This is a genomic window from Pseudomonas sp. S09G 359 (assembly GCF_002843605.1).
GTDB lineage: Bacteria > Pseudomonadota > Gammaproteobacteria > Pseudomonadales > Pseudomonadaceae > Aquipseudomonas.
This window is the reverse complement of the sequence record NZ_CP025263.1, coordinates 3,967,161-4,080,147: the sequence shown is the minus strand read 5'-3', so window position 1 is coordinate 4,080,147 and position 112,987 is coordinate 3,967,161. Positions and strand designations below refer to the sequence as shown.

Below are 112,987 nucleotides of genomic sequence, written 5' to 3'. Positions count from 1 at the left end.
AGCGGCGCCAGCATGGTGTGCACATCGGCCTCGTAGAAACGTGGGCGGATACGCAGTTCCGGTTGTGGTGCGAGCAGGCTGATCTGCACGTCGTTGCGGGCGTGTTTGTCCAGCAGCCGGGCGGCGCTCAGGGCGCTCCATACGCCACCAAACCCGGCGCCGATGATAAGAATGTGCTGTTTCATGGGGTTGCTCCAATGACCAAGTAAGCCGCAAGGCGTTGCTTGCTCACTGTAGAAGCCTGGGTGCTTGGCCCCAATGACACATAACCCTGAATTACTGCCACGCGTTTGGCTTAGCGCGAAAAGCGCTCACGGTAGTCACGCGGGGAAATGGCCAGGTGGCGGTGGAAGGTGTAGCGCATGCGTTCTTCGTCGCCAAAACCGCAGAGTTCGGCGATCTGGTCGATATTGCGTTGCGAGTCTTCGAGCAGGCGCCGCGCTGCTTCGATCCGGAACAGCTCCAGGGCCTTGGCCGGGGTGCGCCCGGTTTTCTGTTTGTACACGCGGGCAAAGTTGCGCGGGCTCATGCAGCTCTGTTCCGCCAGGCGTTCGACGGTGAGGCTGCTGTCGCGCAGGTTGTTGCTGATCCACACATGCAAGGTGTCGAACCCCGCGCTGTCGTCGGTCTGGGCTTGCAGCAGCTGGCTGAATTGCGCCTGGCCGCCGGGACGCTTGAGGAACACCACCAGTTCGCGCGCCACTTGCAAGGCCACTTCGCGGCCGCAGTCGGCCTCGACCAACGCCAGGGCCAGGTCGATCCCGGCGCTTACGCCTGCGGAGGTCCACACCTGGTCCTGCTGCACGAAGATCGCGTTCACATCCACGTCGATGGTCGGGAAGCCCGATTTGAGCATGTCGCACATGGCCCAATGGGTCGCGGCGCGGCGACCGTCGAGCAAACCGGCCAGGGCCAGCAGGAAAGTGCCGCTGCACACCGAGGCGGTGCGCCGGGCAGTGCCCGAGGCGGCGCGCAGCCAATCGACCAGGGCGGTGTTGTCCGCCATGGCCTGTTGGATCGCCGGGGCGCCGGGCACGATCAGGGTGTCGATGGCGGCGCGGTCAAACTGCGACAGGGTCACGGTGTCGACGCTCAACCCCTCGGCGGTCGGCATCAGGCCGCCCGCCAGGCTGGCGGTGTGCAAGGTGTAACCGGGCAAGCCACGCTCGGCCATGGCCTTGGTGGCCGCCCAGAACACCGTTTGGGCGCCGGTCAGGTCGAGCAACCCCATCTGCGGGTAGGCCAGGAACACCAGGGTGCGTGGTTGGCCGAGTGGGGTGACGATGCTCATGGATTGCTCAGCAGTTTCTCAAGCTTTTCCTGGTCCCGCGCGAACTGGCGAATGCCTTCGGCAAGTTTCTCGGTGGCCATCGCGTCTTCGTTGGAGGCCCAGCGGAACTGCGCTTCGTTGAGGGGCTGACGCGGCTCGCCGTCGGCGCCCGGCACCAATTTGCGTTCCAGGGTGCCCTGGTCTTCGGCGAGCTTTTGCAGCAGGTCCGGGCTGATGGTCAGGCGATCGCAACCGGCCAGTTGCTCGATCTGGCTGAGGGTGCGGAAACTCGCGCCCATCACCACGGTGTTGATCTGGTTGGCCTTGTAGTAGTTGTAGATGCGCGTCACCGACTGCACGCCCGGGTCTTCAGCGCCGGTGTAGTCCTGGCCGGTGCTCTTGCGGTACCAGTCGTAGATACGGCCCACGAACGGCGAGATCAGAAACACTCCGGCATCCGCACAAGCCTGGGCCTGGGCGAAGGAGAACAGCAGGGTCAGGTTGGTCTGGATACCGGCCTTTTCCAGGCGCTCGGCGGTGCGGATGCCTTCCCAGGTGGAGGCCAGTTTGATCAGCACGCGGTCGCGGCCGATGCCGGCCTGGTCGTACAGGGCGATCAACTGGTTGGCCTTGGCCCACAGCGCGTCTTCATCGAAGGACAAACGTGCGTCGACTTCGGTGGAAATACGCCCCGGGATCACCTTGAGAATACCCGCACCCACCGACACCGCGAAGTGATCGCAGGCCAGGTCCACATCGCCTTTGGACAACGTCACGGCACTGCGCAGCAGCTCGGCGTATTCCGGGATGGCGGCGGCCTTGAGCAGCAGCGAAGGGTTGGTGGTGGCGTCTACCGGGCGCAGGCGGCTGATGGCTTCCAGGTCGCCGGTGTCGCAGACCACGGTGGTGAATTGCTTGAGTTGTTCGAGCTTGGATGTCATAGCGGCTGTCTCCAAAAAAGGTTATCGGTTTAAGGCCTGTGCGGTATCCAGGTCGGTGATCAGGATGTCCAGGTAGCCGCCCTTGAGCGCGCCACGAATCGCCTGGACCTTGTTCAGCCCGCCGGCCAGGCCGAGCACACGGTGGATGGAGCGCAACTTGGGCAGCGCCACCGACACCACGAATTCTTCATCTTCTTCCAGCACCGGCTCGCCCTGGGCATCGAAATAGCGCAGGCAGATATCACCTACCGCGCCACGCTCGGCGAGCAGGCGCAACATGTCTTCGGTGTAGTAGTTGCCGCTGTTGCGCAGCAGTTGTGAGGGTTCCAAGTCGCCGATGCCGACAATCGCCAGGGTGATGCTGTCAAAGCGTTGCAGCACTTCCTTGACCTCTTCCATCTGCACGATGCGCTGCTTGCTCTGCACTGATTGCTCGATGCTTTGCGACGGCAGCAGATACGCCGGGCAGTTGAGCAGGGTGGCCAGGCGCTGGGTGAGCAGGGTGGCTTCAAACGCGCCTTTGTTGCCGACGCCACCCAACAGTTGTACCACTTCCTGGGCGGCTTGTTTGCCCGGTTGTGCATGCAGGTGGCCGACCATGGCGCGAATGGTGCTGCTCCACGACGAAATGCCGATATGGTCCTGGGGCGACAGGCTGGTTTCCAGGTAATGCGCGGCGGCCGAGCCGATGGCCTGCTTGATGCTTTCATCATTGCCGGGCTCGGTGGCTTCCACCACGATCACCCGGCGTACGCCAAAGCGGCGCTGCAACTGGGTTTCCAGCTCCAGGTGCAGGCCTTGCAGGCGCATCACACTGATCTTCACCACGCCTTCCTGCAACGCCCGGCGCAGGGCGCGGCTGATAAAGGACTGGGACAGGTCCAGTTGCGTGGAGATTTCGGACTGCTTGAGCCCTTCTTCGTAATAGAGGCTCGCGATCTTGGTGATCAGTCGCTGTTCTTCGATTTGGCTCATGAAAGCCTCAGTTATTGACTCAATGGCCGTGAGGATACCAAACCCTTACGACATGATCAGGCCGCCGTCGATATTGATCGCCTGGCCGGTGAGGTAGGCCGCGTCGTCCGAGGCCAGGAATGCCACCAGGCCCGCCACGTCGGAGGGTTTGCCGGCGCGGCGCAGGGGGATGTTCTTGACCCATTCGGCCATCAACTCGCCCTTGCCGTAGCGTTTTTCGTCGGTGCTGAGGATCTCGCCCCACACGCGGTCGTTGTAGTCCCACATCTCGCTTTCGATGATGCCGGGGCAAAACGCGTTGACGGTGATGTTGTGCGGCGCCAGCTCCAGGGACAGGCTCTGGGTGATGCCGATCACGCCCATCTTGCTCGCGGCGTAGTGCGGCGTATAGATGAAACCCTGGCGGCCCTGGCCGGAGGACGTGTTGATCAAGCGCCCGCTGCCTTGCTTGACCATGTACTTGGCCGCTTCCCGGCACCCCAGCCACACGCCGGTGGTGTTGACCTGCAGCACCTTGTCGAAGTCGGCGCGGGGCATTTTGTCATAGTGGTCGATGGTGATGATGCCGGCGTTCTGCACCGACACGTCGATGCTGCCGAAGCGCGCGTGGCCTTCACGGTAGAGCTTTTCGATGTCTGCTTCATCGGTGACATCGATGCCCAGGGCCAGGGCGTTTACCGCGTATTCCTGGGCCAGCTGGTCGGCGGTGAAGGTCACGCGTTCGAGGTCATTGGACGCCAGCACCAGGTTGGCACCTTCCTGGGCAAAGCGCTCGGCAATGCCGGCGCCGATGCCACGGCAGGCGCCGGTGATGACTACGGTTTTACCGCTGAAACGTTGCGACATGACGAGGGGCTCCACGGGTTACCAGCAAACGAAGCCGCCATCGACCAACAGGTCGACGCCGGTGCAGAAAGACGAGGCCTGGCTGACCAGGAAAATCGCCGGGCCGACCATTTCTTCCACGCTGGCCATACGGCCCATGGGCGTGGTCTGTTCAAAAATCTTCACCTGGTCGGCCACTTCCGGGCGCGAGTTCATCGGTGTGGCGGTGTAACCGGGGCTGATGCAATTGACGCGCAGGCCTTTGTCGGCCCATTCCATCGCCAGGCTTTTGCTCAGGTGGATCACCCCGGCCTTGGAGGTGTTGTAGTGCGCCTGCAACAGGCCACGGTTGACGATGCTGCCGGACATGGAAGCGATGTTGACGATGGCGCCTTTGCCCCGGGGCAACATCACGGCGGCCTGGGCCTGGCAACTGAGGAAGATGCCGGTGAGGTTGATGTCCAGGGTGGTTTGCCAGCGTTGCAGCTCCAGGTCTTCGGCGGCCTGGGCATTGGCAATGCCGGCGCAGTTGACGGCGACGCTGAGTTCGCCGAGTTCGGATTCGGTGCGCGCCACGGCGGCATCCAGTGCAGCGCGTTCGGTAACGGTGCCGCTCAAGGCCAGGGCGCGACGGCCCAGGGCCTGGATGCGCTCGACGGTGCTGGCGATGCCGGGGCTGCCGGGCAGGTCAAAGCAGGCCACATCGGCGCCGGCTTCGGCCAAACCCACCGCAATGGCTTGGCCGATGCCGCTGCCAGCGCCGGTGACGAAGGCTACTTGGCCTTGAAGACTGAAAAGTTGCATGAATTACTCCATTCTTGAAATCACAGTAGGGCTAATGTGGGAGGGGGCTTGCCCCCGATGGCAGTCTGTCAGTTGATAAATGGGGTGACTGATACACAGCTATCGGGGGCAAGCCCCCTCCCACATTTGAATCTCTATAGGTCTTGGGTTATGCAGTAGCCATTTCCATCACCGACACCGGGGTAGCCTCGCCACGCTCCAGAATGCCCATCTGCCGCCCGCGGCTCATGACCATCACCCGATGGGACAGCCCGAGCACTTCATCCAGGTCCGAACTCACCACAATCACCGCCATGCCTTTAGCCGCAAGATCGGCAATCACTTCATAAATCGCCGCCCGCGCGCCCACATCGATGCCGCGTGTCGGCTCGTCGAGGATGAACACCTTGGGATTGCGCGCCAGCCATTTGGCAATGATCACCTTTTGCTGATTACCGCCGGACAGGCTCGAAATCCGCGACTGCGGCGCGCCTTTCACGCCCAGGCGTGCCACCGCCGTACGGGCAAATTCGCGCAGGGCCGCCGGGAACACCCAGCCGCGGTTATCCAGCAGGTCGGTGTTGCCGTAGATCAGGTTGTCTTCGATCCGATGTTCCACCACCACGCCTTGCTGCTTGCGGTCTTCGGGCACCAGCACCACACCGGCCTGGATCGCCTCGAAGGGGCTGCGCAGCTGGCGCACTTCACCGTCCAGCAGCATATGGCCCTGGATGTCCTGGGCCGCACCGGCGATGGTGCGCACCAGCTCCGTGCGCCCGGCGCCGACCACCCCGGCGATGCCGAACACTTCGCCGGCGCGCACGCTGAAGTCGATGCCGTGCAAGGCGAACTCACGGCAGCTCAAATCCTTGACCTGCAACATCACCTGGTCCTGCGGCGCTTGCAGGGCGGGGAAAATGCGCTCCAGGCTGCGCCCGACCATCTGTTCCACCAGCTCGCGCACCGGCACTTGCGCGGTGGCGTGCAGGGCGATCTGGCGACCGTCGCGCAGTACCAGCACGCGGTCGGCGATGCGCGCGATTTCTTCCAGGCGATGGCTGATATAGATAAACGACACGCCCTCGGCTTTCAGCCGCTCGACCTGCTTGAACAGCAACTCGGTTTCTTCGCCACCCAGGGCGGCGGTGGGCTCGTCAAGAATCAACAGGCTGGCTTTCAGGGTCAGCGCCTTGGCGATTTCCACCAGTTGCTGGGCCGCCACGCTCAGGCCTTCGACCTTGCGCGAGGCCGGCACCTTGAGCCCCAGGCGTTCCAGTTGGATCTGCGCCTGGGCCTCGATGTACTCGCGGTCCACCCGCCCATGACGCATGGGCAGGCGGCCGACGAAGATATTCTCGGCGATCGACAATTGCGGCAGCAGGCGGATTTCCTGGTGGATCAGGCCGATCCCGGCACTCAGCGCCGCGCCCGGTGAAGCGGGGGCGTAGGGCGCGCCGAGCCAGGTCATGCTGCCCCCGGCTTCCGGTTGCACCAGGCCTGCAATGATCGACGACAAGGTGGATTTGCCCGCACCATTTTCACCGAGCAAGGCCAGGACCTCGCCGGGGCGAATATCCACATTGACCTGGGACAACACCTGCACCGGCCCATAGGCCTTGCTGATGTTGCGCAGGCACAGCACCGCGTCGGTGCTGTTATCCAGAGCTGCTGCTGGCATGACGACCTCCAAGGCTTACGGGTGCTGTTGCAGGAACGGCGCGACGTTTTCTTTGGTGGTCAGCACGGTAGGCAGCAGTTGCTCCTTGGGCACGGCCTTGCCGGCCTTGAGGTCGATGGCCGAGGCTACCGCCAGGCGGCCCATCTTCTGGGTCTGCTGGGTCATGGTGGCATTGAGCACGCCGCTTTCCACGGCCTTGAGCCCGGCGACGTCGCCGTCGAAACCGACCACCACGACTTTGTGGTCGAGGTTACCGACCTTCACCGCCTGGGCAGCGCCCAAGGCCATGGCATCGGCGCGGCCGAAGAACACCGTGATATTCGGGTCACGCTGGAGCAGGTCCTGGGCCACGGCGAAGCCTTTGTCCTGGGCCCATTCAGCCGGTTGCTGGGCAACCACCTTGAGGTCCGGGAAGGCTTTCAGGCCTTCTTCAAAGCCTTTGGCGCGGTCATTCTCGGGCGTGGTGCCGAGCTGGCCTTGCAGGATCGCGATGCGGCCTTTGCCGTCGGTGATCTTGCCCACATATTCGGCCAGGGTCTTGGCGCCGGCCACGCTGTCGCTGGCGATAAAGGTGTCGCCGGGCGCGTCGGGGGCGTTGCGGTCCACGGCGATCACCGGGATGCCGGCGGCCTTGGCGGCTTTTACCGGTACACCAGCGGCGGTGGCGCCGGCGGGGATGTAGATCAACACGTCGATCTGGCGGGTGATCAGGTCTTCAATCTGGCTGACCTGGGTGGAGGAGTTGCCCTGGGCGTCCACGGTGATCACCTTGATCCCCTTGGCCTTGCCCTCGGCTTCCACCGATTGCTTGATCTGGTTGAAGAAGTCGGCCTGCAGGTTGGCCACGGCCAGGCCGATGGTCAGGTCCTTGGCCCAGGTGGTGCCGGTGGCGGTGAGGGTGGCGGCAGCCAGAGCAGTGGCGATAAGCAGTTTCTTGGGGCTGAACATGTCGGTGACTCCTGGTTTTATTGTTGGAGGGTGTCAACTGTCGAACAGGTTTAACGGGCAGTACTGGAACGGCGGCGCAGGGTGTCGATGGTCACGGCGAGGGCAATGACCACGCCGATCACCACTTGTTGAATAAACGGCGAAACGCCGAGCAGGTTGAGGCCATTGCGCAACACACCAATGATCAGTACACCCACCAGCGTGCCGCCGATACTGCCGACGCCACCGCTGAGGCTGGCGCCGCCAATCACCACGGCGGCGATGGCGTCCAGTTCCAGGCTGAGGCCGGCGCTGGGTTGGGACGAGTCCAGGCGTGCAGCCAAGGTCACGGCGGCGATGCCGGCGAGTGCGCCGCTGATGGCGTACACCCACAGGGTAATCGCGCGCACCTTGATGCCCGACAGGCGCGCCACTTCCGGGCTGCCGCCCATGGCATAGAGGTTACGGCCACCGGCGCGAAAGCGCAGGAACACCCAGGCCAGCACCAGCATCACCAGGAACAGCCCGACGGTTGCCGACAAGAAACCGAAATGCCGCACCGTGGCCAGGCTGGTGAACCAGTCCGGGTAGCCGACGATCTGCCGGCCCTCGGTGAGAATATTCGCCAGGCCACGGGCCACCGACATCATGGTCAGCGTGGCAATGAACGGCGGCAACTTGGCATAGGTGATCAACCCGCCGGACACCAGCCCGGCAAGCATGCCGCTGGCAATCGAGATGGGAATCGCGAAGCCCAGCGGCACTGCCTGATCCTGATAGAGCCAGCCCAGCATCATCATCGAAAAGGCCAGCACCGAACCAACCGACAGGTCGATGCCGCCGATCACAATCACTGCCGTCATGCCGATGGCGAGGATGCCCAGCACCGTGACCTGATCGAGAATGTTCAGGCCATTGCGCAAGGAGAAGAAGAATTCGGAACTGAAGGAGAAGACCAGCACCAGCAGCACAAGGCCGATCAGCGGGCCGCCGATGTTGCTGGGGAGCAGTTTCACCAGGCGTGGGCGCGGTGGCGGCTTGAGTTCGGCCGGGTGCTGGACAATAGCTTTGGTGTCCACAGTGTTCTCCTGATTTATTTTTTTTGGAGTGCTTTCAGGCGCGTTGAATATTTATGCGTGCCTGACTGTTAATTCAGATTCCAGTGACACCGTGTCAAAGTCAAGCGCTTAATTTTTCCGGTATGCCTCTAGACCGGTGCTTTTGTACACCGCAAAGCCACGGGATAGATAAGCCGGCGTGGGATTTTGCCCGTTTGTCCGACGGATATTTCGTCGATTTATTTGATTTTCCGCCAGTCGCTCACTTGACCGCGGGAAAGATCGGCGTCTAAATAGAAATATATTGTCACTGCTGAATAAATATTCAAAACAGCTTTGGACACATTTACCCCCGCGTGGTCAGCCTCATAGGAGCCGCTGCATGAATGCCTTCCAGTACGACGCCCACCAGATCAAGGAACAGGCCCGCCTGATCCGCCGCCACGTGATCCGCCTGAATGCCGACTCACCGGCCGGCGGCCACACCGGGGCGGATCTGTCGGAAACCGACATCCTCGCCACCCTGTATTTCCGCATCCTCAATACCGGCCCGGAACGCACCCAGGATCCCGAGCGCGATATCTACATCCAGAGCAAGGGCCACGGCGTGGGCGGCTTGTACTGCTGCCTGGCGCAAGCGGGCTACATTCCCGAGGCGTGGCTGGCGACGTATCAGCATTTCAACTCGCATTTGCCCGGCCACCCGGTGCGCCAGAAAACCCCTGGCATCGAACTCAACACCGGTGCCCTCGGCCACGGTTTGCCGGTGGCCGTGGGGCTGGCGTTGGCGGCGAAAATGTCCGGCAGCAAAAAGCGCATCTATGTGCTGACCGGCGACGGCGAGCTGGCCGAAGGCTCCAACTGGGAAGCAGCGATGGCCGCTGCCAAGTACGGGCTGGATAACCTGTTTGTGATCGTCGACAAGAACAAGCTGCAGCTGGCCGGGCTGACCGCCGAAATCATGCCCCTCGACCCGCTGGACGTGAAATGGGCGGCCTTCGGCTTCACCGTCAGCGAGTGCGACGGTAATGACGTGGGCCAGTTGATCACCGCCCTGGAACAAATGCACACCCAAATCGGCGCCCCGCAGGTGCTGATCGCCCACACCATCAAAGGCAAAGGCGTGTCGTTTATCGAAGCCCGCCCCGAATGGCACCACCGTGTGCCCAAGGGTGATGAAATCAATGCTGCACTGGAGGAGTTGAACCATGGCGAGTGAACATTTGGCGAGCGTCATGGTGGAGGCCTTTATTGCCGCAGTCGATGCCGGGTTGGACGTGGTGCCGGTGGTCAGCGACTCCACTTCCACGGCCAAGATCGGCCCGTTCATGCAACGTTTTCCGGAGCGGCTGATCAACGTCGGGATCGCCGAGCAGTCCCTGGTCAGTGTTGCGGCGGGCTTGGCGTTGGGCGGCAAGATCGCCGCGACCTGCAACGCGGCACCGTTTCTGATTTCGCGAGCCAACGAGCAGATCAAGGTCGACGTTTGCTACAACCAGGCCAACGTAAAAATGTTCGGCCTCAACGCCGGCGCCAGCTACGGCCCGCTGGCCAGCACCCACCACAGCATCGACGATATCTCGGTGATGCGCGGCTTCGGCAATGTGCAGATTTTTGCCCCGGCCGATGCGCGTGAGTGCCGCCAGATTGTCGATTACGCATTGCGCCACGAGGGACCGGTGTATATCCGCCTCGACGGTAAAGCCTTGCCCGACGTGCATGGCGCCGACTACCAATTCGCCCCCGGCCAGGTAGATGTGCTGCGCCAGGGCGCCGACGTAAGCATCGTCGCCCTCGGCTCGGTGGTGCATGAAGCGGTGGACGCTGCCGCCGCACTGGCGGAGCAGGGCATCCAGGCGCAGGTGATCAACTTGTCGTCGATCCGCCCGTTGCAGCGCGAGGTATTGCTCAGCGCCTTGAGGGGCACGCGCGCGGTCATCAGCGTTGAAGAACACAACATCAACGGTGGCGTCGGCAGCCTGGTTGCCGAGGTGCTGGCCGAAGCCGGCCTGGGCATTCCATTGATCCGCCTGGGCATCGGCGACGGTGAGTACGCCGCCGCGGGAGCCCGTGAACCGACCCGCGCCTTGCATAACATCGACGCGGCTGGGATTGTGGCGGCTGCCACTCGGTTGCGGTGAATGCAATGACAGACAACACTCCGCTGATCCTGGCGATAGACGAAGGCACCAGCAACGCCAAGGCCGTGCTGGTCAACGAACGCGGGCAGGTGATTGCCCGCGGTTCACGGCCGCTGAGCATCAGCCACCCTCAGGCCGGGTTCTCCGAGCAGGACCCGCTGCTGATCTGGCAGAGCACCCTGGCCGCGATTGAAGAATGCCTGGCCCAGGTCGACCGGCCAATCACCGCGCTGGCGATCAGCAACCAGCGCGAATCGGTGGTGGCCTGGGACCGGCTTAGCGGTGAGCCGCTGTCGCCGTGTATCAGTTGGCAATGCCGACGCTCCACGGCGCTGTGCACGCAGTTGCACGAGCAGGGCCATGAAGCGATGATCCTGGAAAAGACCGGGCTGGCGCTGGACCCGATGTTCTCCGCTGGCAAATTCCGCTGGGTCCTCGATCACCTGGAGAACGGGCACGCCCGTGCGGCTGCCGGTGATATCTGCCTGGGCACGGTCGACAGCTGGCTGCTGTGGAAACTCAGTGGCGGCCAAGTCTTCGCCACCGACTATTCCAACGCCGCGCGCACCCAACTGTTCAACCTGCACACCTGTGCCTGGGACCCTGAACTACTGGAGCTGTTTGCGATTCCCTTGGCGGCCTTGGCGCCGATCCAGCCCAGCGCCGGCTTCTTCGCCGAGACCGTTGCCCTCGGTGGCTTGCCCGCTGGCATCCCGGTGATGTCGATGATTGGCGATTCCCACGCCGCGTTGTACGGGCAGGGCGGTTTCGCCCCGGGACTGGTCAAGGCCACCCTCGGCACCGGCTCATCCTTGATGACCCCGATGACCGGCCCGATTGCCTCCACCCACGGCCTCTCCACCACATTGGCCTGGCACGACGGCGGCAAGCCGACCTTTGGCATGGAAGGCAATATCGTCCACACCGGCGCCGCCGTGCAGTGGGCCTCGCGACTGGTGGCCGGGGAATCCCTGGATGCATTGACCGAACAGGCCGCGCAACTGCCGGACAATGGCGGCGTGTACTTTGTGCCGGCGTTGTCCGGGCTCGGCGCGCCGCACTGGAAAGCCGACGCGCGCGGCCTGATCTGCGGGCTCAGCGAAGCCACCTCTGGCGCGCATATATTGCGTGCGTCGCTGGAGTCCATCGGGTATCAGATCCGCGATGTGTTCGAGGCCATGCAGCAGGATATCGGCAGCCCGTTGAAGGAGCTGTGGGTGGACGGCGGCGCCACGCGCAACCGCTGGTTGATGCAATTTCTCGCCAACCTGCTGCAACGCCCGGTGGTGCGCAGCCTGTCGCCGGAAGTGTCGGCGTTGGGTGCGGCGCATTTGGCCGGGCGTGCATTGGGGATATGGGCGAGTGATGCGGCGTTGGGCGAGTTGGAACGTCAGCGCGAGCGGTTTGAGCCGCAGGAGGATGGGGAGATGGCTACCCGCTATTCAGAATGGAAAAAGGCCTTGGCCCGAACCCTTCTCTAACAGCATGTGGAGATCAAATGTGGGAGGGGGCTTGCCCCCGATAGCGGTGTATCAGTCATACATGTATTGACTGACCCACTGCAATCGGGGGCAAGTCGAATCGTCGCACCGCCCCTCCCACATTTAAACCTCACCAGATCTCAAGGCTTCCAGGTCTGCACATCCTTCGCATCCACCGCCTTGGGCAACAACCCCGCCTTAAAGAACGCATCCGCGATCTTCTGCTGCTCCCCCAACTGGTCAATGCTTACCGGCTGCACCTGATAGCTGCGGTGCGCATTCGCCGCTTCCACCGTGGCCACATCCAAATTACCCCACAGCGGGCCCAGCACTTTAGCCGCGTCCTGCGGGTTGGTTTTCACCCAGTGCCCGGCTTTTTCCAGCTGCGCATACACCACTTTCAACGCCTCCGGATGGGCCTTGGCGTACGGCGTGCCGGTCAGGTAATAACGCTTGTAACTGGCCAGCCCGGCGCCATCGGCCAGGGTGCGCGTCGGCAGTTGGCGCTGCACGCTGGTGAGGAAGGGTTCCCAGGTAACCCAGGCATCGACTTTATTGTTCTCGAACGCCGCGCGACCATCCGCCGGCGACAGATACGCCGGCTCGATATCCGAGAAGGCCAGGCCAGCCTTGGCCAGCGCGGCGATCAGCAAATAGTGGGTGCCGGCGGCCTTGGTCACCGCGATTTTCTTGCCCTTCAAATCCGCCAGTTGCTGGATCGGCGAGTCCTTGCGCACCACGATGGCCTGGGCCGAAGGCGAGGGCGCTTCCTGGGCGAAGTAGGTGAGTTTGGCCTGGGCCGCCTGGGCGAAGATCGGCACGGTGTCGGCGACGTCGGCGCTGATGTCCACGTTGCCCACGTTCAGTGCTTCCAGCAGCGGCAGGCCGCTGGGGAACTCGTGCCAGGACACGTCGATGTTGTCGGCCTTGAGGGCTTTTTCGAGGGTGCCCTGGGTTTTCAGCAGGGTGATCAGGGTCGAGGATTTCTGGTAGCCGATACGTACGGTTTCCTGGGCGTCCGCGCTCACGGCGACAGAAAAGGCCAGCAACCCGAGTACAGCGGCGAGGGGACGACGTATGGACATGGCACGCTCGATCTTCAACGAAATAGCGCTGAGCATAAAGTTCTAAAAACCATTCGATAAATACTTTTTCGATCTGAGCTTAGGATGCTTTTGGCGTGTTCCGACGAATCGGGCATAACCATAGAATCATAAGGTCCTTTCATAATCAGTCTTCATTAATATAATCAAAAGCGCATTTATGCCAGGCGCTTATGCCTTGCTCGTGTTTCTTTCACCTCCGACGCCAAGGCCCTTCATGACGCTCAAAAAACTCATCGTCGCTGCCAGCCTGCTGTTTGCCGCAGCGGCGGCCCATGCCGAGCAGACCCTGGATATCAGCTACCAGCGCTCATCCACCCTATGGATTCTGCTCAAGCAAAATGGCCAGTTGGAACAGCGCCTCAAGCCGCTGGGGTTCACGGTCAATTGGCATGAATTCAGCACCGGCCTGCTCAGTTCGCTCAACGCCGGCAGCGTCGACTTGCACGCCGATGTGGCTGACGCCTTTGCGCTGTTCACCCAGGCTGCCGACGCGCCGCTGACCTACTACGCCCAGGAAAACTCATCACCGGGCGCCCAGGCGATCATCGTGCAGGACCAGTCGCCGATCCACAGCATCGCCGACCTCAAGGGCAAGACCGTCGCCGTATCGAAGGGCTCGGGCAGCAATTTCCTGCTGATTTCCGCACTGAAAAAAGCCGGGCTGAGCCTGGCCGATATCACCCCGCGCTACCTCGAAGCACCGGACGGCGGCGCGGCGTTCGCCAATGGCAGCGTGGACGCGTGGGTGATCTGGGACCCGTTCCTCGCCACCCAGCAACTCGACCACTATGTGCGGGTGATCGCCGACGGCAGCGACGGCCTGGCCAACTACAACCGTTTCTACCTGGCCACGACTAAATTCGCCAATGCCCACCCGGACGTGCTGCAGGTCACCTTCGACACCCTGCGCGAGACCGGCCAGTGGGTCAAAGCCCACCCCAAGGAGGCGGCTGAAATCCTTGGCCCGTTGTGGGGCAACATCGCCCCGGCCACGGTGGAGCGTGCCAACAGCCGACGCAGCTACGACATCATTCCGGTCAAGCTGGACAACCTCGCCGAACAGCAACGCATCGCCGACACCTACTACGCCGCCAAGCTGATCCCCAAGCCGCTGAAGGTCAGTAACATCACTGTGTGGACGCCCAAGTCATGAGCCGTCAAATCCATCTCTCTGCGTTTTTGCTCAGCGGCCCGGTGGTGCACAGCCACGCGGTGTGGCGTCACCCGGAAACCGTCGGCAATTACCTTGACCCCGAGTACTACTCACGCATTGCCAAGGTGGTGGAAGAGGGGTTGTTCGACTTCCTGTTCTTCGCCGACCGCCTGGCCGTCGGCGACCAGATGGGCGGCTCCCGCGAGTTTGCCCTGCGCTACGGCGCCCAGGACGCCACGCGCCTCGACCCCTTGCCGATCCTCTCCTACCTGGTCGGCCAGACCCGCAAGTTGGGCCTGGGCGCGACGCGTTCCACCACCTATTACGAACCGGCGCATATTGCCCGTGAATTCGCCACCCTCGACCACCTGTCCAAGGGCCGTGCGGCGTGGAATATCGTCACCTCGATGAACGACAGCGAAGGGCGCCTGTTCGGCAAGGACAAGCACCTGGAACATGACCTGCGCTATGACCGCGCCGATGAGTTTGTAGAGGTCGCGCTGAAACTCTGGAACAGCTGGGGCAAGGGCGCGCTCAAGCTGGATCGCGACAGCGGCGTGCTGGCCGACCCGGCGTTGATCCACTCGGTGCAACACCAGGGCGAGTGGTTCAAGGTCGAAGGCCCGCTGAATATCCCGCGTACGCCACAGGGCCGCCCGGTACTGATCCAGGCTGGTTCGTCCGGGCGCGGTCGGCGTTTTGGCGCGCGTTGGGCCGAGGCGATTTTTACCATCCACCCGCATTTGGCGGCCATGCGCGCGTTTCGTGACGACGTGCGCGCCCAGGTGGTGCAGCAAGGTCGCGAGGCCGACAGCTGCAAAGTGCTCACGGCGGTGATGCCGTTTATTGGCGGCAGCGAAGCCGAGGCTCGCGCCAAACGCGATAAACACAATGCCCTGGCGCGCCCCGAATTGGGCCTGGTAACGCTGGCCTCACAGCTGAACGTGGACCTGTCGCCATTCCCGCTGAGCGCCACCCTGGCCGAGATCGCGCAGTCGCCGCTGATTCACCCGGCGGCCGCTGAAAAGCTGCTGATGCAAGGCCCGGAAACCACCCTGGAACAACTTGGGCGCATCTTCGCCAGCAGCGTGCGTGTGCCGCAACTGGTGGGTACCGGGGCGCAGATCGCCGACCAATTGGCCGAACTGTTCGAGCAGGGCGGGTGCGACGGGTTTGTGATTTCCCCGGGCTACCTGCCGGGTTCGTTCACGGAGTTTGTCGAAAGCGTGATTCCGCATCTGCAGCGCAAGGGCTTGTTCCGCACGGCGTATCAAGGCTCGACGCTACGCGAGCATTTAGGGCTGGCTGATCTGGACGCTTGAAACCACCTCAGTTTTTTTCTGGCAAACGGCTTTTTTGTGGCGAGCGGGCTTGCCCGCGTTGGGGCGCGAAGCGGCCCAAAAACCAGACACCACGGTTTACCTGACAGAACGCGGCGGTTTTATTGGGGCCGCTTCGCAGCCCAACGCGGGCAAGCCCGCTCGCCACAAAAGACGGGCTCGACGCACGACCCAATACTTCAATTTTAAAGGGATATTTTGCATGGCCACATTTGATCACCTAACCCGCCGCCGCCTGCTCGGCCTGGCCGGGGTCACCCTGGCCAGCCTGTCGCTGCCGCGCCTGGGGTTTGCTGCCGACGCGCACGCCGGCCACAACACGCCCCAGGAGCCCGCGGGCACCGGTGAATTCATCCGCCTCGACGCGCCGCGCAAGCTGAAGCTGGCGGTCAACCTCAATGCGGTGTGCCTGGCCCCGGTGGTGATCGCCCACGGTCAGGGCTTTTTCACCCAGCACAACCTGGACGTGGAACTGGTCAACTTCGGCAATTCCACCGAGGTGCTGCTGGAAGCTATCGCCACCGGTAAGGCCGATGCCGGCGTGGGCATGGCGCTGCGCTGGCTCAAGGCGCTGGAGCAAGGCTTTGATGTGAAGCTCACCGCCGGCACCCATGGCGGCTGCCTGCGTTTGCTCAGTGCAGTGAATGGCGGCGTGAGCAAGCTCGAAGACCTCAAGGGCAAGGCCATCGGCGTGACCGACATGGCCAGCCCGGACCGCAATTTCTTCTCGATCCTGCTGAAAAAGCACGGCGTCGACCCGGTGCGCGATGTGGAATGGCGCCTGTACCCGGCCGACCTGCTCGGCACCGCGCTGGAGCGTGGCGAAGTGCAGGCGGTGAGCGGCAGCGACCCGTTTATGTACCGCCTGATCAAGTCCGGCGTGGCGCGCGAGCTGTCCACCAACCTGGTGGAGGAATACGCCAACCTCAGCTGCTGCGTGGTCGGTGTCACCGGCAAATTGGTGCGCGAGGACAAACGCGTGGTCGCCGCGCTGACCCAGGCGATCCTGGAGGCCCACGATTACTCCGTGCAGCACCCCGAAGCCGTAGCCAAAGGCTTCCAGGCCTATGCGCTGAACACCTCAACCGAAGAAGTGCAGGCGATCCTCCACGACCACACCCACGGCCACCACGCGGTGGGTGCGGCGCTGACTCAGGAGATCACCACCTACGTCACCGACCTGAAAACCGTGGAAGTGATCAGCAAAGGCACTGACCCGGTGGAATTTGCCAAGGAGATCACCGCCGATGTCTTCAGCTGACGCGACAACCCTCAACCCACCCGTGGCCCTCAAGGTTGGCTGGCAGGGCGCAGCGGTGGTGGCGGCCTGGGTGGCTGTCGCGCTGTTGATCAGCTACTGGCCCAACGCAGTGCGAAATTGGCCGATGACCCAAGGCCTGGCCAACCTCTGCGTGGCGGTGGCGGCGTTGTTCATCGTGCTGAGCCTGGTCGGTCGTAAGGTGTCGACGCTTGGCCAGCGCCTGCGCACGGCCGCGCCCTGGTTGATTGCGTTGCCGCTGTTGCTGGGGGTGTGGGAACTGCTCACCGCCAAACTGGCGTTGTTGCCGGTGCCGTTTTTCGCGCCGCCGCAGGCGCTGCTCGCGGTGTATATCGAAGACTATGCGCGGCTGGCCGACAGCCTGTTGCATTCGGCGTTGCTGCTGGGCTCGGGCGTGGCCTTGGGCGCGGCCACCGGTTTTGTTGCGGGCGTGGCCATCGGCTGGTCGACCCGCATCGGCTACTGGCTGCACCCAGTGCTGAGGATTCTCGGGCCGGTGCCGTCCACGGCGTTGTTGCCACTGTGTTTTTTCCTGTTTCCCAGCAGCTGGAGCGCGAGTGTTTTCCTGATCGCCCTGGCCACCTGGTTTCCGGTCACGGTGCTGACCTGGTCGGGCGTGGCCAGTGTCGACAAAGCCTATTACGACGTGGCGCGCACCCTGGGCGCCAAGCAGGGCTTCCTGATTTTTAAAGTGGCGATTCCGGCCGCGTTGCCCCACGTGTTTGTCGGCCTGTTCATGGGCTTGGGCGCGTCGTTCTCGACCCTGGTGGTGGCGGAAATGATGGGGGTGAAATCCGGCATCGGCTGGTACCTGCAATGGGCCCAGGGTTGGGCCGCCTACGCCAATATGTACGCGGCGTTGTTGATCATGGCATTGGCCTGTTCGGGGTTGATCACCGGGTTGTTCCTGGTGCGCGACCGCTTGCTGGCTTGGCAGAAAGGAACGATGAAATGGTAGCCCTGGCACACGCGGTAGAGGCGAGCGCGGGATTGGCGCTACGTATTGAAAACTTGAGCCATGGCTTTGCCCTGGACGGCCAGCATTTGCCGGTGCTGGAACAGGTATCGCTGGACGTGGCGCCAGGCGAGTTCGTGGCGCTGCTCGGCCCGTCGGGCTGTGGCAAATCCACCTTGCTGCGGTTGGTGGCCGGCCTGGAGCCAGCCGATTCAGGCAAGTTGCTGGCCGACGGTGACGCCATCCTTGGCCCGGACCCGAGCCGCGTGGTGGTGTTCCAGGACCCGACGCTATACCCCTGGCGGCGGGTGTGGGACAACGTCGCCATCGGCCTGGAAGCCCAGGGCCTGCTCAAGACCCACTCGCACAAGGTGGATGAAGCCTTGGCAAAAGTCGGCCTCAGCCACTTTGCCCGCGCGTATCCGCGACAACTCTCCGGCGGTATGGCGCAGCGGGTGGCGTTGGCCCGGGCGCTGGTCAACCAGCCACGCCTGCTGATCCTCGATGAGCCGTTGGGCAAACTCGATTCGCTGACGCGCATCACCATGCAAAAAGAGCTGATCGATTTGTGGCAGCGCCAGGGCTATACGGCCCTGCTGGTGACCCACGATGTGGAGGAAGCCTTGTTGCTGGCCAACCGCGTGATTGTGTTCAGCGACCGCCCGGCAAAAATACAGGCGCAATTGAGCATCGATCGGCCTTATCCTCGGCACCGGGATGATCCTTACTTGGTGGACCTGCGGCGGCAGATACTCGGGCTGCTCGGGCTGGGAGAAAGCTGGTAGCCATGACGTTCACATCATTGCATTGGGGCGCGTACCGCCCGCAGGTGGTCGACGGCAAGCTGGTGTCGATGGCCCCGGCCGAGTGGGATAAAGACCCGTCGCCCATCGGCGCGTCGATCCCTGCAGCGATAACCTCGCCGACGCGCATCCTGCGGCCCGCTGTACGCCGCAGCTATCTGGCCGAGCCGGGTTCGCACCCGGAGCTGCGTGGCCAGGAGCCGTTCGTCGAAGTGTCGTGGGAGGTCGCGCTGGACCTGGTGGCCGCCGAACTCAAGCGCGTCAAGGCCGAGCATGGCAACCAGGCCATTTATGGCGGCAGCTATGGCTGGGGCAGCGCGGGGCGCTTTCACCATGCCCAAAGCCAGTTGCACCGGTTCCTCAACCTCTACGGCGGCTACGTCGCCAGCACCGACAGCTACAGCCTCGGCGCCGGGCGGGTGTTGATGCCGCATATCGTCGGCAATATGGATTGGCTGCTGGCGGCGCACACCTCGTGGAAAAACCTCGCCGAGCATTGCGAGCTGTTTGTGGCCTTCGGCGGCCTGCCGGCGAAAAATGCCCAGACCAGCCCCGGCGGCGCCAGCGACCACCTGTTGAGCGAGGCGCTGGCGGCGATGTCGGCGGCCGGTGTGCAGTTCGTCAATATCAGCCCGCTGCGCGACGACCTCAGCGGCCCGGCGCTTAACCAATGGCTGCCGATCCGCCCCGGCAGCGACACTGCCTTGATGCTGGCGCTGGCCCATGTGCTGGTGACCGAAGGGCTGCACAACGAAACCTTTATTCAACGCTACACCGTGGGCTTTGAACGCTTTCGCGAGTACCTGTTGGGCGCCGTCGATGGCCAGCCGAAAGACCCGGCCTGGGCCGCAGCCTTGACCGATATTCCCGCGCAGCAGATCACCGAGTTGGCCCGACGCATGGGCCGCCAGCGCACCATGATCAATATCGCCTATTCCCTGCAGCGCGCGGTACACGGCGAACAGCCGTTCTGGATGACCGTAACCCTGGCCGCGCTGCTCGGCCAGATCGGCTTGCCCGGCGGCGGTTTTGGCCTGGGCTACGGCTGCATGAATAACACCGGCAGCGGGCGCAAGGGGTTTTCCGGGCCGCGTTTTTCCCAGGGCCTCAACCCGGTGAAAGACTTTATCCCGGTGGCGCGCATCACCGACATGCTGCTTAACCCTGGCGCTTCGTTCGATTACAACGGCAAGCGTCAGGCCTATCCGGATATCCAGCTGGTGTACTGGGCCGGTGGCAATATTTTCCATCATCACCAGGATTTGAATCGTCTGCTGGATGCCTGGCAAAAGCCGCGCAGCCTGATCGTTCATGAACAGTACTGGACCGCCCAGGCCAAGTACTCGGACATCGTGCTGCCGGCCACTACAGCCCTGGAACGCAACGATATCGGCAGCTCGGCCTCTGACCGTTTCATGCTGGCGATGCAGCAGGCCATCGAGCCGGTGGGGCAGGCGCGGGACGACTACTCGATCTTTGCCGATATCGCTGCGCGCCTGGGGTTCGCCGACACTTTCACCGAGGGTCGCGATGCCGAGCATTGGCTGCGCTTCATCTACGACGAGTCGCGCGGGCGCGCCGAGGAGCACGGCATTGAGCTGCCGGGCTACGACAACTTCTGGCGCGACGGCGTATTTGAAGTGGCCTATCCGGACACCGATACGGTGCTGCTCAAGGCCTTTCGCGATGACCCCGTTGCTCATCCCTTGCCGACGCCATCGGGGCGTATCGAGATTTTCTCCGAGCGCATCGCCAGCTTCGGTTATGCCGACTGCCCCGGCCATCCGGTGTGGCTGAACAAGGCGGCACCGGACTACCCGTTGCACCTGCTGTCGAACCAGCCCAAGACGCGCCTGCACAGCCAGTACGACCACGGCAGCTACAGCCGCGCGTCGAAGATTCAGCAGCGTGAACCGATGACGATCAACGTCGAGGACGCCCGCGCGCGCGGGATTGTCGACGGCGATGTGGTCAAAGTCTTCAATGACCGTGGCGCGTTTTTGGCCGGGGTGATCGTGTCGGCCGACATCCGCCCGGGCGTGGTGCAAATCGCCACCGGCGCCTGGTTCGACCCGCAGACGCCGGGGCAGCGCCACAGCCTGGACAAGCACGGCAACCCGAACATGATCACCGCCGATGTCGGCGCCTCCAGCCTGTCCCAAGGCTGCTCGGCGCAGACGGCGACGGTGGAGGTGGTGAAGTGGGATCAGCCGTTGCCGCAGGTGACGGCGTTTGTGCCGCCGGTGTTCAAGGCTGGCTGGCCTCTTTGAGCTCAATGGTGCCCGACAGGCGTGGCGCACTTCTGACTGTGGGAGGGGGCTTGCCCCCGATGGCTAAGTGTCAGTGAATGCATCTTTAACTGACCCACCGCCATCGGGGGCAAGCCCCCTCCCACATGGATTAAGGCAGTCTTCAGTCCACGCAGATCGCCCGGCCCAACTGGCCTTTCTCCACCGTCGCCGAGCAGCCGAAGTGGCCGTTATCCGCCTGGCACGCGCCGGTCACCGGGCCTTTGCCGGGCTGGGTGGTGACGCTGGTCTGGCACTGGCCTTCACATTGGCTCGAATCGGTACAGGCCTTGCCCGCGTCCTTGTAGGGCGTGATGCATTTCCAGCTCTGCAACTTGCCCACTTGCTTCATCGTGCCGCCGCCCGCCAGGCAGGTCGACGCGGCGGAGTCCTGGGCCGGCGGGTTGGAGGTGCACGCCGATACCAACAGCAAAGCGGCCAGGCCGATCATCAATTTCATGCAAAAGTCCTTATGGAGTGAGTGCAGCGGTGCAGTGTACGGGCATTTGGACTACTTTGACTGACGAGCGATCCTTACCCGGTACTGACCCATGCACACGTTATGGAAACGCTATATGGCCTTGCTGGAAAACGACCTGAGCACGCAGATCTTCGACAACGTGAAGAACCTGCTGGTGTGCGCGCTATTATTTGCGGCGGGGACTAACACGCTGCTGGGGCAACGTGAGCTGTTCGTCGGCGTATTCGCCTCGAATGTCGCGGGCTGGGGGCTGATCATCCTGTCGGCGGTGTTGATGTTTCTGAACGTCAGCGACGGCATTCGTCGCCTGGCCAAGCTGCGCTATCACCTGGCATTGCAGCTGTTGTTGATCCTGGTTTATCTGGTCATCGCCGAGCGCGTGGTGGAGATAGTGTGGGGCTTTCGGGCGCATTGAAGTATCCTCCGCGGCCCGCTTCCCACCGATTCAAAGACAGATGACAGGACAAGACATGCAGGCGCTTCTCGAGTCGATCCTCGACGAAGTTCGCCCACTGATCGGCCAAGGCAAAGTCGCCGACTACATTCCCGCGCTGGCCGATGTACCCGCCAACCAACTCGGCATCGCCGTGTACGGCAACGACGGCGCGGCCTACTGCGCCGGGGATGCCGAAACGCTGTTCTCGGTGCAGAGCATTTCCAAGGTGTTCAGCCTGGTGCAGGCCATCGATCACGGCGGTGAAACCATCTGGGAGCGCCTGGGCCATGAGCCTTCGGGGCAGCCGTTCAACTCCATGGTGCAACTCGAATTCGAACGCGGCCGCCCCCGCAATCCCTTTATCAACGCCGGCGCGCTGGTGATCTGCGACATCAACCAATCGCGCTTCGCCGTGCCGATCCTGTCGATGCGCGATTTTGTGCGCAGGCTGTCGGGCAACCCGCAGATCCTGGTCAACAGCGTGGTCGCCGAATCCGAAGCCCAGCACGGTGCACGCAACGCGGCCATGGCCTACCTGATGAAGTCCTTCGGCAACTTCCACAACGACGTCGACGCGGTGCTGCATAGCTACTTCAACTACTGTGCGCTGCAAATGAGCTGCCTGGACCTGGCCCGCGCCTTCAGCTTCCTGGCCAACGAGGGCGTGAGTGCCCACAGCGGCGAACAGGTGTTGAGCGCGCGCCAAACCAAGCAAGTCAACTCGATCATGGCCACCAGCGGGCTGTATGACGAAGCGGGCAATTTTGCCTATCGCGTGGGCCTGCCGGGCAAGAGCGGGGTAGGGGGCGGGATTGTTGCAGTGGTGCCGGGGCAATTTACGGTGTGTGTTTGGTCACCGGAGCTGAACGCGGCGGGGAACTCGCTGGCGGGGATGAAGGCGTTGGAGTTGTTGAGTGAGCGGATTGGGTGGTCGGTGTTTTGACGGCCAGGGGATTGGCGCGCGACGGCTGAAGCTAACCTCCTGTTAGATAGAGCGGACTCGCAGCACCACAGATCAAATGTGGGAGGGGGCTTGCCCCCGATAGCAGTGGGTCAGCCAAAGATGCATCAACTGACACTGCCTCATCGGGGGCAAGCCACCTCCCACATTTGAAGCTTCAGTGGTTTTGGAATCTCCATTTTCCCAAACAAAAAATGCGCCCCTGAGGGCGCATTTTTTTCTTCGGTCAGCTAGCGCCTATCAGGCAATCGCATCCCACGCACGATCACCGTGCTCATCCTTGATCCGCGTCGGCAAGCCCATCACGTCCAGCGCTTTGAGGAACGGCTCAGCTGGCAGTTCCTCGACGTTGGCCATGTGTTTCACATCCCATTCACCACGGGCTACCAGCAGCGCTGCGGCTACCGGTGGAACGCCAGCGGTGTAGGAGATGCCCTGGCTGTCGGTTTCGGCAAAGGCTTCTTCATGGCAGGCCACGTTGTAGATGAACATCTCACGTGGTTGGCCGCCTTTGGTGCCTTTGACCAGGTCACCGATGCAGGTCTTGCCGGTGTAGCCGGGGGCGAGCGAAGACGGGTCGGGCAGCACGGCCTTGACCAGTTTCAGCGGCACGACTTCCAGGCCTTCGGCGGTGGTGACCGGCTTTTCGGAGAGCAGGCCAAGGTTTTTCAGCACGGTGAACACGTTGATGTAGTGTTCGCCGAAGCTCATCCAGAAACGCACGTTGGGCACGTCGAGGTTTTTCGACAGCGAGTGCACTTCATCGTGGCCGGTGAGGTAGAGGTTCTGCGAACCGACTACCGGCAGGTCGTCGGTGCGTTTGACTTCGAACATGGTGTTGCTGGTCCACTGGCTGTTCTGCCAGCTCCACACCTGCCCGGTGAACTCACGGAAGTTGATTTCCGGGTCGAAGTTGGTGGCGAAGTATTTGCCATGGCTGCCGGCATTGACGTCGAGAATGTCGATCGAATCAATGCGGTCGAAATGCTGTTGCTGCGCCAGCGCGGCATACGCGTTGACGACACCCGGGTCGAAGCCCACGCCAAGGATGGCGGTGATGTTCTTCTGTTTGCACTCTTCCAGGTGGTTCCATTCGTAGTTGCCGTACCACGGCGGGGTCTCGCAGACCTTGCCCGGCTCTTCGTGGATGGCGGTGTCGAGGTAGGCCACGCCCGTGTCGATGCAGGCACGCAGTACCGACATGTTGAGGAACGCAGAACCCACGTTGATGACGATCTGCGAGTCGGTCTCGCGGATCAGGGCCTTGGTCGCTTCCACGTCCAGGGCGTTCAGCGCGAAGGCTTGGATGTCGGCGGGTACCTTGAGGCTACCCTTGGCCTTGACGCTGTCGATGATGGCCTGGCATTTGGAGATGTTGCGCGACGCGATAGCAATACGACCAAGTTCGTCGTTGTGCTGCGCGCACTTGTGGGCCACCACCTTGGCGACACCTCCTGCACCAATGATAAGAACGTTCTTTTTCAATTGCTTTATCTCTCCTTTATCCGCCAGCTTACGAAAGGCTGGACAGGTAGTCGTCGTAACCAAATTCACGAACCACCTCGACTGTACCGTCGAGTTGTTTCACTACGATGGACGGCATTTTCAGGCCGTTGAACCAGTTTTTCTTGACCATGGTGTAGCCTGCGGTGTCGATGAACGACAGCCGATCGCCGATGGCCAGCGGACGATCAAATTGGTATTCGCCGAAGATGTCCCCGGCCAGGCAGGATTTGCCGCACACCATGTAGGTGTGTTCACCGTCGCTCGGCGCCAGCTTGGCGTTGAGGCGGTAAATCAGCAGGTCCAGCAGGTGGGCTTCGATGGAGCTGTCGACCACGGCGAGGTTCTTGCCGTTGTACAGCGTGTCGAGCACGGTGACTTCCAGGGAGGCGCTGTTGGTGATCGCCGCTTCGCCGGGTTCCAGGTACACCTGCACGTCGTACTTCTGCGAGAACGCCTTGAGGCGCTGGCAGAAGGCATCGATGGCATAGCCTTCACCGGTGAAATGGATGCCGCCACCGAGGCTGACCCAGTTGACCTTGTGCAGCAGCGCGCCGAAGCGTTCTTCAATGGTGTTGAGCATCTGGTCGAACAGGTTGAAGTCGCCGTTCTCGCAGTTGTTGTGGAACATGAAGCCGGAGATCTGCTCGATCACGCCTTCGATCTTCACCGGGTCCCATTCGCCCAAGCGGCTGAACGGGCGCGCCGGGTCGGCCAGCAGGTAGTCGGAGCTGCTCACCTGTGGGTTCACACGCAGGCCGCGAGTCTTGCCTTCGCTACGCTCGGCAAAACGCTGCAGCTGGCTGATGGAGTTGAAGATGATCTTGTCGCAGTTATCCAGCATCTCTTCGATTTCATCGTCGGCCCAGGCCACGCTGTAGGCGTGCGCTTCACCTTCGAACTTCTGGCGGCCGAGCTTGAGCTCATACAGCGACGACGAGGTGGTGCCGTCCATGTATTCCTGCATCAGGTCGAACACCGACCAGGTGGCGAAGCACTTGAGCGCCAGCAGGGCCTTGGCGCCGGACTGTTCGCGCACGTAAGCAATCTTCTGCATGTTGACCAGAAGCTTCTGTTTATCGATGAGGTAGTACGGCGTTTTGATCATTTTTGAGAGCCTGCGGCGGTGCCTGCCAAAAAAGGACACGCATTGTGCCCGCACTTGGATCGAATCGAAAGGTTAGCCGGCGGATTTTGCGCGCCGGTTTACCAAGCGTAGCTCCAGAGTATGACTATCTCGGGACGCACACCGGAGCAAATGTGGGAGGGGGCTTGCCCCCGATAGCGGTGTGTCAGTTGCAGATGCGTTCACTGACACTCCCTCATCGGGGGCAAGCCCCCTCCCACATTTAGAGATCTGTGCATCTGCGGGCGTTGCCATCAAACCGTCATCTGCTCACCACGGTACTGCCACATTCCCCCGTTACTGTCCTCGCCAATGAGATCGATCTCAAGCGAGTGACAATGACCGACCTGAAAGACGTTGCACGCCTGGCCGGGGTTTCCCGTGCTACTGCCGCCCGTGCCTTTGCTTCCCCCGACCAGGTGCGCCCGAACACCCGCGAGCAGGTGTTCGCCGCCGCTCGCGAATTGGGTTTTCGGCCGAACCTGCTGGGCCGCCAATTGCGCCTGCAAACCACCCAGTTGATTGGCGTGGTGGTGCCCAACCTGCTCAACCCGGTGTTTGCCGAACAGTTCCAGGCCATGGAGCGCGCGGCGCGATCGCGTGGCTACAGCCTGGTGCTGGCGACCACCGACTACAGCAGCGAGCGCGAATGCATCGTGGTCGAAGAACTGCTGCGCCAGCGCGTTGACGGGCTGGTGCTGACGGTCACCGATGCCGAAAGCAACAGCGTGCTTAGCAGCCTGAACACCGAACAAACCCCCTTTGTGCTGGCGTATCACCAACCGAGCAATCCCAATTACAGCGCGGTGTCGGTCGACAACCGTGCGGGCATGGCGTTGGCCACGCGGTATCTGCTGGAAGCGGGGCACCGGCGCATCAGTATGGTCGCTGGCCCCGCGTTGCAGTCCGACCGTGCACGCCTGCGCTACGCCGGTTATTGCGATGCAATGAAGGAATACGGCCTCAAAAGCCGCACGGTGATCGAAATGCCGGCGCACACCCAGGCCGAATTCAACGCCATCGAACCCTTCCTCCAGGGCCCCGAGGCGCCCACTGCGCTGGTGTGCTCCAACGACTTCCTGGCCATCAGCCTGATTGCCGAACTGCGCCGCAACGCCTGGCACGTCCCCGAGCGGCTTTCGGTGATGGGCTTTGACGGCATTGCCCTCGGCACCCAGATGCACCCGACCCTGTGCAGCGTGGTGCAGCCCATCGCGCTGCTCGCCAGCACGGTGATTGACCAACTGCTGGCGCAGATCGCCGGTAACGATCCGATATCCCATTGCCTGCCTTGCCATATCCGGCCGGGCGAAAGTACTCAACCCTATGAGGAGTTCCTCGATGCGCGCACTCAGTAAAACCCTGGCAGCCCTGGCGCTGTGCGGTATGGCCAGCCTGGCCCAGGCCGCCGATACCGCAATTTGCTACAACTGCCCGCCGGACTGGGCTGACTGGGGCACCCAGCTCAAGGCCATCGCTGCCAGCACCGGTGTGCAGGTGCCGCTGGACAACAAGAACTCCGGCCAGTCCCTGGCACAACTGGTGGCCGAAAAGGCCGCACCGGTTGCCGACGTGGTGTACTACGGCGTGACTTTCGGCCTGCAGGCGCAAAAAGCCGCGGTGGTCGACGCCTACAAGCCCAAGGCCTGGGACCAGATCCCCACGGGTTTGAAAGACCCGGCCGGGCATTGGTTCGCCATCCACTCCGGCACCTTGGGCATCATGGTCAATGTCGACGCCCTCGGCGGTTTGCCCGTGCCGCAAAGCTGGGCCGACCTGCTCAAACCTGAATACAAAGGCATGGTCGGCTACCTGGACCCGTCCAGCGCGTTCGTCGGCTATGTGTCGGCGGTGGCGATAAACCGCGCCCTGGGCGGCGACCTGGACAACTTCGCGCCGGCCATCGACTACTTCCAGAAGCTGGCGAAGAACGCGCCGATCGTGCCCAAGCAAACCGCCTATGCGCGGGTGCTGTCCGGTGAGTTGCCGATCCTGGTGGATTACGACTTCAACGCCTACCGCGCACGCTACAAAGACAAGGCCAACGTCGCCTTCGTGATCCCACAGGAAGGCAGCATCAGCGTGCCCTACGTGATGAGCCTGGTGGCCAACGCGCCGCACCGCGCGAATGGCGAAAAAGTCCTCGATTTCGTGCTCTCGGATGCAGGCCAGGCGCTGTGGGCCAAGGCCTATTTGCGCCCGGTGCGCCCGATGAAAATGCCCGCCGAGGTCGCCGCGCAATTCCTGCCCGACAGCGACTACGCCCGTGCCGGTGTGGTGGACTACGAAAAAATGGCCGCCGTGCAGGAAGCCTTCGCCGCCCGTTACCTGAACGAGGTGAAGTAAGTGGCAGCGTCGGCCAAACACGCAAGCTGGGCCCTGGCCCCCGCGTTTGCCGTGCTGCTCGCCTTCTGGCTGTTGCCGCTGGCGCACTTGATCGTGCTCGGCAGCGAGAGCCGCGACAGCCACGGCAGCGGCTACTGGCAGGTGCTCAGCAGCGCGCAGTACCTGGGCAGCCTGGGGCAAACCCTGGTGCTGGCGGTGGTAGTGACCGTTGTTGCACTCGTGATCGGCGGCATCAGCGCGGTGTTTCTGGCGCGCCAGCAGTTTTTTGGGCGCTCGGCACTGGTGGCCCTGCTGACGTTTCCCCTGGCGTTCCCGGGGGTGGTGGTGGGGTTCCTGGTGATTCTGTTGGCGGGGCGCCAGGGCCTGCTCGCGTCCCTCGGGCTGCAACTGGCGGGGGAACGCTGGATCTTTGCCTACTCCCTGGCCGGGCTGTTCGTGGGCTACCTGTACTTCTCGATCCCACGGGTGATCCTCACGGTGATGGCCGCGTGCGAAAGCCTCGACCGTAGCCTGGAAGAAGCCGCGCATTCACTCGGGGCAGGACACTGGCGCGTGGTGTGCGATGTGATCGTGCCGGGCCTGGCGCCGGCGTTGGCGTCCTGCGGGGCGATCTGTTTTGCCACCTCCATGGGCGCCTTCGGCACCGCGTTTACCTTGGGTACGCGCCTGAATGTGACCCCGGTGGCGATCTACAACGTGTTCACCAACTACGCCAACTTTGCCGTCGCCGCCGCGCTGTCGGTGGTGCTCGGTGCGGTGACCTGGGCCGTGTTGCTGCTGACGCGGCGCCTGGTGAAAAATTCGGGGACGGTCCTGTGAAACGCTCATCACTGTTTGTCCTGCAACTGCTGTTCACCTTGCTGGTGTGCGCCTTTATGTTGGTGCCGGTGTTGATGTCGCTACTGGCCGGGCTGACGCGCAATTTCTTCGTCGGCCTGTCCAGCGGCTTGACCTTGGACTGGTTGGTGCAGGTGTGGCAGGCCTATTCGCCCACCGTGTGGCTGTCGCTGCAACTGGCGGTGGCGTGCGCCGTGTGCGTCTGCGTGATCGGCGTGCCGGCGGCCTACGCCTTGGTGCGCATGAACAACCGCTTCAGTCGCGCCTTCGAGGAGTTGATGGTGCTGCCGGTGGCCATGCCGGGCTTGGCCAGCGCCTTGGCCTTGCTGCTGACCTACGGCCAGTTCGGCACGTTCCGCAGCAGTTGGCTGTTCATCCTCGTCGGCCATGTGCTGTTCACCTTGCCGTTTCTGGTGCGCCCGGTGATGGCGGTGATGCAGCGCCAGCACCTGCCGGTGCTGGAAGAGGCCGCAGCCAGCCTGGGCGCGGGGCCGATCAAGCGCTTTTTCAGCGTGGTGGTGCCCAACTGCCGTGCGGGGATTCTGGCCGGTGTGTTGATGGTCGTCACCCTGAGCCTGGGTGAGTTCAACCTGACCTGGATGCTGCACACGCCGATGACCAAGACCTTGCCGGTCGGCCTGGCCGACAGCTACGCCTCGGCGCGCCTGGAAATCGCCAGTGCCTACACCCTTATCTTTTTGCTGATGATCGTGCCGCTGTTGATTGCGTTGCAGGCCATCAGTGCTCGTTTGTCCCGTGGAGAGCGTCGATGACCGCTATCACTATCCGCCTGCAAGGCTGTCGCAAGGCGTTCGCCGATGGCACCGTGGCTGTGCATGACTTGAACCTCACCGTCGAAGGTGGGGAAACCCTGGCCATTCTCGGCCCGTCCGGGTGCGGCAAAACCACGACCTTGCGCTTGATCGCAGGGTTGGAGCGCCCGGACGTGGGCCAAGTGTTTTTCGGCGATCAGGATGTGACCCGCCTGCCCATCGAGCGCCGCGATGTGGGCATGGTGTTCCAGAACTACGCGCTGTTTCCCAACCTGGATGTGGCCGGCAATATCGTCTACGGCTTGAAGATTCGCGGCGTGCCCGCGTCAGAGCGCAACAAACGCTGCGACGAGCTGCTGGAACTGGTGGGCTTGCAGCAGCACGGCAAGCGCAGCATCCACGAACTGTCCGGTGGACAGCGTCAGCGCGTGGCCCTGGCGCGTGCCTTGGCGCCGCGCCCCAAAGTGCTGTTGCTGGATGAACCGCTGGCAGCCCTGGATGCGCAGTTGCGTGAGCGCCTGCGCAGTGAGCTCGACCAACTGCTACGCGGTCTCGGCATCACCTCGGTATTTGTCACCCATGACCAGGGCGAAGCCATGGCCCTGGGCGATCGCATCCTGGTGATGGAGCAGGGCCGCGTGGCCCAGTTGGCCAGCCCACGGGAAATCTACCAGAAGCCGGCGAATGCCTTCGTCGCCGGGTTTGTCGGCAACCTCAACGCCTTCAGCGTGCTTGGGCATTCGGCCCGGGGCTTGAAAGTCTGCGGCGGCGAACTGCCGTGGCATGCAAGCGGCCAGCCGAGCACCGTTTACTGCCGCCCCGAACACCTGCGGGTGATGGAGCGCGAAGGGCACTTGCACGGCCATCTGCTGGCGCAGTTTTTCCAGGGCGCGCAAAGCCGCCTGCTGGTGGAGGTCGGCGGCCCGCAGCCGTTGCTGGTGGACAGCAGCGACAACCAGCTTTACGCCGTCGGCGCACCGATTGCCCTGGCGATTGCGCCGCACATGTTGTTCACCCTGAATGCGTGAGAGTTTACTTTTGAACCGTCCGTTTCTAGTCGCGCACATCAGCGACCTGCACCTTAAAGCCGGCAACCGCCTGACTTATGGCGTCGTCGACACGTTGGGCGCATTGCGCCGCGCCGTCGACCACTTGAACGCCAGCCAGCCACGGCCCGATATCGTGGTGGTCAGCGGTGACCTGGTGGACTTCGGCCGCGCCGACGAATACGCCGTGCTGCACCCCGAACTCGCACGCCTGCACATGCCGTGCTACCTGGTGCCCGGCAACCACGACGCGCGCGGGCCGATGCTCGATGCGTTCCGCGATCACGCGTATTTGCCGCTGTCGGCAGACGGGCCGCTGGACTGGGTGGTGGACGAACACCCGCTGCGCCTGATCGGCCTGGACTCGACCATCCCCGGCGGCCATGGCGGCCAGCTGCTGGACAGCCAGTTGCAGTGGCTGGATGAGCAACTGGCGCTGCGCCCGAAGGCGCCGACCTTGCTGATCCTGCATCACCCGCCGTTTATCAGCGGCATCGGCCATATGGACCGTGAGCCGTTTATCAATGCCGCCGCGCTGGAGCAAGTGGTCGCTCGCCACCCGCAAGTGGAACGTCTGCTGTGCGGCCATCTGCACCGGCCGATGCAGCGGCGTTTCGGCGGCAGCCTGAGTTGTGTGTGCCCCGGCACCTCTCACCAGATCGTGCTGGATTTGCAAGAAGCGGCGCCCGCGCATTTCAACCTGGAGCCGGCGGGCTATCTGTTGCATCGCTGGGAGGCGCAACAGGGTTTGATCAGCCACAACGGCGTGTTCGGGGAATACCCGGGGCCGTATCCGTTTTATGACGCCCATGGATTAATTGACTGAGGTTGTGATGAAAGCCACATTGAATGTATTAAGCGTATTGACCGGCGGCCTGGGCATTGCCTTGAGCCCCTTGGCCTCGGCTGATTTCCTGAGTGACAGCAAAGCCAACTTGAGCATGCGCAACTTCTACTTCAACAACGATAACCGTGACGGCGCCGCCGCCCCGTCGAAGACCGAAGAGTGGGGCCAGGCGTTTATCCTCAACTATCAATCGGGCTTTACCGACGGCACCGTGGGCTTTGGCCTGGATGCCATCGGCATGCTCGGCGTGACCCTCGACAGCGGCGCCGGCCGCCACGTGGGCAGCTCGATGATCCCCAATGACGACGGTAAGGCCGCCGACAATTGGGCCCGTGGTGGCGCGACGGCCAAGGCGCGTTTTGCCAAGAGCGAGCTGCGTTATGGCTACCTGCGCCCGAACCTGCCGATCCTGGTGAGCAACGACGGGCGCCTGTTGCCGCAGTCCTTCGAGGGTGGGCAAATCACCAGCAAGGATATCGACAACCTGACCCTGATCGGCGGCCAGCTCCAGCACACTACCGGCCGTGGCTCCAGCGATCGCAGTGGTTTGGCGGCGGCAGGCGGCACCCAGGAAAGCAATAAATTCAACTATGCCGGTGCCGACTATCAGGTCACTAAAGACCTGATGCTCCAGTACTACTACGCCAACCTCGAAGACTATTACCAGCAGCACTTTGCCGGGTTGATCCATGTATTACCGTTGGGCGAATACGGCTCACTGAAAACCGACCTGCGTTACTTCAAGACCACTTCCGACGGCAAAAACAGCAGCGTCGCCGGGCGTGCCGAAGGCTACAAGCTGGGCGGTTATACCAAGAACGGCAACGGCGAAATCGACAACAATACCTGGAGCGCCGCGTTCATCTACTCCTTGGGCCCGCACGCGATTACTGCCGGCTACCAGCAAGTCTCCGATGACAGCAACTTTGCCCAACTCAACCAGGGCGGCCTGGTGAACAAAGGCGAGGGCGGTGCCAGCCTGTACCTCTACACCGACCGTACCGTGCAGACCTTTATCCAGGCGGGCGAGCGCACAGCGTTTGCGCAGTACGCCTACGACTTTGCGTCCCTCGGCGTGCCGGGGCTCAAGGCATCGCTGATGTACTTGAAGGGCGACCACATCCTCACCACCAGCGGCAACGACGCCAGCGAGTGGGAGCGGGATATTTCCCTGGACTACGTGGTGCAAAGCGGCACGTTCAAGAACGTCGGCTTTGGCTGGCGCAACGGCGTGTCGCGCAGTGAAGTGGCACGCGACCAGGATCAGAACCGGGTGTTTGTGAGTTACTCGATTCCGTTGATGTAAGCCAAATATCCCAATCCACGCTTGTGGCAAGCCCGCTGTCGCGGCAAGCGGGCTGTTGTGGCAAGCCGCCTGTTGTGGCGAGCGGGCTTGCCCGCGTTGAGCTGCGTAGCAGCCCCAAAACCAGGCGCTGAGTTGTTTCAGGAGGACCCTCAGTGCCTTCACTGGGGCCGCTGCGCAGCCCAACGCGGGCAAGCCCGCTCGCCACAGGGGGCGGGTTGCTTTCAGGTCAGGCGACCCGATTTCTGCCCGCGCCCTTGGCTTCATACAAACGCATATCTGCGCGCTTGAGCAGCGCCAGGGAGTCGCGGTCGGAGGGTTCGGCCACGCCTACGCCAATGCTTACCGTCACATGACCCACCGTCGGGAACACCGCCGCGGCCACGGCTGCGCGGATTTTCTCGGCGACCACTTCGGGGCTGTCGGGCTCTTCGACTTCGGGCAGCAGCACCGCAAATTCTTCACCGCCGTAGCGCGCCACAAAGTCGGTGGCGCGGGTGGTGTTTTCGATCAGCGCGGCGAGTTGGCACAGCACATCATCGCCAATGGCATGGCCGTAGGTATCGTTGACCCGCTTGAAATAGTCGGCGTCGATCAGCAGCAGGGCAAAGGTGCGGCCGGTGCGCTGAAACAACAGGCTGTTCTCGGCGAGTTTTTCATCGAAGCGGCGACGGTTGTAGACGCCGGTCAGCGCGTCGTGGGTGGCTAGCTTGAGCAGGTCTGCGTTGGCCTGGGTGAGGTCGGCGGTGCGCTGGGCGACGGTGGCTTCCAGCGAGGCATTGGCCTCTTGCAGTTGGCGTTCCTTGGCCAGCAGCGATTGGGTCATACCGGTGAGGGAGCGGCCCAATTGGGCGATTTCCAGCACGGCATGCTCCTGTGGGAACACCGCGCCGGGCTGCTGGTTCTGCACCAGTTTGGCCGAGTGGGCCAGGCGTTCGATCGGGCGGCTAAGGGAGGAGGCCAGGTAGTACGCGGCCAGCACAAACACGACAGCGGCGAGTACGCCGAGGATCAGCAATTGATAGAGCAGGCTGCGCGCCGGTTGCAGGGCCACGTCCAGAGGTTGGCGCACCATGATGTACCAGGTCATTTTGGCATTCGACGGGCTCGGCACGGCGACCGAGGCGGTCACGTAACCGTTGCCGGTCGACCAGCCGGAGGGCGTGAGCAGCTTGTCCTGGGGCATCTGCTCGCCGGCGAGTATTTCGGGGTAGAGCACCTTGCCGTCGAAGTCGACGATCAGCGCCTCGATATCGGGGATGGCATCTTTTTGCATCACCGCTGAGTCAACGATCTGCGTGACCCAACGCCAGTGCGCGTGGGCCCCCAGCACGCCGATGGTCTGGCCCTGGGCATTGCGGATCGGCGCGGCGAAGTCGATAAAGCGCAACGGTTCGCCAGTGGCCGAGCCCGGCAGTAATTTGGCCAGCAGCACGGCCTCATGGGGATCGCCGGTGTACTCGCCGCGCAGGCCCGCCTGGAACCACGGGCGTTGGCTGACCGACTGGTTCACCAGCAGCCCGTTCACCGCCTGGCGCACACGGCCATCGGCATCGGCCACGCCCATCCAGGCGTATTCGGCGCGCGATTGGGTGCGCAGTTCCATCAAGGCGAGGATGTCCGGCTCATCCAGGTCGCCTTTGCGAAACAACGGCGCCTTGCTCAGCAGCGACACTTCCAACTGACGTTCGCGCAGTTGCACGGCCAACAGCGCCGCGGTGGAGCGCGCCGTGCTCAACAGCGCATTGCCGCTGGCCTGCTTCCTCTGTTCGGTGGCGATATGGCCAACGTAGACCCCCACGCTCAGCAACGTGAGCAAGGACAAACCGGCAAACCACAGGGTCAGGTGACTACGCAGACTGGCTTTGATCATGGGGGCTCATTTGAGTGTTTGTTTTTCAGCATAGTACGCGTATTGGGCAGAGCGCGACCAACCACAAACGTACAAGAATGCGCCTCAAGCGCGTGCGTAGACTCGCTGCACGTTCTCTTATTGCAGGTTTTCCCATGGACATTTTCCTCTACGCCTTCAGCGTCATGTACAGCCCGGGGCCGGTCAACCTGATGGGGCTCAATGCCGGGCTCACCGGTAAGCTGCGCCGTTCCAGCGGGTTTTACCTCGGCGTGGGCTGCGCGATGCTGCTGATGTTCGTGCTGTTCGGGTATACCGGTGAGGCCATCATCTCCCAGGCGGCGCTGCCGTATATCTCGCTGGTGGGCGGTGTGTACACGCTGTACCTGGCGTACCAGGTATTCACCGCGCGTACGGAGGTTGAAGAGTCTGCAGGTGGGCCGAGCAAGACCCTCACGTTCTGGAATGGCCTGGTGATCCAGTTGCTTAACCCCAAAGGCATCGTGGCAGTGTTGCCGATCACCAGTGTGATGTTGCCGGCGGCGCATATCACCGGGGCATCCATTTTTGTGGTTTCAGCCTTGCTCGGGCTGGGTGCGGTGGGGGCGCCGTGGGTCTACGCCGTGCTCGGTGCGATGCTGGGGCGGCGGATCAATGGGGCGGCGGCGTTTACGTGGTTCAATCGTGGCATGGGGTTGGCGTTGGCGGGATGTGCGTACTTCATGTTTCATGCGTTTTATTTGCATCTGGTGTTGCCGTAAATGTGGGAGGGGGCAAGCCCCCTCCCACATTTGACCTGCGTTGGGTCAGAGGTATTTGAGCCAGGTGATATCTCGGCGCCGTGCTTTCAGCCCCGCGAACCAACGCACCGGCGGGTAAAGTGCCAATGGCAACAGCAACGCCACCAGCCAAATCGCGCCCATGCTATCGAAGCCAAAGTAGTTGCCGTGGTTCAAGCCAAACAGCGCAACACACGCCACATACAGCACTTTCAGCACATACAGGTGCAGCAGATAAAAGAACATCGGCGCCGCGCCAAACACCGCCAGCACGCCGATCCAGCGTTTATGCCCCACGCGTTCAAACGCCAACAGCACCAGCAAGCCAATGCCCAGGGTCAGCGCCAGGAACAGCAGTGAAGGCGGGTACTTGGTGACGTTGAAGAAGCTCATCAACGTTTGCACACCACTCTCATACGCCTGCCAGGGTTTTTCGCCATAGCCGTTGGCCGCACGCAGCATCACGAACCCCAGCAACGCGCCGACGCCCGACAGCAACAGATAACGCTGGCGCACGGCAGGCAGCGTGGCCGTGGCGAACCAGGGGCCCAGGCCGTAACCCAGGGCAATCACGCCGATCCATGGCAGTACCGGGTAAGTAATGCGCAGCCGCAGGCTGTCATTCACTTCGATCCAACTGCGCTCATGCAGGATCGCCCAGCCATTTTGCAGCGCGGAACCTGGCGCGAAGTGCACGCCATCCAACAGGTTGTGCCCGCCGATCAGCACAATCGCCACGGCGATCAGTACTGGGCGCGGCAACCATACCAATGCGGCGAGGGCCAGCATGCTCACGCCAATCGCCCAGATCACCTGCATATAGATCACGCTGGGCGGCAGTTGGAAGGTCCAGGCGAAGTTGACCAGGGTGAACTCCAGCACCACCAGAAACAGCCCGCGCTTGAACAGGAACGCCGACACGTCGCGGCGGCCCTGGTATTTCTGGCCGTACAAAAACGCCGATAAACCGGTGAGCAACACAAACACCGGCGCGCACAGGTGGGCGAGGGTGCGGCTGATAAACAGCGCGGGCTCGGTGCTGTCGATATTCATCGGGTCGCTGACCTGGCGGTGCAACAGGAAGGTTTCGCGCACATGGTCCAGCAGCATGAACAGGATCACCAGGCCGCGCAGGGCGTCGATGGAAAGCAGGCGTTGGCGCAGGGGGACAGCGTCGGTCATGGGCAAGGGTCACAGGGCAGGGCGGATTGGGGGCGTTATCCTATAACATTAATTAACGCGTTGCCGTGCTTCGTTGTGCAGATTAGAATGCGATCAATTCTTAATTACTCCGTGGCCCTGGTGCCGGTGACTCGCATGTCGTCCTCCCTCAATCTGCCAATCCAGGCGCTGTACTGCGAACACCACGGATGGTTGTACCGCTGGCTCGACCGCAAGCTGGGCAATGCCAGCGACGCGGCCGACTTGGCCCACGACACCTTCATGCGCCTGTTGACCCGGCCCCACGGCGCCGGCTTTGGCAGTGAGCCACGGGCCTTGCTCACCCATATTGCCAAAGGCCTGGTGATCGACAGCTGGCGCCGCCAGGAAGTGGAACGCGCCTACCTGGAAACCATTGCCCACCTGCCCGAGCAGGAAGTGCCCTCGCCGGAAACCCGCTGGCTGATCCTCGAGGCGCTGTACCGCATCGAAGCCATGCTGCGCGACTTGCCGGAGAAGACCCGCCAGGCGTTCCTGATGTCGCAGATCGATGGCCTGACCTATCAGCAGATCGCCGATGAGTTGAAGGTGTCGCTGGTGTCGGTCAAACGTTATATGCGCGATGCATTCCTCGCCTGCCTGAGCGTGGCATGAACCCGTCGATCGACCCGCTGATCCTCGGTGAAGCGGCCGACTGGATGGTGCAGCTGCAATCCGGCAGCGCCACCGACGAAGACCGCCGCGCCATCGCACAGTGGCAGGGCCGCAGTGCCCAGCACGCCCAGGCCTGGCAGCGTGCCCAAGCAGTGCTCGGTGATTTCAACAGCGTGCCCGCCGCGATTGCCGGCGACACGCTCAAGCGCATCGGCCGCAAAAAATCCCTCGGCCGCCGCCAGGCCCTCGGGCTGTTGCTGCTGGCAGGGCCGGCGACCTGGCTGGCCTGGCAGCAAAAGCCTTGGCAAGCGTGGACGGCCGATCAGCACACCGCCATCGGCGAGCAGCGCAAACTCACCCTGCCGGACGGCACGCAGTTGCTGATCAACACGGCCAGTTCGTTGAATATCGTCTTCACCGACCAGGTGCGGCGCATCGACCTGCTGCAAGGCGAGGTGATGATCACCACCGCCAAAGACCCCGCGCCCAGCCATCGCGCGTTTATCGTGCAGACCCGCCACGGCACGGCTCGTGCGCTGGGCACGCATTTCAGTGTGCGCGTAGGCGAGCAGAACAGCCGCGTGGCGGTGCTTGAAGGTGCGGTGGAGATGCTGCCTGCGCATGCCAGCCGTGGGCTGATCCTCAAGGCCGGCGAACAGAGCGCGTTTGGCCGCGACAACGTGGCCGCGGTGGCGCCGTTGGACAGCGGCGCGCTGACCTGGGAAAACGGCATGCTGTTGGCCCAGCACATGCGCCTGGCGGACTTGCTCGCGGAACTGAACCGCTACCGGCGCGGCGTGTTGCGCTGCCACGACAGCGTGGCCGGCTTGACCGTTTCCGGGGCATTTCCCTTGCGTGACACCGATGCCAGCCTGCGCCTGTTACAGCAAACCCTGCCGGTGAAAGTCAGCAGCCTGACCGGCTACTGGGTGACCCTTGAGCCGCGCTGAGATTATTTTCGAGATTCGCTGATACCTTTTTCGTTGTCGCCCGGTGTAGGGGAGAACCCTCAACTTTGCACCGCGCCGACAGGAATCCCCATGACCTTCACACCGCACCCCATCCGTCCCTTGAAGGCGTTGAGCCTGGCTGTCGCCCTTGCGGCCGTTGCACCCCTGCACAGTGCTGTGGCAGCGGGCGCGGCATCCACCAGCGCGGTACGCAGCTACACCCTCGCGCCGGGGCCATTGGGCAATGTGCTGGCGCAGTTCGCGGCGCTGTCGGGGGTGCCGTTGTCGTTTGATTCCACGCTGCTTAATGATCAGCAGAGTACCGGCCTGCAGGGCAGCTACACCGTGCAGTCCGGCTTCATGCAGTTGCTGCAAGGCAGCGGCTACACCGTGCAAAGCACTGGTGCGAACGGCTACACCGTGGTGCCCGAGGCCAGCGGCGACGCCGTGCAACTCGGCGCCACCACCATCAGCGCCGAGGCGAGCGGGGCGCAGGCCGACACTTACGGCGGCGGGCAGGTGGCGCGTTCGGCGCGGCTCGGTGTGTTGGGCAATCGCTCAATCAGTGATGTGCCGTTCAGTGTGGTCAGCTACACCGCCAAGACCATCGCCGACCAGCAGGCGCGTACCGTGGGTGACGTGTTGCTCAACGACGCATCGGTGCGCCAGTCCTCGGGGTTCGGTAACTTCTCCCAAGTGTTCACCATCCGTGGCTTGCCGTTGAACACCGACGACATCGCCTTCAACGGCCTGTACGGCGTACTGCCTCGGCAGATCATCACCACCGAGGCGCTGGAGCGCGTCGAACTGTTCAAAGGTCCCAATGCCTTCGTCAACGGCGTGTCGCCGGCTGGCACGGGCATTGGTGGCAGCGTCAACCTGGTGCCCAAGCGCGCCGAAGACATCGCCACCCGCAGCGTCACCCTCGACACCACCACCGATGGCCAGGCCGGTGGCCACCTCGACCTGGGCCAGCGCTTTGGTGAAGACAACCGCTTCGGCGCGCGGGTCAACCTGGCCAAGCATGGCGGCGATACGGCCATTGATGATGAATTCAAAAGCTCGCAACTGGTGGCCATTGCCCTGGACTACCGGGGCGAGCGCCTGCGCGTGTCCACCGACTTCGGCTACCAGAAGGAGCGCATCAACAACGGCCGCTCCGTGGTGTACCCCAACGGCACCAAGGTGCCCAAAGCCCCGTCGGCCAAGCACAACTACGCCCAGGACTGGAGCTGGTCGGAGCTGGAAGACACCTACGGCATGTTCAATGCCGAATATGACCTGAATGAAAACTGGACCGCCTATATGGGCGGCGGCGCCAAGCACACCCGGGAAAACGGCCAGTATTCCTCGTTGTATGTGGGCAATAATGGCGCCGGGCAGGTCGGCTTTTTGTACTCGCCCCATGATGAAGACAACAAGAGCGCCATGGGCGGCTTGAATGGGCATTTCAACACCGGTTCGGTGACCCATCAGATGAACTTCGGCTTGTCGGGGATCTGGGGGGAGCAGCGGTCGGCATTCGAGGCGATCCTGCGGGCCAACCGCAAGCCGGGCAACCTGTACAACCCGACCCAGATACCGCGCCCGAGCGTGACTTATTTCGGCAGCGATATTCATGACCCGCGTATCGTCGGCAAGAACCGCATGAAGAGTGCGGCGGTATCCGATACCCTCGGTTTTATTGACGATCGCATCTTGCTGACCGTGGGCGTACGCCGCCAGACCATCGAAGTCGACGCGTGGAACACCACCACCGGCGTGCGCAATGCCAACTATGACGAATCGATCACCACGCCGGTGTACGGCCTGGTGGTCAAACCGTGGGAACACGTGTCGTTGTATGCCAACCGCATCGAAGGGCTGGCGCAGGGGCCGACGTCGCCGTCGACCGGGGTCACCAACCCCAATGTCACCTTCGCGCCCAATCGCAGCAAACAGACCGAAGCCGGGGTGAAGCTCGATTGGGATAGTTTTGGCGCGACCCTTGGGGTGTATCGCATCGAACAGCCGAACAGCGCCACCAACACCAACCCGAATGGCAGCAGCACGTTCAGCGTCGACGGCGAGCAAATCAACAAGGGCGTGGAACTCAACATCTTCGGCGAACCGGTCGACGGCCTGCGCCTGCTGGCCGGCGCGACCTGGATGCGCACCGAGTTGCAGAACACCTCCAACGGCCTCACCGACGGCAACCGCGCCGCCGGCGTGCCGCGCTTCCAGTACAACCTGGGGGCTGACTGGGATATCCCAGGCCTCCAGGGCGCTGCCGTCAATGCAAGGTTGTTGCGTACCGGCGGTGAATACCTCGACGCGGCCAATAACCTGAGCATCCCGGCCTGGACCCGCGTAGACCTCGGCGCCCGCTACGGCTTCAAGGCTGACGACAAGTACATCACCCTGCGCGCCAACGTCGAGAACGTAGCCAACAAGGCCTACTGGGCCTCGGCCTCGACTGCCAACAACTACCTGACCCAGGGCGAACCGCGTACGGTGAAGCTGTCGGCCACTGTGGATTTCTAAAGTACGCCACATTCCAAAGGTGGGAGGGGCGGTGCGACGATTCGACTTGCCCCCGATGGCGATGTGTCAGTCATGCAGATGGCGGCTGACAGACAGCTATCGGGGGCAAGCCCCCTCCCACATTGATCTATGCTGGGCCATGGGGTTTGGTGGTGTCAGTGACAATGCGTGTCGCGGTGAAGCCGTCGGCCCCTGTGGATTTCTAAAGTGCGCCACAGTCCAAAGGTGGGAGGGGCGGTGCGACGATTCGACTTGCCCCCGATGGCGATGTGTCAGTCATACAGATGGTGGCTGACAGATTGCAATCGGGAGCAAGTCGAATCGTCGCACCGCCCCTCCCACCTTTGAACTGTGCCAGGCTGCACTATTCCCACCAGGAATGCCCCCATAAAAACCCTGCATTGTCCTTCCCTGCGCACATCTCGTAGCTTAAGGGCTCACCCAAGGAGATCGTTCATGAGCCACGGCCCGCTGCGCCTTTACGTTGATTCGCTGTTCACCAGCCCTTATGCCATGTCGGTGTTCGTCACCCTGCGGGAAAAAGGCCTGTCCTTCGACCTGCTCACCCTGGACCTGGAGGCGGCGCAGAACCAGACGGCTGATTTCGCCCGGCTGTCGGTGACCCAGCGGGTGCCGACCCTGGTGGAGGGCGACTTTGCGTTGTCGGAGTCTTCGGCGATCACCGAGTATCTGGAAGAGGTCTACCCCGGCACAGCGGTGTACCCGGCCGACTCCAAACAGCGGGCGAGGGCGCGGCAGGTGCAGGCGTGGTTGCGCAGCGACTTGCTGCCAATTCGCCAGGAGCGCTCCACCCTGGTGGTGTTCTGCGGGCAGCAGATGCCGCCGCTGTCGCCTGCGGCTGAGGCGGCCGCCAGCCGCTTGATCACGGGGGCACAGGCATTGCTGGTGGGGAACCCGGCGAACCTGTTCGGCGAGTGGTCGATTGCTGACGTAGACCTGGCAATCATGCTCAATCGCCTGATCCTCAACGGTGACCACGTGCCCGCCGCGCTGGTGGACTACGCGCACCGCCAGTGGCAGCGGCCATCGGTGCAGGCGTGGGTCAACCAGCCACGCCCGGCGCTGTAACCCGACCATTCATCCTCCGCAAAGGGTGGTGCCCTTGACAGGCGCCACCCAGCGGACGAATACTCTGGCTATATTCATATATATGACTAAATAACAAAGTGAATGTGGCCCATGAATACGCTCTCCAGTGATGCCCGTCTGCCGCTCTATCAACGCCTGCGCGACCACCTGGTTGAACAGATCGCCAATAATCGCTGGCGCCCCGGCGAAGCTATTCCTACCGAAGCGGTGCTGTCCGCCGAATACGAGCTGTCGACCGGCACCGTGCGCAAGGCCGTGGATGCGCTGGTGAGCGAGGGCATTCTTGAGCGTCAGCAAGGCCGTGGCACGTTCGTGCGCCGCCCGCAGTTTCAGTCGTCATTGTTTCGCTTCTTCCGTTTTCAAGGCCCGTCGGGCGAGCGCCAGGTGCCGGAGAGCCGCATCCTCACGGTCGAGTCCGTGGCCGCGCCGTCGGCCGTCAGCGAAGCCCTCGGCCTGGCGCCCGACGCCCAGGTGATTCGCCTGCTGCGTACTCGTTTGCTCGATGTGCAGCCGCTGCTGGCCGAAGAAATCTGGCTGCCGCGCGCGCGCTTCCAGGCGCTGCTGGATATTGACCTGTCCCAGCAGGGCCCGCTGCTTTACCCCATCTATGAAAGTGTCTGCGGGCAAGTGGTGGCCTCGGCCGAGGAAACCCTCACCGCCGAATCGGTCAACGAGGTGTACGCGCGCCTATTGCAGGTGCCGGTCAACAGCCCGGTGGTGGTGATCGAGCGCCTGGCGCGCGATTACGCCGGGCACCCGCTGGAGTGGCGACGCTCGCGAGGGCATGCCGAACACTTCCGCTACCGCGTGGATATTCGCTGACGCTATACCCGCACCTTTAACTGTTCGCCCAACACTGGCCTGGCTCTGGCGCGGTTCGCGCGCGGCTGCCTCGCGTTTGACCTATAAGGATAAAAATCATGTTCAGTTGGTATCGCCAAGTCACTCCTCGGGAGCGCAAAACGTTCTGGGCCTGCTTCGGTGGATGGTCCCTCGATGCGCTGGAAGTACAGATGTTCGGCCTGGCGATTCCGGCGCTGATTGCCGCGTTTGCCTTGAGCAAGGGCGATGCCGGGTTGATCAGTGGCGTCACGCTGATCACCTCGGCCATCGGCGGCTGGGTCGGCGGCACCCTGTCCGACCGTTACGGCCGGGTGCGCACGCTGCAGTGGATGATCCTGTGGTTTTCGTTTTTCACCTTCTTGTCGGCGTTTGTCACCGGCTTCCACCAGTTGTTGATCGTCAAGGCGTTGCAGGGTTTCGGCATCGGTGGCGAATGGGCGGCGGGCGCGGTGTTGATGGCTGAAACCATCAACCCCAAGTACCGCGGCAAGGTGATGGGCACCGTGCAAAGCGCCTGGGCCGTGGGCTGGGGCGCAGCGGTCGGGATATTTGCGCTGATCTATTCGTTCGTACCGCAGGACATGGCCTGGCGCGTGATGTTTGTGGTGGGGCTGTTGCCGTCGTTCCTGATCATCTGGGTGCGCCGTAACGTCGAGGAGCCCGACAGCTTCCAGCGCCTGCAAAAAGAACAGGCCATCCCGCAGAGTTTCTTCAAGTCCCTGGCCGGTATCTTTCGCCCCGAGTTGATCCGCGTCACGCTGTTCGGTGGCCTGCTGGGCCTGGGCGCCCATGGCGGTTACCACGCGGTAATGACCTGGCTGCCAACCTTTCTCAAGACCGAGCGCAACCTGTCGGTGCTTAACTCCGGCGGCTACCTGGCGGTGATCATCTTCGCGTTCTGGTGTGGCTGCATCGCCAGTGGCTGGCTGATCGACCGTATCGGGCGGCGCAAGAATATCGTGCTGTTTGCGCTGTGTTGCGTCATCACGGTACAGGCCTATGTGTTCCTGCCGCTGAGCAACACGCAGATGCTGTTCCTCGGCTTCCCGCTGGGCTTTTTTGCCGCCGGTATTCCGGCCAGCCTCGGGGCACTGTTCAACGAGCTGTACCCGGCGGATGTGCGCGGTGCCGGCGTGGGTTTTTGCTACAACTTCGGGCGTGTACTGTCGGCGGTGTTTCCGTTCCTGGTGGGGCATATGAGCGACTCGATGTCCCTGGGCTCGGCCATTGGCATTGATGCCGGGATCGCCTACGGCGTTGCCGTGGTCGCCGCATTGTGCCTGCCGGAAACCCGTGGCCGGGTGCTGGAAGCCACGCCGGTCGACAGTGCAGCCACCGGCCAGCGCGCCCAGGCCTGATTACCCTTTACGGATGAAAGACGAACCCCATGCTTGATAACCGCTCTACGCCCATCACCGGCATCGACAGCCACGCCCATGTGTTCAGCCAGGCACTCACATTGGCCGGTGAGCGCCGCTATACCCCTGGGTACGACGCCACGTTGGCGGACTACCTCGGCCACTTGCACGCCAATGGCCTGAGCCATGGCGTGCTGGTGCAGCCGAGTTTCCTCGGCACCGACAACCGCTACCTGTTGGCCGCGTTGCAACAAGCGCCCGAACAGTTGCGCGGCGTGGTGGTGGTAGAGCGCGATACGCCTCGCGACACCTTGCAGGCCATGGCCCGCCAAGGTGTGGTGGGTGTACGGCTGAACCTGGTGGGCCGGGCGTTGCCGGATTTTGCCGAGCCGGACTGGAAGGCTTTTTTTGCGCAGATCGCCGAGCTGGGCTGGCACGTGGAACTGCATCGCGAAGTGGACGACCTGCCACAGTTGGTGCGCCAACTGCTGCCGTTCGGGCTCACGCTGGTGATCGATCACTTCGGCCGCCCGGATGCGCGGCGGGGCACCGCACAACGTGGCTTTGCCGAGTTACTCGAACTGGGGCTCAGCGGCCAGTTGTGGCTGAAGGTCTCGGGCATCTACCGCTTGGCCGGCACCCCGGCGCAGAACCTCGAGTTTGCCCGCCAGGCCATGCCGCTGTTGCAGCAAAGTTTCGGCTTGCGTCGCCTGGTGTGGGGCAGCGACTGGCCGCATACCCAGCATGAGGCGTCCATCGGTTATGCCGACGTGGTGCAGCAGCGCCAGGCCCTGGAGTGTTCGGCACAGGTCGAGCAGGCGTTGCTGATCGACAGCCCACGCCGCTTATTCGGCTTCCACCACCCGTAGCCAATCCTCTTGCACCCGCCGGTCGAGGTCTTCCCAATCGGCCATGCCCAACACCCGCGTGGTGTTCAAGCCACGCAGGTAGCCGCGCAGTTGCTGGGCGCTGGCGTACACCTGCGCGGTGTCGGCTGCGTTGTCCTGCAGCACGCTTTCATAGTCGACCAGGTAATCGGCGACCCGCTCGCGAAACTCCGGTAGTACGGCTTCGCGGATGCGGTCGAAGGTTTTCTGGTGAGGCTTCATGGCGGGTCCTTATAGATTTTATGGGTGCACTATCGGTTCAGATAATAGTCACCATCACGCATTGCAAGTTCTGTTTTTGCCGGGAAAGCGCAAAATCACCGCATCGAGACGCTGTTCAAGGAAATGCGCGATGAGGACGATTATTCAACTAGCTTTGATGGCCCTGATGCTGGGCACCGTGGTGGTGAACAACGCGGCCATCGCCGCTGAACTGCCTACAGGCCATTTGCTACCTATCGTCGGTAGCGTAGACTCCCTCCAGCGCACGCAGTCAGTCGGTGTATTGCTGAGCGACAACACCCGCGACAATCTCAGCTACCTTGAACGCTACCATGACATGGCCTTGAATGGCGCCAAGGATGCCCTCGACGGGCGTATCCGCCAGGCGTTCGTCAACAGTTCCGACCCGGAGCTGGCGATTGATTGGTTGATGAATTCGCTGCAAGGCACCTTCTTGTCGGTGACTGTCTACGACAGCCTGGACGCTTTGGTGCAGGCGCACCCGGATGTGGTGGTGATGCTCGATACCCACAATCAACTGCTGACCCAGCGTAACGATCAGGTCGAGGCGCGTTTTGTGGCGCGGTTCTATGACGCCAACCTGCAATACATCGCCAAGGCCGAAGGCTCGGTGCACAAGCAACTGCCGTCGGTATGGGTACGCGATAAGGCCGCGCCGGAGATCGCCGCGCAGATCGAGCAGCAGCGTGATGTGCAGCTGGATGCCTTGAAGCAGTTCGATGCGTCGCTCAAGGCGCTGGTTCGTGCGAGTTGAAATGAACTTTTATTTTTATCGTCAGGATTTTTTCATGCGCTCTTTTTTCGTCCCGGCCGCCGCTCTGTTGCTGGCCGGCTGTGTTTCCGCCCCTAACGCTCCAACCCTGACCCTGCAGACCAGCAAGGGTCCTGAAGCGTATGTGCAGTGCGTAGTGCCGAAGCTGGAAAAGCACGGCATCACCTCCACCGTGACGCAGAACTCGCGCCACGCCAAGGTGTTACTGACCAGCAAGATTGCCGCTGACGATGTGCTGGAAGCGTACAAGGCCGGCGAGGGTGGCAAGGTGTTCCTTTATGAGCGCAAGCCGCTGGCCTCGGCGCTGACGCCATCGCGGCTGGAGTTGGCGGCGCAAGAGTGTAAGTAATTCCAGGCGATGCCGAACTAAATGTGGGAGGGAGCTTGCTCCCGATAGCGGTGGATCAGTCAAAAATATATTGACTGACACTCCGTCATCGGGGGCAAGCCCCCTCCCACATTTGAATTGTGTGTAGGACTTAAGGTTTAGCTTCGTTGCTGAAGTTGGTCACAGTCTTGACCAACCCACTCGCCGCCAACGCCACCAACTCAGCGCCTTTTTCCAAGGTCGCCAGGGCCGGGTCCGAGCCCATGCGCCCGTCGGGGAAGCGTGCGCGGAAGTCCAGGGCTTCGCGGATCGGCCCAGTGTTGGCGATTTGCGGCGCGTAGTCAGCCGACTTGATCGAGTCCGGGTAAGCCCATTGCGTCACCGCAATTTCCGACGGCGTGGCGTGGCTGCCGTGGCCCACCGGGAATTGGCGGTGGGCCAGCTCGCTCACGCCTTCCAGGTCCCACCAGTTCACCAGTTTCAGCGCAAAGCCGGCCGGGCGGCGGGCGAAGCTGGCTTCGGCGTACAGCTCGGAAAACGCCGCTTCAATCGTGGCGATATTGCCGCCATGGCCGTTGAGGAACAGGATTTTCTCGAAACCATGCCCGGCCAGCGAACGCACCCAATCGCCAATCGCGGCAATGAAGGTGGACGGGCGCAGGGAAATGGTGCCGGGAAAGCCCAGGTGATGCTGGGCCATGCCGATATTGAAGGTGGGGCCGATCAGGATGTCGGCGTTCTTCTGCGCCTCATGGGCGATGATTTCCGGGCACATCCAGTCAGTGCCCAACAGGCCGGTAGGGCCGTGCTGTTCATTGGAGCCGATGGGGATCACCACCGTGCGGCTGCGCTCCAGAAACTGGCCGATCTCGATCCAGGTAGACGTGTGTAGAAGCATTCGACGCTCTCTTATCTGTTCAGGGACAGGCTATCCACCCCGGATTGTACGACTACTCGCCACCTGTTGGGGCTTGCAATTGAGCAGCGTCGAGGACTTCAACCAGCGTTGGTCGGGGTACCACGAAAACATGAACTGCCCATCCTTGAGCTTATCCACCACCTGGCGCGCCACCTGCGGGCGCACGGCCGGGCAACCCTGGCTGCGCCCGATGCGGCCTTCGCGTTTGCTCCATAGCGGGCTCACATAGTCTGCGGCGTGAATCACGATGGCGCGGTCGCGGGCCTGATCGTTGAACCCTGGCTCCAGGCCGTCCATGCGCAATGAATAGCCATGGGTGCCGAGGTAGCTTTCCTGGGTGCGGAACAGCCCGAGGCTGGACTGGTGGCTGCCTTCGAGGTTGGAGAACTGGGTGGCGAAGTTTTCCCCGGATTTGGCACCGTGGGCCACCAGGTCACGCAGCACCAGGGTCTGTTTACGCAGGTCGAAGATCCACAGCCGACGGGCGGTCGAAGGCTGCGAATAGTCAATCACGGCCAGGCGCTCGGAGCGTTCCTCGCCATTATTGACCGCGCACTGCACCGCGTTCAGGGCGCTTTTCAGCACAGTCGGATTGAGTTCTGGAGCCGAGCGCGCCAGGCTGCTATACAAGGTAGGAGGGTTGCCATTGGCGGCGAGCGCAGAATTGCTCAACACAGCCAGGCTCATGGTGATCAGGCCGAAGCGATACATAAAAGTCAGCATCTACAGTACATCCCCCCACTGTGGATTGGAGCAAAGCTATTGTTCAAAAAACACGCATGTTACTTGAGCATTTGCCTGCTCGTTGCACCATTGGTCGCTACAGCCGACGCACTGTCGGAGGGCGCATTGCCGGTGGCGCCGCCGATCCTGGTGAATACCGCGCCGGTGCAACAGGCCCTGGCGCAACTGCCCAGCGTTTGCCCAGGCCTCGCGGGGCAGATCGATGCCGCTGCGCAATCACGCCTGCAAGCCTTTTATCAGCAGCAGGGTGATGGGCCACTGTGGTCGGCTGCCGAGCGCCGCGAAGCATTGCACGCTCAGTTGCTGCTGCTCGCCGACGACGGCCTGGACCCCACCCACTATAGCCTGCCTGCGCCAGACGCCACGGCCAACGTGCTGTGCAGCGATATCGACAACAGCCGCCAGTACCTGCAAGCGCTGCAGGATCTGCATTATGGGCGCCTGCAACAGTCACGCTTCGAACCCTTGTGGCACTCACAGCCACCGGCCCATGACCCCGACACCGAAGTATTGGCGTTTGCCGCCGTCGGCCTGCAAGACATGGCCCAGGCGTTCGACCAGGCGCGCCCCAGCGCCGACCTTTACCGCAGCCTGCGCAACGCCTATTCCAGCGTGCGCCAGCAACCGCTGCCGCATTGGGACGCGATTGCCAGCGGCCCGCTGTTGCGCCCCGGCATGGACGACCCGCGCGTACCGGAACTGGCGCGGCGCCTCTACCGTGGTGGTTACCTGGCCAGCGAGCCCAAGGGCAGCGGCCAGCAATACCGGCCGGAACTGGTCACGGCGGTGAAGGCCTTCCAGCTCAGCCATTCGTTGCAGTCTGATGGTGTGATTGGCGCGGGCACGGTGACCGAACTCAATATCAGCCCGGCGATTCGCCGCGAGCAACTGCGCATCAACCTCGAACGCTTCCGCTGGCTGGCCCAGGACCTGGAGCCCGAAGGGGTGTTGGTCAACGTCGCCGCCGCGCAACTGAGCGTCTACCAGAGCGGCATCCCGGTATGGCAAACCCGCCTGCAAGTGGGGCGCGCCGAGCGCCAGACGCCGCTGCTGAAATCCCGCATTACGCGGCTGACCCTCAACCCCACCTGGACCATCCCGCCCACCATCATGCGTGAGGACAAACTGCCGGCCATCCGCCTCAACCCCGAATACCTGCGCCAGCAGAACCTGCAAGTGCTTGACGCCGAGGGCCACCCGCTGGCGCCGGAACAGATCGACTGGGCGCGCCCCGGCAATATCCTGCTGCGCCAGGAAGCCGGCCCGCGCAACCCGCTGGGCAAGATCGTGATGCGCTTTCCCAACCCCTACTCGGTGTACCTGCACGACACCCCGAGCCAGCCGCTGTTCACCAAGGGGCCACGCGCGTTCAGCTCCGGCTGCGTCAGGGTCGAGCAGCCGTTGCTGCTGCGCGACCTGCTGGTGACCCCGGCCGAGCGCGCCCGCACCGATGAACTGCTGGCCACCGGCGTGACCCATGAATTCAGGCTGGCCACCCCGGTGCCGGTGCTATTGGGCTACTGGACGGTGGAAGTGGATCGCCAGGGTGGCCTGGTGTATGCGCCGGATATTTATGCGCGCGACCTGGTGTTGATGAAGGCGATGGGCTCCCAGGCTCTATAGACGGCAACCACGTACGATCGAACAGCGCCGCCAATGCCGCCTGATGGCTGATGCCGATCACGGTGCAGCCCGGCAGTTGCGCGCGCAGCAACACCAATAAGGCGTGTGCACTGGCCTCGTCGAGTTGGTTGGTGGCTTCATCCAGGTACAAGGTGTCGGGCGCGTACAGCAGCGCCCGCGCCAGGCCGATGCGCTGTTGCTCGCCGCCGGACAGTTCCCGCGCCCATTCGCTTTGCTCATCCAGGCGCTGTGCCAAACCCGCCAGGCCCACTTGCTGCAACACCGCAATCAAACGCGCCGTACTGGGCACCTCAACCGCCGGATACGCCAGCAGGTTGCGCAACGGCATGCTCGGTAGATAGGGCTTTTGCGGCACTAACAGGCTGCGCCCCGGCGGCAATTGCCAGCCGCCACGGCAGTACGGCCAGATGCCCTGCAAGGTGCGCAGCAAGGTCGATTTGCCAATGCCGCTGCGCCCGGCGATCAATAGCCATTCGCCCTGGTTCACCTGCACCGATACGTCCGCCAGCAGTACGCCGGCGTCCGGGCGCAGTACGTCGAGGCCGCTGATGCACAAGCAATCGCCCACCACCGGCGCCTTGGCCTGACAACGGCTGGCGGCAATCGCCTGTTCAAACTGGCCCAGCCGCTCCACCGCCGAACTCCAGCGCATCAACTTGGGGTACAGCTTGATGAACCAACTGAGGGAACCTTGCACTGCGCTGAACGCGCTGCGGATCTGCATCAGCCCGCCCAGGGTGATGGTCTTGGCCAGAAATGCAGGCAGGGCGGCAAACACCGGAATAATCAGGCTCAACCGCTCGTAACTGACGACAAACAGGCTGAGGTTGCGCTCGCGGCCCATCAACTGGCGCCAATTGCGCGCAATCGCGCCGAAGCGCTCGGCCAGGTGCTGGCGCTCCACGGCTTCGCCACGGTACAGGGCGATCTGCTCGGCGTGCTCGCGCTTGCGCAACAGGCTGGCGCGAAAGTCCGCCTCGTAGTGTTGGCGGTCCACATTCAAACGGTGCAACGGGCGGCCGACCCAATGGGTGATCAGGCTGCCGGCCAGGGTATACAGCAGCACAATCCACACCAGGTAACCCGACACGGTGATGCTGTATTCGCCGAGGCTGAAGGTCTGCACCCCGGACAGTTGCCACAGGATGCTCATGAACGCGCCGACCTGGGCCATGTTGACAATGAACGACGCCACCAGCTCTACGCTCAAGTCGGCGACCATGTCCACGTCTTCGCTGATGCGCTGATCAGGGTTGTCCGGCTCGCCGTTCAACCCCAGGCGGTAGAAGGCTTGGTCGGCCAGCCAGGCGTGGGTGAAATGCTCGGTCATGGCCTGGCGCCAACGCAGCACCAGGGCTTTGCGTACCCAGTCCAGTGCCACCACGATTACCACATAGGCACTCAGGTAGATCACGTAGCGGCCCATCAGCGCGTACAAGGCGGGGGTGTCAAACGCGCTCAGGGTGTCGTAGAAGGATTTGCTCCAGGCATTGATCAACACGTTGATCTGCACCAGCAGCAGGCCCATGCCGATGATGCCGGCGAGCATCAGCCAGCCCAGCCACTGTGAGCGTTGGCGCCAGAACGGCGCGGCCAGGCGGTAGAACGTACGCAGGCTTTTCATTCAGCGTTCGCCTTGGGCAGCACGCGCAGCAGCACCTGGTTATCCGCCGGGAACAGCTCGCTCGCCAAGGGTTTGAGCAGCTCGATGCGCAGCCCGTCCGGCAGCGCGGTCTGGCGGCTCAGGTAGCGCGGGTCTTGCCATTGGTGTTCGCTGAGCAGCAGGCGGCGCCACTGGGTGGTGGGGTCGACCAGGCGCTTTTTCTCCTGGCGGCGCAGTTCGGCACGTTCGCCTGCGACCCATTTGGCGTCTACCGATTGGCCCAGTTGTGCCAGGGTTTGCTGGGCCAGGGCCCACAACTCCTCAGCGCGCTGGGGATCACAGGTGAAGCTCAACTGGCTTTCGATGCGCTGGGTGTCGGGGTTCAACTCGCTGTCGAAACGCAGGCGGTAAACGCCAGACGCTTCGCCGCGCAGGCGCTGCTTGAGCTTTTGGTTGGCCAGCTCACGCAGTGCGGCGACGCGGGCGGCGGCCTCGGGCGACCAGGCGTGTTCGCTGAAGCTGCTGGCTTCGAGTACTACGCGCGGTTCCAGAGCCACGGCCAGGTCGGCACGGCGTTGACCGGGCAGTTGCAGGGCAGGGCGGGTGGCGTGTGCAGCGCGGCGCGGGATGTTCGCCAGTTGTTCGCCTACCGCGCTTTCCAGGTGGGCGGGGTCGATATCGGCCATCAGGTAGTAGGTTACCGGGGCCTGGACCAATTGCTGCCAGTCCTCGGTCAGCGTGGTTGCCTGTAGCGGTTCCAGTGCTTGCTGATCGGGGTTTTGCCAGGTGTCCGCGCCGTAGCGCAGTTCACGTCGGGCGACGGCGATGGCGTCCGGTCGGGTGCTGGCGCGGCTGAGCAAATCATCCCGTGCGGCACTGAACAACGCCTCGTCGATCACGGCATTGACCTGGCTCTGGCGATAGCTTTGCAGCACGCTGGTGAAGGCGGCGAGCGACGGCTGACTGCTCGCGTTCAACTGCAAGCGCGTGGCGCTGTGCTCCAGGCTCAGGGTCGCCTTGTGCTGTTTACGCCAGGCCTGCAGCCCTGCGGCGCCGCTTTCGCTGCCCAGTTGCGCGGCCATTTGCAGGCGCCAGCCTGGCACGTCGCGGCGGTTGAAGCCGGCGGCCGATTCGGCTTGCAGGCGCCACTGGCCATTTTCGGCATTGCGCCGCAGCCACACCAGGCGGTCGCCATTGCTCAGTTGCCAGTGTTCAACCTGTTCGGCAGCAAACCGGCGTTTAGCCGTGACCTGGCCGGGTTGCCCGGCAGCCGGCGGCGTGAAGGTCACGCTCGGCGCTGCTTCGGGTGCGGCAAGCTGGGGCGCCGTCAGGGAGGTCTGGGCGATGCTTGCGCGCAGGTGCTGCACTTCGTCCACACTTGGCAAACGCACCACGCTATTGCCCGGCGCGGTCAGTTGCAGCACCTGGTCGGGGCTGTTCAGCCAGCGTTGCAGGCGCGTGTTGATCGCCGCGAGGTCGATGCTGTCGAGGGCGCGCAGGGACAATTGGGCGATCTGATGCGGGGCCACCACGCTACGGTTCTGCACGGCGGCATCGTTGAGTGTGGTCACCCATTGCTCGAAGGTGCGCGACTCATCTTTGGCCAACATGCCGTCCGCCAGTTGCCGGATCTTCGCCTGCTCAACCGCCAGGTCCTGCGCGGTGAGGCCGTGCTGGCGCAGGCGTTCCAGTTCGGTCAGCAGCTGTTGTAAGGCGGCGTCGTGGTGGGGGCCTTCCACACCGGCGGCGACGCCGAGCACGCTGGAATGATCACCGATCAGGGTCTTTTGCGCGGTCAGGCTGCGTACGCCAGGTTGCAGCGGTTGGCGGCGCAGTTGGGCCAACAGGGCCGAGAGGGTGATGCGATCGATCAAGCGTTCGCGGGTCGCATCGGCGGTGGCGCCACGGCTGTCCGGCTCATGCAGGCGAAACAGCAGCGACACTTGGTTGCTGCCGGTTTGCGGGTCTTGCAGGCGGAAGATTTTCAGCTGGCCATCGAGGGGCAGTTCGCGGTGCTCGCGCTCGGGCAAGGCCTTCGCGGCTGGGGCGCCAAAGGCTTGCTGAATCTGCTGCGCCAACTGCTGTGGCTCGAAGTCGCCGACTACCGACAAAATCATGTTGTTGGGCACGTACCAGCGTTGTTGAAAGCGTTGCAACGCGCCCAGCGAAGCTTTGCGGATCGCCGTTTCATTGCCGATGGTGCGGTGCTCCGGGTAGCGCGAGCCAACCCGCTGCGACGCCGCGCGCTGGTCATTCATGCGCTGCGCTACACCGAGGCCACCGCGCCATTCCTCGATAACGATAGGGCGTTCGCGCTCCAGGTCGGCGGCACTGTAGTCGCCGGCGAATACCAGCTGCGCGAGTTTCTCCAAGGCCACCGGCGTTTGCGTACTGCCAGCCATGGGGCTGAGCAGGTACTGGGTGCGGTCGTAGCTGGTCACGGCGTTGAAATTGCGGCCTTGCACCCAACCCAGGGCGCTCATCTGTGCGCGCAAATCCGTGGGTTGGCCCGCGCGGCTGCGAAAGGTCAGGTGTTCGAGCATATGCGCCACGCCGACCTGGTCGTCGTCTTCGTCCACGGAGCCGGCGCGCACGGTCAGGCGCAGGTCCAGGCGGCCGGCCTGGCTGGTGTCGCGCACCAAGCGGTATTCCAAGCCATTGGCCAGTGTGCCGCGCACCACCTGCGGGGCCCACGGCAGCGGCGTTTCGGTCACGGGCGATGCGCAGGCGCACAGCAGCAGCGGGCCGAGCAGGCCTGCAAGAATCTTGTTCATTAAGGTATCCAGGCTAATCAGGGGTTGGATCAGAAGCGGTAGCCGACTTCCAGCCAGTATTGGCGGCCGATCTCATAGGAAACGACGGAGCTGTTTTTACCGACGATCTCGTTGACGTGGTCGGTGACGTTGGTGATATCCACGGCGGCAAACAGCGCCTGGTCCTTGCCAGTGGGGATCTCCCAACTAACGCGCATATCCCAGGTGGGCGCGGCCTTGACCTCGGCGGAGTCATACACCGCAAGGGTCTCGTCACCGATCACGGCGGTGGCGCTGGTTTCGACGATTTGTTCGTAGGCGCCGCGATAGCGCAGGAAGTTGCTGACGGTGAGGTGCCATTGCGGGATCTCGGTGATGGTGGTCAGGCGCGCGGTCCAGGGGCGGTTGAAATCGCCGGCGGGCAGTTCGCTGTAGGCCATGCGCTTGCCGTCGTAGATCACGTCGTCGTCGGCGAACTCGCCGGCATCGACGATCGACTCATAGGTGCCGTAGCCGTCCTTGGTTTGTGACCAGTCAAACGCCGCCTGCACGCTGGTGCGAGTGCCCTGCCATTTGAATTCCTGCTTGGGCGTGATGGTCAGGCTGATGTTGTCGGTCTCGCTGGAGCCGGCGTTGGTGTAGGTGTAGTAGATGGTGTCGTAACCGGCAGCTGCGCCGGTGCCCAGCACACGGTTGGAGGCGCGCACGATCTGGTCCTTGCCTTCGCGGTGCACGTATTTCAGGCGAAAGTCGGTGTCGAGCCACACCTGATCGAGTCCCAGCGTCCACTCATCGTCATAGGGCACGTTGAGGTCGGAGAACTTGTTCTGGTTCTTGCCCTGCACGGCGGTCCAGGCGCCGCCCTGGGTGGTGCGGGTGTAGCGCGTGTTGAACGCCTGGCGGCCATCGGCAAGGCGATACTTGAACAGGTTGCGCCCGTAGTAGCGGTTGGCGCCGAAGACCAGCACGGTGCTGCGGTCGCCGAAGAAGTCGTAGTCACCGGCAAAACGTGGCGCGAGGTTTTTGTCCTCCATGTAATCGTCGCCCTCGAAGCGCACGCCGGGGCGCAGGCCGAGCTTGCCGATCTGGATGGCGTCTTGCAGGTGGAACGCGTATTTGGTTTCGGTGAGGTCCAGCTTGCCGGCGCCATACACGTTGATGGTGTTGGCCCATTGGCGCGTGTTGCCGTTGAGCATCAGGCCGATGGAGCAGAGCGGGTCGTTGTTGAGGCAGGTGGCGATATTGTCGCGCCGCCCCACCAGCGCCGAGGTGGCGGCGGTGCCGCGTTCCCAGGTGGCGTGGTTACGGGTCAGCTCCATGCCGCCGGTGAACTGATGCTCGGCACCGCCCCAGTTGAACGCCTGCCACTCGGCCTTGAGCTTGTAGTCGATGCCGCGCTGGGTCTGGTCCAGGTCGCCGTACGCGCCTTCGCCGCTGCGCGAGGTAGTGGACAGTGGGATGCCCCAGTTTTTCACGCTGGAGTAGTACCAGCCGATCATGTCGGTGGCCTCGGATTCACGTGAGCTATTCAGGTCGGTCAGCGCCACGGTGTGGGTCCAGCGCGCCGAGTCACCTTCCCACACGGCCTTGAGCGAACCCTGCCAGCCGCCGTTGACATTAGTGAAACCGGAGTTGATGTAGTTCTCGCGGAAATAGGTGTTTTCCTGCGGCGCCTTGATAAACGAGGCGTCCAGGCTCAGGCGGTCGTTAACGTTCCAGTAGGTCTTGAGCATGTAGTTGTCGAGCTGGCGCGTCTGGTCTTTTTCGTTGTCGCCATTGGGGCTGGTGTAGCCGTCGGCATAGCGGTTCAACGGGATCACCGAGCGCTTTTGCGAAAAACTCAGAATCCCGCCGAAGTCTTCGGTGAGGTGGCCTTCGAGCATGCCGCGCATCGTGGTTTTCTTGACGTCAGGCTGGTACTGCTCGTTGGACGCGTTGTCGAACGCTTCCTGGTCCTGGGCGGTGATGTGGTATTTGGTCCACTCCGAACGGGTCATCGAATAGGACACCTTGCCGTGCAGGTCCTGGCTGGGGCGACGGGTGATCGCATCCACCACGCCGCCGTTGAAACCACCGTATTCGGCGGGCACGTTGCTGTCGTAGACCTTCACTTCCTGCAGCAGGTCGGCGTCCAGGGCGATGCCGTGGGAGCGGCTGGGGGCGGCGTCGAACTGGCGGGTTTCGTTGTAGCCGTGGGCGCCGGGGTCGATATCGTTGTTAATCGATATGCCATCGATCATGAAGTTGTTCTGGTAGAACTTGGCGCCGTTGATGCTGATGTCGGCCGGGTCGATTTCACCAGGGGTGTTGGAGCTTTTCTGTTCGCTGCTGAACTGCACGGCGGGGTGCATTTGCAGCAGCGTGGTGATGTCGCCGTTGGCACCGGGAAAGGCCTGGATCGCCCGTTGGTCGATCACGGTGGCGCCCTGGAACGAATTCTCTTCGGTGAAGCCCAGCACGATGGTGTTGTCCAGCATCACCGGCCCGGCATCGGCGCTGGCCAGGCGATGGAACACCAGCGCGCCATCCTGGTAACCCCAGCCGATGCCGGTGCCCTGCAGCAGGTAGGCGAGGGCGGCGTCGTTGCTCATGTCACCGTTCACGCCGGGGGAGCTGACGCCCTTGACCAGTTGCGGGTCGACACTCACCTGTTGGCCGCTCTGTTGGCCGAAGGCGATCAAGGCGCCCGCCAAGGGTTGGGCCGGGATGCTGAAACCGTGCGCGGCTTTATCTGCGGTTTGTGCCTGCGCCAAGGCCGGTGGCACTGCGCCGAACGCGCAGCACAGACCGAGCAAACCGGCGCCAGCGGTTTGTTTCAGGCGCAGCGGCCAGGGCCCGCGCTGCCCAGGCAAGCGGTGAAGGGTGTGAGTCATGCAAAGATCCCCGCGCCGGCAAAAACCGGCCAGTCAATGAATACGAATAAATCTCAATTGCTGCGCGCGGAACAGAAGACGGGACAGCGCGGGGGATTTTCAGAAAAAATATGAAATATTTTTCCAGGCGGGAAATTTACCGGCTCAGCACCAGCAGCCACGGGCTGTAGGCGCGCACTTTGGCGCCATACGGTTGCAGCACGGCTTGCAGTGCCGCCTGGGGTTTGCGCAGGTCGTACACGCCGGTGACCCGTTGCGCGCCGAGCTTGGCGTCGCGCAACACAATGATCGCGGGGGTGTAGCGGCGCAGCTGTTCGAGCACTTCGCTGATCGGCAGGTCATCGGCAATCAACTGCCCCTGGCGCCACGGCGCGGCCTGGCTCGGGGTGAAGGTGTTGACCTCCGCGTGGCCGGCGCGATAGTTCAGGCGCTGGCCCGGTACCAGGCTGGCGAGGGGGCGACGGGTCGGGCCGTCGTCGACATTCACCGCGCCTTGTTGCACCGCCACGCTTGGGTTGCCCGGTTGGGCATCGACGTTGAACGCGGTGCCGGTGACCGTCACCCGCAAGGTCTGGGTCAGCACATGAAAGGGTTTGCTCTTGTCCGGCATCACCTTGAAAAACGCCTGGCCGGCCAGCAACCGCACATCGCGATGGTGACCGGCGAGGTCTACGGCGATGGCCGAATGGCTGTCCAACTGCACCACGCTGCCGTCGCTGAGGGTGATATCCAGGGTTTCACCGGCACCGGTGCGGTAGTCGGCTTGCCAGCGCAACAGCAGGCTCGGCGCCAGGGCCACGACCAGGCAGGCGGCGAGGGCGGCGGCGACCCAGCGTCGGGTACGCCGTGGGCGCGCGATTGGCCGTGGCGCTGCGGTGATCGGAGCAGTGATGGCTGGCGCAGCGATGGCTGGCGCCAGTTGCCCGGTCAAATGCCACACGCGCTCGGCCTTGCGGTAGGCCTTGGCGTTGGCCTCATCCACGGCACACCAAGCGGCCAACTGCACCCGCAAGTCCGCGTCCAGCGGAGCCTGTTGCACGCGCATCAGCCAGTCCAGGGCCTCGTCGCGGCGAGCGTTGGCGCAATCCTTGGTGGGCATGTAGGCAGCATCTCCGCAGGCAAAAAACGGCGGGCAGGATCCCATGGATTCGCCCTTCACTGCAAAAGACGCAGCAGCGCTGCGGTTTTTCAGAAAGTCGCCTGATCGATCAGTCATCGTCGTCTCCCAGGCAGTCCATGCAATGGCGCAAGGCATCGTGCACCAGTTGATGCACCAATGCCGTCGACACCCCCAGCTGCGCCGCCACTTGCTGCAAGGTGAAGCCGCCCAGGCGGTGCATTTCAAACGCGCGTTGCGTGCGTTCGGGCAATTGGGCCAGGGCGCGGGAGATGGCTTGCAGCTCGTTCTGACTGCTCACTTCGCGTTCGGGAGAGGCGCTGCTGGAGGGCAACTCGTTGAGCAACTCATCCCCGCCTGGCTGCACGCGCTCGGTGGCGCTGCGGCGGGTGAGGTCCAGCGCCAGGTTGCGCACGATGCGGTACAGGTAGCTGGCGGGGTGGCGGATATCGGCCTGCTCATCCTGGCCGCTGAAGCGCAACCAGGCCTCCTGCACCACGTCCTCGGCGCGGGCGCGGCAGCCCACGATGGGCGCGGCATAGTCCAGCAGCGCGGCCCGGTGGGTCAGGTAAAGCTGGAGTTTTTCATCCGCCAAGAGAGTCAGCTGCCTGCGCGCGACTGTGCCGCCGGGCACAGACTGGGAAGTGGGAGGGCGCGGAGTTTAGCTGTAGTTGATAATGGTTATCAACAACTGCGTGGGTTTTTGTGCTATCCCGAATCAGATTGATCCGAGTGTGTACGGCTGTTGTGGCGAGCGGGCTTGTCGAATCGTCGCACCGCCGCGTTGGGCTGCGAACAGCCCCAAAGCCAAGCGCTGAGGTCTCTCAGAAAAACTTCAGTGTTTTTACTGGGGCTGCTGCGCACCCCAACGCGGGCAAGCCCGCTCGCCACAGGACGTGTGGCTGCCTATAAGTGTGTGGGGGCTTTAAGTGGTGTGGAAGTGTTGGGTGATGGTTTCGATGGCCTGGGCTGCGCTGGTTTGGGCGGTATCAAGGGTCAGTGGGGCGTGCTCCCAAGGCTCATATTCGTGCGCCAAAACCGATTGCCAGCTCGGTGGCACCAGCCCGGGAATATCCGCCGTGCGCGCTTCGACGCGGCGTTGGTGCTCCTGCTTATCCGAGCACACCACCTGAATATTCAGCAGCGTCACGCCCGCCGTTTCGGCCGTTGCCTGCCAGGCTGCACGGCTGTCCTCGACCGGGTTCACGCAGTCGGCAATCACCATCTGCCCCAAGCGCAAATTACTCAGTGCCAGTCCGTTCGCCACGCTGTAACCGTTGGCACCCACCGAAACACCGGCGTCGCGCAGCACCTGTTCGATCACGTCGATACGCAGGTAAACCGCGCCGGTCCGGCGTGCCAGGTGTTGGGCAATCGTAGTCTTGCCGCTGCCGGGCAATCCGCTGAAGACAATAAGCATGGGTAGCGCTCGTTAAGATTGAGTAAGCTCAGGGTATCCTCCACCTCTCCCGCAGGACAGCCCATGCCCTTGCAGTTCGTGAAAATGCACGCCCATGGCGACGACTTCATCCTCATCGACCGGCGTGGCCTGGACGACCCGATCACTGCGTCCATCGCCCGGCACCTGGGCAACCGCCACACCGGCATCGGCTTCAACCAACTGGCGGTAATCCTCGACTGCGACGACGCCGCCGCGCGGATCAAATTCTGGAACCCCAACGGCACGCCTTTGGCAACCTGCGGCAGCGCCACCCGTGGCGTGGCCGACCGGTTGATGCATGAAACCGGCGCCGACTCGATTGTGTTGCGCACCGAGCGTGGTTTGCTGACCTGCACGCGTGAGTCGGGGCGACGGGTGTCGGTGAACATGGGCGAACCGTCGCTGGACTGGGCGGCGGTGCCGCTGGCCGAAGCGCTGGACACGCGCACCTTGCCAATCGAAGGCGACCCGGCGGCGTGCAGCATGGGCAACCCGCATTGCACGTTTTTTGTCGACGACATCGCCGCCGTCGACGTGGCCGCCGTGGGCCCCGCGCTGGAGATTCACCCGCTGTTCCCGGCCAGGACCAATGTGCATTTTGTGCAAGTGCTGGACCGTGGGCACATCCGCCTGCGTATCTGGGAACGTGGCGGTGGCGTGCCGCTGGGCTCCGGCTCGTGCTGCTGCGGGGCGGTGGTCAATGGCATCCGGCGTGATTTGCTGGATGCCACGGTGCAGGTGCAGTGCGACGGCGGCACGGTGACCGTGCACTGGGCGGGCGAGGGCGGTGTGGTGCTCACCGGCAGCGTGGAGCCGGTGATGCAGGGCAGCGCTTACTTGGTCTGAAACGTCACGGTAAAGGTGGTGCCGCCGTTGGCACAGGACTGCACTGCCACATCGCCGCCATGCACTTTCGCCAGCTCGCGCACGATATACAGGCCCAGGCCTACGCTGCGCACGTCGCGGCCCTGGTCGGTGCCCCGGGTCATGGGCTCGAACAGCCCGGCCAGCAAGGTTTCGGGAATCGCCGAGCCATGGTTGTGGACTGCCACTTCGCAGGTGCCGTCGCCCAGGCGTGAGGTCACCGTGATCGGCCGTTGCAGGTCGCCATAGGCCACGCTGTTGGCCACCAGGTTGCCGATGATCTGCTGCACGCGGTCGGCGTCCAGGTTGGCGTCGCCCTGGCCCTCGGCGTGATGCGTCAACGTGGCCTCGGGGAAAGCCACGCGCAGTTCATCCACCGCACGCTGAATCACCTCATGCAGCGCCAACGGCGCCACCTTGATGGAAATGCCCTGGCCGACCCGGGCCTGGGTGAAGTCCAGCAGGTCGGCGATCATGCGCTGGGCGCGCTCGGACGATTGGCCGATATGGCCCAGCAACGTGCGTTCCTTGGGGGTGCGCTCGCCACGGCTGAGAAAGTCGGACGCCATGCGAATGGCCGTCAGCGGATTCTTCAAATCATGGCTGACGATTGCGACCATCTGCTCGGCAAACAGTGCGCGCCGCTGGGCAATGGCGTAGGCCTCGTTGAGTTCGGCCTGGGCCTGTTGCAGGGCCAGTTCGGTGGCGGTTTTTTCCTGCAGCAGGGCTTCGGCCAGGTTGCGCGCGTTGAGCAACTCGCGCTCGTACTTGTCGCGGTCGGTGGTGCCGAACAGCGCCAGGTCGTACACCACGCTGTCGCCGTGTTCGCGTTTTTGGCCGTTGAGCAGCACGGTCAGCTTGTGCCCATCGCGGTGCAGCATGTCCAGTTTCACTTCGGTAACGCTGCCATGCATGCGCAACATGGGGGCCAGGTGGGTCTGGTGGAAGATCCGCCCGCCCATGGTCAGCAAGTCCTGGAAGCGGCGGCCACACAGCTCAGGGGTGCTGAACCCCGACCACTCGCGCAAGCGTGCGTTGGCTTGCAGGATCGTGCCGTCTTCCGCGGTGACGGCCAGGGCGCAGGCGGCGTTGTCGAACAGTTCAGTCGACACGCTGGGCCGCCCAAGGTGCCAGGAAGCTATCCATGGCCGCCCCGCAGGCCTGCGGCGCGCTCATGTGCGGGCAATGGCCGACGTTGTCCACCAGGCAATAGGTGCTGTTGGGCAAGACGCTGTGCAGGTATTCACCCACGGCCACGGGGGCGATCAGGTCGTCGCTCGATTGCAGGATCAGTACGGGGGTGGTCAGGCCGATCACGTCCTGGCGGTTGTCGGACATAAAGGTCACCCGCGCAAACTGCTTGGCGATGTCCGGCTCGGTGCGGCAGAAACTGTCGGTGAGGGTGGCGCTCAACGCCGGTTGCCCGGGCGCGCCCATGATCACCGGGGCCATGGCGCTGGACCAGCCGAGGTAGTTGCTGTCGAGGGTGTCGAGCAGGTCGTCGATATCGCTGCGCTTGAAACCGCCGATATAACCGTCGGTATCGATATAGCGTGGCGACGGGCCGATCATCACATGGGCGGCGATACGCCCGGGGGCCTGGCGGTCGGCGAGGGTGCCGATCATCGCGCTCACCGAGTGACCCACCAGGATCACCGGGCCTTCGGCGTAGGTGTCGATGATCTCGTTGAGGTCGTGGGCGTAGCCGTCCAGCGTGTTGTACTTGGCTTTGTCGAAGGCGCCGAGGTCCGAGAGCCCGGCGCCTACCAGGTCATACAGCACCACCCGGAAACGTTGCAGAAACTGTGGCGCCAAGTGGTTCCACATGGCTTGGTTGCAGCCGAAACCGTGGGAAAACACCAGGGTCGAGGTGCCGCTGCCCATCACATTGACGTTGTTGCGGTGACGTAGATCCATAGGCTTCTCGGTTATGGCGTTTTGCTATGCGTACGGGCAGTTTAGATAGTCAATCCCATGGGGTCACGCGTTATAGCGCTGATAAGGTAAAGTCGTCGCCTTCAGGAAGAAACTTCAGGTAACAAAGCATGATGGTGATTCTGCGGCAATCGGTCTTGGGTCTGCTGGTGATGGTGCTCAGCAGCCTGTTAATCACCGCCCAGGCTGACACTTCGCCTATCGGCGTCGCCCTTGACCAGCGGGTCATCGACCTGACCAACACCCTCGACGCAGGCACCACCACTCGTCTGAAAGAGCAACTCGCCGCCCTCGAACAGCGCAAAGGCGCCCAGGTGGCTGTGTTGCTGGTGCCCAGCACCGGCGGCAACAGCATCGAGGATTACGCCAACCAACTGTTCCGCGCCTGGAAGCTGGGGCGCAAGGACGTCAACGACGGCATTCTGCTGGTGGTGGCCAAGGACGACCGCAAAGTCCGCATCGAGGTGGGCTATGGCCTGGAAGGCACCGTCACCGACCTGCTGGCGCACCGCATCATCGAAGAACACATCACCCCGGCGTTTCGCCAAGGCGACTATGCAGGCGGGGTGGCCCAAGGCGTAAACGACCTGGTGACGCTGGTGGACGGCGGCGACTTGCCCGAAGTGGCCGGCCCCGGTGTTAACCCCCAGGCGATTGCCGTGCTGCTGGCGTTTATCCTCGGCGGCATCGGTGGCGTGCTGATGGCTGCCGGCAAGCTGCCGTGGCGCCGCGCGTTGCTTGCTGCGCTGGCCGCCACCGTGTTGTTGGCTATTTACGGCGGCGGCCCGGACTGGCCGATCTACCTGGGGCTATTGCCGCTGACCCTGCTGATCGGCGGCGCCACCTTTGGCGCGTTGTGGCTGGCGCGCACGGTGTTTTATTGCGTGATGGGGCTGCTGGCCTACATCGTCGGCGTGCTGGTGGTGAACCATTTTGTCGAGGTCAACTTCGTCCATTGGCTGGTGTGGCCGTTCGGCGGGGCCCTGGTGCTGGGGCTCTACGTGGGCTTGTTTTACCTGATCAAGGAATCGTGGAAGACCAAACCGCGCTTCTTCCTTTTGCGTGTGCTGGCGGTGCTGGGGATTTATGTGGCGGCGGGCCTGCTGGTGGGGCACGACTATCAGGGTTGGCTCGTGGCAATCCCGGTGGCCTCCTTCGCAGCGTTTATTATTTTTGTGCAGAGTATTTCCACCTCCGGCTCCGGCTCCGGCTCGGGGTCGGGTGGCGGGTCCAGTTCGAGCAGTTCCAGCCGTTCCAACTCCAGCAGCAGTTCTTCGGGCGGTGGTGGTTCCAGTGGTGGTGGCGGGGCCTCAGGCAGTTGGTAACAGCCCCTTTTTTGTGGCGAGCGAGCTTGCTCGCGTTGGGCTGCGAAGCGGCCCCAAAACAGGTGGTGTATCAGTTGGGGCGTTAGCCAAAGCTATTCTTCTTGAGTACGGAGACTCAATGCCTGCAATCATTATTCGTAACGCTACACCCGAAGACGCCCTGTGCATCGGCGTGCTGGGCATGCAGGTATTCCTCGACACCTACGCCACCCAAGGTATTCGCCGCTCGATTGCCGACGAAGTGTTGCAAGCCTTTGCGCCGGGCACCATCGCCGCGTTGCTGGCTGAGCCAGGCACCTCGCTGATGGTCGCCGAATCCAACCAGCACCTGGTCGGCTTCGCCCAGGTCAAACTCAACGCCCACCACCCGATGATCGAAGCCTCAAACGTCGCCGAGTTGCAACGCCTGTATATCCAGGAACGCTTCACTGGCCTGGGCATCGGTTATCAGCTGCTGCAAGCGGCCGAACACCGCGCAGCACTCGGCGGTGCTGCGTTGTTGTGGGCCACGGTGTGGGTGGGCAATGAGCGCGCGCTGGGGTTTTACCCTCGGCGCGGGTATGAGCTGTTGGGCTCGCCGATCTATACCTTCCAGGGCGAAACCCATGGGAACCGGTTGTTTGGCAAAGCGTTGAGCGTCACAACGCCTTAGACAAAAACACGCGGCTGCTGCCCGCAGGTTCGCACGGTACCTCGCCAAACCGCACCCACCCATGTTTCTCATAAAACCCCGGCGCTTGGAAACTGAGGGTGTACAGCACCGCGCTGGCACACCCCCGGCGTCGGGCTTCGTCCTCGAAAGCCTGCAGCAACTGGCTGCCGAGGCCCGTTCCACGCATTGAATCGGGTACGTGGAACAGGTCAAGAAAGGCCATCCCCAAGGTGGTTTTACCGGTGATGCCGCCGAGGATCTGCTGGCTGTGTGGGTCTTTGATCAACACGTTGAGCGGCAGGCGGTCGTTGTAGCCGGTGATGCCTTCGTTGAACGCAGCAAGGCCGCTGCCGAGGATGCGCTCGGCGTCGGGGTTGGCTTGGTTGCTGATTTCAATCTGGGGGTGGGTCATCTGGGTTCCCGGTGGTTTCAGGCGCGCTGCCATCCTCCCACGTTATCAGCCTTGATCTCAAAATCTATCGCCTCGCGGTAAAGCTCGCCGAGGTTGGCATATCGACCGTTGCCGGCGGCCTGGGTGGGTTGCCAGCTCTGTGTATTGGGGTCGAACACTTCGGCGTCATCCCCGGCGGTTTTATCCAGGGGGTTGTGCCTTGGTTTGTCGTTATCGATCAGGTTGGGTTGATGGGCTGGAAGCATCGAAAGATAGGCTGCTGGAGCACTGATTGGAAACATGATTGCACCTCTCTGGTAGCGACGGATAAAACCCGCCAGAGCCCGGTCTGGCGCGGTGTTTTTCAGGCTACAGAGCTATGGAAGGCCGTTCAATCAGGTGCTTTTCGGGTGGATGTAACGGGGTGAAACCGATGCGGAATAAATTCACAAAATCGGCGGCTTGGCTGTAGGGCGCGTCTTCGATGGCCGTTCCTGGCGGCAGCCAGCGCGTAAGAAATCGTAGACACGCTTCGGTTTTTTACACGGTGAAATACCGCGTTCCCTTGTATGGTTCCTAGGCGTAATAGGACTGGACACACAAAGTGAGCGGGCCTACGCCGAACTGCATCAGTAATTCTTTACCAGGGTGGGAATCAGAGGTCCATCACCATCTCATGCCACGCCATCCCGCCGTGATCCGAAGGCGAAGGCTGCACATAGGTGTAGCCCATGCGCGTGTACAACGGCACATGCTGCTCCTTGCACATCAAATGAATCGTCTGCTTGCCCAGCGCGCGCATGCGTTGCACAAACTCAGTCATCAGCAGCCTGGAATAACCCTGGCCCTGCTGCGCCGGGTCGACCACTACCGACATGATCACCACATTCGGCGCCTCGGGCGCGTGCCCCACCAACTCCTTGAACGCCTCGTCCGACATCACCACGTGGTGCGCGCAGCCGCAATTGATAAAGCCCACCACCGCGTCATCCGCCTCCAGAATCAAAAAGCCCTCGGGGTACTGCGCGATACGCGTGGCGATCTTTTCCAGGGTGGCGGCTTCATCGCCTTCATAGGCGCTGATTTCGATTTCATAGCAGCGCGCGGCGTCGGCGGGCAGGGCGTTGCGAAAGGAGAGGGCGGGCATGGGTATTTCCTGGGGCGTTGAGCGAAAGGCCACATCATAACGATGTGCCAATACCCTCGCCATCGCGGCTTTGGCCGAGTCGAGCACACATCCAAATGTGGGAGCTGTCGAGCCCCAGCGAGGCTGCGAAGGCGCCCCAGATCCGCGCCCCAATCCCGACCGCCCCAAAACCAGAAACCCGCCAAAGCGGGTTTCCTCACAACTCATATCACATCAAGTGGCTAAACGATTTTAGTGCTTAAGCGCCGCGCTGACGGATTGCGCAATCGGCGTCGTTGGGCGTCCCAATAGCCGACTCAGTTGGCGAGCGTCATCAAACAGATCACCTTTAGCGGCTGCGGCATCAGAATCAGCGAGCAGCCCGGCGAAGGCTGTCGGCAGGCCCAATCCAATGAGTACTGCCTTGTATTGCTCTTGTGGAAGATCGTTGTAAACAACGGTCTTACCGGATTGTTTGGTGACTTCCGTGGCCAGGTCGGACAACGAATAACCCTCATCACCTGCCAGTTCGTATACCTTGCCTGCCTGACCTTCGCTGGTCAGTACAACGGCTGCCGCGTCAGCATAATCTGTTCGCGCTGCGGAGGAGATTCGGCCCGCTTGCGCACTGCCCAGGATAGCGCCGTGCTCGACCGCGGTCGGCACGCTGGCGGTGTAGTTCTCGCTGTACCAACCATTACGCAGCAATACGTAGTTCAATCCAGACTCTGCCAGCGCCCGTTCGGTATCCCGATGCTCTACAGCCAGGCCCAATGTCGATTTGTCTGCGTGCAGGATGCTGGTGTACGCCAGCAGTTGGACACCCGAAGATTTGGCCGCCTCAATGACGGCACGATGTTGTGTCGTACGCTTGCCGACTTCGCTTGAAGAAATCAGCAGCAGGCGCTGAACACCGACCAAGGCGCTACGAAGGGTTTCGGGCCTGTTGTAATCGGCTTGGCGGACGTCAACGCCTTTCGCGCCAAGGTCCTGCGCCTTGAGTGGATCGCGCACCAACGCCACGATTTCCTGCGGGTTGACGGTTTTAAGCAGCGTATCGATGACGAGACGGCCCAATTGGCCGGTAGCACCTGTGACGGCAATCATAATGAAACACCTTGATTCCAGAGATAGGAGTGATCATCCTAAGGCACAGGCTAACTAATAGTAAGTACGTACAAAAAGGTAAGCTCAATGAGTGACCAAGATTACATCCCCCACCCCTTTTCCGAAAAAGTACGTCGCGGCGAACTCATGCAAGCTGACTGTCCTTCCAGAGATGTCCTCAAACACATGACCAGCCGCTGGGGGGTGCTGGTGCTGGTGGTTCTGTTGGGCGGTACGCATCGCTTCAGCGAGCTGCGTCGGAAAATCGGTGGAGTGAGTGAGAAAATGCTTTCACAGACACTCCAGGGGTTGGAGAGCGACGGGCTCGTCAATCGGCACTCTCGACCGGTTGTTCCACCCTATGTGGAATACACGTTGACGCCGCTGGGAAAGGAAGCCGCTGCCAAGGTAGAGGCAATGGTCGGCTGGATTGAAGATAACCTTCCCGCGATCATGCAGTTCAAGAAGGAAAACTCAGACGCGGAAAAGAGCTGACCTGAGCATCGCTGTCCAGGACGAACACCTTGCGACCCAAACGGAACGCCTACCGCCCAGCACTTTTCTTCAGGCTGAAGCTGCTGACAGGAAGACAGTCTTGAAAAGGATTTAAACTCACCTGGCTGTGTCCCAGACGTCTAACATACGGAATTAGATTCGTGCAGATTCATATTATCTACACCCGAACAGTCATGTTGCTCTCCAAGCATCCTTACCAATCATGGAGAGAAATTCAAAATCAGTACCCTGACTACATGACTTCGCTCGGCCCTTGGGAAGAAGATGCGGTCACCGAATACCTTGCGGATGAATACCCAGAGCTTTCCCCACATCCGCAAGAGCAAGTCAATGCGTTCATAGCGGATACTCAAGAGGCAAGAGAGCTTACCTTTTCCACGTAAATCGTCTTAACGACCATTCTCAGAAGCTCGCCCTCGACGTCTGCTTTGGGTCGATAGCAGCGCTTCATTACAGGCTACTACCGACCCATAGTTGCCTTTCATATAGGGCAGCCTGCTGCCAGAGGCTGCTGCCCAAGAGCTGGTTTCGCAAAGGAGATTCGTTCGAGCGTTGGTCGGGGCTTAGTTACTCGCGCGTCAGGGCAAACAGTCCCCCTTCCTGTAGTGGCAGACAGTTTGCTAAACACCTACCATCCAACGAATTACAGCGAGGCGGTACTGTGCGTCGATCAAGCACACATCAGTGTCCGGGCGCTCATGCATCAGTGCTTAATGCGCTTCAACTCGGTAATTGCCAGGTAAATCGTCGGTCCATCGGACGAAGAAGGGGCTCGGTAACAACCCACTGCTTTCAAGTGTTGAACCGCAAAGGCAGCAAGCTCCCAGGCCATGGCTTCATCCTCGATAGAAAAAGCTTCTTCGTCGCCAAACAACTCAAAGCCCGTAATGGCTTGTAGCTCCTTGAGCGGCGACGCCCGCTCGCGAAGTGCATCAGACACGGCGGGGTTACTCCAAGCCCATTTCCAGCTTGATTGCTTCGGTACAAAGGAGCCGATATTGATAATCAGCGCTTCGGCGACCTTCCTGTCGAGGTCATCGAAAAAGCTGAGTGAGGCGGTGTCCTGATCGAGCCACCAGCGCGCCATGCCGCCCAAACCGTACTGTTGCTGTAATGCTTGCTGCTTGCTCATCAACGCGGCCATGGCCGTTTCGAGCAGCACCTCAAAATTGTCTTCCGACATCAAATCTTCCTTGTTGATTAACGCCCGCGCGCCATTGAACCCGAACATCTATACATAATTTGAGCTGTTTCTGCCTCTTTGCATTGTCTGCTTTCTGGCCCAGGGGCATAACTAACAGCTATCGACCCGTTGCGGCCATCCGCAAGAGCCACCAGAATCGGGGAATGCTGGTGGTGAGGTGACGCATGGCGACGATTGAAGTATCAGAAAAAGCCGACTGGAGGCTTTTCGAGGAGGTGGCCCAGGTTCTTGAGCAAGGGCTGGGCGGTCGCTGGAAAGAGAAGCTCGATGGCCTAGACCAGCGCTACTGGGATCTGTTGGTGGACGAACACACGCTTACCCTGCACCTTGAGCACTATATAGGCATTTCAATAGTCGTTCCCGATAGCGCAGATGACACAGCTCAAAGAGTATGTGCGTTGCTCAAGCAGCCTCCTTGTAGGTAAGCCCGCTCCAACAAAGATCACAACTGGCTGAATTCTGACCATCGTGAAGGGCTGAAACCGGCCAAAGGCTGCCTGTCGTAATCGACCCATAGCTGACGGTCGGCTTGGCTCAGATTCACATTGAGCAAGCCGGTCGCTCACCCAATCGCTCTACCAGCCTTACGAGATAACCGTCGGGATCCTGAACGATGAATTCGCGTTGGCCTACTTCTATATCGTCAGCCCGATACCAGGTGTCTTTGCATTCTCGATAGAGTGGACATCCAGCCTGAAGAAGTTTTTGGATGATGGGTGCGACAGCCTCAACATCAATCTGTAGGTTGATGCCTCTTCCAAACGGTTTGGTCAACGGCGCAGTCAGCCATTGACCCGCGTCCGGATCAATCTGTTCAAGCATTACTTGAGCACCATTCAAATCAAGGTACGCAAATCCGTCATCCGAACGTTGATAAGCTACTTTGAACCCCAGACGAGAAACCCAAAAAGCCAGGCTGCTATCCAGGTGGGTGACCATTAACTCCGGAACCAGTTTGTTACGTTCGAACATGAGATGACTTCCATTTCAAAATGCTTGTTTTTGTGAGCGGGCAGGTTCTGCACCTACGGCTTCGCTGCCAGGGCGGGATCGTGGTGAGCATGATGATGCACGCTTGGGTGGGAGTTATCGAGTCGCTTTGAGTGGCAGCTTCTGGCCGAAAGCAGCCTTTTCAGAGTATTTCATATTGCCCGTCATCAGACTGAGTGAGGCTAGCTTGATGCCTCCACACCTGGACGAACACCTTTCGGCCCAAACGGAACGTCTACCAAGACATCCGCCATCATATTTTCTGCAACCACCGTCCGGTAGGGCCCAATCTGCTGCAGCCCGTCACAAAAATATGCCAATCTGCCTGGCCCTTCCAGCCCAGGCCAAGCCCATGTTCAACCTCCGTGTGATGACCCCCGCCGACTACGACGCCATCCTGCACCTCATGCAAACCACCCCCGGCATTTCCCTGCGTGACGCCGACTCCCGGGAGGCTACCGAGCGCTACCTGGCGCGCAACCCGGGGATGAGTTTTGTGGCGGAAGCCGAGGGCCGGTTGATCGCGTGTGTGATGTGTGGCCATGATGGGCGTCGCGGTTATCTGCAACATCTGCTGGTGTTGCCGGAGTATCGCCGTCAAGGCATCGCGCAGGCTTTGGTCGAGCGTTGCCTTGGCGCGCTGGAGCAGTTGGGCATCCATAAATGCCACCTGGATGTGTTCAAGACCAACACCCATGCCGCGCGTTATTGGCAAGGCCAGGGCTGGCAATTACGCACGGATATCGACCGTTATTCATTCACCCGTGAGGGCAATGAAAACGCCTGAAGGATGGACCCTATGCTAGAGATAAAACGCGCCACACCCGATGACGCCCACGCCGCTTTTGAGATTCGCCGCGAAGCCATTCGCGGCCAATGCATCGGCGCCTACACCGCCGAACAAATGCAGCTGTGGACACGTGGCAAGGCCGAGGACGGTTACAGCGCGCTGATGGAAAAGCCGTTCTACCTGGGCTGGGTCAACGGCGAGCCGGTGGCCACTGGGATGCTCGACCTCGATAACAATGAAGTGGGTGCGCTGTTTGTGCGGCCCGGGTTCACTGGGCGGGGGTATGGCAAGGCGATGTTGGATCATCTTGAAAAGGTCGCGCGGGAGCTGGCGATTGACGCGGTGGTGCTGGATGCGACGCTGAATGCGGCGAGTTTTTATCGGGCGTGTGGCTACGTGGGGGATGAGCAGGCGGTTTACCATTCACCGTCGGGGTTGGCGTTGGCGTGTATTGCGATGACGAAACGAATTGAATAGGCACTGAGGCAGAGTGTGGGAGGGGGCTTGCTCCCGATACGTTGGCACATTCAACATCTCTGTTCGCTGGCACACCGCTATCGGGGGCAAGCCCCCTCCCACATTCTGACCGAGTTCGATCTCAGTGTTTCCTCGGGCGTTAGTCCGCTTAGTTTGTGCTGCCTGAGTTCGCCGTCGGGGTTGGAGCTGGCGTGTATTCCGATGACGAAACCTATCTATCCGCTCCGCCCGTCACCCACGAAGCCAGGTGAATAACCGCCGATGTTATAGTCCCGGCGCTTTTTTAAGTTTTGATCGCGCCGGGAGGCACCAGGAGACTCCGCATGAACCTCTACACCGCAGGCTACGAAGGGTTGTCTATCGACGCATTTATCGCACGGCTCAAGCAGGCCGGAATCGATAAGGTGCTCGATGTGCGTGAATACCCTCTGTCGCGTAAAAAAGGTTTCTCCAAAAATGCTTTTGCCCAATGCCTGGCCGCTGAAGGGATTGCCTATGAGCATAGCCGGCCGCTGGGTTGCCCGAAGCCGATACGCAAGCAGTACAAGGAAGATGGCAACTGGGCGGCGTACGCCCGTGAGTTCCGCGTTTATATTCGTACTCAAGCCAGTGTCTTGAGTGAGCTGGCGTCCAGCGCGGTAGAACAGCGAATCTGCATGGTTTGTTACGAAGCAGATGCCAGTTTTTGCCATCGCAGTTTGATCGCCGAAGCTGCCGAGGAAGTCGACCGTTCGCTGGAGACCCAGCACTTGCCGCTCAAAACAGCGCGATTTGTTGGTGGTCTTCAGTCTGTCGCTTAGGTGGGTAGATCAGGCTGACAATCAGCCACTGCCCTGGAAAACGATGAATGTTGCCCATCAATAGCATTAAGTCCCTCTCTGGTAACTCGCTTTCCAGCTTGTGCCGAAATGGCGCCTCCCATCCCTGCGTGCCGTGCTTGTGGTGCACATTCCTATATAGTTGGCAGGCTTCCCAATCCACGATCTTGTGGGTGTGGGACTTAACTTCGCCGTCCACCAAGCACTCGTAGAGGTAGTGAAAGTCGAAAGGCACCTTTTCCAGGCGTTTGATGCTTGCACGCTCCTGATCTGCAAAAAGGCTTGGCTGGCGTTGCAAGGATTCGAGTTTCTCGATCTCCTCAGGTGTCCATTTTTCTGAGGCGGATTTCTGGATGCGTAATGCGGTTATTCTTAGCGGCTTGATCAAGCCTAGCGTCACGTTGCTGTCGATCCTGGCTTTTTCAAGCGCTTCAAAGCTCTCATAAACAGTCAGCTTATCCAGCCAGCCTCGTCGCTCGTGCCAATTATCCCGAGCCGGCACTGTCCTTCCCGGCAAGATGCTATCTACGCCGATCTTGTGGCTCTCTGGCCGGTGATCAGCTGAGTTTTTCTCAATGGTGGCCTCGATCCATTGCCACTTGGAAAATTGTTGAGCCTCGGTGACCAGGCGAAACGGAACGGGGTAAAGCCGTATGAGATTGCCCCATTCATCCATGCCTGCGACGCAGGAGGTTTCAGCATGTTTGGCACTCGGGGAAGGGTAGGTCTTGCATAGAATCAGGATTCGAGCCTTGCGTTTCATAAGTGCCATATCCAAAGGTCTTTTCTGAACTGTATCCAGACATCGGAAAGCTGCCAGACAGACTTGTAACGGCACGTGCAAAAACACCTTCGAACCCTGAGTTATCAAGATAAACAGGGCGGTTTGATCAGCCCACCGGCAACTCCCCCGTCACAATCGCCGTGATCAAAAAGATGAAAAACATCGGAATAGACCACTTGAAAAACTCCTTCTGATATTCCCCGAACGTCATCTCCGTGCGGTTCATCAGTAGGAACAACCACGCCACCGTCGGGCTGGCGTAGCGCAGCGCTTGGCCCATGAACGACGCTACGCCAATCTCGGTGGGGCTGATGCCGAACTTGTAGGCGATCGGCGCCACCACGGGCAGGATGCCGAAGTAGTAGGCGTCCACCGGCAGGGCGTAGCAGGCGAGGGCGCCGAGGAAGGCGAAGATCAGCGCGGTGTGGCTGCCCATGGAGTCCGGGATCAGGCTGGCCATGTGTTCGGCCACGGCGCCGGCCATGCCGCTGCCGTTGAAGATGCCGAGGAAGCAGCCGGCGGCGAGGATGATTGAGGCCACGGCCACGGCATCACCACCGTTGGCGGTGATGCGTTCGCGTTGTTCCACGGCGCTGTAGTTGACCGTCAACGCAATCGCGGTGCCGAGCATGAACACCACCGCACCGCTGGCCCAGCCGGCGATGAGGATCACCAGCATGCCCAGGGTCAGGGCCAGGTTGAACAGGAACAGGCGCGGGCGCTTGAGTTCCTTGTCATGATCCTTGATCACATTGACCATCTGCAGGATCTGCGCAGGCGTGACGATGCCGTTTTCACCTTTCACAAAACCCAGGCGTTTGCGTTCCTTGATGCCCATCAAGTAGGCCATGAAAAACACGTACAGGAACGACACGCCGAGAATCGGCAGGATCGCCACAAACAGCGTATTGACCTCCACGTTCAACACCGCCGCCGCCCGCGCCAACGGCCCGCCCCACGGCAGGCAATTGCCGAGGCCGCACGGCAGGATGATCAGCATCGCCAGGTTGGACAGCTTCATGCCCATCTGTTTGTACAGCGGCAGGAACGCGGTGGTGATGATCAGGATGGTGGTGGTGCCGTCGCCGTCGAGGGTGACCACGGCGGAGGTGAAGGCGGTGACCAGGATGATTTTCAGCGGGTCGCCATTGGCCTTGCGGATCAGGTAGGTGCACAGCGGATCGAACAGCCCCACGTTCATCATCAGGCTGAAATACAGCACGGCAAACAGGATCATCACCGTGGGGTTGACCGTGCCGAGGGAGACCTTGCCGGCCTCGTTCTGCGAGTAGAACAGGCCCTCGCGCACCCAGGTCATGATGGTGCCCATCGGCACGCCATTGACCAGGCACACCAGCACCCCTACCACCAGCGAAACTACAATCAGCCCGGTGAAGGGCGATAATTTTTGCTTGATGACCAGCAACAGAAATGACGTGATCAACACATAGCCCAGAACTGTCAGCATCTGAACGTCTCCACCTTTTATTTTTATAGTGAGCGCAGCAGGTTGGGGCGCCGTGCGCCCCGGGTACAGCCGTGAACGTTACTGGCCTTCCAGCAGTTGGGTGACCCACGCCGGGGCCAGTGCCGGCAACGGCTGGCCGCTGTCTCGGGCGCGAGTGTAAGCGTCGATCACCTCGCGGCGCTGGTTTTCGTAAGCGCTTTTTTTCTCCGAGGCTTCCAGCACTTCCAGCAGGCGCGCGCGCGGCACCACGGTGACGCCGTCGTAGTCGCCGAATACCAGGTCGCCCGGCGCCACCTCGACACCCGCGCAGGTCACGCTGGCGTTGATTTTGCCGGGGCCTTGCTTGCCCGGGCTGCGTTGCATGAAACCCTTGGCGTAGATCGGGATGTCCAGTTGCGCCAACGGCACTTTGTCGCGCACGCAGCCGTCGATGACCATGCCGCTCAAGCCCACGGCCTGGGCGGCGCCGGCCATCAAGTCGCCGATGTAGGCGCGGCCGGGGTAGGCCTTGCCGGCCACCACCAGCACGTAGCCGGGCTGGCCTTGGTACACGGCGACGTGGATCGGGAAGTTGTCGCCGTCCTCGGTGTCGACGGTGTAGGCGGTGCCGAGCATTACCTTGCTTTCGTCCAGGGGCATGAGGTCGGCGTCCATGCAGCCATTGCGCGGGATGCCCAGGCTTTGCATGCCGTCGCACAGTTGCGCCGGGCTGAGTTTGCGAAAGCGCGCCAGTAGGTCGTCGGGGATCAGGTCGGGCAGCGGGAAGTAGTGTTCAGTGTTCATGGCAAATCTCACTTGTGGGCAGTCAGGTGGGCGATGGCGCTGCGGTAGTCCATGTCGCTGCCGCCGGGGCCGAGCAGGCTGGCCCAGTCGGTGGCGGCGAGTTTGTCGAGCTGGCCTTGGGTGGCGCGGCTCATGCTCGCGTCAACGCCGGCGGCTTCGAGGGTGGCGACGGCATCGTCCATTTCTGCGCTGCGGCGCTTGGCATGGATCAGCGTGCGTGCGGTGAAAGTGTTGGCCAGTTGCTCGACGGTCTTGCCGTTGAGCGAGTCGCCCAGAGACGCTACCAGGGTGTCCAGCACGCCAAACTTTTCCCCGGCCTGGAAGGCTTCCAGCAGCAATTGCGGCAGGCCTTTCATCACCACGCTTTTGAGCATCTTGATTGCGGAGGCGGCGCCCGCTTCGGCGTCGAGCACGGTCAATTGCATGCCGCGCGGCGCGAAAGCGTCAGCAAACGCGGCGGCGCCGCTGCCGGCCAGCAGCATCGGCACGCGGTGGTTGTTGCCAGGCACGGTGCCCATCACGGCGCTGTCGCAAAAGCCCACGCCGGTTGCGCGGGGCAGTCTGTCGATGGCCTGTTTCACGGCGGGCGCGGCGGAGTTCATATCGACGTAGGTTTGCCCCGCCACCAGCCACGGCAGGGCCTGTTGTGCGATGGCCAAGGCGCTGCTGGCGCTAGTCAGGCACACCACAAAGCGCGCGCCGTGACAGGCAGTTGCCAGCGAATCGAAGAGGGTCACGTGGTGTTCTGCGGCGCGTTGCCGGAGCACGGGGGTGACGTTGGCGTCGAAGGCGCCGATCTGCAGGTCGCCGCTGGAGCGCAGGCCTTTACTGAGGTGGTAGGCGGCTTCGCCAAACCCGATGAAGACGATATCCATCCAGTGTTTCCTTCATTGTCTTTGTTATTGACGATGAGGGAGCAAAGGCTGTGCCAGTATTTATTTATGTTCTAAAACATGGGCTTATGGGTTTTTGTAAAAAATGATGGGTTTCAATTAATTTCAACTTATTGCGCCATGCAATAGGATGCAATGCATATCGCACTGACCAGGCCACCTCCATGCAAGGCACCATCGCCGTCATTTCCCCCTCCAGCACCCTCACGTCGGTGATGCGTGGCATCCTCGAGCAGCGCGGGTTATCCCTGGTGGTGGTCGAAGCCGCGCAGCACGACGCCACGCTCAAGGCGCAGCAACTGATCGACAGCGGTGTCAGCGTGATCATCAGTCGTGGCCGCACGGCCAGCGTGTTGCGCGAGCATTTGCGCGTGCCCATCGTCGAGGTCAAGCACACGTTTTTCGACTGCATCAATGCCTATTCCAAGGCGCAGCAGGTGTCGGACAAGGTGGCGTTCCTGGCCACTTCCGAGGGCTATGCGACCATCCTCGAGAAGGCCCGGCCATTCATGCCGCAGGTGTCGATCTGCCTGATCGACCCGCTGGGCAGCAACCAGGCCACCGAAGCGCAGTTGGACCGTTTGCAGGCCGAGGGTATCGAGGTGGCGATTGGCGGCCTGTCGTCGCGCGAGGCGGTGATGGCGCGGGGCATGCGCTACATCATGTCCGAGGCCGACCCGGATGCCGCCGATGAGGCCATTGATGAGGCACTGCACTTGTTGCAGATCGTAGAGGAACGACGGCTCAAGCGCGTTGAACTGCAAAGCCGCTACGAGATGATCCAGTCGATCCTCAACTGTGTGTCCGAAGGCATTTTCAGCGTCGACAGCCAGCGGACTGTCACCAACATGAACAGCGTAGCTACGGCGTACCTGGGTAGCGCGCAAATCGGCGACAGCATCGACGGCCTGCTGGCCCAGGACTATTTCGGCCAGGTGCTCGGCAGTGGCCGCCCGGTGCGCGGTGCGTTGATCACCCTCGGTCGGCTGTCGCTGACCCTGAGCATCGCGCCGATCACTCTGGATAGCCAGGTGATTGGCGCCGTCGCCACCCTGCAAAACCAGACCGAAATCACTGCCATCGAACGCAAGATGCGCCGCCAGCTGGCGCGCCAGCACCTGGCGGAAAAAACCTTCGACCACATCATTGGCAGCAGCCCCGCGCTGGCCAAGGCCAAGCGCCTGGCCCAGACCTATGCGGCGGTGGACAGCACGGTGATGATCGAAGGCGAAACCGGCACCGGCAAGGAGCTGTTCGCCCAGAGCATCCACAATGCTTCGCGGCGCAAGCACGGCCCATTCGTGGCGATCAACTGCGCGGCCTTTGCTCCCGGTGTGCTGGAGAGCGAGCTGTTCGGCTACGTCAAAGGCGCCTTCACCGGCGCGCTCAATGAGGGCAAGGCCGGGGTGTTCGAGCTGGCACACACCGGCACGATCTTCCTCGATGAAATCAACGAAACCTCTACCGATATCCAGGTCAAGCTGCTGCGCACCTTGCAGGAGCGCAAGGTGGTGCGCATCGGCGATGACAAGGTCACGCCGATTGATATCCGCATCATCACCGCCAGCAACAAAAACCTGGAGCACCGTGTGGCCCAGGGGCTGTTTCGCGAAGACTTCTACTACCGTATCTGCGTGCTCAAGCTGCACCTGCCGGCCCTGCGCGAACGCCGCGCCGACATCCCCGAACTGGTGCGCCACCTGCTGCGCAGCCTGCCCCTGCCCACGCCCGAGCCGGATGAGGCGCTGCTGCAGCGCCTGAGCCGTTACGCCTGGCCGGGCAATATCCGGCAGTTGGGCAATATCGTCGAGCGCCTGGCGGTGATGAGCCAGGGCCGGGCGTTTGCCCAACCGTGGCTGGAGGATGTGCTGGAGGATCTTTCCAGCACTGCGCCGGTTGCAGAGAGCGCGCCGCTCCAGAGTGAACTGGCGCTGCTGCATGAAGTGCTCGCCAGCGTGCGCGGCAACCGCGAAGAGGCCGCCCGGCGCTTGCAGATCAGCACTACGACCTTGTGGCGGCGGATGAAAAAGTACCTGGACCAAGACCCGGGTTGTTTTGACAGCGCACGCTACCCACGGCCCTGAAGCGGTGTGTCAGGCAATGAAAATGCCAGCTGTACCGGCCCCATCGCAGCCTCGCTGAAGCTCGACAGCTCCCACAGGGGTTCACTGTTGCTCAGCACTACGACGGTGTGGCAGCGGATGAAAAAGTACTTGGATCAAGATCCGAGTTGTTTTGGCAGCGCACGCTACCTAAGACCCTAAGATAAACCCTGTGGGAGCTGTCGAGCTTCAGCGAGGCTGCGAAAGCGGTGTGTCAGGCAATGAAAATGCCAGCTGTACCGGCCCCATCGCAGCCTCGCTGAAGCTCGACAGCTCCCACAGGTGTTCACTGTTGCTCAGCACTACGACGTTGTGGCAGCGGATGAAAAAGTACCTGGATCAAGATCCGAGTTGTTTTGGCCGCGCACGCTACCTAAGACCCTAAGATAAACCCTGTGGGAGCTGTCGAGCTTCAGCGAGGCTGCGAAAGCGGTGTGTCAGGCAATGAAAATGCCAGCTGTACGGCCCCATCGCAGCCTCGCTAAAGCTCGACAGCTCCCACAGGGGTTCACTGTTGCTCAGCACTACGACGTTGTGGCAGCGGATGAAAAAGTACCTGGATCAAGATCCGGGTTGTTTTGACAGCGCACGCTACCTAAGACCCTAAGATAAACCCTGTGGGAGCTGTCGAGCTTCAGCGAGGCTGCGAAAGCGGTGGGTCAGGCAATGAAAATGTCAGCTGTACCGGCCCCATCGCAGCCTCGCTGAAGCTCGACAGCTCCCACTGGGGTTCACTGTTGCTCAGCACTACGACGTTCTGGCAGCGGATGAAAAAGTACTTGGATCAAGATCCGAGTTGTTTTGGCAGCGCACGCTACCTAAGACCCTAAGATAAACCCTGTGGGAGCTGTCGAGCTTCGGCGAGGCTGCGAAAGCGGTGTGTCAGGCAATGAAAATGCCAGCTGTACCGGCGCCATCGCAGCCTCGCTGAAGCTCGACAGCTCCCACAGGGGGGGGCACTGTTGCTCAGCACTACGACGGTGTGGCAGCGGATGAAAAAGTACTTGGATCAAGATCCGAGTTGTTTTGGCCGCGCACGCTACCTAAGACCCTAAGATAAACCCTGTGGGAGCTGTCGAGCTTCAGCGAGGCTGCGAAAGCGGTGTGTCAGGCAATGAAAATGCCAGCTGTACGGCCCCATCGCAGCCTCGCTAAAGCTCGACAGCTCTCACAGGGGTTCACTGTTGCGCCTGTATCTCGTAAAAGCGGGAGATCTGTATCTATCGCAAGGCGGGGGTGGTGGTTAATGTCGGCGGAATCCTTTACCTACGGGGCGCCCATGGATCTCACCGCTGTGCCCTTCGGCACCACCGACTGGTTGACTCTCGAGCCCGTTGTCCATCCCGGCATAACCGGCAGCGCCCTATGGCGCACCTGCCACTTCGGCACCACCCGGGTGCGCATGGTTGAATACACCCCGGGCTACCTGGCCGATCATTGGTGCTGGCGCGGGCATGTGCTGCTGTGTCTGGAAGGCGAGTTGCACACTGAGCTGGAGGACGGCCGCCAATTCACCCTGACGGCCGGGATGAGTTACCAGGTGGGAGATGACATGGAAGGGCATCGGTCTTCAACGCGCGGCGGCGCAAAGCTGTTTATTGTGGACTGAGTCGTTTCAGTCGCTGCTGTTCACGCCGCCGCCTACCTTCAGTTTGTCGCCTGCATCGGTAGCGGGGGCTGCATCAAAAGCCGATAGCGTCGATTGTGAGGTCCGTTAAGGGCTATTGGTTGTGGTAGGCCCGATTCTGTTTGCGCGTTGATGCGGTTTGGGGCTGCTTCGCAGCCCAGCGCGGCGGTGCGACGATTCGACAAGCCCGCTCGCCACAGAAGCCCGCCGGCCACAGACGCCTGCCGGCCATACAGGGCCGCCGGCCAGACAAGCCTGCCGGCGACACAAGGCCGCTGATTAATGCATGTGGCTATGGTCCACGCCATCCAGGCCGCGCGCGGCAGCCTTGATTTCAATGGCTTGCTTCTCGCCCTTGGCATTTTCCACGGTGAGGGTCAGCGGCACCTGGTCACCTTCCTTGATCTGGCCGGTCAGGCCCATGAGCATCACGTGGTAACCGTTGGGGTCGAGCTTCACTGCTTTACCGGCGGGCAAGGCCACCGAGTCCACCGGGCCCATGCGCATCACGTCGTCTTTCATGCTCATTTCATGGATCTGTACGTCCTTGGCAACCGGCGAAGCCACGCTCAGCAACTTGCTGTCGCTGTCGGCGGTGACGGTCATGAACGCGCCGCTGGACGGTTGGCCCGGCACCGAGGCGCGTACCCACGCGTCGGTCACTTGCACTTGGGCACTGGCGTGGGCGGCGAGGCCCAGCAGGCCGAGGCCGATCAGGGTGTGCTTGAGGTGTTGAACGGCAGTCATCAGCAGACCTCCATGACGGTGAGCAGGTCTTCTGCGCACTCTTTTGCGTTAAGGGATGCCTGCAGGCCCAGGCGCAGGTTGCCACGGGTGTCGAAGACAAAACTGGTGGCGGTGTGGGACAGGGTGTAGGTGTCGCCAGCGGGGATTTTTTCATAAAAAATCCCGAATTCCTTGGCGGCCACGGCGATTTCTTCCGGGGTGCCGTACAGCGCTTCGAAGCTGGGGTCGAAGGCCTTGACGTACTTGTCGAGAATCTCGGGTGTGTCGCGTTCCGGGTCGAGGGTGATAAAGATCACCTGCATGATCTCGCCGTCGCGGCCCATCAGCTTCTTGGCCTGGGCGGCGCGCGCCAGGGTGGTGGGGCACACGGCCGGGCACTGGGTGAAGCCGAAGAACACCACCGGCATCAGGCCACGGTAGGAACTGAGGGTGACGGTATCGCCCTCGGTGTTCTTGAGCTTGAAGGTGCGGCCCATGATCTTGTCGCTCAAGTCCTTGCCGTACTTGAAATTCAATTTGGGGCTGTTGTCACAACCGGCCAGCAGGCCCAGACCCAACAGGCCCATGCCGGTCAGGACCTTGCGGCGGGTGAATAACGTACTCATCAACTGTGCATCCTGTGAAACGCCTGCATTGCGCAACATCAACTCGGCAGGCTTTGAAAAGGAGTAAACGAGGAGGGCGCCAGTCTACCAACCCTGGCTACGCCACGTAATCTGCGACGTTCTGCCACAGGGGGCGTCAATAAAGGTTAGCGATGCTTCATGCTTTTGCCGCTCTGATGGTAGAGTCGCCGCCATGAAATCGAGCCACCCCGACCGTTCGCTGATCGTCTGGACCCTGTACTTCTGCGTGCTGATGAACCTGTTCGTCTGCGGTTTGGGGCACGGTCAGATGATGGGCCAACAGCTCAATGGCATCGGCGGCGCATTCTGTTCGGTGGACGGCAAGCAGGCGCCACTTTCCGACAAAGGGTTGGGTAGCCCGTCTTCCAGCAACATCTCGAACTACTTTGCCTGCCCGGTGTGCAACGCGGTCGGCGTTGCCCTGGTGTTCCTGATCGGCCTCGCCTGGCTGTTGGGCCTCGGGCAAACCCCGCGCCCGGCCCATGAACGGCGCAACAAGGCGCCGCCGCGTTATTCGTGGCCCTCGGCCAACCCCCGCGCATCCCCGACTTTCTGACGTGTGCCTTGGGCCTCCTGTAACAGGGGGGCGTTCTATCGTCACGACTGTGAGTGCGTTTCATGAACCCTGTATTGCCTGCCGGCGCTAATCGCCTGGTCAGCAAGGCGTCCCGACGCCTGCGCGCGGAACCTACACTAATTGACTACCCGAGCAACTCCCGCTGCTTCGTGCACCTGGATGCACGCCTGTTGCCGTACTGGCACAGCGTGTTCGACATCTGCCCGGCGCTGCTCAAGCTCGACCCGCCCGAGGGGCTGAACCTGTTTCGCAGTTTCATGACTTGGGCCTATCGCAACCAGCCGACGCAGGATTGGACCTATCACCTGAATGTCTGTCGCTGGTTGCTGGGCTGCGCTTACCGCACGCACATTGACGAGGAGCCGATTGAAGCGTTCATGGCGGCAGCGGCAGCGCGTTGGGTTAACACCGACGATAGCCAGGCGCAGGGGATCGTCCTGGCCTGGCGAGGTTCCAGGGTGTTCGATTGGAAGGAGCCCGCGTTAAGCTCTGCGCAGCTGCACGCATCGCCCTTGCCCAACGCCGACTTCAGCTGGAGCGAGCTGGGTGCTCAGGGTGAATTCGGCGGCTGGATGCCAGTGCCGTGAAGCAGCTCAAGAAATCGCTGCCCCACTGACTCAAGGCATCAACTGCCGGAACGCGGCGCGTGCTTTTTCGGTGCCTTGCTGCCGGGCTGCTTCTGTTGAGACTTAGTGCTCGACGCGGCTTTTTCCTTGGGCGGCGTCTCGGCTTTTTTATCGCTGTCGGCCGGGCTGCTCGGGTAGGTGCCTGGCGGTAGTGCGGAGCCGGCAGCGCTGCTGTCGCTCAGCGAGTTGGAAGGCGGGCTGGTGTCATCGCCGAATGCGGCGAAGGCAGGGTTGGCCAGCAGGGCGGACAAACCGGCGATAAGCAAAAAACGGTGAGACATCCTGGTCTTCATGACGAATCCCCTTGCTGCTGTGAGCAGCGGCGTTGAGCGAAACCGCAACCCGGCGGACCGCGCTCCGGTGGTGTTTCAATCAAGCCTTTGGTAACACTGGGCGCGACGGGCGGGCCGTCGCGCCCATGGCATTCACGCAGCCATCGGCTTGCTCGCCGTGGCTTTCTTGTGGGCCGCCTTCATGGCTTCCATCTGCGCGCCGAGTTCTTCCAGAACCGCCTTGCCCAACAGCTTTTTAGCCTGAGGGAACATCTCGGTTTCCTCTTCTTCGATATGGTGTTCCAGCAGCTCCTTGACCACTTTGACACGCCCGGAAAATTCGGTGGTCGAAGGCTGGGTCTGCTTCAAATCAGGCAGCACCAGGGAGTCTACGGTGCGATGCTCTTCCTTGGCTTCGTGGTACATGATGTCTTGTTCCTTGCCACCGGCTTTGCGGAAGGCCGGGTAAAGAATCTCTTCCTCAAGTTTGGTATGCAGGCTGATTTCCATCTCAAGCTTGGCCAGCAGTTCGGTGCGTTTCTTCACGCCGCGTTCGGTGGATTCGCTCAGTTGAGTGAGCAGTGCTTTGACGCGTTCGTGGTCGGCCTTGAGAAGGTCAATGGCATTCATGATGAAACCTCACGGGTGCAGTCGGGCGGGTCGAAGTGCGCGCCTCTTGGGGAACGTCTTGCATCAGTTGTACCAACTTGCGAATTTGTTAAATGTGGCGATTAATCAATGGCTTGGCGCAGTAGGTTGGCGCTGGCCGTCGTGCACCTTGCATGGTCGGTCGCTAACGGGGTTGCATTACACCGCATGCAATCTCTACTGGCTGAAAATTGGATGGAACCCTCAGCGTCGTTGCTTGACCTAATGCATAGACCTCAGGAGGTGGACCATGCAAATAGAATACATCTGGATCGCGTTGGCAGTCGTTCTGCTGCTGTTGGAACTGTGGGCGATCAACACCGTATTGCGCAGCACCAGTGGCTGGGAGACCAAGGGGTTGTGGCTGGTCATTCTGATTTTCGTGCCGTTGTTCGGTTTGATTGCGTGGGCCATGTTCGGGCCCAAGCGCGAAATGCCGCAGCATCGCAAAAGCTAAAATTTAACCGCAAAAAAACAGGCGCCATTTGGCGCCTGTTTGCGTTCATGGCCGGTGATTAACCTGCAACCGCCTCGGCTATCGCATCACTGAATGCCGGCAAGTCATCCGGCGTGCGTGAGGTAATCAGTGTCCAGCCGTTGGCCTTGCACTCCTTGACCTGCGCATCGACCCAACCAGCGGCGCCGGCATTTTCCAGGTCGATGCGTACGCTTTTGTAGGAGGTCAGCGTCTTGCCGTTGATCACGCCGGCGTCGATCAGCGCCCATGGGCCATGGCAGATCGCGGCCACGGTTTTGCCGGCCTTGACGAAGTCGTTGATCAACCGCAGCGCGGCCGGGTCCTGGCGCAAGGTGTCGGCATTGACGGTACCGCCGGGAATGACCAGGGCGTCAAAGTCGCTGCTGACCACGTCTGACAGTTGCACGTCGGATTCCACCGTCTGGTCCTTCTCGGTGTCGCCGACAAAGGTCTGGGTGGTGCCGCCCTTGCTGGAACCGTGGGTCACCGTGGCGCCAAAACTGCGCAGGGTTTGCAGCGGCTTGAGCAGCTCGTCGCGCTCGATACCGGTGTTGGAGGTGATGATCAGGATGTTCTTGCCGTTGAGTTGTGCGCTCATGATTTGAGTGTCTCCCGATGGATGGATTGAAGAAGTGATATGGAAGAGTGGATCGAGTCCGGGTAGCAAAGGTTTAAATTAATTTGGGCTTATTTCTCCAGCGGTTCGGCTGCGCAAATACCTTGAACTATCGAAATTCACCATGCTCTGCTGAATACCATAAAGCCGCTCAGGCCATAGTCAGAAGAATAGTCAGGAGGCATGTATGGCGCACGCTATCAGCGCGTCTGATTTAGGCATTGAACTCAAGCCCGATGACGACGGCGCCTTGTTCAAGTGGTTTATCGCCAGCTTCCTGATGGGCAAGCGCATCCAGGCGCCTATCGCGGCACAGGCCTACAAGGTGATTGTGCAAGAGCAGGGACGTGACACGCCGCGCAAGCTGCAACACTGCACGCCCCGTGAGTTGGTCGTGATGCTCGGGCGCGCGCATTACGTGCGCTACGACGAAACCACCGCGCAGCGCCTGCTCGACCTGAGTGCCAAGCTGAATGCCGAGTACGCCGGCAAGGTCACCCATATGCGCAGTGTCAGCGAAGACCGCCAGGCGTTCGAAAAGCGCCTGGCGGAATTCAACGGAGTGGGGCCCAAGACCATCGAGATTTTCATGCGTGATGCGGCGAAGGTTCTGTTTTGACGGCGCCGTTGTATGTGGGGTGCGCGGGTTGGAGCCTGCCCCGCGAACATGGGCCTGGGTTTGAGGGCGAGGGCACCCATTTACAGCGATACGCCTTGCGTTTAAACGCGGTGGAAATCAACAGTTCATTTTACCGCCCCCACTTGGCCAAGACCTATGCGCGATGGGCGCAGAGTGTGCCTGAGGCCTTTCGGTTTTCGCTGAAGATGCCCAAGCGCATCACCCACCAACTGCGGTTGCAGCAGTGCGACACTGCATTGGACGAATTTCTTGAGCAATGCCTGCACCTGGGGGAGAACCTGGGTTGTCTGCTGGTGCAATTGCCACGGTCGTCGAGTTACGAGCCGGTGGTGGCGGCAGGTTTTTTCCGCGCGCTGCGCCAACGCTATCTCGGTGCGGTGGTGGTGGAGCCGCGTGATGAATCCTGGCTGGAGGCTGAAGGGTTGCTGCAGGATTTGCACATTGGCCGGGTGGCTGCCGACCCTCCGGCGATCGAGTCCGGTGATGTCCCGGCCGGTTGGCAGGGCGTGCGCTATTGGCGCTTGCATGGCACGCCCCGTGTCTATCACAGTGCCTATGGTGCCGAGCGGGTCCAGGCGTATGCGCGCTTGTTGAGCCAGTCTGTAAACGAGGGCGTGCCCACGTGGTGCATCTTCGATAATACCGCCAGCGGCCATGCGCTGGCCGATGCCTTGTGCCTACTCGACCTCCACCCGCAGCACCTCCAGCCCTAACTGCTCATACGCCTCGACACTCGGTACATGCCACTCGGTAATCAGCGTGTGGATGCGGTTGCATGGCGCTACCACAAATGGTTCCACGGCGCCGAGCTTGTCCGCCATGGTCACGGCTACCACATGGGAAGCACTGTCGAGCAGGGCTTGCTTGACTGCCACTTCGTCAAAATGCAACGAGCTGATGCCGACTTGCGGATGCAATGCGCACACGCCGGTAAACAGCAGGTCGGCCTTGACGCTCTGGATCAGGCGCACGGCTTCGTGGCCGCTGGTGGACAGGGTGGCGGGATTGAGTTGGCCACCGGCGAGGATCACTTTCACGTCGGGATGATCCGCCAGGGCGATGGCAATCATCGGTGATGGGGTCACTACCGTGAGGCGGATCGAGCGTGGCAGCGATTGGGCAATCTGCAACGTGGTGGAGCCTGAATCGAACAGCACAATCTGGCCATCTTCCACCCGCTCGGCCGCCAGTTGCGCGAGGCGGCGCTTGGCGTCGTTGGTTTCGCCGACACGGGTGAAAAAGTCCTTGCCGGTGTCCTTCGGCCGGGGCAGGGCACCGCCGTGCACGCGCTGCAACAGGCCGGCAGCGGCGAGTTCGCCGAGGTCGCGGCGGATGGTGTCCTGGGACACAGCAAAGTGTTCCACCAATTCGGCGGCGGTGACTTTGCCGTCGCGCTCCAGCAGCAACAGAATCTTCTGTTTGCGCAGGGACGGCAGGTCGATGGCGTGATGGGTGTTGTGCATGTTTGTGCGCTATTTTGCGGGTTTATGCGAGATTAGTCGCCCGCTCCTGTAAACGCAATGGCTGGTTGCGCAGCCGATGGGCGGTTACTCTCTGTGTTCAGTTCAGGGAGAGGTGACCTAGATGACGTTGATTACAACCATCGAAGATTTACGCAAGCTGGCGCAAAAACGTGTCCCACGCATGTTTTACGACTACGCCGATTCCGGGTCCTGGACTGAGAGCACCTATCGGGCGAATGAAAGCGACTTTGCCCAGATCAAATTCCGCCAGCGGGTGGCGCGTAATATCGATGAGCGCTCGATCCGCGCCACTATGATTGGCCAGGACATGGCCATGCCGGTGGCCCTGGCCCCCACCGGCCTGGCGGGTATGCAGCATGCCGATGGCGAGATCCTCACTGCCCGCGCCGCTGCGAAGTTTGGCCTGCGCTATACCTTGTCGACCATGAGCATTTGCTCCCTGGAGGACATCGCCGAACACGTCGGCCAGCCGTTCTGGTTCCAGTTGTACGTGATGCGCGACCGCGGGTTTGTCGAGCAATTGATCGAGCGCGCCAAGGCCGCCGGTGTGGATGCGTTGGTGTTGACCCTGGACCTGCAGATCCTCGGGCAACGCCATAAGGACTTGATCAATGGCCTGTCGGCACCGCCCAGGCTGACCTTGCCGAATATCCTCAACATGGCCACCAAACCTCGCTGGGTGATGGGCATGCTCGGCACCAAGCGCCACGGCTTCGGCAATATCGTCGGGCATGTGAAGGGCGTCGCGGACATGAGTTCGTTGTCCTCATGGACCGCCCAGCAATTCGACCCGCGCCTGAGTTGGGATGATGTGGAGTGGATCAAGAAATGCTGGGGCGGCAAGCTGATCATCAAGGGCATCCTCGATGTCGAAGACGCGCGCCTGGCGGCAAATTCCGGAGCCGATGCGTTGGTGGTGAGTAACCACGGTGGTCGCCAGCTTGATGGTGCGCCGTCGAGCATCAGCCAACTGCCGGCGATTGTGGCGGCAGTGGGTGAGCGCATCGAAGTGTGGCTGGACGGCGGCATTCGCTCTGGCCAGGACGTGCTCAAGGCGATGGCGCTGGGGGCGAAAGGCACCATGATCGGTCGGCCGCACCTGTATGGTTTGGGGGCGATGGGGGAAGCCGGGGTGACCAAGGCACTCGACATCATCGCTCGAGAGTTGGACGTGTCGATGGCGTTGTGTGGCTATAACGATATACGCGATGTGAATCGCGAAATTTTGCTGCCCGGTACATTTCCAGAAAACGTTTTTTGAGCAAAAAAATCGTAAAAAAATAAAAAGAGTTGTCCACGAAAACCGTGGGTATCTCTGTGGATAACTTTGCGAGACCCCGGTGGGTATGGCGATTTAACCCAAGGTTAATATTTGATCAACTGGCGGCGCGGGCCAGTATGGGTAGGGTTTGCGCTTGACAGCCAAGCGCGAACCCAGTGCCGAAAAGCACTTTTATGAGTCGCCGTTGCGACCTGTGGAGTGCGTGACAACCTGCGTCGGCATCTGTGTTTGCATCAAGCTGTCCAGCGCCTGGGCATAACTGCGACCGGCCAGGTTCATGCTGTTGTTATGCGTGGCACCGGGCACCAGCAGCAACCGCTTGGGTTCATGGGCTGCTTCAAACAACTGCTGGCTGAAGCGCGGTGGCACGTACTGGTCGGCGAGGCCGTGAACCACCAGCAGCGGCATATGGATGTCGGCAATCTTGTCGATGGAATCGAATTTCTGCGACAGCAACCAGCGCACCGGCAATGAAGTGTTGGCCACCGCCGTCGCCACATCCGCCAAGGAGGTAAAGGTCGATTCGATCACCAGCCCGCGCACCGGCAGCGGCGTTTGCTTGCCCAGTTCGGCTGCCAGGTCGATGGCTACTGCTCCCCCCAGGGAGTGCCCGTAGATCAGGCGTTTGCTCGGATCAGGTTGCAGGACCTGGAAACGTTCCCAGGCAATGCGCGCATCTTCGTACACAGTGGTTTCCGACGGCAGTTCGCCGTGGCTTTGGCCGAACCCGCGATAGTCGATGGCCAATACCGAGTAGCCGAGTGCGTGCAATTGCTCGATGCGAAACAGCTGCCCGGTAAGGTTCCAGCGCACGCCGTGCAGGTAGAGGATTGCCGGTGCGTCTTTTTTGTCCGCCGGGTACCACCAGCCATGAATGTTCTGCCCCGATTTGAAACTGGTGGGCTTGAGTTCGAATTCCTGCACTGCCTTGGGCAGGCCGCTGTACCAGCTGGCGGTACCGGGCTCGATGCGAAACACCAGCTCGCGCTCCTTGTGTTGCAGCACGGCGCAACCCACCGGCAGGCCGACGATCAGCAGCGCCATGCACAGCAAGGGAAACCAGCGCAGGCTCAGGCGAGACAGAAAACGAGAAGACATGAAGGTTCCAGGGCAAAGGTGAAGCTCGGGTTTTACCAGATGGCCTGCGCAGGCAGGAATTAATTCGACAGCCGCCCACGGCGATTGCTTGCAAAGTGTTACAGCATTGAACATTACGTGCCCCGGTTGTTAGGGTGGGCAGCCACATAGGAGAACAAGCACATGGATTTCACAGGCAGAACGGCCATCGTTACCGGTGGCGCACGCGGGTTGGGGCTCAGCTATGCGCGTGCCCTGGCCCGGAAGGGTGCGCGGGTGGTGATCAGCGATATCGGCGCCGATAACGCCGGTGCAGGCAACGACGCCTCGGTGGTGCAGGCGGCGGCCAACACGTTGCAGGCCGAAGGGCTGGAGGTGGTCGGACATGCCGGTGACCTGTCCAGGGATGAAGGCTGCCGGCAACTGATCGCGTATGCCATCGAAACCTTCGGGCAGCTCGATATCCTCATTCACAACGCCGGTTGGGTGGGCTACCAGAACATTGAAGACCTTGATGCTGCGTTCCTGCAACGCGCCATGGACATCAACCTGTATGCGCCGCTGTGGTTGTGCAAACACGCCTGGCCGCACCTGCTGCGCTCATCTGCGCCGCGCATCATCCTGACCACTTCCGACCGGGCCATGTACGCGCAGTACGAGCAGGTCGGCCTGGTGGCCTACAGTGCCGGCAAGATGGCGCAACTGGGGATCATGAATGCACTGAGCCATGAGGGCGCGCAGGCCGGCATTCGGGTCAACGCCATTTCGCCGGTGGCCAAGACGCGCATGTGGGGCGTGACCGCTGAGCCGGATGAACTCAAGCCTGAGTGGGTAACGCCGGGGGTGTTGTTTCTTGCATCGGCGCAGTGCGAGGACACGGGCTACATCCTGCGCGCCAGTAACGGTCAATTCACTGCCACGCGTTTCACGGAAAACCCCGGGGTGGATTACCCGCGCGATCTGGCCCGGATCAAGGCCGGCAGTGCGCAAGAAGTTGCGGCTGCATGGCAGCGCATCAAACAAGCGTGAACCCGATTATTTCTTTGAGCAAAGTACCGACCATGGATAACAGCCCCATTCGTATCACCGCTGAAGAGACCCTTTCGGACAATTGGTATGTCTTGAAGAAATACAGTTTTGACCTGCGTCGTCGCGACGGCAGTTGGCAAGCCCAGACCCGCGAGGTGTACGACCGTGGCAATGGTGCGACGCTGCTGTTGTACAACCGTGAGCAGCGCACGGTGTTGCTGGTTCGCCAGTTTCGCATGCCCACGTTCGTCAATGATTACCCCGGCTACCTGATCGAAGCGGCGGCCGGGCTGCTGGACAATGCCAGCCCCGAGGAACGCATTCGCCTGGAGGCCGAGGAAGAGACCGGCTACCGCGTAGGGCATGTGCAGAAGATCTATGCGGCGTTCATGAGCCCGGGGTCGGTGACTGAGCGGATTCACTTCTTTATCGGCGAGTACCAGGCAGGCGACCGCGTGGGCAGCGGCGGTGGGTTGGAGGACGAGGGCGAGGATATCGAAGTGCTGGAGCTGGGGTTTGAGCAGGCATTGGCGATGGTGCAGGACGGGGAGATTGTGGATGGCAAGACCATTATGTTGCTGCAGCATCTGGAGTTGCGGATGTTGAAAGAGGGGTGGTGAGGTTGTTTTTTTGGGGTACATATCCGTTATTTGGGTAACGGCCGCAATTGGTTCCGCTCTTACAGCGGGTCACTTTTTGAAGAGCGCAAAAAGTAACCAAAAACGCTTCGCCCCACCACTCGGCACCTCGCTTAGGCTCGGTGTGCCCTCACTCCGGCTTTGGACCGTGGGCCGCCGCCATGGGCCATCCTTGGCCCATCGCGGCTAACCCGGCGTCCTGCCGGGTTACCCACGCTCCAAAGCCTGCGTTCGGCCAGCGTGGTTAACGGGGCGCCTCAGATCAAAATCAAAAGCCAAAGCAGATCAAAAGCAGAGCACGGCGGCCTAGTAGCCGACCTGAGTGGTGTAGATCAAAAGCGTTTTTGCTCTGCTGTGTTTTTGATCTGGCTCTTACATCCTTTGCGCTGACGAAGTCAGCGGTCTTTTGATCTGCGCTTTTGATCGTGATCTTGATCTTGATCTTAGGCGCCCCGTTAAACACGCTGGCCGAACGCAGGCTTGAATCCGTGGGTAACCCGGCAGGACGCCGGGTTAGCCGCGATGGGCCAAGGATGGCCCATGGCGGCGGCCCACGGATTCAAGCCGGAGTGAGGGCACACCGAGCCTAGGCGAGGTGCCGAGTGTTGGGGCAAGAGCCCTTTTGGTTACTTTTGGGGCTCTTTTCCAAAAGTGACCCGCTGTAAGAGCGGAACCAATATCAGCCCCCACCCAAATAACGGATATGCACTCCCTCTCCAAAACCCAACCCCCCAACCCCCAACCCCCCGACTACCGGCTATTGTCAGAAATTTCCCACAGGAGTACAAATGTACTCCATGACGAATCTAACCCCCCGCCGCACCGCCATCCTGACCTTCATCCGCGACCGCATCGCGCAGCAAGGCCAGCCCCCCAGCCTCGCCGAGATCGCCGAGGCGTTCGGTTTCGCCTCGCGTAGCGTCGCCCGCAAGCACGTATTGGCCCTCACGGAGGCCGGCTTCATCGAGGTCAACCCCAACCAGGCGCGCGGCATCCGCCTGCTCAATCAACCCGCCCGCCCCGAATGGCTGGATGTGCCTGTACTCGGCCGAGTCGCCGCCGGCCTGCCGATCGGTGCTGACGCCGAAGTGCACAAGCGCCTGCAACTCGACCCCGCGACCTTCGCCAAAACCCCGGATTATCTGCTGCGCGTGCAAGGCGATTCGATGATCGAAGACGGCATCCTCGACGGCGACCTGGTCGGCGTACGCCGCAGTGCTGAAGCCTTGAACGGGCAGATTGTGGTGGCGCGCCTGGACGGCGAAGTCACCATCAAACGCTTCGAACGTAACGGCGAGCGCGTGCGCCTGCTGCCGCGCAACCCCGCCTACCAACCCATCGTGGTCGGGCCCGATCAGGACCTGGCCATCGAAGGCGTGTTCTGCGGCCTGGTGAGGCAAGGCTGATGGGCGCCGTGGTTGCGCTGGATACGCTGTTCAATGGCGGCCGCGTCTGGAAGGGCCGGCCTGCCGCGCCGCCGGCCAGTGTGCACCCCACGGGGCTGGCGGCGCTGGATGCGGTGCTGCCCACAGGCGGCTGGCCGGAGGCGGCCTTGAGCGAAATCCTGATGGCCAAGGAGGGCGTGGGCGAGTTGCAATTGGTATTGCCGACCCTGGCGCGCTTGTCAACGGCCGGGGAGCGCATCGTGCTGGTGGCGCCGCCCTACACGCCGTACCCCCATGCCTGGCAGAACGCCGGGGTGGATCTGCGCCAGCTGTCGGTGGTCCAGGCCGAGGAGCGCGATGCGTTGTGGGCGGTGGAGCAATGCCTGCGCTCGGGCAGTTGCGGCGCGGTGCTGTGCTGGCCGCGCCAGGCCGATGACCGGGCGTTGCGCCGTTTGCAGGTGGCTGCCGAAACCGGCCAGACCCTGGCGTTTGCCTGGCGCGCCTTGAGCGAAGCGATCAACGCATCGCCGGCTGCCTTGCGCCTGGCGGTTGAGGCCAAACCGGCCCAGGTGCGCGTGCTTAAATGCCGGGGCGGCCTGGCCCACCCGGCGCCGATTGCACTGGCGGGGCACTGAGGTTGCCATGCGCTGGGTGTGTATTGTGTTCCCGCAATTGGCGCTGGACGGGGTGCAGCGTTTGCACCCCGAGCCGGATCAACCGTTGGCCCTGCTGGCCGGCACCCCGCAGCGGCGCGTGCTGCAAACGGTCAACGAGGCTGCGCGTGCCTTGGGCCTGCGCCCCGGGCAGTCCCTGACGGCGGCGCATGCCCTGGCCAAGACCTTTGCCTGCGCCGAATACGACCCCGTGGATATCGAGCGCTGGCAGCAGTTTCTCGCCGCCTGGGCCTACCGTTTCAGCTCCCAGGTCAGTGTGTATTACCCGCGTGCCTTGCTGTTCGAGATCGAGTCGAGCCTGGGGCTGTTCGGGCCCTGGCCGCAGTTCGAGGCGCGCTTGCGCAAGGAGCTGACCGAGCTTGGCTTTCGCCACCGCATCGTCGCCGCGCCCAACCCGGCGGCGGCACGTGTGTTGGCGAATATCTACGATGGCCTGGCCGTCGGTGATGAGGCCTTGATGCAGGCCCTGGCGCCGCTGCCCATCGACCGCGCCGGCCTTGAGCCGAAGGCTGCCACGGCCTTGTCGCGCATGGGCTTGCGCACCCTGGCCCAGGTGCAGGCGTTACCCCGGCATACCCTCGCGCGGCGCTTTGACGCCACGCTGCTCAAGCACCTGGATGCGCTGGCCGGGCAGCGCCCCTTGGCCTTGGCGTTCTACCAGCCGCCGGACCAGTTCGATGTGCGCATCGAGTTGAATTTTGACGTGCAATCCCATCAGGCGCTGTTGTTTCCCTTGCGCCGTTTGACGGGCGACCTCTCCGCGTTCCTCTGCGGCCGCGACAGTGGCGTGCAGCGTTTCGACCTGCACCTGGAACATGCCCAGGCGCCGGACAGCGTGATCAAGGTTGGCCTGCTCAGTGCCGAACGTGAACCGGCGATGCTCTTCGAACTGGCCCGCGGGCGTCTGGAGCAGGTGCAAGTCAGCGCGCCGGTGCGCGGTTTTCGCCTGGCAGCCCAGGACCTGCCGGTGTTCGTGCCGCAGCGCCAGGACCTGTTCGACGACCGCCCGCAACAGACCTTGCCCTGGGAGCAACTGCGCGAACGCCTGCGCGCACGGCTGGGCGACGAGGCCGTGCAAGGCCTGCGATTTCACCCCGACCACCGTCCCGAATGCGCCTGGCAAGCGGCGGTCGACAGCCGCGCATGCCCCACCTTGAACAAGGTGCAGCGCCCCGGCTGGTTGCTGCATGAGCCGACCTTGCTGGCCGAGCAGGGCGTGCAGATTTTGATGGGGCCGGAGCGTATCGAATCCGGCTGGTGGGACGGCGCTGATATCCGCCGCGACTATTACCTGATCCAGACCCGCGCCGGCCAGCAAGGCTGGGCCTACCGCAGCGTGGGGCAGAGCGACGGGCTGTGGCTGCAAGGCTGGTTTGCATGAGCTACGCCGAGCTGCATTGCCTGTCCAACTTCAGTTTTCAGCGCGGCGCCTCCAGCGCGCTGGAGTTGTTCGAGCGGGCCAAGCGCCAAGGCTACAGTGCCCTGGCGATCACCGATGAATGCACTTTGGCGGGCATCGTACGCGCCTGGCAGGCGGCGAAGGCGGTGGGGTTGCCGCTGATTATCGGCAGCGAGATGCGCCTCGAAAACGGCCTGAAACTGGTGTTGTTGGTGCAAGACCTGAGTGGCTATCAACACCTGTGCCGCTTGATCACCGAGGCCCGGCGGCGTGCCGAAAAAGGCAGCTATCGCCTGTTGCCAGAGGACTTCGCCCAACCGCTGCCGGGCCTGCTGGCGCTGTGGGTCGCCGAAGACCACAACACCCAGGCCGAGATTCAATGGCTGCGCGAAACCTTCGCCGAACGCCTGTGGCTGGCGGTGCACCTGCACTGCGGCCAGGACGATGCGCGCCATCTGGAGCAACGCCTGCAACTGGCCGCCAGCCTGCAGATCCCGGCGGTGGCCTGCGGCGATGTGCACATGCATGCGCGTGGCCGCCGTGCCCTGCAAGACACCATGACTGCCATCCGCCATCACGTGCCGGTGGCCGAGGCCGGCACGCGCCTGCACCCCAATGGCGAGCGGCATTTGCGCAGCCTCGATGCCCTGTCCGCGCTGTACCCGCAAGCGCTGCGCGACGAAACCTTGGTGATCGCGCAACGCTGCACCTTCGACCTCAGCCAGTTGCGCTACCACTACCCCCGCGAGCTGGTGCCCAGCGGCCATGACGCGCAATCCTGGTTGCGCTTTGTGACCGAAGAAGGCATCGCCCAACGCTGGCCGGAAGGGGTGGATGCCAAGACCTTGCAGCAGATCAACAAGGAGTTGGCGCTGATCAGCGAGCTGGGCTACGAAAGTTATTTCCTCACGGTGCACGACATCGTGCGCTTCGCCCGCAGCCGTTCGATCCTGTGCCAGGGCCGAGGCTCGGCGGCCAACTCGGCGGTGTGTTTTGCCTTGGGCATCACCGAGATCAACCCGAGCCTGAGCGACATGCTGTTCGAGCGCTTTCTCTCCAGGGAGCGGAATGAGCCGCCGGATATCGATGTGGATTTCGAACACGAACGCCGCGAAGAAGTGCTGCAATACGTGTTCCAGCGCTACGGCCGCACCCGCGCGGCGCTGACGGCGGTGGTCAGCAGTTACCACGCGGCCGGCGCGTTGCGCGACGTGGCCAAGGCCCTTGGCTTACCACCGGACCAGATCAACGCGCTGGCCGACTGCTGCGGGCGCTGGAGTGACGACGCGCCGCCCCTGGAGCGCCTGCGTGAGGGCGGTTTCGATCCCGACAGCCCGATCCTGCGCCGCGTGCTCACGCTGACCCAGCAACTGATCGGCTTTCCCCGGCACTTGTCCCAGCACCCCGGCGGTTTCGTGATTTCCGAATACCCGCTGGACACCCTGGTGCCGGTAGAAAACGCCGCCATGGCCGAGCGCACCATCATCCAGTGGGACAAGGACGACCTCGACGCCGTGGGCCTGCTCAAGGTGGATATCCTCGCCTTGGGCATGCTCAGCGCGATCCGCCGCTGTTTCGACCTGCTGCGGCGCCATCGCAACCTGGACCTGGCCCTGGCGACGATCCCCAAGGAAGACCCGGCCACCTACGCGATGATCAGCAAGGCTGACACCATCGGCGTGTTCCAGATCGAGTCGCGGGCGCAGATGTCGATGCTGCCCAGGCTCAAGCCGCAGACGTTTTATGACCTGGTGATCGAAGTGGCGATTGTACGGCCGGGGCCGATCCAGGGCGGCATGGTGCATCCGTACCTGCGCCGGCGGAACAACGAAGAGGAGACCACTTATCCGTCGCCGCAGCTGGAGGCGGTGCTCAAGCGCACCCTGGGCATTCCGTTGTTCCAGGAGCAGGTGATGCAGATCGCCATGGTCGCCGCCGACTACGGCCCCGGCGAGGCCGACCAGTTGCGCCGCTCCATGGCCGCCTGGAAACGCCATGGCGGCCTGGAACCGCATCAGGCACGCCTGCGCACCGGGATGCTCAAAAACGGCTACACCGAAGCGTTTGCCGCGCAGATCTTCGAGCAGATCAAGGGCTTTGGCAGCTATGGTTTTCCCGAGTCCCACGCGGCCAGTTTTGCCTTGCTGACCTACGCCAGTTGCTGGCTCAAATGCCATGAACCGGCGGCGTTCGCCTGTGCGCTGATCAACAGCTGGCCCATGGGCTTCTACAGCCCGGACCAGATCCTGCAGGACGCGCGGCGCCATCGCCTGCAGATTCGCCCGGTGGATGTGCTGGCCAGTGACTGGGATTGCAGCCTGGAGCCTATCGACGGCGCGCAACCGGCGATCCGCCTGGGCTTGCGCATGATCACGGGGTTTCGCGAAGAGGATGGGCGCCGCATCGAAGCGGCGCGCCAACGCCGGGCGTTCAGCGATATTGCCGACGTGGATGCGCGCGCCGGGCTGGATGCCCGCGCCCAGGCGTTGCTGGCGGATGCCGGTGCCTTGCGCGCCCTGGCCGGCAACCGGCACAACGCGCGCTGGGAAGTGGCGGGGGTGCATAAACAGTTGGGGTTATTCGCCGGCCTGCCCAGCCCTGATGAGGCGCAGGTGGCGTTGCCGTCGCCCACGGTGGGTGAGGACTTGCAGGCCGACTACGCCATGCTCGGCACCACCCTGGGCCCGCACCCGTTGGCATTGTTGCGCGATGAGTTGCGCCGGCGGCGCTGCCGCAGCTCCCATGAGTTGCTGGCGGTGGAGCATGGGCGCAATGTCAGCATTGCTGGCTTGGTCACCGGCCGGCAGCGCCCGGGCACGGCCAGCGGCGTCACATTCGTCACCTTGGAAGACGAATTCGGCAACCTCAACGTGGTGGTCTGGCGTGACCTGGCCGAGCGCCAGCGCCAGGCGCTGGTGGGCTCGCGGCTGCTCAAGGTGGATGGGCGTTGGGAGGCGGTGGGCGAGGTGCGGCACCTGATCGCCGGGCGCCTCACCGACCTGACGCCGCTGTTGGACGGGGTTCATGTGCGCAGCCGCGATTTTCACTGAGGCCGTGGCTTGTACGGCGGTGACCCGCTGAGTTATACAAGATGAAACCATCTGCTCCCGACGCGCTCCAAAAATTGCGGCTGTCTTCTCTTTGCGCAGAGTCAAATGATGCAATTTTTATCAAACCCCCATGGCTGTGAAGGTTGGGCCGGCGAAATGGCCCAGCGGATCCGTGCGTTCGATTGGTCGACTACCGACCTTGGCCCACTCGATCAATGGTCCACCAGCCTGTCCTGTACCGTGCAAATGATGCTGGCCTCACCGGTGCCCATGGTGATGCTGTGGGGGCGGCAGGGCTACATGATCTACAACGACAGTTACTCGGTTTTCGCCGGCGGCCGGCACCCGTACCTGCTGGGCACGCAGGTAGAGTTGGGTTGGCCGGAAGTGGCCGACTTCAACCGCCACGTGGTGGACACCTGCCTGGCCGGCGGCACCTTGTCGTTCAACAACAAGGACCTGGTGCTGCTGCGTAACGGCCAGCCCGAAACCGTGTGGCTGGACCTGTATTACAGCCCTGTCGCCGGGGATAACCAGCAACCGGCCGGGGTGCTGGCAATTGTGGTGGAAACCACCGAGTTGGTGAAATCCGAAGGGCTGCGCCAAGAACTCACGCACAACCTCGAACAACGCGTGGCCGCCGAAGTGCAGGCGCGCTCAGCGGCCGAGGACCAGTTGCGCCAGTCGCAAAAGCTTGAAGCCATCGGCGGCCTGACCGGCGGCGTGGCCCATGACTTCAATAACCTGCTGCAAGTGATCTCCGGCAACCTGCACCTGCTGGCCCGGCATGAACCGGACAACGCCCAGGTGCAACGGCGCGTCAGTGCCGCCATCGCGGCCGTGGAGCGTGGCGCCAAGCTGTCGGCGCAACTGCTGGCGTTTGCGCGTCGCCAGCCGTTGTCGCCGGCGGTGTACAACCCGCAGCGCATCTATGCAGGGCTTGGCGAACTGCTGCAACGTGCGCTGGGCGAAACCATCCATATCGATGTGCAATTGCCCCAAGACTCCTGGAGCATCAACGTTGACCGCAACCAGCTGGAAAACGCACTGCTGAACCTGGCGATCAATGCCCGCGATGCAATGAAAGGCGAGGGCGTGATTCGCATCAGTGGTGAAAACATCATCCTCAACCCCGACGATTGCGTGGGCAAAAGTGTCAGCCCAGGTGAATACGTACGCCTGACGGTGACGGACACCGGGGTGGGCATGCCGCCGGCGATTCGGGCGAAGGTGTTCGAGCCGTTTTTTACCACCAAGCGTGACGGCCACGGCACTGGCCTGGGCCTGAGCATGGTGTTCGGGTTTGTCCGGCAGAGCGGTGGGCATGTGGAGGTGTGCAGCGAAGTCGGCCAGGGCACCGTGGTGCAGTTGTACTTCCCGCGCAGCCTTGGCGAAGAATGCCTGGAGGTGCCGGCCGAACCGGTCGCGGCCGTGGGCGGCCAGGAAACCATTCTGGTGGTTGAAGACAATGAAGGCGTGCGCATGACCGTGGTCGAGGTGCTCGAGCAGTCGGGTTACACGGTACTCGTCGCCGAGGATGGCGACCAGGCCATGTCGAAGCTGCAAACCGGCCTGCAGCCGGCGCTGATTTTTACCGATGTGGTGATGCCCGGCCGCATCAAAAGCACTGACCTGGCCGACTGGGCCCGCGCGCAATTACCGCCCGTGGCGGTACTGTTCACCTCCGGGCACACCCGCGACATCCTTTCCAGCAATCACCTGCTAAGCTCCGACATTCATCTGCTGAGCAAGCCCTACAGCCCCGAAGCCCTGACGCAACGGGTGCGCAGCGTGCTCTCAGCCCACTAAGGTTGCCCATGACTTCACAGCGCAACATCCCCCCGATCGCTGCCCAGCGCGCAGGCTTTGTCCGCGTGCGCGGCGCCCGCGAACACAACCTGCAAAACGTCGATGTGGATATTCCTCGGGATGCCCTGGTGGTGTTTACCGGCGTGTCCGGCTCGGGCAAATCGTCCCTGGCGTTTTCCACGGTGTATGCCGAGGCCCAGCGCCGCTATTTCGAATCGGTGGCGCCTTACGCGCGGCGGCTGATCGACCAGGTGGGTGTGCCGGATGTGGATTCCATCGAAGGCTTGCCGCCGGCCGTAGCCCTGCAACAGCAGCGCGGCACGCCGAGTGCGCGCTCGTCGGTGGGCAGCGTGACCACCTTGTCGAGCCTGATCCGCATGCTGTATTCGCGCGCCGGCAGCTACCCGCCGGGGCAGGCGATGCTGTACGCCGAGGACTTTTCGCCGAACCTGCCCCAGGGCGCCTGCCCGCAATGTCACGGCCTGGGCCGTGTGTATGAAGTGACCGAAGCGCTGATGGTGCCCGATCCGTCCTTGACCATCCGCCAGCGCGCCGTGGCCTCTTGGCCGTTGGCGTGGCAGGGGCAGAACCTGCGCGACATCCTGGTGACCCTCGGTTATGACGTCGACATCCCCTGGCGCGACCTGCCGAAAAAGCAGCGCGACTGGATCCTCTTCACCGAAGAAACCCCCACCGCGCCGGTGTATGCCGGCTTCACTCCGGAGCAGACCCGCGACGCCGTAAAGCGCAAGCTGGAGCCGAGTTACCAGGGCACCTTCAGCGGCGCGCGGCGCTATATCCTGCACACCTTCACCCACACCCAAAGCGCGCTGATGAAAAAGCGCGTGTCGCAGTTCATGCAGGGCAGCGCCTGCCCGTTGTGCGAGGGCAAACGCCTGACCAAGGCGGCGCTGTCGGTGAAGTTTGCCGGGCTCGATATCGGCGAGTTGGCGCAACTGTCGCTGACCCAACTGGCCGAGGTGCTACGGCCGGTGGCGGTGGGGCAGGACAAGATGAAACTGTCGGTGGAAAAACGCCTGGCGGCCCAGCGTATCGCCGAGGATTTGCTTGGGCGCGTCAGCACCTTGACCGAGCTGGGCCTGGGCTACCTGTCCCTGGAGCGCAGCACGCCAACCTTGTCATCCGGGGAGTTACAGCGCCTGCGCCTGGCCACGCAATTGGGCTCGCAGCTGTTCGGTGTGATCTACGTGCTGGATGAACCCTCGGCGGGGTTGCACCCAGCGGACGGCGAAGCGCTGTTCACCGCGCTTGAACGTTTGAAGGCGGCCGGCAATTCATTGTTTGTGGTGGAGCATGACCTGGAAACCATGCGCCGCGCAGACTGGCTGATCGACGTCGGCCCGGCCGCCGGCGAGCATGGCGGGCAAGTGCTGTACAGCGGGCCGCCTGCCGGTTTGGCCGACGTTGAGGCGTCGCAAACCCGCGCCTACCTGTTTGCCGAGCAGCGTGCTTCGAACCAGGAGCGCCGTGAACCCGCCGGCTGGCTGAGCCTGCAAGGCGTGACGCGCAATAACCTCAAGAGCTTGAACGTGGACTTCCCGTTGGGCTGCTTTACGGCGGTGACCGGGATCTCCGGCTCGGGCAAGTCCAGCCTGGTCAGCCAGGCGCTGCTGGAACTGGTGGGCAGCGGCCTTGGCAGCCGCGTGGAGAGCGACGAAGAACCGAGCCTGGAAGACGACGCGCCGCAAACCAGCGGCGGGCACATCAGCGCCGGCCTGGAGCACATCCGCCGCCTGGTGCAGGTGGACCAGAAACCCATCGGCCGCACCCCGCGCTCGAACCTTGCGACCTACACCGGTTTGTTCGACAACGTGCGCAAACTGTTCGCCGCCACACCGGCAGCGAAAAAACGCCATTACGACGCAGGCCAGTTCTCCTTCAACGTCGCCAAGGGCCGCTGTCCGAACTGCGAAGGCGAAGGCTTTGTCAGCGTCGAGTTGCTGTTTATGCCCAGCGTGTACGCGCCATGCCCGACCTGCCACGGCGCGCGCTATAACCCCGAGACCCTGGCGATCACCTGGCAAGGCCTGAACATCGCGCAGGTGCTGGGGCTCACGGTGGAGCAGGCGGTGGAAGTGTTTGCCGAGCAACCGGGTGTGCTGCGCTCGTTGCAGGTGTTGCGCGATATCGGCCTGGGGTATCTGCGCCTGGGCCAACCGGCGACTGAACTGTCCGGCGGCGAAGCGCAGCGCATCAAGCTGGCCACCGAGCTGCAACGCAATGCCCGTGGTGCCACGTTGTATGTGCTGGACGAGCCGACCACCGGGCTGCACCCACGGGATGTCGACCGCTTGCTCAGCCAGCTCAACCATTTGGTGGACGCCGGCCACACGGTGGTCGTGGTGGAACACGAAATGCGCGTGGTGGCCCAGAGTGACTGGGTGATCGACATCGGGCCAGGGGCGGGGGATTTGGGCGGGAAGGTGGTGGCGTGTGGTACGCCGCAGAAAGTTGCCAAGAGTAAAGCCAGTCGTACTGCGCCGTTTCTGGCCAGAGAACTGATCTAACAGGCAACTTAGTTCAAATGTGGGAGGGGCGGTGCGACGATTCGACTTGCCCCCGATCGCGGTGGGTCAGATATAGATACTGTGACTGACACACCGCCATCGGGGGCAAGCCCCCTCCCACATTTAAAGTGTTTTAGTCAGTTGAATCTGTTGCTTGGCCTGCTTCACTACATTCGCCACAGTAAACCCAAACTGCTCCTGCAACTTGGCCAGCGGCGCCGATGCGCCAAAGCTGTTCATTACCACCTTGGCGCCGGTCTGCCCGACGTAGCGGTCCCAACCCAGGGGGCCGGCCTGTTCCACCACCACGCGGGCTTTCACCGCAGGCGGCAACACGCTGTCGCGGTAGGCCTGATCCTGGTCTTCAAACAACTCCCAGCTGGGCATGGACACGACTCGCGCGGCAACCCCTTCGCCCTTGAGCTGTTCATAGGCGTCCACCGCCAGGCTCACCTCGCTGCCCGTGGCGATCAAGATGACAGCCGGCGCATCAGCCCCGGCCAACACATAAGCGCCCTTGGCCGCACCGGACGCTGGCGCATACTGCGTACGGTCCAACGTCGGCAGCGGTTGGCGCGACAGCACCACGCAGCTGGGGCGATGGGTTTGCGCCAGGGCGACTTTCCACAGTTCCAGGGTTTCATTGGCATCCCCCGGGCGCAGGGTCAGCAGCCCAGGTGTGGCGCGCAGTTGGGTCAGGTGCTCGATGGGCTGGTGGGTCGGCCCGTCTTCACCCACGCCGATCGAGTCGTGGGTAAACACGAACACCACCGGCAACTCCATGATCGCCGCCAGGCGGATCGGCGGCTTCATATAGTCGCTGAATACCAGGAATGTCGAGGTGTACGGCCGCAGGTAGGACAGCGCCATGCCATTGGCAATCGCGCCCATGGCGTGCTCACGGATGCCGAAGTGCAGGTTGCGCCCGCTGTAGTCGTCGGCGCTGAAGCGTCCGGCACCGTCGAAGGTGAGGTTGGTTTTGGTCGAGGGCGACAAGTCCGCCGAGCCGCCGAGCAACCACGGGATCTGCTCGGCGAAAGCGTTGAGCACCTCGCCACCCGCCGCGCGGCTGGCGATACCCTTGGCATCGGTGGCGTAGTGGGGCAGTTCGGTCTGCCATTGCGCGGGCATTTCCCCGGCGCGCATGCGCTTGAGTTCATCCGCCAGTTGCGGGTCGAGGCTGGCCAGGGTCTGGTTCCATTGCTGGTACAACGGCTCGGCGCGCTCGCGCAGGGCATCGCGCAAAGCCGTTCGGGCCTCATCGGGTACCAGGAAGCTGGAATCCTCGGGCCAGCCATACGCGGCCTTGGTCAGGCGGATTTCGTCCGCACCCAGCGGCTCGCCATGGGCGGCGGCGGTGTTGTGTTTGTGAGGCGAGCCGTAGCCGATCACGCTGTCGACCACGATCAGGGTCGGCGCGCCGGTGTTCGCCTGGAACGTCTCCAGGGCTGTGCTCAGCGCCTGCAAGTCATTCGCGTCGGTAACGTGCAAGGTGTGCCAGCCGTAGGCCTGGAAGCGCTTGATCACGGCTTCGCTGAACGCAAGCTCGGTGTGGCCCTCGATGCTGATGGTGTTGTTGTCGTAGATCCAGCACAGGTTATCCAGCTTCAAGTGGCCGGCCATCGACGCCGCTTCGCTGCTGATGCCCTCCATCATGTCGCCGTCGCCACACAGGGTGTACACGTTGTAGTCGAACAACACCTCGCCGTCGCGGTTGAAACGCTGGCCCAGCCAGCGCTCGGCCATGGCCATGCCGACGCTGTTGGCGCAGCCCTGGCCGAGGGGGCCGGTGGTGGTTTCGACGCCGGTGGTCATGCGGTATTCGGGGTGGCCTGGGGTCTTGGAGCCCATTTGGCGGAATTGCTTGATATCGTCCAGGCTGATCGCCGGCTGCCCGGTGCGTTGGCCATGGGCATCGATCTCGACCACCCCGGCCAGGTGCAGCAGCGAATACAACAGCATCGACGCATGCCCCACCGACAACACAAAACGGTCACGGTTGGGCCAGTCGGGCTGCTCCGGGTGGTAGCGCAGGAAGCGGCTCCACAAGGTATATCCCACCGGCGCCAGGCCCATGGGCGTGCCCGGGTGGCCGGAGTTGGCCTTCTGCACGGCATCCATGGCCAGCGTGCGCAGGGTGTTGACGCATTGGGTGTCGACAGCAGCGGTAGCGCGAATCATAAAATCGGTCCCCCTTGAGTGACGATCTACAGTGGAGGGCAGGGCGCGGCAAAGGTTTGATCCCATCGGCCGCGCCGCGACGAACGGGGATGGTTTGACCCAGGACATGACAAGACCCCTCGCAATGGTCTAGTTTCAAGGGCGTAAGCCATTGATCAACTTGCGGAGGTACGCCATGCCAGTGAAACACGACCTGTATCAGGATTTGGGCTTGAGCAAGGAAGCCGTTCACGAACGCAGGGCAAGCGATAAACGCCTGGACTCGCTGCTCACCCAATACGACGCAGCTGACGCGCTGGTGCTGAAGGCGGAATCGGCCAGTGCCAGTGACGAGGATGTGGAGAAGCTGAAGAAGAAACGCTTGTTGGTCAAAGACGAGATCGTGGGACGGTTGGGCTAAACGGCCCGTCCTGCGCTGGACGGTAATATTTGTTCAGATTTATCTGAGAGACAGGGCGCATCTCACTGCCTATGATGCCGCCCGCCCACCCGGCTCAGGGGACTTAAACGGCGCAAGGATTGCGCTGGTGAGCCGGGTGGGCTCTTTCGATACTCATGTAGGCAAAGCACGATCAAAGCGTCCTGCAGAAAACACTGAAAGCGGGACGTTTGGTTGCTGTCCAGTTGCCAGCTTGGCTAAAGCATCACCTATGGCTGGCGCGAATTTGAAACCGTGGCCTGAGCATGCAGATGCGAAATAAACTGAGTGCAGGTTCTTGGATTTACCGATCAAGAATGACTCGTCCTTGCTCATGGTATAGAGACAGTTTTTAGCTTTAGTAGGTGAATGTTCAAGCTCCGGAAATATTGACTCAACCGTCGCGGCTAATGCGCTCAAATACCTCTTTTTCACCGGAGTGTTGTTCCAGTCAGGAGCAATAGGTGTTTGCTGTCGATTGTGAAACCCTATTTTGACGCCTGGTTCATTGCTGACAATTGATGGAACTCCGTAAAGGAGGCCCCCGTCCACGCACTCGTAGAGAAATACGGGAAAGTGCTCCATTGAGAATAATATTCCTGAGTCGATTTTTGGCGTGAACCAATATACGGGTACCTGCCGCGGCTCCAGAAAGTCTGATAGCTCTGGCATGAGGCGGGTGGTTATCCAGGGGCCTGCTGTGACTAACGCCGCTCTCGCAAAATGAATACGCCCGCTTCTGGTGGCCACGCGCACTCCCGCGGTATGGTTTTCGAGGCTTACTACCGTGTCGCCAAACTCCATAATCGCCCCCGAGCGAACGGCTTCATTCAGCATGTTTCATTGTGCGTTCTTCTTTATGGCTGTCGCGGTTTTATGAGGTCGTAAGTAATGAGAATGATCAGTAGGCCGGCTGTTGAAATGATTAATGTAAATGAGGTGTTGGATATTGCTTGCGTGCGCAAAAGTAGTGCCAGGGCGAAAAGTGTAAGGGGTAGTATGAATTGTATAAATCCGGTTATAGAGATTGGTATTTTTCCGGTGGCGTACGAAAACATTAGTAAAGGGATGATGGAGGCCCAGCCCGCCAGCCAGATCAAATGACCTGACTGCGTAGGTAGTTCGTAAGGCCAGACAACAGGCAGCTCAAGAAAAATTGTCACCAGTGCCAGGCAGATAGTCAAAAATAGTGTTTCTATAAGCAAGCCGTTTATTGCATCTAAAGAAGTTAATTTTTTTATATAGGTGTAGGCGCCCCACGTCGAGGCGATTAACAGATAAGTCCAGTGGTTCAGTTGTTTGGCAGATATTATCAGTGCGGCGATTGCGCTAAAGGCAATGACGGTCGATAGCGTTTTTCTTGTGGTCAAGTGTTCGCGGTAAACGACCGCGCCAAGTGCGATGGAGATGAACGGCGCTAGCAGATACCCAAGCCCACTCTCCAAGAGGTATCCGTTAATCGACGCCAAGATAAAGACTGCCCAATTGATAGCGATGAGGATGGATGCAATGGCGTGCAGGCAGATGAGCTTTAGGGTGTAATTCTTTATTTGCTGTGCATGTCGAAAAAATGAGTATAAAACAGATAAGTATAAGTGCGGACAGTACAATTCGATAGCCGACCAATGTTATTGAGGGGAGGTCGCCCAGTGCGCGCCAATAAAGCGATGATAACCCCAGAAGCAGGTTTGCTAATACGGATAGTGTGATTGCTAAGTAGCGGGAAGAGCAATTGTTGTGCTGTGATTTCATGTGGGGTGCCACATCGTGCTATGGGAAAATTCTATGATCTCATATGACCAATAAATGTTTCCGCACTGATCGGTGGCGTAATCAGCTAGATGCTGCCTTGCCCAATTTTCGAACTCGTTTCTTAAGGAGGTTCTTAGTAGTTGCCATTGGGGTGTATAGTAAAGAAGTGGGAGAGTATGGCGCTCCACTAATTTCAGAAATAGGCCAGGTTTCGAAAATAATTCACGAACTAGAGTGTTATTTTCCTGAGTGGTCTCCGGTGCGAAGATCGAAACGCTCACTCCTTCGTTTATGGCGCACGGCAGGTTTGGCATTACTCGGCATATTTGTGATGTCTTTAGTTGGTTTGTTAGCGCTGACAGGTTTATCCCTGCCATGACAGAGATAATGATTCCAGTGTAATGTTCAAGCTGCGGGTTGTTTTCTGAAAATCCCCCAAAGGCTTGGGGTGGGATTGCTATAACTATGGCCTCTGAGATTATTGGGTTGGGTAGGTGTTGTGTCGTTGATATACCTGCATTGATTAATGCATCCCAACGAGTAATGTCCGGGTCTATCACCTGTAGGGCTATAGTTGGGCTGGATTTTTTCAGTCCAATGGCAATAGCACTGCCCATTGGTCCTGCACCAATAATCACGGCACTCGTTATCTCTGTCATAGCACCTCCCGTTCGACAACAATGTCGTTGCGTGTCGGATGTGCATCAGCTTCGTATCGAGTTGGATTTATTTCAAACCATCTTGTTCTGAAAACCACGTAGTCCATTTCTCGTGGTTTATTCGGTGGGGGTACTGGTCACGTCGTAGCTTATTTTCGGAAGTTGAAAAAACATCACCCGCTTTGTCTCTGGCGCAAGGATTGCGCCAGAGACAAAGCGAGCTCTTTATTTTTACGCCAGCAGCGTTTTGATGCACTCATCCATGGAGCGCTGCTGCGTCTCGCCATACAGCTTCAGTTCATCAATCGTCTTGCGCCCCAGCGCCTTCTCGAACTCGCCCTGATTCGAATTGGCCGCGTAGTGGCTCTGCGCCGCATCCCCGAGGTTGGACTGGAAGATACCCGCCGCGCTCACCGGTAGAAAATCCTCGTACACCAGCGGTTCCACATCCACGTGGCCGGCGGCGATCAGTGCTTCCAGGGTGCGTGGTTGATCGGCTTGGCCGCGTGCCGCCAGGCCTTGTTCGGTGGCGAAGTAGCGGAAGTAGGCCAGTTGCTGTTCACGCATCTGCCCATGGTGGTCGGGGAAGGCCTGGAAGTGCTGCTCCATCAAGTCCATATAGCGTGCTGCGTTGCCTTCATTGGGGAATGCGCCCAGCGCATCGCGTGCGGCGTTGAGCAATTGGTCGTAGAGGGCGCGGCCCTTGGGGGTGAGCGCGACGCCGCGCTGTTCAATTTCGCCGAAACGCGCGCTGTGGCTGCCTTGCGCGTCGGTGAAGGCGATGGGCTCGTCGAGGGCCTTGAAGCTGGTCTGGCGCAACAGGATCGGGCAATTGCGCCGGGGTGGGCCTTCGATGACGGCCTTTGGCGTGATGCCTTTGCCGGGCATGGCGGCCTGCACTTGGTCGATGTCCAGGGTGCGCGGGGTGAGGTGGTTGATATGCGGGCCCTTGAAGGCCACCACATCGGCGATCAGGCGATGCTGGTCGCTAAGCTGCTGGTACTGCGCGCCAGTGACGGTGGCGGTGTGGTGCCAGCGGAAGGTTTCCAGGGCCTGGCGGATAAACTCCTCGGCATCCAGGCCGTTGAGGCCGCCGTCCTTTTCCGCTTGTTCGATCAGTGCGAGTGCGCCGGGGGTGAAGATCGCACGTTTGGCCAGGGCGGTTTCGGCGAAGGCGCGCAACGCCGGGTTTTCGATCAGTTCCAGGCGCAGCAACGAGGTGAACACGCGAAACGGGCTGGTTTGCAGCGCGCGCTCATGCACGGCGCGAAATGCAGTCGAATGCACCGGTACGCCGGCTGGGGTCAGGTCGTAGTAGCCCACCGGTTGCATGCCCATCACCGCAAACAGGCGGCTGATGGTCGCCAGTTCCTCGGCGGTGCCCAGGCGGATGGCGCCGTGGCGTTCCATGTCCAAACGCTGGATTTCACCCGTGCGCTGCAGCTGTTGCGCCACGTCCGGTTGGGTGTCGAGTACGTGGGCATTGGTCTCGGCGACCAGCTCCATCAGCGCGCCATACAGGGGAACTTCATCTCGGTACATATCGGACATGGCCTTGGAAAAGCCCTTGCGGATCTCATCGGGGCTGACATGTGCGGTGGTATGCATAGAAAAATTCCTGATGGCTATGGCGATGAAGTTGGCCTTTTTCTGGATTCTGTTGGGCCCCAGGTGCGCTTGCAAACGAAGATTCCTCTGGACTTCATTCTGCAAATGAATGAGATGACCTGAATATGACAAAAAACAGCGGCGCAGAAATTTCATTTTCCTCCGGTTTTCCTAACTAATTCTTCACGGAGTAGGCCCCACCCGCCATGAAAGAATCGTCACGTTTGCAAGGATGAAAACGTCGTTTCGCACATCGCACACATAAAAATATGTTTAGGGGCCGTCGTTAATGAAAATTTCTACACTGGCGTTGTCAATCGCCGCCGCCGTTCTTGCACAACAGGTTTACGCTGATGATTTTGGGCTCGGCTCTCTGGGCACGGGCAACGGTCACAGCGGGTTCCTCGAAGACAGCCATGCGGCCGTCAGCTCGCGGACCATGTACTACAGCGCGGACAACCGCTCGGGGACCAACAACGATCTGCGCGAAGCGGCAACCGCGCTGCGTTTTGACTACAAATCCGGCTACACCCAAGGCACCCTTGGCGTCGGCTTCGACGTGATGGCCTTCGGTGCCCTGCGCCTGGACGGGGGCGATGGTCACACGGCGGGCGCAGGCCTGTCGGGTAACGGCAACAGCTTCTTCCCGACCAAGAACAACGGCACCGAACCTGCCGACTCCTTTGGCCGTGCAGCGGGCAATGTGAAGTTCCGCATTTCCCAGACCGAGTTGCACGTCGGTGGCGGCCTGGCGCCGGTGCTGCCGATCCTGGTGTCGAACGACAGCCGTGTAGCCCCGCAGACCTTTGACGGCGGCATCCTGACCTCGAATGACATTCCCAACGTCACCTTCACTGGCGGTGAGTTGAACCGCGCCGAAGGCCGTGCGTCCAGCAACTCCACCGGCCTGAGCGTGGCCGGTGGCAAGCTCGACAGCGACAGCTTCAAGTTCGGCGGGGTGGACTACAAGCCATTTGGTTCTTCCGACAACACCATCGCGAAAAACCTGACGTTGCAGTACTACTACGCGCAGCTGCAAGACTTCTACAAACAGAACTACGTTGGTCTGGTCCACGTACTGCCGCTGGGCAATGACCAATCGTTCAAGACCGACCTGCGCTACTTCGACAGCACCAGCGACGGCAAGAACGGCGAGAGTGGCTACCAGTTCAACAACAACGGCGGCTACGCCAAGCATGCCGGTGAAGTCGACAACAAAACCTACAGTGCGGCCTTCACCTACCAGTTGGGCGGCAGCAGCTTGATGCTCGGCCATATCGGCGTGGGTGGTGATGGCGGCTTCGTCTGGGTCAACCAGGGCAGCATCGCCGACCCGCACGCACAAGGCGCAGGCGGCAGCGACTTCTACCTGTTCACCGACGCCGTGGTCGGCCAGTTCTCGCGTGCCGGCGAGCAGGTCAACTTTGGCCAGTACACCTATGACTTCAAGGCGTATGTACCGGGCCTGAAGGCTTCCGTCGCGTACCTGGACGGTAAGGACATCAAGTCGGCTGCGGTCGGTGGTGGCCCTGACCAGAAAGAAAACGAGGCTGACTTCCGCCTGGACTACGTGGTGCAGGCCGGTCCTCTGAAGGGCTTCGGCACCACCTTCCGTACCGGTACCTATCACGGTAAAAACACCGGCACTGCGGACCAGGATCAAACCCGCCTGATCTTCAACTACACCTACGCGATCTTCTAAATCCGTAAGTCTTCATGTGCACCCGGACGTCATTGGGTTCTACACTGCCTGTCACCTGATAGGCGATGGAGGACCCGATGACGGCCCGGCTACTTGAAACGATTGAAGGTCAACGCCTGGCCGCGCAAGAGGCCGAGCGCTGGCGCGAGTGGGGCCCGTATTTAAGCGAACGCCAATGGGGCACGGTGCGCGAAGACTACAGCGCCGATGGCGACGCCTGGGCTTACTTCCCCCATGAACATGCGCGCAGCCGCGCCTATCGGTGGGGCGAGGATGGCTTGGCCGGCTTCAGTGACAAGGCCCAACGCTGGTGCCTGGGCCTGGCCGTGTGGAACGAACATGACGCGATCCTCAAGGAGCGCCTGTTCGGCCTGAACAACGCCGAGGGCAACCACGGTGAAGACGTCAAGGAACTGTACTTTTTCCTCGACGGTGTACCGAGCCATGCCTACATGCGCATGCTGTACAAATACCCCCATGCGGCTTTTCCCTACGCTGACCTGATCGCCGAAAACGCGCGACGCGGCCTGGCGGATGCCGAGTATGAAATCCTCGATACCGGCGTGTTCGAAGACAACCGCTATTGCGACGTCAGCGTCGAATACGCCAAGCACCAGCCCGACGATATTTTCATGCGCGTGACCGTGCACAACCGCTCGGACCAGCCGACGCGCCTGCAGGTATTGCCGCAGCTGTGGGCGCGCAATGACTGGAGCTGGACCTTTGATGCGCCCAAGCCGAAGTTGACGCTCGAAGATGACCGCGTGTTGGCCCGCCATCATGAGCTGGGTGATCGTCACCTCAGCGCCTGGGGCCAGGATGGTGTCGAATGGCTGTTCTGTGAAAACGAGAGCAACTTTCCCCGGCTGGACGGGCAAGCGGCAGCGGGGCCGTTCAAGGATGGGATCAACGATTACGTGGTAGGCGGTGTTCAAGGCGCGATTCGCCGCGATGCCGGCACCAAGGTCGCCGCGCGTTTTATCCTTGACCTGGCGGGCCTGGAAAGTCGCACGCTGTACCTGCGATTTGCACCCATCGATGCGCCCGAGGTGAATGCGCGCAAGCTGTTCGAGCTGCGTCGCCAGGAGACTGATGACTTCTACGCCGCCTTGCAGCACGGCATCCAGGATGAAGACGCGCGCAACGTGCAGCGCCAGGCCTTGGCCGGTTTACTATGGTCCAAACAGCTGTATTACTTCGACGTGAACCAATGGCTCGACGGCGATCCCGCCCAACCCGCGCCACCGCCCGAGCGCCTGCACATTCGCAATACCCATTGGCGGCACCTGTCCAATTTCGACATCCTTTCCATGCCCGACACCTGGGAATACCCCTGGTACGCCTCCTGGGACCAGGGCTTCCAGGCGGTGGCCATTGCGCTGATCGACCCGGGGTACGCCAAGCAACAACTGTTGCTGCTGGTGAAAGACCGTTTCATGCACCCCAATGGCCAGCTACCGGCCTACGAATGGCGCTTCGATGACGCCAACCCACCGGTGCATGCCTGGGCCAGCTGGCGGGTGTATCAGCAGGACAAGGCGCTCACCGGTGTAGGCGATCTGGATTTTCTGGAGCGAATCTTCCACAAGCTGCTGCTGAATTTTTCCTGGTGGGTCAACCGCAAGGATGCCGAGGGGCGCAACCTGTTCCAGGGCGGCTTCCTCGGGCTGGACAACATCGCCTTGTTCGACCGCTCGGCCACGCTGCCTTCGGGCTACCAACTGGACCAGGCCGATGGCACCGCGTGGGTCGCGGCGTATGCGCTGGACTTGATGCGCATCGGCCTGGAGTTGGCCAAGCGCAATGCGGTGTACGTGGATATTGCGGTGAAATTCTTCGAGCACTTCCTGTATATCGCCGGTGCCATCAACCGCGTCGATGACAGCGCCGAAGGCCTGTGGGACGAGCAGGACCTATTTTTCTACGATGTGCTGCACCGCCCCGACGGCCAGAACGAACCGGTACGCCTGCGCTCCATTGTCGGCCTGATGCCGCTGTTTGCGGTGCTGGTGCTGGAACAGCGTGAGCATGAAGGCCTGGAAGGGTTGCGTGAGCGCCTGTTGGGCTTCATGCACCACCGGCCGGACCTGGCCAAGCTGGTGTCGCGTTGGAACGAACCGGGGCAGGGCAATCGCCTGTTGCTGGCGTTGCTGCGTGGCGAGCGCACCAAGGACCTGCTGCGGCGCATGCTCGATGAGTCTGAATTCCTCTCGGCATTTGGTGTGCGCTCCGTGTCCAAGGCCTTCACCGAACAACCGCTGGCGCTGAAGATCAACGGTGACACTTTGTGCGCACGCTACCAACCCGGTGAATCCGACTCGCGCTTGTACGGCGGCAACTCCAACTGGCGCGGGCCATTGTGGATGCCGGTGAACTACATGCTGATCGAATCGCTGCGCGAGTTTCACCGCTACTACGCGGATAACTTCTCGGTGGAGTACCCGACGGGCAGCGGTTATCTGTCGTCCCTGGAGGAGGTAGCCGACAGCCTCAGTCAGCGTCTGACGCGACTGTTCCTCAGGGATGAAAACGGCCTGCGACCGTCGATGGCGGGGTACGCGCAGCTGGAAGCGGACCCGTTGAGCCGAGACCTGGTGTTATTCCATGAGTATTTTCATGGCGAAACCGGGCGTGGGCTGGGGGCGTCGCACCAGACGGGGTGGAGTGCACTGGTGGCGTTGTTGTTGCAACCCGGAAACTAACGTGGGAGGGGGCTTGCCCCCGATAGCGGTGGGTCAGCCAACAGATGAGCGGGCTGGTAAACCGACATCGGGAGCAAGCCCCTCCCACAGTGATTCAGGGTTACCCGTGAATCAGGCCGGGAACAGCTCGCTCAGCTTCATGGCCAGCATCATGTCGCCTTCGGCGCGCAGCTTGCCGCCCATGAAGGCTTGCATGCCGTCGGTTTCGCCGCTGACGATGCCTTCCAGGGTTTCGCCATCCATGACCAGGGTCACTTGGGCGTCAGGGTTTTCGCCTTCCAGCAGTTCGCAGGTGCCGTCTTTAACGACCAGCGAGAAATTTTTGCTGTCATCGATACGGAAACCAAACACCAGATCCAGGCCGGCAGCAGCGGCTGGGTTGAATTTGGCTTTCATTGCTTCTACAGCTTTGGCTACTTCAGTCATGGTTTCGATCCTTTAGGGTAGAGTCCAGTGACCTTGGGGTCACGGTTGGCCGCAGTTCATCGGAACGTGATGAGCTGCGGCGCCTTCAACAGTTGCAAGTGGGTATGGCTGTTGAAGGAAGCCAGTGCCACCTCGCGACCGCGGAATTTCAGCTGGTTGAGCGAGGTGTTAACAATTTGCCAGTTCAGTTCGAACGCCTGGGCGGCAGGCATTCGGGTAATCAGGTGGAGCAGGGCGGTGATGGTGCCGCCGGAGGTGAACACCGCGATTTTCTGCGTGTTGTCCGCCGCCTCAAGAATACGTTGCAGGCCACCCTGGACACGCTCCACGAACCCCAGCCAGCTCTCCAGCCCAGGCGGGTCATAGGTGCCGGCCAGCCAGCGCTCGATGATCAAGGCGAAGATGCGCTGGAATTCACCGCGGTTCTGCGCGGCGTTGCGCAAAATATCCAGGGCATGGGGCTCGGTGTGGAGCAGGTCGGGGAGCAGCGCGCGAATGATGGCTTCACCATCGAATTCGTTAAAGGCTGTGTCGATTTCCAGCGGTGGCACCGGCAGGCCAACGGCGCTGTATTGGTCGAACGTGGCGGTGGCCGTGTGCTGTTGGCGGCGCAGGTCACCTGAGACGCAACGATCAAACACCAGGCCCAGGTCTGCCAGGTGGCGACCGAGCACCTGCGCTTGTTCCACGCCGACGGGCGACAGGACGTCATAGTCGTCTGCACCGAAGGAGGCCTGGCCATGTCGAATCAGATAGATGCTGCCCACGTCCGTTTTCCCGGTACGTTGAAAGTCTGGCGAGGTTATGAGGATGCCAGGGACCTGTCAATGAAAAAACATACGCTTGTTTTAAAAGCGCCTTAGAGCCCGCCTGCTGGCGGTTTGAG

General features: G+C 61.7%; 106 protein-coding genes and 1 pseudogene (1 of these 107 running past the window's edge). 57 read left to right on the top strand and 50 right to left on the bottom strand.

Annotated features, from left to right (window positions below):
* The 9 genes from CXQ82_RS18425 to CXQ82_RS18385 form a co-directional block, all read right to left on the bottom strand.
* Positions 1-185 carry the 5' end (the start) of an NAD(P)/FAD-dependent oxidoreductase gene (locus tag CXQ82_RS18425; protein WP_101271535.1) on the bottom strand. 1,015 nt of this gene lie to the left of the window's left edge, so 185 of the gene's 1,200 nt are visible here — the first part of the coding sequence; the start codon lies at positions 183-185; the stop codon falls past the left edge of the window.
* A 110-nt stretch (positions 186-295) separates the two neighbouring features.
* Complete coding sequence (locus tag CXQ82_RS18420; protein WP_101271532.1) at positions 296-1,291, bottom strand: GlxA family transcriptional regulator; 996 nt, start codon at positions 1,289-1,291, stop codon at positions 296-298.
* A complete protein-coding gene (gene tal / locus CXQ82_RS18415) occupies positions 1,288-2,211 on the bottom strand; it encodes a transaldolase (RefSeq protein ID WP_101271530.1) in 924 nt (307 codons plus the stop codon). Before tal ends, CXQ82_RS18420 begins: the two co-directional genes overlap by 4 nt.
* A gap of 21 nt (positions 2,212-2,232) precedes the next feature.
* Complete coding sequence (locus CXQ82_RS18410; RefSeq protein ID WP_101271528.1) at positions 2,233-3,186, bottom strand: sugar-binding transcriptional regulator; 954 nt, start codon at positions 3,184-3,186, stop codon at positions 2,233-2,235.
* A 45-nt stretch (positions 3,187-3,231) separates the two neighbouring features.
* Positions 3,232-4,032, bottom strand: a complete 801-nt coding sequence (locus tag CXQ82_RS18405; protein ID WP_101271526.1) for a glucose 1-dehydrogenase — start codon at positions 4,030-4,032, stop codon at positions 3,232-3,234.
* 18 nt (positions 4,033-4,050) lie between these two features.
* Positions 4,051-4,815, bottom strand: a complete 765-nt coding sequence (locus CXQ82_RS18400) for an SDR family oxidoreductase (RefSeq protein WP_065872136.1) — start codon at positions 4,813-4,815, stop codon at positions 4,051-4,053.
* A gap of 148 nt (positions 4,816-4,963) precedes the next feature.
* The gene (locus CXQ82_RS18395) at positions 4,964-6,472 is read right to left on the bottom strand and encodes a sugar ABC transporter ATP-binding protein (protein WP_101271524.1); all 1,509 of its coding nucleotides are present in this window, start codon (positions 6,470-6,472) and stop codon (positions 4,964-4,966) included.
* Positions 6,473-6,487: 15 nt separating this feature from the next.
* The gene (locus CXQ82_RS18390; RefSeq protein WP_101271522.1) at positions 6,488-7,420 is read right to left on the bottom strand and encodes a sugar ABC transporter substrate-binding protein; all 933 of its coding nucleotides are present in this window, start codon (positions 7,418-7,420) and stop codon (positions 6,488-6,490) included.
* Positions 7,421-7,470: 50 nt separating this feature from the next.
* Positions 7,471-8,478: an ABC transporter permease gene (locus tag CXQ82_RS18385; protein WP_101271520.1), complete on the bottom strand. Its 1,008-nt coding sequence runs from the start codon at positions 8,476-8,478 to the stop codon at positions 7,471-7,473.
* Positions 8,479-8,839: 361 nt separating this feature from the next.
* Here CXQ82_RS18385 and CXQ82_RS18380 point away from each other — a divergent pair, with 361 nt between their 5' ends.
* From CXQ82_RS18380 to CXQ82_RS18370, 3 genes are read left to right on the top strand one after another with little or no spacing between them, the layout of a single operon-like run.
* Positions 8,840-9,676, top strand: coding sequence for a transketolase (locus CXQ82_RS18380; RefSeq protein ID WP_101271518.1), 837 nt, complete (start codon positions 8,840-8,842; stop codon positions 9,674-9,676).
* Positions 9,666-10,598 carry a transketolase family protein gene (locus CXQ82_RS18375; RefSeq protein ID WP_101271516.1) on the top strand — a complete coding sequence of 311 codons (933 nt, stop codon included), beginning with the start codon at positions 9,666-9,668 and terminating at the stop codon, positions 10,596-10,598. The genes CXQ82_RS18380 and CXQ82_RS18375 overlap by 11 nt, the downstream gene beginning before the upstream one ends.
* A 5-nt stretch (positions 10,599-10,603) precedes the next feature.
* Entirely contained in the window at positions 10,604-12,079 is a 1,476-nt protein-coding gene (locus CXQ82_RS18370) for an FGGY family carbohydrate kinase (RefSeq protein WP_101271514.1), read from the top strand.
* Between the two features lie 140 nt (positions 12,080-12,219).
* On the opposite strand, the gene CXQ82_RS18365 is transcribed toward CXQ82_RS18370, so the two are convergent.
* Positions 12,220-13,164, bottom strand: a complete 945-nt coding sequence (locus tag CXQ82_RS18365; RefSeq protein ID WP_101273825.1) for an aliphatic sulfonate ABC transporter substrate-binding protein — start codon at positions 13,162-13,164, stop codon at positions 12,220-12,222.
* Between the two features lie 235 nt (positions 13,165-13,399).
* Between CXQ82_RS18365 and CXQ82_RS18360 the strand changes: the two genes are divergently transcribed.
* The 6 genes from CXQ82_RS18360 (at position 13,400) to CXQ82_RS18335 (ending at position 20,985) form a co-directional block, all read left to right on the top strand.
* Positions 13,400-14,338, top strand: coding sequence for an aliphatic sulfonate ABC transporter substrate-binding protein (locus tag CXQ82_RS18360; RefSeq protein WP_101271512.1), 939 nt, complete (start codon positions 13,400-13,402; stop codon positions 14,336-14,338).
* Entirely contained in the window at positions 14,335-15,660 is a 1,326-nt protein-coding gene (locus tag CXQ82_RS18355; RefSeq protein ID WP_101271510.1) for an LLM class flavin-dependent oxidoreductase, read from the top strand. The genes CXQ82_RS18360 and CXQ82_RS18355 overlap by 4 nt, the downstream gene beginning before the upstream one ends.
* 220 nt (positions 15,661-15,880) lie before the next feature.
* Positions 15,881-16,939, top strand: a complete 1,059-nt coding sequence (locus tag CXQ82_RS18350) for an ABC transporter substrate-binding protein (protein WP_101271508.1) — start codon at positions 15,881-15,883, stop codon at positions 16,937-16,939.
* A complete protein-coding gene (locus tag CXQ82_RS18345; protein ID WP_101271506.1) occupies positions 16,926-17,915 on the top strand; it encodes an ABC transporter permease in 990 nt (329 codons plus the stop codon). The genes CXQ82_RS18350 and CXQ82_RS18345 overlap by 14 nt, the downstream gene beginning before the upstream one ends.
* Entirely contained in the window at positions 17,909-18,697 is a 789-nt protein-coding gene (locus CXQ82_RS18340) for an ABC transporter ATP-binding protein (RefSeq protein ID WP_101271504.1), read from the top strand. Before CXQ82_RS18345 ends, CXQ82_RS18340 begins: the two co-directional genes overlap by 7 nt.
* Before the next feature lie 2 nt (positions 18,698-18,699).
* A complete protein-coding gene (locus CXQ82_RS18335) occupies positions 18,700-20,985 on the top strand; it encodes a molybdopterin guanine dinucleotide-containing S/N-oxide reductase (RefSeq protein WP_101271502.1) in 2,286 nt (761 codons plus the stop codon).
* Positions 20,986-21,127: 142 nt separating this feature from the next.
* On the opposite strand, the gene CXQ82_RS18330 is transcribed toward CXQ82_RS18335, so the two are convergent.
* Positions 21,128-21,463, bottom strand: a complete 336-nt coding sequence (locus CXQ82_RS18330; RefSeq protein ID WP_101271500.1) for a hypothetical protein — start codon at positions 21,461-21,463, stop codon at positions 21,128-21,130.
* Between the two features lie 91 nt (positions 21,464-21,554).
* Between CXQ82_RS18330 and CXQ82_RS18325 the strand changes: the two genes are divergently transcribed.
* Positions 21,555-21,899 carry a hypothetical protein gene (locus tag CXQ82_RS18325; RefSeq protein ID WP_101271498.1) on the top strand — a complete coding sequence of 115 codons (345 nt, stop codon included), beginning with the start codon at positions 21,555-21,557 and terminating at the stop codon, positions 21,897-21,899.
* A gap of 55 nt (positions 21,900-21,954) precedes the next feature.
* Positions 21,955-22,863: a glutaminase B gene (gene glsB / locus CXQ82_RS18320; protein WP_101271496.1), complete on the top strand. Its 909-nt coding sequence runs from the start codon at positions 21,955-21,957 to the stop codon at positions 22,861-22,863.
* 258 nt (positions 22,864-23,121) lie between these two features.
* Here the strand turns inward: glsB and CXQ82_RS18315 are convergent, their stop codons facing one another.
* The gene (locus tag CXQ82_RS18315) at positions 23,122-24,366 is read right to left on the bottom strand and encodes a saccharopine dehydrogenase family protein (RefSeq protein ID WP_101271494.1); all 1,245 of its coding nucleotides are present in this window, start codon (positions 24,364-24,366) and stop codon (positions 23,122-23,124) included.
* 28 nt (positions 24,367-24,394) lie between these two features.
* A complete protein-coding gene (locus CXQ82_RS18310) occupies positions 24,395-25,492 on the bottom strand; it encodes a carboxynorspermidine decarboxylase (RefSeq protein ID WP_074847089.1) in 1,098 nt (365 codons plus the stop codon).
* A gap of 356 nt (positions 25,493-25,848) precedes the next feature.
* Here CXQ82_RS18310 and CXQ82_RS18305 point away from each other — a divergent pair, with 356 nt between their 5' ends.
* The 7 genes from CXQ82_RS18305 to CXQ82_RS18275 are packed head-to-tail and all read left to right on the top strand — an operon-like array spanning position 25,849 to position 32,665.
* Positions 25,849-26,868: a LacI family DNA-binding transcriptional regulator gene (locus tag CXQ82_RS18305; RefSeq protein ID WP_101271492.1), complete on the top strand. Its 1,020-nt coding sequence runs from the start codon at positions 25,849-25,851 to the stop codon at positions 26,866-26,868.
* Entirely contained in the window at positions 26,852-27,856 is a 1,005-nt protein-coding gene (locus CXQ82_RS18300) for an ABC transporter substrate-binding protein (protein WP_101271490.1), read from the top strand. The genes CXQ82_RS18305 and CXQ82_RS18300 overlap by 17 nt, the downstream gene beginning before the upstream one ends.
* Positions 27,857-28,675 (top strand): iron ABC transporter permease, encoded by an 819-nt coding sequence (locus tag CXQ82_RS18295; protein WP_101271488.1) that lies wholly within the window; start codon positions 27,857-27,859, stop codon positions 28,673-28,675.
* Complete coding sequence (locus CXQ82_RS18290; RefSeq protein ID WP_101271486.1) at positions 28,672-29,466, top strand: ABC transporter permease; 795 nt, start codon at positions 28,672-28,674, stop codon at positions 29,464-29,466. The genes CXQ82_RS18295 and CXQ82_RS18290 overlap by 4 nt, the downstream gene beginning before the upstream one ends.
* Complete coding sequence (locus tag CXQ82_RS18285) at positions 29,463-30,494, top strand: ABC transporter ATP-binding protein (protein ID WP_101271484.1); 1,032 nt, start codon at positions 29,463-29,465, stop codon at positions 30,492-30,494. The genes CXQ82_RS18290 and CXQ82_RS18285 overlap by 4 nt, the downstream gene beginning before the upstream one ends.
* A gap of 10 nt (positions 30,495-30,504) precedes the next feature.
* On the top strand, positions 30,505-31,338 hold the full coding sequence (locus CXQ82_RS18280; protein WP_101273824.1) for a phosphodiesterase: 834 nt from the start codon (positions 30,505-30,507) through the stop codon (positions 31,336-31,338).
* 7 nt (positions 31,339-31,345) lie between these two features.
* Entirely contained in the window at positions 31,346-32,665 is a 1,320-nt protein-coding gene (locus tag CXQ82_RS18275) for an OprD family porin (RefSeq protein WP_101271482.1), read from the top strand.
* A 226-nt stretch (positions 32,666-32,891) separates the two neighbouring features.
* Here the strand turns inward: CXQ82_RS18275 and CXQ82_RS18270 are convergent, their stop codons facing one another.
* On the bottom strand, positions 32,892-34,535 hold the full coding sequence (locus tag CXQ82_RS18270) for a diguanylate cyclase (RefSeq protein ID WP_101271481.1): 1,644 nt from the start codon (positions 34,533-34,535) through the stop codon (positions 32,892-32,894).
* Positions 34,536-34,669: 134 nt separating this feature from the next.
* Here CXQ82_RS18270 and CXQ82_RS18265 point away from each other — a divergent pair, with 134 nt between their 5' ends.
* Positions 34,670-35,275: a LysE family translocator gene (locus CXQ82_RS18265; protein WP_101271479.1), complete on the top strand. Its 606-nt coding sequence runs from the start codon at positions 34,670-34,672 to the stop codon at positions 35,273-35,275.
* Positions 35,276-35,320: 45 nt separating this feature from the next.
* On the opposite strand, the gene CXQ82_RS18260 is transcribed toward CXQ82_RS18265, so the two are convergent.
* Complete coding sequence (locus CXQ82_RS18260; protein WP_101271477.1) at positions 35,321-36,475, bottom strand: DUF1624 domain-containing protein; 1,155 nt, start codon at positions 36,473-36,475, stop codon at positions 35,321-35,323.
* Between the two features lie 135 nt (positions 36,476-36,610).
* Between CXQ82_RS18260 and CXQ82_RS18255 the strand changes: the two genes are divergently transcribed.
* The 7 genes from CXQ82_RS18255 to CXQ82_RS18225 all read left to right on the top strand — a co-directional run bounded on the left by CXQ82_RS18255 (position 36,611) and on the right by CXQ82_RS18225 (position 44,761).
* Positions 36,611-37,108 (top strand): sigma-70 family RNA polymerase sigma factor, encoded by a 498-nt coding sequence (locus CXQ82_RS18255; RefSeq protein ID WP_101273823.1) that lies wholly within the window; start codon positions 36,611-36,613, stop codon positions 37,106-37,108.
* Complete coding sequence (locus CXQ82_RS18250; protein ID WP_101271475.1) at positions 37,105-38,058, top strand: FecR domain-containing protein; 954 nt, start codon at positions 37,105-37,107, stop codon at positions 38,056-38,058. Before CXQ82_RS18255 ends, CXQ82_RS18250 begins: the two co-directional genes overlap by 4 nt.
* 90 nt (positions 38,059-38,148) lie before the next feature.
* Positions 38,149-40,581 carry a TonB-dependent receptor gene (locus CXQ82_RS18245; RefSeq protein WP_101271473.1) on the top strand — a complete coding sequence of 811 codons (2,433 nt, stop codon included), beginning with the start codon at positions 38,149-38,151 and terminating at the stop codon, positions 40,579-40,581.
* A gap of 456 nt (positions 40,582-41,037) precedes the next feature.
* A complete protein-coding gene (yfcF, locus tag CXQ82_RS18240; protein ID WP_101271471.1) occupies positions 41,038-41,670 on the top strand; it encodes a glutathione transferase in 633 nt (210 codons plus the stop codon).
* A 111-nt stretch (positions 41,671-41,781) separates the two neighbouring features.
* Positions 41,782-42,513, top strand: a complete 732-nt coding sequence (locus CXQ82_RS18235) for a GntR family transcriptional regulator (RefSeq protein ID WP_101271469.1) — start codon at positions 41,782-41,784, stop codon at positions 42,511-42,513.
* A gap of 98 nt (positions 42,514-42,611) precedes the next feature.
* Positions 42,612-43,892 (top strand): MFS transporter, encoded by a 1,281-nt coding sequence (locus CXQ82_RS18230; RefSeq protein ID WP_101271467.1) that lies wholly within the window; start codon positions 42,612-42,614, stop codon positions 43,890-43,892.
* Between the two features lie 29 nt (positions 43,893-43,921).
* Positions 43,922-44,761 (top strand): amidohydrolase, encoded by an 840-nt coding sequence (locus CXQ82_RS18225; RefSeq protein WP_101271465.1) that lies wholly within the window; start codon positions 43,922-43,924, stop codon positions 44,759-44,761.
* Here the strand turns inward: CXQ82_RS18225 and CXQ82_RS18220 are convergent.
* Positions 44,738-45,001 (bottom strand): hypothetical protein, encoded by a 264-nt coding sequence (locus CXQ82_RS18220; protein WP_101271463.1) that lies wholly within the window; start codon positions 44,999-45,001, stop codon positions 44,738-44,740. The two genes, CXQ82_RS18225 and CXQ82_RS18220, sit on opposite strands and share 24 nt — an antisense overlap.
* Positions 45,002-45,131: 130 nt before the next feature.
* Between CXQ82_RS18220 and CXQ82_RS18215 the strand changes: the two genes are divergently transcribed.
* Together CXQ82_RS18215 and CXQ82_RS18210 are read left to right on the top strand one after the other, a co-directional pair.
* Positions 45,132-45,776 (top strand): ATPase, encoded by a 645-nt coding sequence (locus CXQ82_RS18215; RefSeq protein WP_101271461.1) that lies wholly within the window; start codon positions 45,132-45,134, stop codon positions 45,774-45,776.
* 34 nt (positions 45,777-45,810) lie between these two features.
* Positions 45,811-46,143: a hypothetical protein gene (locus tag CXQ82_RS18210; RefSeq protein ID WP_101273822.1), complete on the top strand. Its 333-nt coding sequence runs from the start codon at positions 45,811-45,813 to the stop codon at positions 46,141-46,143.
* A 130-nt stretch (positions 46,144-46,273) separates the two neighbouring features.
* On the opposite strand, the gene CXQ82_RS18205 is transcribed toward CXQ82_RS18210, so the two are convergent.
* Both CXQ82_RS18205 and CXQ82_RS18200 read right to left on the bottom strand, forming a co-directional pair.
* Entirely contained in the window at positions 46,274-47,020 is a 747-nt protein-coding gene (locus CXQ82_RS18205; RefSeq protein ID WP_101271459.1) for a creatininase family protein, read from the bottom strand.
* Between the two features lie 30 nt (positions 47,021-47,050).
* The gene (locus tag CXQ82_RS18200; protein ID WP_101271457.1) at positions 47,051-47,764 is read right to left on the bottom strand and encodes a murein L,D-transpeptidase catalytic domain family protein; all 714 of its coding nucleotides are present in this window, start codon (positions 47,762-47,764) and stop codon (positions 47,051-47,053) included.
* Positions 47,765-47,803: 39 nt separating this feature from the next.
* On the opposite strand from CXQ82_RS18200, the gene CXQ82_RS18195 reads away from it, so the two are divergent.
* Positions 47,804-49,408, top strand: a complete 1,605-nt coding sequence (locus CXQ82_RS18195; RefSeq protein WP_101271455.1) for a murein L,D-transpeptidase — start codon at positions 47,804-47,806, stop codon at positions 49,406-49,408.
* 139 nt (positions 49,409-49,547) lie between these two features.
* Here the strand turns inward: CXQ82_RS18195 and CXQ82_RS18190 are convergent.
* The 6 genes and pseudogenes from CXQ82_RS18190 to CXQ82_RS18165 form a co-directional block, all read right to left on the bottom strand.
* Positions 49,548-51,053: pseudogene (locus CXQ82_RS18190) on the bottom strand (ABC transporter ATP-binding protein/permease); the annotation flags it as partial.
* Positions 51,050-53,806 (bottom strand): M16 family metallopeptidase, encoded by a 2,757-nt coding sequence (locus CXQ82_RS18185; RefSeq protein ID WP_101271453.1) that lies wholly within the window; start codon positions 53,804-53,806, stop codon positions 51,050-51,052. The gene CXQ82_RS18185 and the pseudogene CXQ82_RS18190, both read right to left, overlap by 4 nt.
* Positions 53,807-53,835: 29 nt before the next feature.
* On the bottom strand, positions 53,836-56,658 hold the full coding sequence (locus CXQ82_RS18180) for a TonB-dependent receptor (RefSeq protein WP_101271451.1): 2,823 nt from the start codon (positions 56,656-56,658) through the stop codon (positions 53,836-53,838).
* Positions 56,659-56,794: 136 nt separating this feature from the next.
* The gene (locus CXQ82_RS18175) at positions 56,795-57,874 is read right to left on the bottom strand and encodes a FecR domain-containing protein (protein ID WP_256581814.1); all 1,080 of its coding nucleotides are present in this window, start codon (positions 57,872-57,874) and stop codon (positions 56,795-56,797) included.
* Entirely contained in the window at positions 57,867-58,370 is a 504-nt protein-coding gene (locus CXQ82_RS18170; protein WP_101271447.1) for a sigma-70 family RNA polymerase sigma factor, read from the bottom strand. The genes CXQ82_RS18175 and CXQ82_RS18170 overlap by 8 nt, the downstream gene beginning before the upstream one ends.
* A gap of 330 nt (positions 58,371-58,700) precedes the next feature.
* Positions 58,701-59,195 (bottom strand): AAA family ATPase, encoded by a 495-nt coding sequence (locus CXQ82_RS18165; protein ID WP_101271445.1) that lies wholly within the window; start codon positions 59,193-59,195, stop codon positions 58,701-58,703.
* Positions 59,196-59,258: 63 nt separating this feature from the next.
* On the opposite strand from CXQ82_RS18165, the gene dapF reads away from it, so the two are divergent.
* Positions 59,259-60,062, top strand: a complete 804-nt coding sequence (gene dapF / locus CXQ82_RS18160) for a diaminopimelate epimerase (protein ID WP_101271442.1) — start codon at positions 59,259-59,261, stop codon at positions 60,060-60,062.
* Here dapF and CXQ82_RS18155 read toward each other — a convergent pair.
* Positions 60,050-61,192 carry a PAS domain-containing sensor histidine kinase gene (locus CXQ82_RS18155; RefSeq protein ID WP_101271440.1) on the bottom strand — a complete coding sequence of 381 codons (1,143 nt, stop codon included), beginning with the start codon at positions 61,190-61,192 and terminating at the stop codon, positions 60,050-60,052. The genes dapF and CXQ82_RS18155 overlap by 13 nt on opposite strands.
* Positions 61,182-61,997, bottom strand: coding sequence for an alpha/beta fold hydrolase (locus CXQ82_RS18150; protein WP_101271438.1), 816 nt, complete (start codon positions 61,995-61,997; stop codon positions 61,182-61,184). The genes CXQ82_RS18155 and CXQ82_RS18150 overlap by 11 nt, the downstream gene beginning before the upstream one ends.
* Positions 61,998-62,125: 128 nt before the next feature.
* Here CXQ82_RS18150 and CXQ82_RS18145 point away from each other — a divergent pair, with 128 nt between their 5' ends.
* Together CXQ82_RS18145 and CXQ82_RS18140 are read left to right on the top strand one after the other, a co-directional pair.
* Positions 62,126-63,340, top strand: a complete 1,215-nt coding sequence (locus tag CXQ82_RS18145) for a YgcG family protein (protein WP_101271436.1) — start codon at positions 62,126-62,128, stop codon at positions 63,338-63,340.
* Positions 63,341-63,458: 118 nt separating this feature from the next.
* Complete coding sequence (locus CXQ82_RS18140; protein ID WP_101271434.1) at positions 63,459-63,992, top strand: GNAT family N-acetyltransferase; 534 nt, start codon at positions 63,459-63,461, stop codon at positions 63,990-63,992.
* Here the strand turns inward: CXQ82_RS18140 and CXQ82_RS18135 are convergent.
* The 4 genes from CXQ82_RS18135 to CXQ82_RS18120 form a co-directional block, all read right to left on the bottom strand.
* Positions 63,979-64,404 carry a GNAT family N-acetyltransferase gene (locus CXQ82_RS18135; protein ID WP_101271432.1) on the bottom strand — a complete coding sequence of 142 codons (426 nt, stop codon included), beginning with the start codon at positions 64,402-64,404 and terminating at the stop codon, positions 63,979-63,981. The two genes, CXQ82_RS18140 and CXQ82_RS18135, sit on opposite strands and share 14 nt — an antisense overlap.
* A 17-nt stretch (positions 64,405-64,421) precedes the next feature.
* Positions 64,422-64,685 (bottom strand): hypothetical protein, encoded by a 264-nt coding sequence (locus CXQ82_RS18130; RefSeq protein ID WP_101271430.1) that lies wholly within the window; start codon positions 64,683-64,685, stop codon positions 64,422-64,424.
* Between the two features lie 353 nt (positions 64,686-65,038).
* On the bottom strand, positions 65,039-65,530 hold the full coding sequence (locus CXQ82_RS18125) for a GNAT family N-acetyltransferase (protein ID WP_101271428.1): 492 nt from the start codon (positions 65,528-65,530) through the stop codon (positions 65,039-65,041).
* 231 nt (positions 65,531-65,761) lie between these two features.
* Positions 65,762-66,616 (bottom strand): SDR family oxidoreductase, encoded by an 855-nt coding sequence (locus CXQ82_RS18120; protein WP_101271426.1) that lies wholly within the window; start codon positions 66,614-66,616, stop codon positions 65,762-65,764.
* An 87-nt stretch (positions 66,617-66,703) separates the two neighbouring features.
* On the opposite strand from CXQ82_RS18120, the gene CXQ82_RS18115 reads away from it, so the two are divergent.
* Positions 66,704-67,111, top strand: coding sequence for a helix-turn-helix domain-containing protein (locus CXQ82_RS18115; protein ID WP_101271424.1), 408 nt, complete (start codon positions 66,704-66,706; stop codon positions 67,109-67,111).
* Positions 67,112-67,272: 161 nt separating this feature from the next.
* On the top strand, positions 67,273-67,515 hold the full coding sequence (locus tag CXQ82_RS18110) for a hypothetical protein (protein WP_101271422.1): 243 nt from the start codon (positions 67,273-67,275) through the stop codon (positions 67,513-67,515).
* Positions 67,516-67,835: 320 nt separating this feature from the next.
* On the opposite strand, the gene CXQ82_RS18105 is transcribed toward CXQ82_RS18110, so the two are convergent.
* Positions 67,836-68,315 carry a DUF6882 domain-containing protein gene (locus tag CXQ82_RS18105; protein ID WP_101273821.1) on the bottom strand — a complete coding sequence of 160 codons (480 nt, stop codon included), beginning with the start codon at positions 68,313-68,315 and terminating at the stop codon, positions 67,836-67,838.
* A 185-nt stretch (positions 68,316-68,500) separates the two neighbouring features.
* Here CXQ82_RS18105 and CXQ82_RS18100 point away from each other — a divergent pair, with 185 nt between their 5' ends.
* Positions 68,501-68,761 (top strand): DUF3630 family protein, encoded by a 261-nt coding sequence (locus tag CXQ82_RS18100; protein ID WP_101271420.1) that lies wholly within the window; start codon positions 68,501-68,503, stop codon positions 68,759-68,761.
* A 115-nt stretch (positions 68,762-68,876) separates the two neighbouring features.
* On the opposite strand, the gene CXQ82_RS18095 is transcribed toward CXQ82_RS18100, so the two are convergent.
* Positions 68,877-69,308 carry a VOC family protein gene (locus CXQ82_RS18095; RefSeq protein WP_101271417.1) on the bottom strand — a complete coding sequence of 144 codons (432 nt, stop codon included), beginning with the start codon at positions 69,306-69,308 and terminating at the stop codon, positions 68,877-68,879.
* Positions 69,309-69,678: 370 nt separating this feature from the next.
* Between CXQ82_RS18095 and CXQ82_RS18090 the strand changes: the two genes are divergently transcribed.
* The 3 genes from CXQ82_RS18090 to CXQ82_RS18080 all read left to right on the top strand — a co-directional run bounded on the left by CXQ82_RS18090 (position 69,679) and on the right by CXQ82_RS18080 (position 71,393).
* Positions 69,679-70,113, top strand: a complete 435-nt coding sequence (locus tag CXQ82_RS18090; protein WP_101271415.1) for a GNAT family N-acetyltransferase — start codon at positions 69,679-69,681, stop codon at positions 70,111-70,113.
* A gap of 12 nt (positions 70,114-70,125) precedes the next feature.
* Positions 70,126-70,593, top strand: a complete 468-nt coding sequence (locus CXQ82_RS18085; protein WP_101271413.1) for a GNAT family N-acetyltransferase — start codon at positions 70,126-70,128, stop codon at positions 70,591-70,593.
* 323 nt (positions 70,594-70,916) lie between these two features.
* Positions 70,917-71,393, top strand: coding sequence for a DUF488 family protein (locus CXQ82_RS18080; RefSeq protein WP_101271411.1), 477 nt, complete (start codon positions 70,917-70,919; stop codon positions 71,391-71,393).
* Here CXQ82_RS18080 and CXQ82_RS18075 read toward each other — a convergent pair.
* The 4 genes from CXQ82_RS18075 to CXQ82_RS18060 all read right to left on the bottom strand — a co-directional run bounded on the left by CXQ82_RS18075 (position 71,350) and on the right by CXQ82_RS18060 (position 75,321).
* Positions 71,350-72,174, bottom strand: coding sequence for a hypothetical protein (locus CXQ82_RS18075; protein ID WP_256581813.1), 825 nt, complete (start codon positions 72,172-72,174; stop codon positions 71,350-71,352). The genes CXQ82_RS18080 and CXQ82_RS18075 overlap by 44 nt on opposite strands.
* A gap of 127 nt (positions 72,175-72,301) precedes the next feature.
* The gene (locus tag CXQ82_RS18070) at positions 72,302-73,663 is read right to left on the bottom strand and encodes a CitMHS family transporter (protein ID WP_101271407.1); all 1,362 of its coding nucleotides are present in this window, start codon (positions 73,661-73,663) and stop codon (positions 72,302-72,304) included.
* 78 nt (positions 73,664-73,741) lie between these two features.
* On the bottom strand, positions 73,742-74,446 hold the full coding sequence (locus CXQ82_RS18065) for an RraA family protein (RefSeq protein ID WP_101271405.1): 705 nt from the start codon (positions 74,444-74,446) through the stop codon (positions 73,742-73,744).
* An 8-nt stretch (positions 74,447-74,454) separates the two neighbouring features.
* Positions 74,455-75,321, bottom strand: coding sequence for an NAD(P)-dependent oxidoreductase (locus CXQ82_RS18060; protein WP_101271402.1), 867 nt, complete (start codon positions 75,319-75,321; stop codon positions 74,455-74,457).
* 182 nt (positions 75,322-75,503) lie between these two features.
* Here CXQ82_RS18060 and CXQ82_RS18055 point away from each other — a divergent pair, with 182 nt between their 5' ends.
* Together CXQ82_RS18055 and CXQ82_RS18050 are read left to right on the top strand one after the other, a co-directional pair.
* Positions 75,504-77,423, top strand: a complete 1,920-nt coding sequence (locus tag CXQ82_RS18055) for a sigma 54-interacting transcriptional regulator (RefSeq protein ID WP_101271400.1) — start codon at positions 75,504-75,506, stop codon at positions 77,421-77,423.
* Positions 77,424-78,720: 1,297 nt separating this feature from the next.
* Positions 78,721-79,050 carry a DHCW motif cupin fold protein gene (locus CXQ82_RS18050; RefSeq protein WP_101273820.1) on the top strand — a complete coding sequence of 110 codons (330 nt, stop codon included), beginning with the start codon at positions 78,721-78,723 and terminating at the stop codon, positions 79,048-79,050.
* 297 nt (positions 79,051-79,347) lie between these two features.
* Here the strand turns inward: CXQ82_RS18050 and CXQ82_RS18045 are convergent, their stop codons facing one another.
* Both CXQ82_RS18045 and CXQ82_RS18040 read right to left on the bottom strand, forming a co-directional pair.
* Entirely contained in the window at positions 79,348-79,815 is a 468-nt protein-coding gene (locus CXQ82_RS18045) for a copper chaperone PCu(A)C (RefSeq protein WP_101271398.1), read from the bottom strand.
* Positions 79,815-80,420 (bottom strand): SCO family protein, encoded by a 606-nt coding sequence (locus CXQ82_RS18040; RefSeq protein ID WP_101271396.1) that lies wholly within the window; start codon positions 80,418-80,420, stop codon positions 79,815-79,817. Before CXQ82_RS18040 ends, CXQ82_RS18045 begins: the two co-directional genes overlap by 1 nt.
* Positions 80,421-80,613: 193 nt before the next feature.
* Here CXQ82_RS18040 and CXQ82_RS18035 point away from each other — a divergent pair, with 193 nt between their 5' ends.
* Positions 80,614-80,997, top strand: coding sequence for a DUF2946 domain-containing protein (locus tag CXQ82_RS18035; RefSeq protein WP_101271394.1), 384 nt, complete (start codon positions 80,614-80,616; stop codon positions 80,995-80,997).
* Between the two features lie 62 nt (positions 80,998-81,059).
* On the top strand, positions 81,060-81,605 hold the full coding sequence (locus tag CXQ82_RS18030; RefSeq protein ID WP_101271391.1) for a putative natural product biosynthesis protein: 546 nt from the start codon (positions 81,060-81,062) through the stop codon (positions 81,603-81,605).
* Between the two features lie 38 nt (positions 81,606-81,643).
* On the opposite strand, the gene CXQ82_RS18025 is transcribed toward CXQ82_RS18030, so the two are convergent.
* Together CXQ82_RS18025 and CXQ82_RS18020 are read right to left on the bottom strand one after the other, a co-directional pair.
* A complete protein-coding gene (locus tag CXQ82_RS18025; protein ID WP_371917323.1) occupies positions 81,644-81,925 on the bottom strand; it encodes a hypothetical protein in 282 nt (93 codons plus the stop codon).
* Between the two features lie 144 nt (positions 81,926-82,069).
* Complete coding sequence (locus CXQ82_RS18020) at positions 82,070-82,546, bottom strand: hemerythrin domain-containing protein (protein ID WP_101271387.1); 477 nt, start codon at positions 82,544-82,546, stop codon at positions 82,070-82,072.
* Between the two features lie 268 nt (positions 82,547-82,814).
* Between CXQ82_RS18020 and CXQ82_RS18015 the strand changes: the two genes are divergently transcribed.
* Positions 82,815-83,021 carry a PLD nuclease N-terminal domain-containing protein gene (locus CXQ82_RS18015; protein WP_101271384.1) on the top strand — a complete coding sequence of 69 codons (207 nt, stop codon included), beginning with the start codon at positions 82,815-82,817 and terminating at the stop codon, positions 83,019-83,021.
* Positions 83,022-83,079: 58 nt separating this feature from the next.
* Here the strand turns inward: CXQ82_RS18015 and CXQ82_RS18010 are convergent, their stop codons facing one another.
* Positions 83,080-83,640 carry a type 1 glutamine amidotransferase domain-containing protein gene (locus tag CXQ82_RS18010; RefSeq protein ID WP_101271382.1) on the bottom strand — a complete coding sequence of 187 codons (561 nt, stop codon included), beginning with the start codon at positions 83,638-83,640 and terminating at the stop codon, positions 83,080-83,082.
* Positions 83,641-83,845: 205 nt separating this feature from the next.
* On the opposite strand from CXQ82_RS18010, the gene CXQ82_RS18005 reads away from it, so the two are divergent.
* Positions 83,846-84,277, top strand: a complete 432-nt coding sequence (locus CXQ82_RS18005) for a DNA methylase (RefSeq protein ID WP_101271380.1) — start codon at positions 83,846-83,848, stop codon at positions 84,275-84,277.
* The gene (locus CXQ82_RS18000; RefSeq protein WP_177409916.1) at positions 84,274-85,011 is read left to right on the top strand and encodes a DUF72 domain-containing protein; all 738 of its coding nucleotides are present in this window, start codon (positions 84,274-84,276) and stop codon (positions 85,009-85,011) included. Before CXQ82_RS18005 ends, CXQ82_RS18000 begins: the two co-directional genes overlap by 4 nt.
* On the opposite strand, the gene CXQ82_RS17995 is transcribed toward CXQ82_RS18000, so the two are convergent.
* Positions 84,976-85,761, bottom strand: a complete 786-nt coding sequence (locus tag CXQ82_RS17995) for a DeoR/GlpR family DNA-binding transcription regulator (RefSeq protein ID WP_101271378.1) — start codon at positions 85,759-85,761, stop codon at positions 84,976-84,978. The genes CXQ82_RS18000 and CXQ82_RS17995 overlap by 36 nt on opposite strands.
* Positions 85,762-85,882: 121 nt before the next feature.
* Between CXQ82_RS17995 and CXQ82_RS17990 the strand changes: the two genes are divergently transcribed.
* Entirely contained in the window at positions 85,883-87,043 is a 1,161-nt protein-coding gene (locus tag CXQ82_RS17990; RefSeq protein ID WP_101271376.1) for an alpha-hydroxy acid oxidase, read from the top strand.
* A 192-nt stretch (positions 87,044-87,235) separates the two neighbouring features.
* On the opposite strand, the gene CXQ82_RS17985 is transcribed toward CXQ82_RS17990, so the two are convergent.
* Positions 87,236-88,162, bottom strand: coding sequence for an alpha/beta hydrolase (locus tag CXQ82_RS17985; RefSeq protein ID WP_101271374.1), 927 nt, complete (start codon positions 88,160-88,162; stop codon positions 87,236-87,238).
* A gap of 162 nt (positions 88,163-88,324) precedes the next feature.
* Between CXQ82_RS17985 and CXQ82_RS17980 the strand changes: the two genes are divergently transcribed.
* The 8 genes from CXQ82_RS17980 to uvrA all read left to right on the top strand — a co-directional run bounded on the left by CXQ82_RS17980 (position 88,325) and on the right by uvrA (position 100,653).
* Positions 88,325-89,170 carry an SDR family NAD(P)-dependent oxidoreductase gene (locus CXQ82_RS17980; protein ID WP_101271372.1) on the top strand — a complete coding sequence of 282 codons (846 nt, stop codon included), beginning with the start codon at positions 88,325-88,327 and terminating at the stop codon, positions 89,168-89,170.
* A gap of 32 nt (positions 89,171-89,202) precedes the next feature.
* Positions 89,203-89,790 (top strand): NUDIX domain-containing protein, encoded by a 588-nt coding sequence (locus tag CXQ82_RS17975; RefSeq protein WP_101273818.1) that lies wholly within the window; start codon positions 89,203-89,205, stop codon positions 89,788-89,790.
* An 806-nt stretch (positions 89,791-90,596) separates the two neighbouring features.
* The gene (gene lexA / locus CXQ82_RS17965) at positions 90,597-91,214 is read left to right on the top strand and encodes a transcriptional repressor LexA (protein WP_101271370.1); all 618 of its coding nucleotides are present in this window, start codon (positions 90,597-90,599) and stop codon (positions 91,212-91,214) included.
* Positions 91,214-91,828, top strand: a complete 615-nt coding sequence (gene imuA / locus CXQ82_RS17960) for a translesion DNA synthesis-associated protein ImuA (protein ID WP_101271368.1) — start codon at positions 91,214-91,216, stop codon at positions 91,826-91,828. Before lexA ends, imuA begins: the two co-directional genes overlap by 1 nt.
* Positions 91,829-91,835: 7 nt before the next feature.
* On the top strand, positions 91,836-93,248 hold the full coding sequence (locus tag CXQ82_RS17955) for a DNA polymerase Y family protein (protein ID WP_101271366.1): 1,413 nt from the start codon (positions 91,836-91,838) through the stop codon (positions 93,246-93,248).
* Complete coding sequence (locus CXQ82_RS17950) at positions 93,245-96,316, top strand: error-prone DNA polymerase (protein WP_101271364.1); 3,072 nt, start codon at positions 93,245-93,247, stop codon at positions 96,314-96,316. The genes CXQ82_RS17955 and CXQ82_RS17950 overlap by 4 nt, the downstream gene beginning before the upstream one ends.
* A 108-nt stretch (positions 96,317-96,424) precedes the next feature.
* Entirely contained in the window at positions 96,425-98,125 is a 1,701-nt protein-coding gene (locus tag CXQ82_RS17945) for an ATP-binding protein (protein ID WP_101273817.1), read from the top strand.
* A gap of 8 nt (positions 98,126-98,133) precedes the next feature.
* On the top strand, positions 98,134-100,653 hold the full coding sequence (uvrA, locus tag CXQ82_RS17940) for an excinuclease ABC subunit UvrA (RefSeq protein ID WP_101271362.1): 2,520 nt from the start codon (positions 98,134-98,136) through the stop codon (positions 100,651-100,653).
* 123 nt (positions 100,654-100,776) lie between these two features.
* Here uvrA and tkt read toward each other — a convergent pair whose 3' ends face one another.
* Positions 100,777-102,834 (bottom strand): transketolase, encoded by a 2,058-nt coding sequence (tkt, locus tag CXQ82_RS17935; protein ID WP_101271360.1) that lies wholly within the window; start codon positions 102,832-102,834, stop codon positions 100,777-100,779.
* A 175-nt stretch (positions 102,835-103,009) separates the two neighbouring features.
* Here tkt and CXQ82_RS17930 point away from each other — a divergent pair, with 175 nt between their 5' ends.
* Complete coding sequence (locus CXQ82_RS17930) at positions 103,010-103,234, top strand: DUF465 domain-containing protein (protein WP_101271358.1); 225 nt, start codon at positions 103,010-103,012, stop codon at positions 103,232-103,234.
* Positions 103,235-103,387: 153 nt separating this feature from the next.
* On the opposite strand, the gene CXQ82_RS17925 is transcribed toward CXQ82_RS17930, so the two are convergent.
* From CXQ82_RS17925 to CXQ82_RS17915, 4 genes are all read right to left on the bottom strand, one after another.
* Complete coding sequence (locus CXQ82_RS17925; RefSeq protein WP_101271356.1) at positions 103,388-104,089, bottom strand: FAD-dependent oxidoreductase; 702 nt, start codon at positions 104,087-104,089, stop codon at positions 103,388-103,390.
* 20 nt (positions 104,090-104,109) lie between these two features.
* A complete protein-coding gene (locus CXQ82_RS17920) occupies positions 104,110-104,697 on the bottom strand; it encodes a hypothetical protein (RefSeq protein WP_157832177.1) in 588 nt (195 codons plus the stop codon).
* A gap of 303 nt (positions 104,698-105,000) precedes the next feature.
* Complete coding sequence (locus CXQ82_RS31305) at positions 105,001-105,663, bottom strand: NAD(P)-binding domain-containing protein (RefSeq protein ID WP_157832176.1); 663 nt, start codon at positions 105,661-105,663, stop codon at positions 105,001-105,003.
* A 231-nt stretch (positions 105,664-105,894) separates the two neighbouring features.
* Positions 105,895-107,271 (bottom strand): VOC family protein, encoded by a 1,377-nt coding sequence (locus CXQ82_RS17915; protein WP_101271352.1) that lies wholly within the window; start codon positions 107,269-107,271, stop codon positions 105,895-105,897.
* Positions 107,272-107,560: 289 nt separating this feature from the next.
* Between CXQ82_RS17915 and CXQ82_RS17910 the strand changes: the two genes are divergently transcribed.
* Positions 107,561-108,973 (top strand): OprD family outer membrane porin, encoded by a 1,413-nt coding sequence (locus CXQ82_RS17910; protein ID WP_101271350.1) that lies wholly within the window; start codon positions 107,561-107,563, stop codon positions 108,971-108,973.
* Positions 108,974-109,038: 65 nt separating this feature from the next.
* Positions 109,039-111,675: a glucosidase gene (locus tag CXQ82_RS17905; RefSeq protein ID WP_371917322.1), complete on the top strand. Its 2,637-nt coding sequence runs from the start codon at positions 109,039-109,041 to the stop codon at positions 111,673-111,675.
* A gap of 111 nt (positions 111,676-111,786) precedes the next feature.
* Here CXQ82_RS17905 and CXQ82_RS17900 read toward each other — a convergent pair whose 3' ends face one another.
* Positions 111,787-112,101: an SCP2 sterol-binding domain-containing protein gene (locus CXQ82_RS17900; RefSeq protein ID WP_101271346.1), complete on the bottom strand. Its 315-nt coding sequence runs from the start codon at positions 112,099-112,101 to the stop codon at positions 111,787-111,789.
* 56 nt (positions 112,102-112,157) lie between these two features.
* A complete protein-coding gene (locus CXQ82_RS17895; RefSeq protein ID WP_101271344.1) occupies positions 112,158-112,868 on the bottom strand; it encodes a histidine phosphatase family protein in 711 nt (236 codons plus the stop codon).
* Between the last annotated feature and the right edge of the window lie 119 nt (positions 112,869-112,987).

Coding starts and splice junctions, on each gene's coding strand:
- CXQ82_RS18260 (WP_101271477.1), bottom strand. CDS start 36,475: ATGACCGACGCTGTCCCCCTGCGCCAACGCCTGCTTTCCATCGACGCC.
- CXQ82_RS18370 (WP_101271514.1), top strand. CDS start 10,604: ATGACAGACAACACTCCGCTGATCCTGGCGATAGACGAAGGCACCAGC.
- CXQ82_RS18045 (WP_101271398.1), bottom strand. CDS start 79,815: ATGACTGCCGTTCAACACCTCAAGCACACCCTGATCGGCCTCGGCCTG.
- CXQ82_RS18405 (WP_101271526.1), bottom strand. CDS start 4,032: ATGTCGCAACGTTTCAGCGGTAAAACCGTAGTCATCACCGGCGCCTGC.
- CXQ82_RS18080 (WP_101271411.1), top strand. CDS start 70,917: ATGAACCTCTACACCGCAGGCTACGAAGGGTTGTCTATCGACGCATTT.
- CXQ82_RS18050 (WP_101273820.1), top strand. CDS start 78,721: ATGGATCTCACCGCTGTGCCCTTCGGCACCACCGACTGGTTGACTCTC.
- CXQ82_RS17975 (WP_101273818.1), top strand. CDS start 89,203: ATGGATAACAGCCCCATTCGTATCACCGCTGAAGAGACCCTTTCGGAC.
- CXQ82_RS18305 (WP_101271492.1), top strand. CDS start 25,849: ATGACCGACCTGAAAGACGTTGCACGCCTGGCCGGGGTTTCCCGTGCT.
- CXQ82_RS18095 (WP_101271417.1), bottom strand. CDS start 69,308: ATGTTCGAACGTAACAAACTGGTTCCGGAGTTAATGGTCACCCACCTG.
- CXQ82_RS18335 (WP_101271502.1), top strand. CDS start 18,700: ATGACGTTCACATCATTGCATTGGGGCGCGTACCGCCCGCAGGTGGTC.
- CXQ82_RS18375 (WP_101271516.1), top strand. CDS start 9,666: ATGGCGAGTGAACATTTGGCGAGCGTCATGGTGGAGGCCTTTATTGCC.
- CXQ82_RS18135 (WP_101271432.1), bottom strand. CDS start 64,404: ATGACCCACCCCCAGATTGAAATCAGCAACCAAGCCAACCCCGACGCC.
- CXQ82_RS17995 (WP_101271378.1), bottom strand. CDS start 85,761: ATGCACAACACCCATCACGCCATCGACCTGCCGTCCCTGCGCAAACAG.
- CXQ82_RS18285 (WP_101271484.1), top strand. CDS start 29,463: ATGACCGCTATCACTATCCGCCTGCAAGGCTGTCGCAAGGCGTTCGCC.
- CXQ82_RS18005 (WP_101271380.1), top strand. CDS start 83,846: ATGGCGCACGCTATCAGCGCGTCTGATTTAGGCATTGAACTCAAGCCC.
- CXQ82_RS17930 (WP_101271358.1), top strand. CDS start 103,010: ATGCCAGTGAAACACGACCTGTATCAGGATTTGGGCTTGAGCAAGGAA.
- CXQ82_RS18125 (WP_101271428.1), bottom strand. CDS start 65,530: ATGCCCGCCCTCTCCTTTCGCAACGCCCTGCCCGCCGACGCCGCGCGC.
- CXQ82_RS17980 (WP_101271372.1), top strand. CDS start 88,325: ATGGATTTCACAGGCAGAACGGCCATCGTTACCGGTGGCGCACGCGGG.
- CXQ82_RS18105 (WP_101273821.1), bottom strand. CDS start 68,315: ATGTCGGAAGACAATTTTGAGGTGCTGCTCGAAACGGCCATGGCCGCG.
- CXQ82_RS18210 (WP_101273822.1), top strand. CDS start 45,811: ATGCGCTCTTTTTTCGTCCCGGCCGCCGCTCTGTTGCTGGCCGGCTGT.
- CXQ82_RS18130 (WP_101271430.1), bottom strand. CDS start 64,685: ATGTTTCCAATCAGTGCTCCAGCAGCCTATCTTTCGATGCTTCCAGCC.
- CXQ82_RS18275 (WP_101271482.1), top strand. CDS start 31,346: ATGAAAGCCACATTGAATGTATTAAGCGTATTGACCGGCGGCCTGGGC.
- CXQ82_RS18140 (WP_101271434.1), top strand. CDS start 63,459: ATGCCTGCAATCATTATTCGTAACGCTACACCCGAAGACGCCCTGTGC.
- CXQ82_RS18365 (WP_101273825.1), bottom strand. CDS start 13,164: ATGTCCATACGTCGTCCCCTCGCCGCTGTACTCGGGTTGCTGGCCTTT.
- imuA (WP_101271368.1), top strand. CDS start 91,214: ATGGGCGCCGTGGTTGCGCTGGATACGCTGTTCAATGGCGGCCGCGTC.
- tal (WP_101271530.1), bottom strand. CDS start 2,211: ATGACATCCAAGCTCGAACAACTCAAGCAATTCACCACCGTGGTCTGC.
- CXQ82_RS18235 (WP_101271469.1), top strand. CDS start 41,782: ATGAATACGCTCTCCAGTGATGCCCGTCTGCCGCTCTATCAACGCCTG.
- CXQ82_RS17955 (WP_101271366.1), top strand. CDS start 91,836: ATGCGCTGGGTGTGTATTGTGTTCCCGCAATTGGCGCTGGACGGGGTG.
- CXQ82_RS18255 (WP_101273823.1), top strand. CDS start 36,611: ATGTCGTCCTCCCTCAATCTGCCAATCCAGGCGCTGTACTGCGAACAC.
- CXQ82_RS18245 (WP_101271473.1), top strand. CDS start 38,149: ATGACCTTCACACCGCACCCCATCCGTCCCTTGAAGGCGTTGAGCCTG.
- CXQ82_RS18070 (WP_101271407.1), bottom strand. CDS start 73,663: ATGCTGACAGTTCTGGGCTATGTGTTGATCACGTCATTTCTGTTGCTG.
- CXQ82_RS18395 (WP_101271524.1), bottom strand. CDS start 6,472: ATGCCAGCAGCAGCTCTGGATAACAGCACCGACGCGGTGCTGTGCCTG.
- tkt (WP_101271360.1), bottom strand. CDS start 102,834: ATGATTCGCGCTACCGCTGCTGTCGACACCCAATGCGTCAACACCCTG.
- CXQ82_RS17945 (WP_101273817.1), top strand. CDS start 96,425: ATGCAATTTTTATCAAACCCCCATGGCTGTGAAGGTTGGGCCGGCGAA.
- CXQ82_RS18270 (WP_101271481.1), bottom strand. CDS start 34,535: ATGATCAAAGCCAGTCTGCGTAGTCACCTGACCCTGTGGTTTGCCGGT.
- CXQ82_RS31305 (WP_157832176.1), bottom strand. CDS start 105,663: ATGACAGAGATAACGAGTGCCGTGATTATTGGTGCAGGACCAATGGGC.
- CXQ82_RS18115 (WP_101271424.1), top strand. CDS start 66,704: ATGAGTGACCAAGATTACATCCCCCACCCCTTTTCCGAAAAAGTACGT.
- CXQ82_RS18300 (WP_101271490.1), top strand. CDS start 26,852: ATGCGCGCACTCAGTAAAACCCTGGCAGCCCTGGCGCTGTGCGGTATG.
- CXQ82_RS18330 (WP_101271500.1), bottom strand. CDS start 21,463: ATGAAATTGATGATCGGCCTGGCCGCTTTGCTGTTGGTATCGGCGTGC.
- CXQ82_RS18410 (WP_101271528.1), bottom strand. CDS start 3,186: ATGAGCCAAATCGAAGAACAGCGACTGATCACCAAGATCGCGAGCCTC.
- yfcF (WP_101271471.1), top strand. CDS start 41,038: ATGAGCCACGGCCCGCTGCGCCTTTACGTTGATTCGCTGTTCACCAGC.
- CXQ82_RS18250 (WP_101271475.1), top strand. CDS start 37,105: ATGAACCCGTCGATCGACCCGCTGATCCTCGGTGAAGCGGCCGACTGG.
- CXQ82_RS17910 (WP_101271350.1), top strand. CDS start 107,561: ATGAAAATTTCTACACTGGCGTTGTCAATCGCCGCCGCCGTTCTTGCA.
- CXQ82_RS18035 (WP_101271394.1), top strand. CDS start 80,614: ATGAAATCGAGCCACCCCGACCGTTCGCTGATCGTCTGGACCCTGTAC.
- uvrA (WP_101271362.1), top strand. CDS start 98,134: ATGACTTCACAGCGCAACATCCCCCCGATCGCTGCCCAGCGCGCAGGC.
- CXQ82_RS18060 (WP_101271402.1), bottom strand. CDS start 75,321: ATGGATATCGTCTTCATCGGGTTTGGCGAAGCCGCCTACCACCTCAGT.
- CXQ82_RS18120 (WP_101271426.1), bottom strand. CDS start 66,616: ATGATTGCCGTCACAGGTGCTACCGGCCAATTGGGCCGTCTCGTCATC.
- CXQ82_RS18075 (WP_256581813.1), bottom strand. CDS start 72,174: ATGAAACGCAAGGCTCGAATCCTGATTCTATGCAAGACCTACCCTTCC.
- CXQ82_RS18310 (WP_074847089.1), bottom strand. CDS start 25,492: ATGATCAAAACGCCGTACTACCTCATCGATAAACAGAAGCTTCTGGTC.
- CXQ82_RS18090 (WP_101271415.1), top strand. CDS start 69,679: ATGTTCAACCTCCGTGTGATGACCCCCGCCGACTACGACGCCATCCTG.
- CXQ82_RS18340 (WP_101271504.1), top strand. CDS start 17,909: ATGGTAGCCCTGGCACACGCGGTAGAGGCGAGCGCGGGATTGGCGCTA.
- dapF (WP_101271442.1), top strand. CDS start 59,259: ATGCCCTTGCAGTTCGTGAAAATGCACGCCCATGGCGACGACTTCATC.
- CXQ82_RS17925 (WP_101271356.1), bottom strand. CDS start 104,089: ATGCTGAATGAAGCCGTTCGCTCGGGGGCGATTATGGAGTTTGGCGAC.
- CXQ82_RS18205 (WP_101271459.1), bottom strand. CDS start 47,020: ATGCTTCTACACACGTCTACCTGGATCGAGATCGGCCAGTTTCTGGAG.
- CXQ82_RS18230 (WP_101271467.1), top strand. CDS start 42,612: ATGTTCAGTTGGTATCGCCAAGTCACTCCTCGGGAGCGCAAAACGTTC.
- CXQ82_RS18165 (WP_101271445.1), bottom strand. CDS start 59,195: ATGCTTATTGTCTTCAGCGGATTGCCCGGCAGCGGCAAGACTACGATT.
- CXQ82_RS18360 (WP_101271512.1), top strand. CDS start 13,400: ATGACGCTCAAAAAACTCATCGTCGCTGCCAGCCTGCTGTTTGCCGCA.
- CXQ82_RS18180 (WP_101271451.1), bottom strand. CDS start 56,658: ATGACTCACACCCTTCACCGCTTGCCTGGGCAGCGCGGGCCCTGGCCG.
- CXQ82_RS18030 (WP_101271391.1), top strand. CDS start 81,060: ATGAACCCTGTATTGCCTGCCGGCGCTAATCGCCTGGTCAGCAAGGCG.
- CXQ82_RS18055 (WP_101271400.1), top strand. CDS start 75,504: ATGCAAGGCACCATCGCCGTCATTTCCCCCTCCAGCACCCTCACGTCG.
- CXQ82_RS17905 (WP_371917322.1), top strand. CDS start 109,039: ATGGAGGACCCGATGACGGCCCGGCTACTTGAAACGATTGAAGGTCAA.
- CXQ82_RS18100 (WP_101271420.1), top strand. CDS start 68,501: ATGGCGACGATTGAAGTATCAGAAAAAGCCGACTGGAGGCTTTTCGAG.
- CXQ82_RS17990 (WP_101271376.1), top strand. CDS start 85,883: ATGACGTTGATTACAACCATCGAAGATTTACGCAAGCTGGCGCAAAAA.
- CXQ82_RS18420 (WP_101271532.1), bottom strand. CDS start 1,291: ATGAGCATCGTCACCCCACTCGGCCAACCACGCACCCTGGTGTTCCTG.
- CXQ82_RS18015 (WP_101271384.1), top strand. CDS start 82,815: ATGCAAATAGAATACATCTGGATCGCGTTGGCAGTCGTTCTGCTGCTG.
- CXQ82_RS18400 (WP_065872136.1), bottom strand. CDS start 4,815: ATGCAACTTTTCAGTCTTCAAGGCCAAGTAGCCTTCGTCACCGGCGCT.
- CXQ82_RS18380 (WP_101271518.1), top strand. CDS start 8,840: ATGAATGCCTTCCAGTACGACGCCCACCAGATCAAGGAACAGGCCCGC.
- CXQ82_RS17985 (WP_101271374.1), bottom strand. CDS start 88,162: ATGTCTTCTCGTTTTCTGTCTCGCCTGAGCCTGCGCTGGTTTCCCTTG.
- CXQ82_RS18150 (WP_101271438.1), bottom strand. CDS start 61,997: ATGGATCTACGTCACCGCAACAACGTCAATGTGATGGGCAGCGGCACC.
- CXQ82_RS18185 (WP_101271453.1), bottom strand. CDS start 53,806: ATGAACAAGATTCTTGCAGGCCTGCTCGGCCCGCTGCTGCTGTGCGCC.
- CXQ82_RS18390 (WP_101271522.1), bottom strand. CDS start 7,420: ATGTTCAGCCCCAAGAAACTGCTTATCGCCACTGCTCTGGCTGCCGCC.
- CXQ82_RS17900 (WP_101271346.1), bottom strand. CDS start 112,101: ATGACTGAAGTAGCCAAAGCTGTAGAAGCAATGAAAGCCAAATTCAAC.
- CXQ82_RS18175 (WP_256581814.1), bottom strand. CDS start 57,874: ATGACTGATCGATCAGGCGACTTTCTGAAAAACCGCAGCGCTGCTGCG.
- CXQ82_RS18355 (WP_101271510.1), top strand. CDS start 14,335: ATGAGCCGTCAAATCCATCTCTCTGCGTTTTTGCTCAGCGGCCCGGTG.
- CXQ82_RS18085 (WP_101271413.1), top strand. CDS start 70,126: ATGCTAGAGATAAAACGCGCCACACCCGATGACGCCCACGCCGCTTTT.
- CXQ82_RS18025 (WP_371917323.1), bottom strand. CDS start 81,925: ATGTCTCACCGTTTTTTGCTTATCGCCGGTTTGTCCGCCCTGCTGGCC.
- CXQ82_RS18010 (WP_101271382.1), bottom strand. CDS start 83,640: ATGAGCGCACAACTCAACGGCAAGAACATCCTGATCATCACCTCCAAC.
- CXQ82_RS18065 (WP_101271405.1), bottom strand. CDS start 74,446: ATGAACACTGAACACTACTTCCCGCTGCCCGACCTGATCCCCGACGAC.
- CXQ82_RS17915 (WP_101271352.1), bottom strand. CDS start 107,271: ATGCATACCACCGCACATGTCAGCCCCGATGAGATCCGCAAGGGCTTT.
- CXQ82_RS18200 (WP_101271457.1), bottom strand. CDS start 47,764: ATGCTGACTTTTATGTATCGCTTCGGCCTGATCACCATGAGCCTGGCT.
- CXQ82_RS18345 (WP_101271506.1), top strand. CDS start 16,926: ATGTCTTCAGCTGACGCGACAACCCTCAACCCACCCGTGGCCCTCAAG.
- glsB (WP_101271496.1), top strand. CDS start 21,955: ATGCAGGCGCTTCTCGAGTCGATCCTCGACGAAGTTCGCCCACTGATC.
- CXQ82_RS18020 (WP_101271387.1), bottom strand. CDS start 82,546: ATGAATGCCATTGACCTTCTCAAGGCCGACCACGAACGCGTCAAAGCA.
- CXQ82_RS18265 (WP_101271479.1), top strand. CDS start 34,670: ATGGACATTTTCCTCTACGCCTTCAGCGTCATGTACAGCCCGGGGCCG.
- CXQ82_RS18145 (WP_101271436.1), top strand. CDS start 62,126: ATGATGGTGATTCTGCGGCAATCGGTCTTGGGTCTGCTGGTGATGGTG.
- CXQ82_RS18350 (WP_101271508.1), top strand. CDS start 15,881: ATGGCCACATTTGATCACCTAACCCGCCGCCGCCTGCTCGGCCTGGCC.
- lexA (WP_101271370.1), top strand. CDS start 90,597: ATGTACTCCATGACGAATCTAACCCCCCGCCGCACCGCCATCCTGACC.
- CXQ82_RS18040 (WP_101271396.1), bottom strand. CDS start 80,420: ATGAGTACGTTATTCACCCGCCGCAAGGTCCTGACCGGCATGGGCCTG.
- CXQ82_RS18215 (WP_101271461.1), top strand. CDS start 45,132: ATGAGGACGATTATTCAACTAGCTTTGATGGCCCTGATGCTGGGCACC.
- CXQ82_RS18325 (WP_101271498.1), top strand. CDS start 21,555: ATGCACACGTTATGGAAACGCTATATGGCCTTGCTGGAAAACGACCTG.
- CXQ82_RS18225 (WP_101271465.1), top strand. CDS start 43,922: ATGCTTGATAACCGCTCTACGCCCATCACCGGCATCGACAGCCACGCC.
- CXQ82_RS18220 (WP_101271463.1), bottom strand. CDS start 45,001: ATGAAGCCTCACCAGAAAACCTTCGACCGCATCCGCGAAGCCGTACTA.
- CXQ82_RS17950 (WP_101271364.1), top strand. CDS start 93,245: ATGAGCTACGCCGAGCTGCATTGCCTGTCCAACTTCAGTTTTCAGCGC.